The sequence below is a fragment of the Kluyvera sp. 142486 genome, from assembly GCF_046569695.1.
Lineage (GTDB): Bacteria > Pseudomonadota > Gammaproteobacteria > Enterobacterales > Enterobacteriaceae > Kluyvera.
The window spans coordinates 1-113,108 of sequence record NZ_JBKHUI010000008.1 but is presented as its reverse complement, the minus strand read 5'-3'; the positions used below and the strand labels follow the sequence as shown (position 1 = coordinate 113,108).

The following is a 113,108-nucleotide window of genomic DNA, read 5'->3' as shown; positions in this document are numbered from 1 at the left end:
GCGCTAGGGGTTAATGGGGGGAAGTGATGGGAGGATGCTCTTGAGCAGGCTTACTAGAAAACAGCATGCCGGAAAGCGCATTACCTAGGGTTAAAATGCCTGAATGCATGCCTGTTTCCCACTTTGATTAATTGCATGGTGTGGCCTTTCAACCGCCTGGCCCCTCTCAAGTAACGATGCTGCTTCAACAACCATAAAAGTTGCCGAATTGGCGATGGCTGAATTGGAACAGTGAGTGGGATACCGACAATGGGTGTAGTGATTTTCTGTACGTACGCTTCTTGCTCACAGCGGACCTTCAGCTCAGTTAGCGATGTCCGCTGCGTGCCAGATGCGGACCTTTGGTGATAACAAATCTGCCAACCAATGGTCAGCAGACAAGTTTATGATATTAGCTACGCTCCGCAATATCAGCAGCCGCCCCCATAGCAACTTTGCCAATCAGGTTATCTAACCTCATCGCTTTTAGGCGTGCGTAATCTGATTTGGCATACCTCATGAATGCTTAGGGAGATAAAAGCTTTCCTCTACTCTCGAAGGCGTAGGTTCACTTTATTTAGTGCTCTCGTCCTGTTCAACCAGAGCAAAACGCCGACAGCTACCAGACTGAACAGAGACATACAATAAAGTGCGTAAAATGCGCCAAAGTATTGCGCCATTGCACTGGTTATACCGGTGAAAATAGTGGCGGTCAGCACCTGCACACGCCATGACATCGCACTGGCTTTTGCAACCTGGGTTTGTGGGAAGTTCCTCAAAATACCAAACGTACCCAAAGCAAATACAATATTCGATGCCATATGTGCACTGAAGATAAGAACCAGTCCGATGTATCGATACCCGGCGGATAGTGGTAATAAAAAATAGCTTCCAATAAATAAACTCAGACAGGCCAGCAACAACCTATTATTAACGGCATACTGCTGCAATTTACTGGCATCAAGCATCAGCGGCCCGCAGAGCTGACCAAGACTTCGTGCAAAAAGCAGCGGCAAGGCCAGCCCGGCAGAATCTTCAGGCCGTATTTCTTGTGCCAGTGCAGGTAAAAGCGCCATTGCGGGTGACCCCACCGCGGCAAGCGCGGGTAACAGCATAATGCTTCTTTTCTGCAAGGGTGATATGGCACGCCAGAGGGATTCCCGTCTGACCGGCGTAGTCTCTGTTGACCGGTGTGCTTCACCGCAAAAAAAAGCGGCAGACATCATAAGTAGAATCGCAGAAGCCGTAAAACTGAGCGCATCAATGGCAAGCAGATGCAGCGGAGGAATCAGACCAAAAAGCAAAACACCGAGGCCAGTCCCCAACAACACCTGTGAAGCAAAAATGATGGTTTCCATGGCCGTTGCAGCCGGGAGTTCATCATGGCGCAATCCGCGTTTGAACAGCAACGTCAGCGCCGGGTAACTTATGCCGCTGAGCAGAGCCTCTATGCACTGCACGACCAGCAGCGCCGGTACATTATGATGCAGCAAGCCATATATGGGAAAAACAAGCGCAAACAGACCAGATATCTCGGTAAAAATCAGGATCCGCAGTGGTGACGTTTTCTTGCAGAGTATCTCGCCCCAGATGCTGCCCATAAAGCTGGGTAGCATCGACAACATATACACAATGGTCAGTGTCGCAGGAGAAGCATGCCAGTGTAAAAGCTGACCGAAAATAATGACCTGAGTAAGCCCATTGCCCAACGATGACAAGATATAGGCAAACCCAAGGAAACGAAGCCAGCGGTGGCTACGAAGCGCGCCAATAAGCGCAAACAGTAACGTGTTCATAAAGAAAGGTTCTCATCTTAAATAACAGAAGCCCACGCAGCCCACGGCAACGCGGAAAATAAGCACTGTTAAAAGAGAAAACCTTTACATCGGAAACGGTACCCTGCCTGAAATCGATACAATACCTTAGCATATAAAGTACCTTGAAGTTGAATGTCCGCGAATCGCTCACTGCGAACCTTCAACCCAGTTGGTTTGTCCGCCTCATGCTAAAAGCGAATGTTGATAATGTAATGAGTACGAGTGCGATGACAGTTCCGGTTTACCGACTGGTTACCCGGAAAGAGGATTGAAGCGGTGAGAAGGCCTGAACGACATGCTGGAAAACGCAAGGATCAGAAAGGAGTTCAAACTCTTCGTCATTCGGGTAGGTGACAGCCACATGGTAGTTTTCCCCGGGAAATAAACCTTTCGATTAGTATGTGTTTATTTACCTTTAAACGTAAACCGTTCTTTTTTCACCCAACAGCAATAAGATTTATCTCACTCCAAATAGCAGTATCGACTTTTTTCAATCAATATTGAAAAATAAAAACTCACCAACACATTGATTCCAATCACTTAAAGCATTAATGAAATTATTACTTTAATAATTAAGCAACATATATAAATGACATGATAACTAAATTATACTTCTGCAACATCCGGTAGAGAAGTGAGAGTAAAATGCGGTTAATTGTCATGTTGTTAAGCGTTGTCGTCGCCACGCAGGCCTGGGCGGGTGAACTTGCCAAACCCACCGGCAAGGTGCTTTTAACGATGTCCGGTAATATCGAGAATAAAAATGCAGACGGCAAAGCCGTTTTTGATCTCGCTAGCCTCGAGAAACTGGGCACTGTCACCTTCCAGACCACTACGCCCTGGTATAATGGGCGCACGACTTTTACGGGTATCCCGCTGCAAAAACTGATGGACTCTGTCGGAGCAAAAGGCTCTGTGGTTAAGGTCACTGCGCTCAACGACTACACGACCATTATCCCGCTCAGTGATTTCAAAAAATACAATGTTATCCTTGCGGTTAAAGTTAACGGAGAATATATGCGTATCCGTGACAAAGGCCCATTATTCATTGTGTATCCTTATGACAGCATCCCTGAGCTGAATAACCAGGTCTATTATTCAAGATCGGCATGGCAGGTCAGCAGAATGAGTATTGAGTAAGGGTTCAGATAAGCATTATGAACAGAATACTGGCTGGCATTATCTTCTCCCTTTTTATCGCTACCGGGTATGTCTCTTACCTGGTGCATGAAAAGCAACAGGAGCTACAGAGTCTGACGCACTACGCCAACTCGTGGTCTGCCGCGCAGGTGGTATCTGAATACTATCGATTTGAGTCATCGGTCAGCCTTTACGCTATTGATGAGACGATGAAGCTTGATGAGGTACGTCTTCGCCTCGACATCATGCTCAGCCAGAGCGACTTACTAAAAGAAGGTGATTTGGCGCATTACATTGAGGGCAATAAAACGCATCGAGACCTGGCCCTGAAGCTTCAAAACACCCTTAAATATCTGGACGTTCATCTTGAAACCATGGACCGTCCAGAACTTCAGGCTTATCTGAAAACAATGCATACGCTTGATGTACCGCTCAGTCGTTTTTCATCCGGAGCATTAGACAAAGACGTTAACTCGGTAAATATCGCCAACCTCAAAATTCAGACGCTCTACTATGTCTATTCCACAACGTCCGTACTGCTGATAATACTGAGCGCCATCCTCGGCATGCTGAGCTTTATTCAGAATAGAAATATCCTCAAGGCGCACCTCCAGGTTAAGAGCCTGGCGGAAGAGTTGCAGAAATCGAAAGAAAAGCTACAAACCCAGAATGCCAAACTGGAGTATGACGTTTACCATGACTCTCTTACCGAGATGAATAACCGTCAGCTATTCTGGTGGAATTTAAATAACACCATTGAGATCGCAGAAAAAAACCATGACTCGGTCACGGTGATGCTGTTTGATTTAGACCGATTCAAAGAGATAAATGACACCTACGGTCATGATGCTGGGGATATGTTATTAAGGCAGATTTCCGAAAGGCTGATGTCGCTGAAATTTAGTTCGGATACGCTTTATCGCCTGGGAGGCGATGAGTTTGCATTTCTCGCGCGTGGTCTGACGGAGAGCAGCGCGGTTTCGCGCGCCCAGAAAATATGCGATGTCATTAATCAGACCTACACCATTTATAACGCGATTATTAATATCACTACCTGTGTGGGTATTGTTATCTCCGACACTGAACGCCGCTCCGACTATCTGTACAAGTTCGCCGATCTGGCGCTTTATGAAGCGAAAAATGCCGGTACCGGGAAGATAAAAGTCTTCCGCCAACGCATGCTGGATCAGCTACAAGAAACCAGAACGCTTGAGCACGATATGGCGTTGGCCTTAGCCAATAAAGAATTCGTGGTCTATTACCAGCCGATTGTCGACTCGTTCAGCCGGGAAATTTACAGCTATGAAGCCCTTATACGCTGGATACACCCGCGTAAGGGTCTCATGCCGCCGGATAGCTTTATTCCGGTTGCTGAAAAAACAGGCATGATTAACGAAATGGGCAAGCTGGTACTCGAAATGGCCTGCCGGGAAGCGGCCTCCTGGGCGGTTCCGGCTAAAATATCAGTTAACGTCTCGCCGGTGCAGTTGAGCTGTAAAGGCTTTGTGGGGATCGTACTGTCCATTTTGAAAGAGACCGGGCTTTCAGCCGATCGTCTTGAGCTGGAAGTTACGGAGTCTGCCCTCTTTACCGAGAGCAGCACGCCGATGAATACTCTTAACAAACTCAGAGCCCTGGGCGTGAAAATCTCCATCGATGACTTTGGCACCGGCTACTCTTCCCTTGCGCGACTGAGTCGGCTTTCTTTCGATAAAATCAAAATTGATAAGTCCTTTGTCCATTCGATATCGACGCAAGAAGATGCGCTGAATATCATCAAACTCATCACCGGGATGGCGAAATCCCTCAGTATGAAAGCGGTAGCGGAAGGGGTTGAAACGCAGGAGCAGCTGGAAAACCTTCAGGCTTTGGGCTGCGATTTCGCCCAAGGCTATCTGTTTAGTAAGCCTCAACCTTATGTTGATGGGAAAATCCGCTACGGATAGTGCGCACTGTCCGTAGCCCGGCCGAGCAACGGTACAAACGCGACGCCGGGGCCCGAACGGAACCCGGCGCACGTTCCCCATTAAATCTGCGCCAACCCACCATCAACATAAATTTCTGCAGCATTAATAAAGCTCGCGTCGTCGGAAGCCAGGAAAGCGACGGTTTTCGCCACCTCTTCCGGTTCCCCCAGACGGCCCAGCGGCACTCCAGCGGCCAACGCATCAAACAGCCCCTGTCGATGCTCTTCCGGCACCAGCCCGCCGAGACCCGGCGTGCGGACCGGGCCTGGGCTGACGACATTCACCCGAATACCACGCCCCTGCAGGTCAAGCGCCCATGAGCGCGCCAGATTGCGCACCGCGGCCTTGCTGGCGCTATAGACGCTAAAGTTGGCGGTCCCTTTCACCGCGGCGGTTGAACCGGTCAGGATAACCGACGCCCCCTGAGTCAGCAGCGGCAGCGCCTTCTGTACGGTGAACAGCACGCCGCGCACGTTGGTGCCAAAAATACGGTCGAAATGTTCTTCAGTAATCGCCCCCAGCGGCATCATGTCGCCACCACCGGCGTTAGCGAACAGCACGTCCAGTCTGCCAGATTCGCTGGCAATGGTGGCAAACACACTATCAAGATCGCTCAGGATGGAAGCGTCAGCGCGAATGCCTTTCGCCGATGGCCCAATTAAGGCCACTGCGGCGTCAAGCTCTTCCTGGCGACGACCGGTGATGTACACTTTCGCGCCCTGCGCTGCCAGTTCCTGTGCTGAGGCCAGGCCAATCCCCGTGCTGCCGCCGGTAACCAATGCGATTTTTTCCGCTAATTTTTTGCTCATGATGCACATCCTTAAAATAGATTAATAGAATCATTTAGTTGCAGCGATTAACTGGCTGCTAAGCTCGGAAATCACTCTAACGTGCATCACAGGGGCAGAAAAATAGGGCAAAATGAAAAACACTATTCACCAGCATAAATAATGGCAACCGATTACCGGGGAAAATCGAATAATGGACCAATTTCTAGCCCTCAAAGTGTTTACCCGCGTGGTCGAGGCCAACAGCTTTACCCGCGCGGCGGACTCGCTGAACATGCCGAATGCCACGCTCAGCAAAACGATTCAACTGCTGGAGGCTCATCTCGGCACTCGCCTGCTACAGCGCACCACGCGGCGAATAACCGTCACGCCGGAGGGGCTGGAGTACTATGAAAAGGCGCGCCAGCTTCTGGCGGACCTGGACGCGATCGATAGCGCGTTTAAAACCTCCAGCACCAAGCCCAAAGGGCATCTGCGCATCGCCGTTGGCGGTTCAACCGCGCGGGATGTGCTGATACCGCTGCTGGCCGAGTTTATGGTCACTTACCCGGATATCCGCATTGACCTGTTGGTTGCCGATAAACCCTCGGATCTGATCGGCGGCAATATCGACTGCGCGATCCGCGGCGGACCGATGGAAGACTCCACGCTTATCGCCCGAAAACTTGGCGAAGCGGCGCTTATCACCTGCGCCACCCCCGGCTATCTTAAACGCTGTGGAACGCCCGCCTATCCGGACGAACTGAAGAACGGGCATCGGCTTATCAGCTATTTATCGCCAGCCAGCGGGCGGGCGTTCCCGTTCCGCTTTATGCAGAATGGTCAACCTATTGAGATAAAGGCCGAACATCATCTCGGCATTAATGAAAGCAACGCACATATCGCCGCCGCCCAGGCGGGTCTCGGGATTGTGCAGACGTTTTCTTATTCGCTGCGCCAGGCGTTAGCCTGCGGGGAGTTAGTGGAGATTTTAAGCGAGTGGCGTCCGGCCCCCTATCCTTTCCACGTGGTCTACGCGCAGAACCGCTATGTTCCATCGCGGCTGCGGGTTTTTACTACATGGCTACAGGAGGCCTTTCCGGCTGCGCTAAACGCGTAGCGTTATGCAACAGAATGGTCAGGTATTATCAGATAAACGCCATATTAGAAATATCTCCATTCAATATAAAATAAACCCCTATCGCTGCTGGTTTAAGGGTTATTCAATGAATGAGAAACAGGAACAAGAGTGGGAGAATGAGTACAACCTAAAAAAAGCTAAGCGAAAATGGTTATTGAATAAAAAGAAAAACGAATGGCTTGAGTTCCCCCAAAGCGACAGCACCCGGAACAAAACGCGATTAATGGTAAAAATCATCAGCGGACTGGTGCTGGCGCCACTGCTTTGGCTAGCAGTCTTCTTTGGCATTAAGGGTTATATTAATTATAGCGAGTCGCAAAAATACCGGGCACAAACCCATGAGGCATTAACACGCATCGAAGCGGCATCTCAATCCAGCATCGGTAGGTCGTTTAACGTCGGGGAAATATCCAACTATAACCGCAAGAAAGAGATCAACTTTGTTCTCTCAGGTTACACCATTGACGGCAATACACTAACCTATCAGTTTGCACCTGACTTTAGGTTACAGGATTTATCCGCCACCGGATTTAACCCTCTTGAGACCGAGATACTGACCTTAAATATTGGCCAATTATTAAGAGATAAAGGCTCGATATTTAATACCTTTGTCTGCGGTTTATCCAACGCCGAGGATATGAAATCGTTGGCCTACAGCAACATGAAGATCGTGTTCCTGCTGCCCGATATTAAAGAATCGATTAGACGTGGCAAGTTTGTTGACCAGAAAATCAAATTACTGCCAGTGAGTTATCTTTGCTCGTTAAATACGAAATGGGGATTTATGAGCAGCATCAAAAACGATTAATCCCCGAATAATAATATGGCTTACAGCGACTGCTCCAGCTCGCTCAAAAACTGAGCGATAACCTGTTCATTGCGCTTGAAATAGGTCCAGGTGGCGACTCTTTTGCTGGTCAGCAGCCCGGCTTTTTGCAGCTTGCTGAGGTGTGAAGAGATGGTCGGCTGCGATAGCGCCGTTTTCTCCTGGATAAAGCTGGCGCAGACGCCGTCCTGCTGCGGGTCCAGCAGATGCGGATACCCGGCGAAATGCGCGGCAGGGTCGCGCAGCCAGTGCAGGATCTCCCGGCGGGTCGGGTTGGAAATCGCTTTCAAAATATCGTCGGTATTTAGCGGCATCAGGCTGGCTACGGTAATGGAGTTGGACGGTACATTAGGCAGCGCGCCGTTAAATGTCAATGCGGGCGACGGATGCCGCCCGCAGACCACTTAGTTCGCGCTGTACGTTGGATAGTCGGTGTAGCCGACAGCGCTACCGCCAAACAGGGTGTTACGGTCCGCCGGGTTCAGCGGCCAGCCGTTAGCAAGGCGCGCGGGCAGGTCCGGGTTGGCGATAAAGGTACGGCCAAAACCGAACAAATCCGCCAGCCCGGCTTGCTGCATCCGCTTCGCCTTCTCAGCGGTATATTTCCCGGCATACATCAGCACTCCAGCGAAGGTTTCACGCAGCGCGCGGCAGAATTCTGCCGGCAGGTCAGGCGCGTTATCCCAATCCGCTTCGGCGATAGAGAGATAGGCAATCCCTAGCTGGTTGAGCTGTTTTGCCGCTGCGATATAGGTGGTAAACGGGTCCGGCTCCACCAGACCGAGGTAGACGCGGTCCTCCGATGTGCTTTCAAACAGCGGCGCAAAGCGAACCCCGACGCGTGCTTTGCCGACGACCTCAATCACCGCCTGAGTCACTTCACGCAGAAAACGCAGTCGGTTATCCAGCGAACCGCCGTAGACGTCGTCGCGCTGGTTGGTATGCACCGACATAAACTGGTTAATCAGATAGCCGTTGGCGGCATGCAGCTCAATGCCATCAAAGCCCGCCGCTATCGCGTTGCGCGCGGCGGTAGCGTACAGCGCCACCAGCTCGCGCACTTCAACGGTGCTCAGCGCACGCGGTGCAGATGGCTCTGCCAGCGCCCCCGTCCCCGGCCCGGTTTCAATAAACACTTTCACATTGGTCGCCGGAATCGCCGACGGCGCCACGGGCGCTCCTTCTCCCGGTTGCAGAGAGGTATGAGAGACTCGCCCCACGTGCCAGGGCTGGGCAAAAATCACGCCGCCCTGCTGGTGCACCCGCTCGGTCACTTTTTTCCAGCCCGCTATCTGCTCTGGCGTGTAGATACCGGGCGTCCACGCGTAGCCCTGACCACGCGGTTCAATCTGCGTCCCTTCGCTGACCATAAACCCGGCGCTGCTGCGCTGCGCGTAATATTCCGCCATCAGATCGTTGGCAACATTGCCCGGCTGGCTGCTGCGTGAGCGCGTCAGCGGCGGCAGCGCAATGCGGTTTTTCAGCGTGAAGGCACCCAGGGTTAACGGGGTAAAAAGTGCAGTATTTTCCATGACATATTCCATCTTGATAGACGCTCTGGCAGGCAACGGTGCCTGCCGATGATGAAACAAAGCCTATGCCTAACATCGAAACATTGCAATATTTATATATTTCGATATTTGAATAAGGGAAGATTAGTCTTCGGGAGCGCAGCGGTAAACCAGCCCGGTCGCCACCGCATTACGCGGCCCCTCCGTACCGCGAATATTCCCCTGCCCGGCCACCACGCCGTAGTGCGATAAAGCATCGGTGATAAGCTGCGGCAGCTCAAAATCAAGCGACGACCCGCCCACCAGCACGACAAACGCAATCTCGCGAATATTACCACCGGGGGAGACGAGCCTCAGCGCCCGCAGGCAGTTGGTGACAAACACTTTCTCTTTCGCCTGACGCCTGACCCGGCGAATTTTCTCCAGCGATGTCTGGCTCTCAATCGGCATCAGCGTGCCCTCTTTGATATACACCACCTTGGCAAATACCGCCGGGCTGAGCGGCTCGCGGAAAAACTCCACGCTGCCGTTCTCATGGCGCAGGCTAAACAGACTTTCTACTTTGGCCAGCGGGTACTTTTTGATCTCCTCCGCCAGATGCAGGTCGCTGAGCCCAAGCTCGGTTTTGATAAGCAGGCTGACCATATTGCCCGCCCCCGCCAGATGCACGGCGTTGATCTGCCCAGCGGCATTGATGGTTGCCGCATCGGTGGAGCCCGCCCCGAGGTCAAGGATTGCCAACGGCGTGTCGCTGCCGGGCGTGGTTAGCGCGCCGGTAATCGCCATATTGGCCTCCACGCCCCCCACCTCTACTTGCGTCGCTAAGCGCTGGCTCAGTTCACGGGCGATCACCTCCATTTGCAGGCGGTCGGATTTCACCATCGCGGCAATACCCACAGCATTCTCCATCGAGAACTCGTCGGCCAACCCGCCCTGGACTTTGCAGGGGATAAAGGTGTCCACCGCCAGTAAATCCTGGATAAACACCTCGTCAGTGCGGTGGCCGCTAAGCGATGCCATCACCTGGCGCACCCGCTCCAGCATCCCCCCGGCGTGAGTGCCCGGTTCACCGCGAATATCGCGGATCGGCGCGCACCCGGCGACCGCCTGCATAATCGCCTCGGCGCCGCTAGCAACATCGGCCTGAACGCTGCGTTTCTCACCACACACCGTAATATGCCCCGCCGGGATCACCCGCGACTTCACGTCCCCCTGCGGCGTTTTGAGCACCACCGCCGAACGGTTGCCGATAAGCGCTCGGGCCACCGGCACAATCATCCGCGTTTCATCCGGAGTGAGATGAAACCAGGTGGCGATACCGTAGGGGTTCGACAACAGCGAGATAACCTGCCCGGTGGGCGCTACCTCCACCGCCGCCAGCACCCCTTCCGGCACCTGGTCAATCAGCGTCACTTCATCGACGATCGGCAGGGTTCGCTGCAAACGATTATGGATAAGCACCCCGTCATCCTGCTGGAGGATCACCGCCACCACGTTAATGCCGCGCGCCAGCGCCTCGTTCAACTGCCAGGCCGCGTCCATAAAATCCACCTCGCGGTCCACCAGCGGGATCCAGCCGCTGGCGTACTGCTCCGGCGTCAGCGCGTCGAGGTTTGCCAGACGAACCGTGGTGCCAACCCCCAGCCCCTGCCCGCCGGGCGTTTGCGGGTTATGACCAATCATGGTTGATTCGGTGATAATGGTTTCGGTGATGGTTTCCATCGCCACATCACCAATCACCGGCGCGGCTTCGTTAAGGCAGACCCGCGTCACCTCCCGCTGATGCCTGCCCGCCTTCTCCAGCGCCTGCTGAAGTGAGGCCATTACGCCGCTGATGTTATCCCGCGTCCCTTTAGTGCCGGTGGTGGGCACAATGCCGCTGGAGAGAAAGCGTTTCCCCTGGTCGGTTATCTCCGCCAGCGCAACCTCCGTGGTGGCATTGCCAATATCAATGCCCGCAATCAATGCCATCGTCTGTTGCCCCTATACGTCCTGCTTGCGCAGCTTATCGCGCTGGCGATAAACCTCGGCCGACTCGCGGATAAACGCGGCGTTGATCGTCGCCTGGTACTGGGTTTCCAGCTCATCAGCAATTGCCAGCAGCTCCTCCACGGTGGAGCGATACGGGCGCAGCGCATTATAAATTTCGAGGATCCGGCTATCGGGAATGGCGATAAGCTCCCCCGCCCGGCGCAGGTTGCGGGCGATGGCATGGCGATGCATCTGCTCGGCAATCTGCGCCTGATACTCCAGGGTCTCACGCGAAATACGCACATCCTTCGGCCCAATCTTCCCGGCGAGCACATTTTCCAGCGTAATATCGGTCAGCGGTTTGCCGGTTGGGGTCTGAATGCGCTCTGGGCTGCGGGTAGCCAGCGGGTAATCCGCGGCGGTCATCGTGGTATGAGCGGTCATTTTTCCTCCCGGATAATCTCAATATTCAGGGTGACGGGTTTGGCATCCGGCACCACATGCTTGGTCTCTTTGATATGAAACAGCGCCGCCTTGGCCATAAATTTCGGCCTGACCATCTGGTCATTGACCACCGGCACCGGCGATGGCGACTCTTTACGGGCATAGCGGGCAGCGTTTTTGCCAATCTGGCGGTAGGTCTCGAGGGTCAGCAGCGGCGCCTGGGAGAACAGCTCAAGGTTGCTGAGCGGCAGTAAATCGCGCTGATGAATCACCGTCGTCCCTTTGGACTGAATGCCGATACCGATACCGGAACCGCTAAGGTTGGCGGCATCCCAGGACATAAACGAGACGTCTGAGGTGCGCAGGACCCGCACCACTCTGGCGTGAAGCCCCTCTTCCTCGACCCCGGCCACCAGCTCTTTGATAATCGCCTTGTGCGGCATGTCGATAAGCGTCTTATGCTGAAACTTATCGAACGCTGGCCCCACGCCAATCACCACTTCATCGGCCCGTTCGCCGACGCGTGCCGTACCGCTCTCCACCAGCTTCAGGGTGAACACCGGCGCTTTTTTCTCTTTCATTTCCATCTGTTTGCCCCGCTTACTCAATGCTGTCCGGCTGGATCACCGTGGCGATGTTTTTAATCTCTTCCCAACGCTCCGGGGAGAGCCGATAGCCCGTGCCTGGGCCCTGGTAATCATTGACGTCGTTCACCGCGCTCACCACTTCAAAGTCGCGGTCAAGAATGGCGGAGGTTTGCAGATAATCCCCGGTAACGCGCTGGCGCAGCATGTTGAGAATATTGTCTGCCACATCATCAAAACCGTTTACGCTCAGCGCCTTGACGATATCCAACCCCGTAATCTCGCGCTTCATCATCTCTTCCACCGCGCTGAGGTCTTCCACCACATTGCGCGGCGGCATATCTTTACTGCCGTGGGCGTAGGTCGCCGCCGCGACCTCTTCATCGCTGACCGGCGGCAGCCCCAGTTCGCGGAAGACCGCCTGCACGGCGCGAGCCGCTTTGTTGCGAATGGCGATGGTCTCCGCTTCCGACACCGGGCGCAGGCCGCCGTCGACCATCAGGTCACGCTGCAAAATGTTGTAATCATCGAAGTCTTCGGCGTCGAAGTTCGACCCGGCAAACATGTTGTCGTAGTTCGGCACCGCGCTATAGCCGGAGAAGATAAAGTCGGTTCCCGGCAGCATCTGCATCAAGGTGCGCGCCGTGCGGCGAATATCAGAATGGGAGAAGGTCTGGTCGTTGGCGGAGGCCACTTCCAGGTCGAGCATCGAGGCAATCAAGTTTTCGGCCAGCACCGCACGAATGCCCGACGGCACCGCGCCGGTCATGCCGATACAGCTCACGGCGCCGTTTTGCAGCCCCTGAACCCCCGCGCCTTTGGTGATAAAGATGCAGCGCGACTCCAGATACAGCATGGATTTGCTTTCGGAATAGCCCATCAGCGCCTCTGAGCCAGTGCCCGAGGTGTAGCGCATTTTCAGGCCGCGAGAGGCATAGGCCGAGGCAAGGAAGGCTTTCGACCACGGAGTATCGTCGCCGTCGGTAAATACCGCTTCGGTGCCGTACACCGACACGGTTTCCGCATAGCTGGTCAAGCCGCGCATCCCCAACTCCAGCTCCGTCGCCTCTTCTACCGAACACTGGGTTAACACCCCCGGACGGCCGGACTGCGAACCCACCAGCAGCGCCAGCGCGTTAAACGGTGCGTAGCGGGCAATCCCAACGGTAGTTTCCTGTTCGGAGAAGCCGCGAATTCCCGCCTCTGCCGCATCGGCGGCAATTTGCACCGGGTTGTCCTTCAGGTTGGTGACGTGACACTGGTTCGACGGCGTACGGCGGGCGCGCATCTTTTGCAGCGCCATCATCATCTCCACCACGTTCATGTGGGCCATCACTTCGACGGCTTTCGCCGGGGTGATCGCCGTGGTGACTTTCACAATCTCGGCGCGGCTGACGTTGATATCCACCAGCATGCGCGCGATGGTTAAGGCGTCGAGCGCCATCGCGCGTTCCGCCTCCGCCACGTTAATGCCGTAGTCGGCGATAAACCGGTCAATCATGTCAAAGTCGGCTCGGGTTTTACCGTCCAACTCCACAATGCGGCCGTTTTCAACCTTTACCGAGGAGGGCGGGTCCCACGGGCTCTCCATCGCTATCAGCCCCTCTTCGGGCCATTCTCCTATCAAACCATCCTGGTTAACCGGCCGCTTTTCGAGGACTTCGAATCGTTTTGATCGTCTCATATTGCTCAGGCTCGTAAGTGTAAAAATGGCACCCGCACGTTGGGTTACGGGTGAGAGTTACCGGCAACTTAAAGGGCCCGCGGTCAGAATAAAATTAAATAAATAACGTTCCATTCTGAGACGTTATTTATTTAATGCGTTTCAGTGTGAAACCTAATAATGCAGATAAATAAGCAAATGTGACACCCAACCGCGCTCAAATCAAAAATATCCACGATAACGCCACAAATATTCGCTACCGGTGATTTTCTACCGCATTGACTTAATATTTTTTAAGGCAAAAATAACACCAAAGGATTAACGCCATTTCAGTCTATTAATCCACCATGAATTAAAGTTTTATTAAATTAATGCCACATCCATTAACAATCTGCTGATGCGTTCAGGAGTTCTGATGAAAAAGAGTCTACCCCGTGCCACCGTAAGCCTCGCCATGGCACAAGCCATGGCGGCAAAGGCCGAGAAAAAGGCGATTGAAATCAATGTCCCGGTCGTTATTTCCGTTGTCAATAGCGGCGCAAACCCTCTGCTGATGCAGCGGATGGATGATGCCTTTATTACCAGCTGTGAGATTTCACTGAATAAAGCCTGGACTGCATGCTGCTTACAACAGGCAACGCATGAAATTACCGAAAGCGTACAACCCGGCCAGTCACTTTATGGTTTGCAGCTCACCAATCAGCAGCGCATTGTTATTTTCGGCGGCGGTTTTCCGATTATTGAAAACAATAACGTGATTGGCGCTATTGGCGTCAGTGGCGGCACCGTAGAACAGGATATGGAAATAGCTATGGCGGCATTAACTTATTTCCAACAGATTTAATTCACACTATTTCTTAACCCCATTTCAAGGATTTATGATGAGCGAACGTATGTATGATTTTCTTGTTCCAAATGTGAACTTTTTTGGCCCCGGCGCCGTCTCCGTTGTCGGTGAGCGCTGCAAATTACTGAACGGCAAAAAAGCCCTGCTGGTGACCGACAAAGGCCTGCGGGCGATTAAAGACGGCGCGGTCGATCAGACGGTCAAACATCTGCGTGAAGCCGGCATTGAGGTGGTCATTTTTGACGGCGTGGAACCGAATCCGAAAGACACTAATGTGCGCGATGGTCTGGCCGTCTTCCAGAAAGCAGGCTGCGACATGATCATCACCGTTGGCGGCGGCAGCCCGCACGACTGCGGTAAAGGTATCGGGATTGCCGCCACCCACCCAGGCGACCTTTACAGCTATGCGGGTATTGAAACCCTGACCCATGCGCTGCCGCCCATCATTGCGGTCAACACTACCGCCGGTACCGCCAGCGAAGTGACCCGCCACTGCGTGCTGACCAACACCAAAACCAAAGTGAAGTTTGTAATTGTCAGCTGGCGTAACCTGCCGTCGGTGTCGATCAACGACCCGCTGCTGATGGTCGGTAAACCTGCCGGTCTGACCGCCGCTACCGGGATGGATGCCCTGACCCACGCCGTGGAAGCGTATATCTCCAAAGACGCTAACCCAGTCACCGACGCCTCGGCCATTCAGGCCATCAAGCTGATTGCCAGCAACCTGCGTCAGGCCGTTGCGCTCGGCACCAACCTGAAAGCTCGCGAAAATATGGCCTGCGCCTCTTTGCTCGCCGGCATGGCGTTTAACAACGCCAACCTCGGCTACGTTCACGCGATGGCCCACCAGCTAGGCGGGCTTTACGATATGGCGCACGGCGTCGCTAATGCGGTTTTACTGCCGCACGTCTGCCGCTACAACCTGATTGCCAACCCGGAAAAATTTGCCGATATCGCCACCTTTATGGGTGAAAACGTCTCCGGACTGTCCACCATGGACGCCGCCGAACTGGCCATTAACGCCATCGCGCGTCTGTCCAACGATGTTGGTATTCCTCAGCATCTGCGCGACCTGGGCGTCAAAGAAGCCGACTTCCCGTACATGGCTGAAATGGCGCTGAAAGATGGCAACGCTTTCTCCAACCCGCGTAAAGGCAACGAAAAAGAGATCGTTGAGATTTTCCGTCAGGCCTTCTGATTCGTGCAATCCCCCACCGGCGGGCCCTGTGCCCGCTTTTTTTAGCGTTCATCCGCATGGAGTTCCCAATGCAAAATCCCGGCGTCCCGGCATCACCCGCCGTGCATCTGTTTTATCACCCCTCACAGGAACCGAGCGAAGCCCTGCGCCAGATAAGCCTCGGGCTGGAGGAACAGGGGGTACCGTGCCGCGCGCTGCCCTGCGATGAACAAAACGATGCCATAGCGCTAGCACGCAACGCCGCCCAGCACTCAGCGCTGCGTATCGGCATTGGCATGACCGCCAGCGGCGACGTGGCGCTGACCCATGCCCAGTATCCTGCGGGCAGAGCGCTGCGCCATCTTCCTGCCGCCAGTAACAAAACGCAGTGGCGTAATCTTGGCGTTAACGCGGGCCAACTGGTCAAAACGCTACCGCTAACCGAGGTCGAATAATCATGTACCGCATCTATACCCGCACCGGTGACAACGGCACCACCGCGCTGTTTGGCGGCAGCCGGATTGAGAAAGACGATATTCGTGTAGAAGCCTATGGCAGCATAGATACGCTGATTTCACTGTTAGGCGTGAGCTATGCCGCCAGCGGCAATCCGGCGCTGCGGCTGACGCTGCACCGCATTCAGGAGGAGCTATTCGTGGTGGGCGCTGAACTGGCCTGCGACGCACGCGGTTTAACCCGGCTCAATCTGCTGATCGATGACGCGGATATTGCCCGTCTCGAAGGGGAGATTGACCACCATATGGCCCTCACCGGCCCGCTGAAAGCCTTTGTGATCCCCGGAAAAAATCTGCCGTCAGCGCATTTGCACGTGGCGCGTACCCAAACCCGGCAAATTGAACGCACGCTGGTTGCCATGGATCGTCTGACGCCTTTACGCCCGGCGTTAAAAAGCTATATCAACCGTTTGTCGGACGCGCTTTTCGCCATGGCGCGAGTTGCCGAAAGCGAGGCCGACACGGCGGTTAATCCTGAGACCGATGCTTAAATTGGCCCACGTCGATATCAAACTGCTTGAGCTTGCGCCAAAGCGTGGTGCGGCCAATATTCAGCAAATTGGACATCTCCTGCACCCGCCCGCTGGTCACGCGGGCGGCATGAATAATGGCCTCTTTTTCCATCGCCGAAATGCTCATGCTAGCCGGAATTAACGCGCTGTTGCCGCTCACGCCGGGATGCTCGCGGAACAGCCAGCCCGGCAGATTGCTCAGGCGGATATGCCCGTGCTCGCTGCTGATGGCGATATTCTCAACGATGCTGTTAAGCTCAAAATCATTACCCGGCCAGGAGTAGGCCACCAGGTGGGCCAGCGCGTCATCATCCACCTTCAACCGCGATGAAAAGCGGCGTTCCAGCGTGCGCAGGCGGCTGTGCACCAGCGACGGAATGCTGTTGCGGCGCTCACGCAGCGGAGGAATGCTGATTTCAAACGAGTGCAGCGCATAATACAGCTGGCGGCTAAAGCGGTTTTGTTCCACCAGATTGCCCAGATCCATCGTGGTGGTGGCGATCACCTTCACATCCACCGGGATCAGCCGGCGGGCATCAAGTCGCGTCACCACGCCTTGTTTGATCACCTGCAGCAGGATCGACTGCAACTCCGGGGCCAGATACTCAATCTTTTCCAGAAACAGCGTCCCGCCGGAGGCCAGCTCCAGACGGCTCATCCGCCCGTTCTCTTCCTCGGTGGCCGTGCTGCCCATAAAATCCAGCCCCAGCGCGTTATCGGCATACAGTTGGCAGTTAACGGCGATAAACGGCCCTGCGGCACGTTCGCTTTCGTTATGAATCGCCTGGGCTATCAGCTCTTTGCCCACCCCTTCTTCACCGCACATCAACACCGGGAAACTGCCGCGCGACGCCTGACGGCCAAAGTGAATCAGACGGCGGGTTTCCGGATCGTCGGCCGACATCTGGGCAAAGGTGTGGCCCACTTTGCCAAGCTGGCTGGTCATCAATTGACGCATCTGCTCAACGGGATGGAGCAGCAGGATAAAGCTGGTTCCCTGCGCTTCGACGATGGGCTTTAAGGTGATCACCGCATCCACAAACTGGTGCTGACTTTCAAAGGCCACCTCGGCGTGGCTGAGCGGTTTAGCGTGCTTGATGGCGCGGCGCAGCAGCGCCGGAAGAATCACCAGATCGGCAATGTTTTTGCCCTGACAGGCCTGCGCGTCCAGATGCAGGAGCTTCGCCGCCTGAGGGTTAAGAAACTGTAATACCCCCGCTTCATTCCACGCCATTACCCCGTCGTCCATACTTTCGAGCAGGCCATACATCTGATTGAGGTGGCGATTAGACTCCGCCAGCAGGCTATCGGTGAGCAGCGAGTTACCCACTTCGCGGGCCATCGCCAGCGTCAGCGACAGGTCGGCGGCGCTGGTGTGTTCAGCTTTACAGCACAGGGCAATAGAGCCGGAAAGACGGCCATGATTATCAAATATCGGCGTCGAGCAAAACGTCCACGGGAAGAGCGCCTGCTTAAAGTGCTGCTCTCCGCTGGTTTTCACCGGCTGCCCCACCATTGAAGCCAGCGACAGCGCACAGGTTCCCATAATGCTTTCCGCGCAGTAACTCCCGGCCAGGAAACCCAGCGCATCAAGCTGCGCCAGCGTCTCCGGGTGGCCGCAGCGGGTCAGGATACAGGCCGACTCATCAAGGATAAACAGCGCGCACGGGCGACCGTCCATATACTCCCACGCATCCTCCAGCGCCGCCTGGCCGATGGTCAGCAGCGCGGTCTTGCGACGGCTGATGGAGGCAAACGTCAGCCCCTGCGCCTGATGCGGTGTGGTCCAGGTCTCGCGCTGCATCATCTTGCCGCAGCGGTGCCAGGACTGGGCGATAAATGAGCTCAACGCCTGCTCAGGTTGCGCGTTCTGCGTGGACATAGCGGCTATAACTCCCTTAATTACGTGCCGGTCGCGGCACATCCATAAAACAACAACCCCCGGTGCCAGAAACAGCCGGCCCGGGGGATAACCACAACGCTTGTGGTGCGCTGACCGGGGGGCCGGTCAGCGATAACGCTTAGTGAGTGGAGCGCCACTGAGCGCCCAAACGATCGGCCGCCAGAATCGCGGCGCAGACGCTCTGCGGGTCAACCGGGAACGGCATATTGTGGATGGTTTCCCCTTCTGCACAGGTAGCTTTCGCCACCGCGAGAATTTTCTCCTCAATGCCGTCCTTCACGCCCATCTGCGCCAGCGTTACCGGCAGCCCTACCTTCTGGCAGAAGCCGAGCACGGTTTCAATTTCATCCATCGGGCTGTTTTGTAAAACCAGCTGCGCCAGCGTACCAAAGGCCACTTTTTCCCCATGGTACAGGTGGTGGCACTCTTCCAGAATGGTGAACCCATTATGGATAGCGTGCGCCGCCGCCAGGCCGCTGCTTTCAAAGCCGATGCCGCTGAGATAGGTATTGGCTTCTACGATGCGTTCCAGCGCCACGGTTGCCACGCCCGCTTCGGCGGACAGACGCGCTTTTTCACCTTCCGCCAGCAGCGTTTCATAGCACAGACGCGCCAGGCTTAACGCCGCCGCCGTCGATTGACCGCCGGCCATGCTGACGGCGTGAGCGTCATAACAGGCTTTCGCTTCAAACCAGGTCGACAGCGCATCACCCATCCCGGAGACCAGTAAACGCACCGGCGCTTTGGCAATAATCGCCGTATCCATCACCACCATGTCCGGGTTTTTCGGATAGATCAGGTACTCTTCAAACTCGCCGGATTCGGTATAAATCACCGACAGCGCGCTGGTTGGTGCATCGGTAGAGGCGATAGTCGGGATAATCACCACCGGCAGATGCTGGTAATAACCGATGGCTTTCGCCGTATCGAGGGTTTTCCCGCCGCCAATCCCCACCACGCCTTTGCAGCCTTTCTGCTTGGCGATGGCGCCCAGGCGGTTGATCTCCGCGTGGCTGCATTCGCCGTTAAAACGCTCGGCATGGCAGCTGATACCGTTGTCATGCAAACCATTCAGTACTTTATCTCCGGCCAGCTTCATCACGAAGTCGTCGGCAATCACAAAAAAACTGTCCGCCAGATTTTTGGCATACTGACCGAATAACGCAGATGCATCAGGACCCTGAAGATATTTTGCCGGAGACTGAATAACTTGTAGCATTCTCTACACCCTCACATTGAACTCGTTTCCATGATGACGTCAGGTGTGGCTCGCTCCTGCTGGCAACGCAATCCAACGAGAGGTTGAGCACGACCGACGCGGTGACATCACTGTAAAGCGGGTGCCTGGCAAAAGAATGTTGGGTTATTTGGTTCCACTACGAAACGCCTTCTAAAATATTTCGTTCCATAACGAAACACCTCTTCGGCAATGCCGCCCGGATTGCGATCCAGATCCGCGCCGCGTTCACACTATTCACCAGTTCAATATGTCTATTCCGTGCCTATTCTGCCCCTGATGAACAAAAAAAAATAGCACCGCCGTTCAGCCCGAGACGCCGCCGGCCTATGCGGTGGCTAAGAAGCCTGCATCAGCTCTCATTTTTCCCATTCACCGGCAAAATACGTTTCACTATGGAACATTTACGGCAATTTTTGTTCCGGGATGAAACCGACGGCGACGGGGATTTTCTTTTTTTCCCACCAGGCGAGAATTCACTCATCGGCCACGGTATCGGTATTTACGCTACCGCAGCCGGAACCCTACAGGGGAGTCGCTCGACGAGCGGCCCACAAAATATCCAGCGGAGTACACATAATGAAAAAACTGATTAACCGTGTGGAAGATGTCCTGGCAGAACAGCTGGCGGGACTGGTCAAAGTGCATCCGGAACTGAAGCTGTATCAGGATCCGGTTTATCTCACCCGAGCCGATGCGCCGGTCGCGGGCAAGGTCGCCCTGCTCTCCGGTGGCGGTAGCGGTCATGAACCCATGCACTGCGGCTTTATCGGCACCGGGATGTTGAGCGGCGCCTGTCCAGGCGAGATTTTCACCTCACCGACGCCGGATAAAATCTTCGAATGCGCCATGCACGTCGACGGCGGCGAAGGGGTGGTGCTGATTATTAAAAACTACACCGGCGATGTGCTGAACTTTGAAACCGCCACCGAGCTGCTGCACGAAAGCGGCGTGAAGGTCACTACCGTTGTGATCGATGACGACGTGGCGGTAAAAGACAGCCTCTACACCGCCGGTCGACGCGGCGTGGCCAATACCGTGCTGATTGAAAAGCTGATGGGCGCGGCCGCCGAACGTGGCGATAGCCTGGAAGCCTGCGCCCGTCTGGGTCGTCAGCTCAACAACCAGGGCCACTCCATTGGCATCGCGCTGGGTGCCTGTACCGTTCCGGCCGCGGGTAAACCGTCGTTTGAACTCAACGATGACGAAATGGAGTTTGGCGTGGGCATCCACGGGGAACCGGGCATTGACCGCCGCCCCTTCACCTCGCTGGACGACACCGTCGACGCCATGTTCGCCACCCTGCTGGAAAACGGTCAGTACAGCCGTACCCTGCGCCAGTGGGACCCAATCAAAGGCTGCTGGCAGGAAGTGACGCAGTCCAAACGGGCGTTGCAGAAAGGCGACCGCGTGATTGCGCTGGTCAACAACCTCGGCGCGACTCCGCTTTCCGAGCTGTATGGCGTCTATAACCGCCTGGAAACGCTCTGTACCGATGCGGGTATCACCATTGAACGTTCGCTGGTCGGCTCCTGGTGTACTTCCCTCGATATGACCGGTTTTTCCATCACCCTGCTAAACGTGGATGCGGATACCCTCGCCCTGTGGGATGCCCCGGTTCACACCCCTGCTCTCAACTGGGGTCACTAAGGAGATCTGCAATGTCACTGAACAGAGATACGATTGTCGACTGGCTGTACCGCTGCGGCGAAACCTTTACCACCCAGTGTGATTTTCTCACCGGGCTCGACCGCGAAATCGGCGACGCCGACCACGGGCTCAATATGCACCGTGGCTTCAGTAAAGTGGTGGAAAAGCTGCCGTCGATTGCCGACAAAGACATTGGCTTTATTTTAAAAAACACCGGCATGGTGCTGCTCTCCAACGTCGGCGGGGCCAGCGGCCCGCTGTTTGGCACCTTCTTTATTCGCGCAGCCCAGGTAACGCAGGCGCGCCAGAACCTCTCGCTGGAAGAGCTTTACCTGATGATCCGCGAAGGGACTGACGGCGTCGTCAGCCGCGGCAAAGCCGAACGGGGTGATAAAACCATGTGCGACGTCTGGCTGCCGGTGGCCGACGCTCTGCAGCGCTCCAGCGAACAGAATCTGTCAATCACCGCCGCGCTCGACGCCGCCTGTGAGGTGGCTCAGCAGGCGGTCCAGGCTACCATCACCATGCAGGCACGCAAAGGCCGCGCCAGCTATCTGGGTGAGCGCAGCATCGGTCATCAGGATCCGGGAGCCACTTCCGCCCTGTTTATGGTGCAAATGTTGGCCGCTGCGGCTAACGCATAAGTAGAGAAAGGATAAGGCGATGGTAAATCTGGTCATTGTGTCTCACAGCGCCCAACTGGGCCAGGGGGTCGGGGAGCTCGCCCGACAGATGTTAAGGGGGGATGGCTGCCAGCTCGCCATCGCCGCCGGTATTGACGACCCCGATAGCCCGATTGGCACCGACCCTATCAAGGTGATGGAGGCCATCATCTCGGTCGCCGACACCGACGATATTCTGGTGCTGATGGATATTGGTAGCGCGCTGCTGAGCGCGGAAACCGCGCTCGACCTGCTGGACCCGGATATTGCCGCGAAGGTACATTTGTGTCCGGCACCGTTGGTGGAAGGGGCGCTGGCCGCCACGGTGAGCGCCGCCAGCGGTGCAGGCATCGAGAAGGTGATTGCCGACGCCCAGTGCGCCCTGCAAGCCAAACGCGTCCAGCTCGGTTTTCCGGCGCAGGAGGAGTATCACGACCCGTCGGCGCGGCAAACCGACGAGTCTGACGGCGCGCAGTCGGTGACCGTCGAAATAGCGAATCCTCACGGTCTGCACGTGCGCCCTGCCGCCCGTCTGGTCGAAGGGCTCGCCGGGTTTAATGCCGAGCTGCTGCTGGAAAAAGACGGCAAGTGCGTGAAGCCCGACAGCCTTAATCAGATAGCCCTGCTGAAGGTGCGATGCAATGACCGCATCCGCCTGATTGCCAAAGGCCCGGAAGCCGCAGAGGCGCTGGCGGCATTTCAGGCGCTGGCAGACGACCATTTTGGCGAGCGTCAGGTCGTTAACGCCCCGACGGTGGTGAACGCACCAGCGCTTCATGGCACCCTCAGCGGCGTGGTGCTGCACTATCAGCCCACCGTGTTTCCGCTCGAACGTGAACCCGTAGAAAGTCCGGAGGCCGAGTTTCGGCGTCTGAAAATGGCGGTCAGCCATACGCTGGACGATCTGCTGGAACTCGCCGCGCTGGCAGCCGACAAGTACTCAGAAGAGATTGCCGCCATTTTCTTCGGTCAGCATACCCTGCTTGATGACCCGGAACTGCTGAACAGCGTCCGTGAAGAACTGCAGCAGCAGAACTGCTGCGCCGAGTGGGCCTGGTCACAGGTGATGAGCGCCCTCAGCCAGCAGTACCAGTCGCTGGACGATGCCTACCTTCAGGCACGCTATATCGATATTGAGGATATTCTGCATCGTACGCTGGGACACCTGGCCGGAGCCGTCGACAGCGCACCCCACCTGTCGCAGCGCACGATACTCATCGCCGATAACCTCTACCCGTCGGTCGTCCTGCAACTGGATGCGACGAAAACCGCCGCCATCTGCCTGCGCGACGGCAGCCCGCTGGCCCACGGTGCCATCATTGCCCAGACGGCGGGCATTCCCTGGCGCTGCCAACTCGGCGACGCCTTTGCCGGGCGGCAAAACGGCGACAAGCTCACGCTAACCCAACCCTAATATCCTTTTTTTCACTCCCGGACACGCCCTGCACGGCTCGCCATGCAGGGGTGTCACACCCTAAGCTCAGGAATCTGTTATGTCGCAATTTTTCTACAATCAACGCGAAAACCTCGTGAATGACGCTATTGAAGGGGCGATCATCGCGAGCCCGTGGAACAACCTTGCCCGTCTGGAAAGCGATCCGGCGATTCGTATTGTGGTCCGGCGCGATCTGGTTAAATCCCGGGTGGCGGTGATTTCCGGCGGCGGCGCAGGTCATGAACCGGCCCACGCGGGCTTTGTCGGCAAAGGGATGCTCACGGCGGCGGTCTGCGGCGACCTCTTTGCCTCCCCGAGCGTGGACGCCGTGCTGACCGCCATCCAGGCGGTGACCGGCGATGCAGGTTGCCTGCTGATTGTCAAAAACTACACCGGTGACCGCTTAAACTTCGGCCTTGCCGCGGAAAAAGCCCGTCGTCTGGGCTACAAAGTCGAGATGGTCATCGTCGGCGACGATATCTCCTTGCCGGACAACAAGCACCCGCGCGGCATTGCGGGCACTGTCCTTATCCATAAGGTTGCGGGCTACTTCGCGGAAATGGGCAGCAACCTGGACACCGTCACCCGGGAAGCGCGTCTGGCGATGTCCCGCGTGTTCAGCCTTGGCGTCGCGCTGGCAAGCTGTCATCTGCCCGGCGACCCGCAGGACGGCGTGCGCCACTTCCCCGGCAAAGCCGAGCTGGGAATGGGGATCCACGGCGAGCCCGGCGTTAGCGTGGTGGACACGCAAAACAGCGCCGAGCTCGTGCACCTGATGGTCGAAAAGCTCAGCGCGGCGTTACCGGCCACCGGCCGTCTGCTGCTGATGCTCAACAACCTCGGAGGTGGCTCGGTGACCGAGATGGCAATCCTCACCCGTGAACTGGCCTCCAGCGCGTTAGCTTCACGCTGCGATTGGCTGATTGGCCCTGCTCCACTGGTCAGCGCACTCGATATGAAAGGCTTTTCGATTACCGCGATGGTGATGGAAGAGAGCGTCGAAAAAGCGCTGCTGTCGGAGGTGAGAACCGCCGGCTGGCTACCGCCGGTGCGCCTGCGCCCGCAGACCACCATGCCGTGTGATATAAAGAGCGCCCGCGTGGCCTTTACGCCGTCGGAAGATGCGCAGGTTGCAGACTATATTGCGACGGTAACCGCCACGCTGTCCGACCTGGAAAGCTGCCTGAACGCGCTGGATGCCAAAGTGGGCGATGGCGATACCGGTTCAACCTTCGCCGCCGGAGCGCGTGAAATTGCCCGTCTACTTCACGACCACCAGCTGCCGTTGGCTCAGCTTGAGACGCTGTGCGGGCTGATTGGCGAACGGTTAACCGTGGTAATGGGCGGCTCCAGCGGCGTGCTGATGTCTATCTTCTTCACCGCCGCCGGGCAGGCTATCCACGAAGGCAAACCGGTGGTTGCCGCCCTGCAGGCCGGGCTGGCGCAGATGAAGTTTTACGGCGGTGCTGACCTCGGCGATCGTACGCTGATTGATGCCCTGCAGCCGGCGCTGGACGCACTGGCGCAACAGCCAGGCGACCTCGATGCCGCCTACCGCGCCGCACAGGCGGGCGCCGACGCCACCAGCCACGCCACCAAAGCCAATGCGGGCCGCGCTTCCTACCTTAACAGCGACAGCCTCGCCGGTAATATGGACCCCGGCGCCCATGCCATTGCGATGGTATTTAAAGCCCTGGCGCAACGCCCACGCGGCTAACCGTTCGACCAGTTGCCCGCGATAACTCGCGGGCATTTTTTTGAATTAGGGTTGCGTAACCCGCCGCGGCGAACAATGATGAAGTCACCCTGAACAACCGACACCGTTAACCAATGCCCAACCGCTACCTGCGCCCGCTTTTCCCGCCGTTCGCTCTGTTTTTTATCACCAGCCTGCTGACAGGCTGCGTATTAAGCCGCGTCTCAGAGAGCGCCCACGCCAAAGAGGTTGATGAACTGCACGTCGTGGGTATGAGCCTTGACGCTGCTCGCGCCGCCGTCACCCAGCGCGGGTACACCTGTAGCCCCTACGCCGAGCGCCATCTCGTCAGCACCGAGGACGGTAACCATCAATGGTTGCAGACATCGTGCGACAAACAGAGCCTGGAGGTGGTCTGCCCGCAAATCCGCTCGGTGGTGCTGAACGTCGACCCCACCAGCCAGAAGGTGGTGATGGTCGGAAAAAATATCACCCAGAATGGCTGTTTTTAACCTTCCGTAAGGAGATGCGACCGCCTGCCACACGATGGTGCTATTTCTGCTAAATATTTAGCCTATCGTGACGATATATAGGAAAAGCAAAATAAAAATGCGGGCGCAAGATGGCAGGGATCAATACCAACATCAATACTCTGGTCGTACAAAAAAACGCGTTAAAAAGTGGCTCCGTGCTTCAGCAATCCATTGAACGCCTTTCCTCGGGGCTGCGCATCAACAGCGCCAAAGATGACGCCGCAGGCCAAGCCATCAGCAACCGCATGAACAGCCAGATTGCCGGGCTCTTGCAGGCGAAACGAAACGCCAGCGACGGGCGTTCGATGGCGCAAACGGCGGAAGGCGCGCTGAGTGAAATCAACCAGCGCTTGCAGAGAATCCGCGAGCTTTCCGTCCAGTCGCTAAGCGAAACCTACTCGCTGGAAGATGCCGACAGCATTCAGTCAGAGATTAACCTCAATCTGAAAGAGATTGCCCGCCTCAACGAACAGACCAGCTTTAACGGTAAGAACGTCCTAGACGGCAGCGCCGGCACCGTTTCCGTGCAGGTCGGCAGCAACGATAACCAGACGATGGGCCTGTTCCTCGGTAAACCGGGCTTTAGCGTGGATGAACTGGGTCTGAACGATCTCGTCATTCGCGGGCTTAGCGGTAAAGTTACCCCTACCGACCAGCTTGTGGGCAGCAGCAACAATATTGACTTAACCAGCGCAGCAACCAGCATAAGTTATGCCACTGGAAACCAACTGACCTCCCCGCATCTGGTTCGCAGCACGGGTGGGCAACTCTATATTCAGGGTACGGATGCACAGGGCAAGAATGCCTATCTTGCGGCAACCTACGGCGCAACCTACACCACCGCCACCAGTTCAGCGGAGGTGAACGTTACCGCTACCTCCGGGCCACTTTATACCAGCGTTTCCGCGCTTTCCGCTCGTGCCTTGTCGGGGCTGACCTTCCGCGATGACGCTAACACGCCAATCACTCCCGCTACACTGGTTAATAGCGATGGGAAATACTATATCCAACAGGGCACCGACTATTTTGCCGCAGAGCTAAGCTGGGGGCCGACGGGGAGCATGCAGGCCAGAATGACCGACCCAACGGCGCTGACTACCCTGAACGCACCGGTTGTGGTCACCTCCACGCCTGCCGTGGATTTGACCACAGTCACCCCGAAATTGCTGGACAGCAGCGGTGCAGATATTTCAGGCAACGCCCGATTAATGAGAAACGGTAGCCAGTACTATCTGGAGGTAGACAACGGTGGCGGCGATTTTCGCTACTTCAGCGCCTCAGTCGCACTGCAGAGCGACGGCGACACCACCAGCGTCTCCGTGCAAGCCAACAGCGCGCTGCCGCAAAATGCTTTTACCGACGTGAAAACCGTCGCGGGGACCTCTTTCGTCACCATTGACCCCGACAAAATGCAGTTGAACTATACCGACAACGCCGGTCAGACCTTCAACAGCGTGCTGAGCCGCGATGCTACAGGCAATTATGTCATGACCCTGGGCGACAGTAACAAAACTGCGACCCTGGTACAGCAAAGTGACGGTTCACTGCTGATGAAAACCCTCAACGGCAGCGGTGAAATCCAGATTTACTATCCGAACAGCTACAGCGCTACCACCGATGGCGAAAAAGGCTGGACGACCATCAGCCTCAAGGAGACCGGCGATGGTGTGCGTCTGCGCCACCCTGAGGACCCGCTGGCCGCACTTGATGCTGCCATTGCCCGCGTCGATCAGCGCCGCAGCCAGCTCGGCGCGACCATGAACCGTCTGGAGTCCGTACAGAACGTACAAACTGGCACCTCTGCCGCACTTAGCACTGCGCGTTCACGCATAGAAGACGCGGACTACGCCGTAGAGGTATCGCAGATGTCCCGGGCGCAGATTCTGCAACAGGCGGGCAACTCCGTGCTGTCAAAATCTAACCATCTCCCCGAGGCGGTGCTGTCACTATTACAGGGGTAATAGCTGTTTCTTCTTCTGATGTTCTGTTGACTTATTCTGTAAAAAGATTACTTTTCAGGACATGAAGAAAATACTGATTATCGTCCCCGACGGCGGCATGCTGTTTGAGTCCGCCGGCATTGCCGACATCCTGATGCAGGCCAACCGCCTGCATCCTGAGGGTGCCACCTCCCCTTGCTACCAGGTTCAGCTGGCGACCACCCAGCCGCATCAGGTGATCCACGGCCAGTCCGGCCTTAACCTGCTGGCGGACCATCGTCTGCACGAGATAGACCCCCGTGAGCCCCTCGACACCATCATCATCACCGGCAGAGGCCAGAATGCGCAGGAGGGCATTGCGGTGGTGGACTGGCTGCGCCTTGCCGCCCCGCACGCCCGCCGGATTGCCTCAATCTGCGGCGGCGCGATGCTGCTGGCGCAAAGCGGGCTACTCGACGGCAAACGCGCCACCACCCACTGGAAGCTGCTGGAAACGCTCCAGACGGAGTACCCGCAGGTGCGCGTCGAAAGCGGGCCGCTCTATATTCAGGACGAGCATATCTGGACCTCCGGCGGGGTGAGCTCTGGCTTCGACCTGACGCTGGCGCTGGTAGAAGAAGATTACGGCTTTAGCCTGGCGCGCGACATTGCCCAGGATTTTGTGATGTACCTGCACCGCCCCGGCAGCCAGCTACAGTTCAGCCGCTACAATCTCCAGCGCACCAGCAGCGTGGGGCCCATCAACGACCTGCTTACCTGGCTGCTCGACAACCTGACCGCCGATCTCAGCGTCGAAACGCTGGCGGAAAAAGTCGCCATGAGCCCACGTAATTTCACCCGCGTCTTTACCCGGGAAACCGGCGTATCTCCAGCACGCTACGTCGCCGAAGCGCGTCTGACCGCCGCCCGACAGCGCCTGGAACAGACCAACGACACGCTGGAGAGAGTTGCGCAGCAGACCGGCTTTGGCAGCAGCATCAACCTACGCCGTCTGTTTGAAAAGCAACTGCACCTCACCCCCGGAGAGTATCGCCAGCGCTTCCACTGTCGAAAAATGGCGTAAAGTGATCCTTTTTTGTCGTTTACGCCAAATGGCGACCGGCCTACAGTAGCGCCAGAGACAACAGATAAGGAGTGGATCATGGTAAAGGTCGGTATTAACGGTTTTGGCCGTATCGGACGTAACGTACTGCGCGCTGCGCTTGGCAACCCGGATATCCAGATTGTGGCAATTAACGATCTGACGGACAGCAAAACGCTGGCGCACCTGCTGAAATATGACTCCCTGCTCGGCACGCTTGCCGCCGAGGTCAGCGCCAGCGAAAGTCAACTGGTGGTGGCAGGTAAACCTATCACCGTGTACAGCGAACGCGACCCGGCGAACATTCCGTGGCGACAGGCTGAAGTCGATATCGTGATTGAAGCCACCGGTTTCTTCACCGAGCGTGACAAAGCGGCGGTGCATATCCACAGCGGCGGCGCCAAACGTGTAATTATCTCCGCGCCCGGTAAGAACGACGATTTAACCATCGTGATGGGAGTGAACGACGGCCTCTACTCGCCGGATAAACACTATGTGGTCAGCAACGGCAGCTGCACCACCAACGGGTTGGCCCCCGCCGCCCAGGTGCTGCATCAGCATTTCGGCATTAAGCATGGTCTGATGAACACCACCCACGCTTACACCAATAGCCAGGCGCTGCACGACCAGCCGGAGAAAGATCTGCGCGGGGCTCGCGCCGCGGCGCTGTCGATAGTGCCTTACTCCAGCGGTGCGGCGAAAGCGCTGGGTAAAGTCATCCCCGAGCTGGACGGACGCCTGACGGGCTATTCCCTGCGCGTGCCGGTTCCGGTGGTCTCCATCGTTGACCTGACCGTGACCCTGGAACGTGATGTTACCGCCGACGAGGTGAACAACGCATTTCGTGAAGCGGCCGCGAGCGGCCCGCTGAAAGGCATTCTGGGTTACAGCGATGAACCGCTGGTGTCGAGCGACTACCAGGGCGACCCGCGTTCCTCAATTATCGACGGTCTCTCCACGCTGGTGATTGGCGGTAACATGGTCAAAATCCTGGCGTGGTACGACAACGAATGGGGCTTCTCCAACCGCCTGGTCGACCTGGCGCTGCTGATGGCCAAACGCGAAGCGTAATCTTCCGCTCCCGCTACCCACTAAAATCCACGCCCGGCGTGGATTTTTTTATCTCCCGCCGTTGAACCTGTAATATGCTGTTCGTTCTGATACAGACCATTTTCTTATACCTATAAAAACTGCGTACATCGCAGACCGTAACGCAAACTACAGGACAGATGGATGTTAACTCACACCGCCGCCTCGCCACGTCATGAGGCCAGGGCACAATTTCGCGCTGGCGTCGCCGCCTGCTTCCCCACCATTCCCGGATACTGGAGCATCGGCTTTGCGGCCGGGGCTATCGGCACGCTCTCCGGATTTACCACCCTGCAAACCGCCCTGCTGGCGAGCCTGCTGTACGCCGGTTCAGCGCAGTTTCTTTTCTATTCGCTGTGGGCCGCGGGGGCGGAAGTCGCCTCGGTGGTGCTGAGTGTGCTGCTGGTAAACCTGCGCTATCTGCTGATGAGTTCGGCGATGAGCGTCTATTTTCGTGAACATACCACGCTGCAAAAAGTGGTCAGCGGCCTGCTGCTCACCGATGAAACCTTCGGCGTGGCGGTGCAGCGCGGCGGCCCACAGAATAAGGTGTCGTTTGCCTGGATGTTTGGCCTGAACGTGGCCGCCTGGCTGAACTGGATCCTCGCCTGTGTGGTTGGCGCGGGGCTGGCTTCCGCCCTGCCGCAGGCGCTGATGGAAGGGCTGAGCTTTAGCCTGGTGTCGATGTTCATCGGCCTGGTGCTGATGCTGTGGTTTGCCAGCCGTCGCAAGTGGCTGGAGTCGTTCAGCATCGCCGTTGCGGCAATCATTACCCTTGCGATGTCAGGGCACGCCGATACCAGTATCGTGGTGATTGTCGCCGCCTCCGTCGCCGCCACGCTGGCAACGATTGGCCTGCGCCTGTCTGGCAAGAAGGAGAGTCAGGATGGAGCGTAATATTCTGCTGGCGATTATCGCCTCGGCGCTGGTCACCGCGTTGATGCGCGTGGTGCCGGTGCTGTTGCTATCACGTTTTCGTATGCCGCCTGCGCTGCAGCAGTGGCTGAGCTTTATTCCGGCGGCGATTATGTCGGCGATTATTGCCGCGGAACTGGTGGGTAAACCGGCGTTAACCAGCGGCGGGCTGAGCATTTCGCTGCTGGCCGCCGTCGTAGCGACGCTGGTTGGGGCGCTCAGCCGCAGTCTGTTTGCCACGGTGATTGCGGGGATGGCGGCGTTTATGGGGTTGAGCTATTTGTTGGCTTGATTTCCCCCTCACCCTGGCCCTCTCCCCAAAGGGGCGAGGGAACCGTTTTGAGTCGTTGGTATGTTCTGCTCTTTTCCTTAATGCTATTGCCGATCGGCTCCCCTCTCACCAAAAGGGCGAGGGAACCGTTTTGAGTCGTTGGTATGTTCTGCTCTTTTCCTTAACGCTATTGCCGATCGGCCCCCCTCTCACCAAAAGGGCGAGGGAACCGTTTTGAGTCGTTGGTATGTTCTGCTCTTTTCCTTAATGCTATTGCCGATCGGCCCCCCTCTCCCTTTTTAAGGGAGAGGGATGGGGTGAGGGTTACCGCACCGATACTACTCCGTCGTCACCGGCTTAACCCGCACCCCCGCAAACACCATCACCATCGCCGCCACCAGCAGCACACCGCTAACGGTAAACACGCCGCTGGCACCATTAAGATCAAACACCAGACCGCCCCCCGCTGCGCCCGCGCTAATGGCCAACTGGATGGACGCCACCATCAGCCCGCCCGCGCTTTCGGCTTCGTCCGGCACGGTCGTGGCAAGCCAGGTTGACCAGCCTACCGGCACCAGCCCAAAGGCGAAGCCCCACAGCGTCACCAGCAGACCGTCCAGCAACGCCAGATGCCCAAAGGCCACCATCAGCAACGCCAGTACACCCATACCGAACGGCACCAGCGCCAGCGTCAGACGCAGGTTGCGCGCCAGCAGGTGCCCGGCAATCGAGGTACCAATAAAGTTAGCCAGGCCAAAGCCCAGCAGGATCAGCGAAATGGTCTCCACGCTGGCGCGCCCTACCGTTTCAAGGAACGGACGCAGATAGGTGAAGAAGGCGAAGTGCCCGCTAAAGATAAAGATGGTCGCCAGCAGCCCGCCAATCATGCCGGGGCGACGCAGCACGTGCAGCAGCGTGCGCAGGCTACCGCCGTTCTCAGGGCGCATCGATGGCAGCACCCACAGTTGCCAGAGCAGCGCCAGCACGCCCGGCACCACGCAGAGAATAAACACATTGCGCCAGCCAATCAGGCTGCCCAGATAGCTGCCCAGCGGGGCCGCCACCACGGTGGCAATCGATACGCCGGCAAAGATAATCGACAGCGCTTTTGGCACATCGCTGGCGGGCACTAGCCGCATGGTAGTAGCGGTCGACATTGCCCAGAATCCGCCAATCGCCACGCCGAGCAGCAGGCGTCCCAGCAATAGCACCTGCAACGACGGCGCAAAAGCCACCAGCAGGCTGGAGACAATCTGCATCAGGGTAAAGAACATCAGCACCCAGCGGCGGTCGAGGCTTTTGGTGGCTGAGGTAATCAGCAGCCCGGTCACCAGCGCCACCAGCGCGGTGGCGGTCACGGTCTGTCCGGCCACGCCTTCGGTTACGCCCAGGCTTGCCGCCATCGGGGTCAGCAGGCTGGCGGGTAGAAACTCGGCGGTAATCAGCCCAAACACCCCCAGACCTAGCGCCCACACGGCGCGCCAGGCGGGTTTGGCCGGGGCAATGGACCCGCTCTCTGCGACGCATGTATTCATCGGTGAATCTCCTGTTATAAAAATGTGATGGCTGTCGCCAAGGATAGAAAGATCTTCCGGGACGATCTATGATGGATAATCTTCATTTATTGATAATTCGTCCGGAGTTGCGAAAATGACCCTGAATGCCCCTGATATGATTAGCGAACTGCTGCGCGGCATGCGTCTCTCCGGCGTGAACTATCGCCGTTTCGAAGCCAGCGTACCGTTTGGCGTCTCGTTTGGCGATGTGCCCGGCAAGGCGCAGTTCCATTTTGTCAGCCGTGGCCCCGCTTTGTTGCGAATGCAAAGCGGCGCACGCTTTACCCTGAAGAGCGGCGATGCGGTGTTTATCCCTAACGGCGAGGGGCATGCCCTGCTCTCTGACGAGTCGGCCAACGTCACGCCGATTACCGATTTCCCCAGCGAACCTATCTGCAGCCAGGTGCATGACATCCACTGTCCGTCCTGTCCGGACGCAGAAAAGGCGGTCATCTTTACCGGGTGTATGAATTTCGAACTGGGCGGCATGCAGCCGCTGGTGAAAGCGATGCCTGAGGTGATGATGGTTAGCAGTCTGATGTCCGATCGTCCGGAAATCCAGGCGCTGCTGGCGGCGATGGAGCGGGAATCGCTGGGCCGCCAGGTTGGCTTTGCCGGTATTCTCGCCCGCCTCGCTGATGTGGTGGCGGCGCTAATCGTTCGTGGATGGGTAGAGAGCGGTTGCGGTAAAGCCACCGGCTGGACTCAGGTATTGCGCGACCCGCGCCTGAGCCGGGCCATTTACGCCATGCACCAGCAGCCGGGGGTGAACTGGAGCGTGGCGGACCTCGCCAAAGAGGCGGGCACGTCACGCTCGGTGTTTGCCGAACGCTTTCTCTCGGCGACCGGCACGACGCCGGCAAAATACCTCGGCGAGCTGCGGATGCGGCTGGCTATCCAGTATATCGGCCAGGAGCAGCAGGCTATCGAAACCGTTGCCCTGCGTCTGGGATACGGTTCCGTTGCCGCCTTTAGCCGAGCGTTCAAACGGGTGGTGGGCCACTCACCGGGGGCGCTGCGCGATACCTTGCCCGTCGCCGAAGTGATGTGACCCGCACGTTTACAGGTAGGTCACATTATCAATCTGGCGCTGAGCCTCGTCGTTCAGCCCCTGAATATCAAAGCCCGGCATATCACGAATAAACTCGAGGAACGGCGGCGCGATACCGAGCAGCGACAGGTCGGCGGCATGCAGCTGATAGCGGATCGCCTCTTCATCGCCCGCCTGCACTTTTTCCACCCAGTTCGGTTCAATAATCAGCTGATGGCCCAGCGCCACCAGATCAATGCCGCTTTGCATCACCTCTTCTGCCTGCGCCGGGGTGCGAATATTCCCCACGGCAATAATCGGTTTACGCGGGCTGGCTGCTTTAAGCTGGGTGATAATCGGCGCGGTATTGTGCTTATCGCGCAGTGAAGGACGCCAGACCGAGCCCATCGAGACGTGAATATAGTCGAGCGCCGTATCCTGTAATGTGCCGACGAAATATTTGGTGTCGTCGAGGGTAATACCCGGCTCCTCAATCTCTTCCGGCGACAGACGGTAGCCCACGATAAAATCAGCGCTCGCATGCTGCTGCTTCACCTTCATCACCGCCTCAATCACCGCCAGCGGCAGCGCGAGTCGTTTATCCAGCGTACCGCCCCATTGGTCGGTACGGCGGTTGGAGTGCGGCGAGACAAACTGCTGCAGCAAGTAGGTATTGGCACCGTGCAGCTCAATACCGTCGAACCCGGCCTCGATGGCGCGGCGGGTGGCCTCGGCAAAGTCGTTAATCAGGCTCGCTATCTCGTCGGCGGTTAGTTCACGCGGCACTTCTGCCCCGGCGCGCGGCGCGGCAACGGCGCTGGCGCTCACCGGCTGGCGTCCACGGGTAACCCACTGATTGGTCATACGCCCGGCGCTAAACATCTGCAGAATCGCTTTCGCCCCACGCGCTTTGATCGCCTGCGCCAGTTTTGCCAGCCCGGGGATTTTTCCGTCGTCCTCAACGCCTAATTGGCCTTCGAACCCTTTGCCCTCTTTATTGATATAGGCCACCGGGGTAATAAACAGCCCCACGCCGCCGGCGCGCTGCTGCATATAGTGAATTTCTTCTGCCGTCACCGAACCGTCTTCAAAAGACATCTGCTCGGTCATTGGCGGCAACACCACGCGATTTTTCAGCACGACGCCATTAGGCAAGGTCATAGGTGTTAGAAAACGGTAATCCTTCATGTCTGCTCCAGAATGAAAATAACAGGACCGGGATGGTCATCGATGATTCGCATACTAAAACAAACATTGGGGAATGTGCGTCCCATACCAGGGGCGCACCGGGCACAGTCAAAAGACTACAGGCGGTCAGCGCGCGCCCAGGGCACGCCGAGCGTTTGCCACTCTTCGGCAATCAAATCGACAAATCCACGAATACGCGGCGAGAGGTAGCGTTTGCTGGGGTAAATTATCCGCACCGGGTCCGGCGGGATCTTAAATTCAGTGAGGATAGCCACCAGCGTCCCTTTAGCGATCGCCTCGGCGGCCAGATAGTCCGGCAACTGGATCACGCCAAAGCCGGAGATCGCCGACGACAGCATCGCCTCTGAACTGTCGATATCAATACGCCCCGGCCCTTCATAGACAAATTCGCCCTCCGGGGTGGCATAGCGCCAACTCCTACGCCGCTCGGCGCTGCGAAAGAAAATGGTATCGTGCTGGCGCAGCGCCTGTGGCGTCGTCGGCGTGCCGCGCGCTGCCAGGTACGCCGGTGACGCGCAGGTGACCATATGCTGGGTGCCGATGGTGCGGGTCAGAATGCGCGAGTCGCCTCGGGGTGCACCGATGCGAATAGCGATATCAAACCCTTCGTCAATCAGATCGACAAAGCGGTCGGTGAACACCACGTCGGCGCGTAGCGCGGGCGAGGCGCGTAAAAAGCGGTCAATAACCGGCAGGATATGGCGCTGCCCCAGCGAGAGCGGCGCGGTCAGACGCAGGGTGCCGGTTGGTTTTTCCCGGCGCAGCGCCATGGCATCGTCCACCGCTTCCAGGTCTTCCAGAATGCGTTTGCAGCGCTCATACATAATGCAGCCTTCTTCGGTCAGGCTTAGCTGGCGCGTGGTGCGGTTCAGCAGGCGAACGCCTAGCTGGGCCTCAAGACGGGTGATACTTTTACCAATCGCCGAGCGCGATAAACCGACGCTCGTCGTCGCGCGGGTGTAGCTCCCGGCGTCAACCGCCGCGATAAAGGCGGCAATATCGCCAATGCGATTCAGTTCCACGTTACCCCCTGAATACGGGAAAATTATTCCCCAAATGCGCTGAGTATAGCGGGTGGTAAACGGGCTGAATAGCGCCCTGCTGTGCATCAGACTTTGGCGTGCGACGATTTGTGCCGGGGATGTCCCGTGCTTTGCCTGACGGGCACAAACAGCGCCCTGATAACATCATAAAAAATCGTGCTGTTTTTAATATTTAACTTGCTCATCACATCGCGCTTAATGGCGCTAACGCGTTTTTCCGAGCGCCCGGTGATCTTCGTTAATAATTCTGGCTTCATACCCATACTGAGCGACAGCAGAATAAACAGTTCGTTATCCGACAGCGAAAAGTAGTGCGCTTGTTCAATGTCATCGAGTGACTCTTCGCTTTGCGCATCAATCAGTAATTCACAGTGGTTATTTTTAATACTATATGCCACCAGACCGCGGCATTTACGCAATAAATAACCAACAATCAACGGTGAAATGGCCTCGGTGAGCACCATGACGTTTTTTCGTCGAAACCTTGCTGTTTCTGCGCCAAGCGCGTCGATCGTCTGACGGATATCGAGATCGTTAAGGATAATGACATAGTCGAGAACCACATTATTTAATTTATACTGACGAGTACTCGCAGCGCTGACGTTCAATATCGACTTAATACCCAAATTAAGAAAAATATCGTCGCTGTAACTGACAACCTCCATTTACCCAACTCCATGGTAATAGTAGCCAATGTAAAATGCTAATGAGTATAAAATATTATTGCAACACAGTATAACGTCCATAATTGGACCTCATCACGGGTCACTAACAATACTATTTCGGACAACAAAAAAGGATTAGTCTTATTCGAAAAATAAATCAAGAACAATCATTAACATCAGCTATATCATCCGATTTCGGCATGCTATACTTCTTATCGTAAAATCAATTGAGAAATAAGACATGTCGCAATCAGACGATTCGTCCCGACCGCTCCACGCCTTTGAGTTTAGTCAGCAAACTAAACCGCTGAAGGCAATAATGGATTTACATAACGTGCTGGCCCCTTTTGGCACCGCGTTTACGCTAAACGCTTCGACAAAAATGTTACTCAGTAACGATCGTGAATCGGCGTTTATTTTACTGGTGACCACCGGCTGCTTTTCCGTAAGCCACGCCCAGGTTGATCTGCATATGGCTACCGTCTTTGCCCCAACCGTCGTGGGTCTTATTGACGGCTATAGCCTTTATTATGATGTGAAGGCGCGCCCACAGCACTATATTCGTGCAGAGACCGACTGCACCGGCTGGATTGTGCCGCTGGACCTGTTCGTTGAGAAGTGCGATGAGTTTAATTTATGGCACGATATCTCGCGCATTCTCGCCCAGCGCGTGATGGTCATGAGCGCACGCGACAGCGAAATGGTCGGCAACGATGCCTATAGTAAAATTCGCTCACTGCTGATGGAACTCTGGCTCTACCCGGAAGATATTCGACTGCAAATTAAAGTGTCCTCTTTTATTCAACGTCGGACCAGGATATCGCGCAGCCGAATTATGGACGTGCTTGCAGAGTTAAAAAAAGGAAACTATATCGAAATGAAATCCGGTGTACTGATTGCTATGGATAAATTACCGGTCGCTTTCTGATATTATTGAAAACGATTATCATCAACAAATATCCTTTTCGCTTCTGATTTAAACGCATTGCCGGCAACTGTCTTATTCATAAAAAAATCGACATCGATCACATTATTATACATATCGGCATCAACCCATAAATTAAGCCAGCAGGTTGCTTGCGATATATACATCAATAGCGCTTGTCGATTTCCGGTTTGCTGATATTTCACAATCAGCGCCAGCGCGCGGTCTTTCCTCAAACGCGCCGTCTCCAGTCCGCTTTCTCGTAACGCCAATACCTGGCGATAATATTTTTCGGGCGTCTGCTCAAAATGCGTTAACACGGACTGCTGACGTAGGGTCGCTAATAGCGTAAATGCGCCAGCACAAACGGCAATCATCACCAGCGCCGAAAAATACGGCAGCCAACGACCGCTGAATACGCGTACGGGCGGACCTTCTCCGGCGGCGAGGCTGAGCAGCATAATAAACGTCAGCCAGTGCGTCGCCGACTGATAAAACGGGTACTCCACCTGGGTATGCAGCAGCAGCGGCAGCAGGCAGAACAGCAGCGACAGCGTCTGGCGGTTTGTGGTGCGGAAAAAAAAGGTCATACCAGCCCACGCCAGCAGCATCAGCCCCAGCAGCGCCACCAGCCCGCCTTCCACCCACCAGTAGAGCAGTTCATTGTGTGGGTGGGGAATAATGCTGCAACCATTGGCAATCGGCGTCGCACGGTCGGCTATAAAATGGCTGAAGTGCCAGACGTAGCTGCCGTAGCCCCATCCTAAGAACGGATGCTGCGCAATCATGCGTAGGGTTTCGCGTAAAATCATCAGCCGCTGAAGGGTCGAACCGTCATGCTGCGCCAGTGCCTCGCTAAACGAGAGCGGCATCAGGCTCGCGCCAATAGCAACGCCCACCGCCGGAGCACCCAGTAGAAGCCCGCGCCGCCAGGTCGGGGAAGTCTGCCAGTGCAGGCATACCATCCCAACGTAGACGCAAATCGCGCTTAGCCAACCGATGCGCGAGGGGATCTCCGTTAGCGCCCAATACAGCACCATCACCGCCACGCAGATGGCAGCGATTCGCGCAGCTTCCCTTCCCGGAGAGCGGCTGCGGAAAAACGGTGAACCGAGACTGTACAATCCCACCGCGCCGCCGCAGGCCAGAAACGACCCGGCAACGTTGCGCTGCTGAAAAACGCTGATATTTCCCGGCGCGGCGGCAAGCACCTGTTGCTCAAATAGCGGCAGTACAGTGGGAAAATGCAACCCCAGCAGGCTGTATATCGCCTGAATAAGCCCGGCTATCACCAGTAAATACAGTAGCGTTTGCCGCTGGCGCTCGCTGAATCTGACCTGCGTCAACAAGAGTAGCAGCAGCACGCCCGCCCACAGCCCGGCAAAACGCGGCAGCGCATCAAGACGCCAGCCCGGTTCGGGACTCCACGCCAGCGGCAGGCTCATCAGCAACGCGCCCAGAAGCATACGCCGGGTGCCGGGTGCCACGGTGAGGGCGGTGCGGATAAAACAGGGCCAGCCACAGCCCAACAAAAGTAGCATGCAAAACCAGACCCACAGCGAGGTGGGCAGTTCGCTGCCGCTGCCGCCCATATTGGCGATCACCAGATGCATCACCAGCAGATAGATCAGCGCCAGTATGGCGACCAGTGGCCAGGCCTTTGGCCTATTCACCTCCCTGTTTTGGACAGCCATGGTCTTACCTTAGCGTTTGCGTCTGTAGGGGCATCACACGCCCGTAGTCATTAATGGTTTGCCATTGCAGCACGCAGCGGCCGCTGGACGGGCAGATGTTTTTCGCCTCGGAAGTAAACGGCGCCACCATGCCGGCGTTCTCCACCGCCCTGCCGTTGACGCGTAGGTTAAACAGCGTGACGTAATAGGGCGTCGGATTAGTCACCTGAGTCTGACTGCCCTGTACTTTCCACACCAGTTGACGGTAGGCCTCTTCTTCGCGCCCCTTCAGGCCCACTGGGCGATAAAACAGTTTCATCCGGCTACGAATCGCTAGCTGTAGGGCGTTTGCGGCTGGCTTACTCTGGGTTTCTGGAATGCTGGCTACGCTCAGCCAGAACAGGCTTTCGCGGTCATCCGGTAGGTCACCGCCAGTACGCATAATGCGCACAATATTGCTATGCCCCGGCAGCAGCGGAAACAGCGGCGGCGTGGTGATAAACGGCACCTGATTGCCGCTCTGCCCCTGGGCGTCAAGCACTTTTGACAGCACCAGATAGCGCTGCTGAGCGGTGTTGTTCACCGTGAAGGTGATACTCGGCTTATCGGCATCAAAGATAAAACGGGTACCGTCTACGGTAACGCCTGCGTGGGCGGAAACGCCGAAGGCCAGCAGGGTAAACAGGCAATATTTCATGGTGCACTCCCCGCTATTGCCAGGTCAGCGTAAAGGTCGCGGTGGCGTTTGCCGTGCCGCTGGTCACGCTGCTCGCCGTCGCCATATAGCGGGCGTAGAAGATAAACACGTTATCGGCACGGGTCGGGTCAATCACGTAGCGAGGTGAAGCCTGATTCAGCGGTAGCCGGGCGTGATCTGCGCTTTGCAGCTCTATAGCAATCCCCTGCGCCGCATCGCTACCGCTGTCGAGCGCCAGTAGCGTTTTATCCGCCGTGTCTGCCGCCCCGCTAAAGGTGAAATCAACGCCGGTCGCCGCCGCACCGCACTGTTGCAGATCGATAATAAAAGCCACCGGCGACGAGCCGCTGCCTTTGGTGGCGAACTGCTTGGCGGCGATGTCGCCCAGCGGCACGGTCTGCGCCTGAGAGGACGGTGCTACGATACAGGTGTTGTCCTGAATGGAGCCGCTGACGTAGACGGTGCCGTCGTGTGCCTGCGCGCTGACGGCAGTCAGCAGAAGCAGCATGAGGATTATTTTCATTACTGGTAGCTCAGATCGAAATACATGACCGACGAGGCGTTTCCGGCGGTTACCGGAATTTTCGTCGCCTGATAGCGCAGGAAAAACGTCAGCGCGTTGTTATCCCCTTCCTGCAGCGACTGGCTGTCGCTGGCGGTGTTAATCGCCACCGTTTTCTTATTGGCATCGAGGATCTCCACGCCGACGCCGGAGGCCATGTTGCCCTTCCCGGCGGTATCCGAAAGCGCCAGCAGCTTGCCGTTGTCGCCGTCCGGCGTGCCGCTGAACATCACCGTCGCCCCGGAAATACCGCTGCTACAGTTCTTCAGGCGGATAACCAGATCGGCGGTTGACGATACGTCGCCCGCCGTGTGGAAGGTGTTGCTGCTGAAATTGCCAATAAAAATGGTCTGCAGAGTGTCGGCGGTTTCCACATCGCAGGTGGAGGCCACCACCGTGCCGCTCATGTCGATTTCGACGCCGTTATTCGCCGCCTGCACCGTTGCCACACTCAGCGCCCATCCGATGACCACCAGCCAGTACCGCCGTTTGCCGTTCATCATTGCCGCTCCTTAGTTAAAATCGACCACGATATAGGCCTGCGCATGGAACACGCCCTGCTGCGGCTTCTTACCGGTGGCGCTAATGGGAGCAACGGTAAACGGTACCGTCGCCACGTAGTCCTGCAGCTGGAACGGGATAGTGCCGGTGTTGGGAACGATAACGTTGCCGAGAATATCGGTGAACTGCACCGCGATATCGCTGTTGTCAGTGGCAATCGCCGTCGGCTCATTCACATCGGCCTGCCCCTGAAAACGGAAGCTCAGACTCGCCATTTCACTCACGCCACCCGAGCATTTCACCGGTACCTGTCGGCTCACTGGGGTGAAGCCCGAAGGCTTTTGTCCTTTGGTTTTAAAGTTACCCGAGGAGAGCGTGCCAAAGTCGATGGTAATCACCTGATTGCCGTTCACTTCGCAGCTCTGCGGCACGGTGATCGAGCCGCTAAACGAGATAGTATAAACCGGCGTGCCGAACGACCCGCCGCTGCTGCGGTTGATATAGACGTTGAAAAGGCGCGTCTGCGGAATCGTCACGTTGCCGACAAAGGGTTTGGCAATTTTTATCTGCAGCGTGATGTTGGAGTCCGACACCGGGAAATTGCAGCCGTTGGATACACAGCCGTCAGTGCCCATTTTGGCGTAGTTGGCCGGGGCGTAAACGTCCCCGGCGACCGCATCGGTCACCCGCAGCGCGCCTTCAAGATAATCGTTGAGCTGAAGGTATTTCCAGCTACCGGACGTTTCCACTACCGGGTAGTTTGAGACGTAGGAACGATAGGTGTAGTTATTTCTGTTGGAGGAGACCTTCGGGCAGTTCGCATTCATATGAATATCGCCGGAGCGTACGACCTGCGTGGTTTTTCCAGCCACGTTGGTATCCGCCGTCAGCGCAGTTGTCACATCAAAGTTCTCGTTCTGCGTCGACCCGGTGGCATTGGCGCAGCTGTCCGACGAACCGGCAAACGCCGTGCTGGCCGCGCCCAATAACAGTAAACTAAATAGCATTTTCATTAATATTTTCATGAACTTTCCGCAGCGTTAATGGCAGGTTTCCGCCACCCGGTTAAAGGTAGTTATCTGGTCGGCCGAGAGTTGATAGGCCACCGAACAGCGTTTGTCGGCCCCTTTCCCCCACTGCACCACCAGCGTGCCGGATGGCGGCAGGCCGGAGAGATAAACCTGCCCGTCGTCGCCGACCAGGCTGCTCTGCTGGCTGTCGTTGACCGTTACCGTGGAACCAAACGGCACCGGTTTATTCAGATGGTTGAGGGTCATCAGCACGCGGGCGCCGATATGGGCGTTAAACTCCGCGCGCACCATCGCCCCCTGCGTTGGCACCACGTTGACCACCGCATCGTCGATATCGACGTTTTGCCCCATTGAGTTGGTGTCCAGCGCCACGCGGTTCTGCCGATAGGTGGTGGCGTACGGCACCACCGCGTAACCGCGCCAGTCGGTTTTAACCCCGGTGGTGTTCTCCAGCGCCACGCCCGCCGCCCCTGGCGCTTTCACCAGAATATTGGTGTCGCCCAGCGGTTGGCTCAGGGTGACGCCGTTGCGGTGAACCACCACACCGCCGCTCATGCCGTAGTTACGCTGGTGATAGCCATCGCTGTAGTTGTAACCGGCCTTCAGATTGCCGTAAGTACCCTGATAGCCGAGGCTAGCGTTGCCGCTGTCGCCGGTGCCGTGGTTACCGTAGCTTTCCTGAACGTTGTAGTTCAGGTTGTTCTCAGCAAGCAGCGTGCCGTTGACCCCGGTGGTCTGTGAGGTTTTGCCGTGGCGGTCAGTACTCATGTTGTACGAGGCGTTGAGCGTGTTCGCCGCGTGGTAGACGTCGGCGTTACCGCGCCCGGCGAGCCATTCGCCAATCGGCAGCGAGACGTTAAAGGCGTAAACCTGATCGGCCTCGCTCTCTCCTGGCGAGCGGTCGTAGTTCCACGTCAGGCCGTAGGAGATGTTGTTCCAGTTGCCGTTATAGCCAATCTGGATAAGCTTGTCGGTTTCATCGGTATGCCAATAACTCTGCTCAGAACCGGTGATAAACAGCGAACCGTTGTCGCCTATCGACTGCGACACGTTGATCTGCACTTTGCCTTTTTTGGTGTAGTAGAGGTTGTAGAAATCGGTCCACTGCGGCTTATCCTGCTTGCCGTCGTGGTCGTCATCCTGAAAACCCTCTTCCCCCGTATAACCATCCATATGCTGGTAGGTCGTTTCATCAAGGGTGTAAAACCCCTGCGTCGAATAGCGATAGCCCAGCAGCTGGAAGTTGGTGCCGAGCGAGTTCAGCGCTTTGGCGTACAAAAAACGCACCGACTGCCCTTCATGCTGGCTGCCGTCTACCAGCGTACTATTGGCCTGGGTGATATCGGTGGATATCGCCCCCAGGTCGCCCATATTGAGCCCAATACCCAGCGCAAACGCCCGGTAGTCTGCCGATGCCTGACTGCCGCCGTAGGCGGTAAACCCCTTCGGTAACCCCCAGATAAGCGTTCCCTGCGCAAAATCCACTTCGTCCTGCTGATCGTTGCTGCTGCGGTATTTCCCGGCGGTCAGCGCATACTTTAGCCTTCCTTCACGCTGCAGCAGCGGTACCGCTGAATAGGGTACCGTGTAGCTATTTTCGCTGCCGTCCGTCTCCTGCACCGTCACCTGCAAATCGCCGCTTGATGAGGTGGGATAGAGATCCTTAATGGCAAACGCCCCCGGCGACACGTAGGTCTGGTAGATGACGTAGCCGTTCTGTTTGATAGTGACTTTGGCGTTGCTGCGGGCAATACCGCGCACGGTCGGCGCAAAGCCTTTGAGGCTGTCGGGCAGCATATTGTCATCGGAGGCGATCTGCGCGCCGCGAAAGCCCAGCGAATCAAAGACATCAGACGGCGTGTAGCTTTCACCCAACGTTAACTCCGACTTTAACGGGACGATCGTCCGTTCGACGTAGGTGCTGATGTGCTGCCATTCATTCTGCGTGCTGCCTTCGCCGTGGCTGTAGTTCCAGGTGGAGTAGTCACGCAGACGCCAGGCCCCGAGGTTCAGACCGCTTTGTAAGTTCAGGTAATAGCTGTCCTGACTGCTGGTGCCGCCGCTGTTGCTGCCGGAAAAGTCATAGTTCAGGGTCATGGCGTTAATGCCCTGATCCCACTGCTCTGGCGGAATATAGCCGCGCGCGCTCTGCTTCATCCCAGCCTGTGGAATGCTGATATCAAGCTTCTGGTGTTCAAAATCAAAACGGGTGCTGCCGTCAGGAATAGCGTCAAACGGCACGCACTGCTCAGCAGGCAGCGCTTTAAGCGCCGGGAAGGCGTTCGGATTAAGCCCCATCGCTTCAAGACGCGTCAGGGTAAAGCACGGCGACAGTCCGGTATCATCCTGGCTTTTTTTATCCGCTTTAAAATCGACGTCTTCGCTGGAAATAAACTGTTGGTTGAGATAAATATCAACCCGATATTTCCCAGGTGCCTGCCCATTGCTATTTTCAAAACGCGACAGGTCCGCTACCGCTGTATTATCACCGGACAGAAATGCTGGATTAAAATAGTTATCCGCGCAGGCCGTATAGGGAATAGCGCTTAGCGCCGCTGGCAAAATAACGGTAAAGCCGTACTTTGGACAACGCAAAGCCCGTGCGATAGCCTGAGCGGCATAGCAGTTACGAAGTGTCATTATTTCGCCGACCTGTCCCGCGGGTTATTCCATAACCGCATGTTGTTTTGGCGTATTCGCGCCGTAATCATTCACCGTCTGGAAAGTGATGTCACCGTGTGCGGTTGACGGCACGGCGAGGCGGCTTTCGCCTAATGGCGGAACCATCGTGGCAGGAAGCGCGGCGGTGCCTTCAGTCAGCTCCACCAGGGTCACGTAGTACGGTGTGGGGTTTTTAATCGTCAACTGTGAACCCGCCTGATGAAAACGCAGCTGCGCTGGCGCGTCGGCGGACGGCATCGTCAGCCCTTTTGGGCGGACAAACAGCTTGATGCGGTTAAGCACGGCAATTTGCAGCGTATTTTTATTCTGCGAATCCTTCGTGGCGGCCGGAATGGCTTTCACGTTCATCCAGTACAGACTTTCACGGTCTTCAGGCAACGATGCATCCTGGCCGATATACATCACCCGCAGGGTATTTTCTTTTTTCGGCTTAATGACAAACAGCGGCGGCGTCACCACAAAATCACTGCTTTTTTTACTGTCGGCGTTTTCCACCCACGACTGAATTAAAAAGACGCCTTTGCTATCGGTATTATTGACCGACAGTGAAATCTGCTCGCTGCCCTGCGGGTAAATCACCCGCGTCGCGCCCAGCGCAATTCCGCCGTAGTCGGCCGCCTGAGCAAGCGGCGAGAATAACGGCAGGCTGGCTAACGTCAGCGCCGTCGCCCATAGGCCGGTTCGGGAAAAAATAGACATGAATTACCTTTTAATAAAATGCGCCGCCGCGGCGCCATAGTTACATGTAGGTCAGCGTGAACCAGGTTTGTGCATCCGCTTCGCCTGGCGAAACGTTCTCAGCCGTAGCCCGGTATTTGGCGACAAAGTTCAGTACATTGGTGTCATCTTTCAGCGTGGTAAAAAGCTGCGGCGCCGTATTGGGGACAATCACATTGCCGCTGCTATCAAAGATGCCGATGCCCACATGGGCCGCACTGCCCGCCCCGCTGGTCACCGCCAGTACCGTAGGGTCTTTCTCGTCGGTCACGCCGTTAAACGCCACGCCAACCTGTTGGCTAATGGAGATGTCACAGTCCTTTAGCACGATGGTGAACGGCTGCGGGCTTCCCCAGGTGCCGGTGCCGCCAAACAGGCTGGAGCGTACCTGCCCCATGTCTACCGTCTGCGCAGCGCTATTGGTATCCACCGCGCAGGCCGCTTCCACGACGGCGCCAGTGAAGTGCACGTCACCGCCGGGAACGGTGACCACATGGTGATTACCGGCCCAGGCCAGCGGCATCAGGCCGTTCAGCAATAGCGCCAGACCTGGTTGCGATAGCTTCATCCCGACTCCTCTTCACAAATTAGCCGTCCGTGGCGTTAGCCATCCCTGAAACGTTACTGGTAGGTGACGTTGAAGGTTGCCGTTGCGTCGACGTTACCGGCAGTCAGCGTGCTGGAGGTGGTGATGTAGTCGGCAGAGAAACTCATGACGTTATCACCGTCGATAAGCGTGGCGGCTTTCGATTCTTTACCCAGATCCAGCGCGGTGCCGTCGGTGTCATAAATCTGCACGCCAACGCCCTGGGCGCCGCCCGCACCGGCCATGTTGTCCAGTACGCCTGCGTTATCTTTCGCTGCCGCGCCGTTAAAGGTCACGGTGGCCTCGGTGGACACCGAGGTGTCACAGTCGGTCAGCGTAATGCTGAACGGGGTTTTCTGGTTTGCCGCAGTGCCCGCCGCCGGGGTATCACCGAATGCCGCCAGACGAACCTGACCCATATCAACGGTTTTATTGACGGAGTCTTGTGCCACGGCACAGGCGGCGTTCACCACCGAGCCGGTAAAGTGAACGGAACCACCGGATACGGTATTTGGGCCAGTCGCATCGCTGGAGCCCCCCATTGCCATGGCCGAACCACCCACCATCATTAATGCCAGCGTCAGTCCTTTAACCGTTAAATTTTTCATTTTCATTGCCTTTGAGTTGTCAAAAAATAATATTTCCCTGATGTTTAAGACAAAATAAGGGAACGTTCCCATTTAATAGATTAAATAGTCTGCAAAGTAATTATTGAACTGGGCAATTTTTCTCGCAGCAACCGCTATAAATAATATTTTGTCGTCAGATCATCCGGACCTGATGGCGCAGATTATCCACAATGCCAATATTGTTTTACAACGTCGTTTTTATCCGATAGTGGACAGTTACTTTTCGAAGAAGGCGTATTTCATTTGAAAGTGAAAGGCTAGTCTGTTGTTTCGATTAGCTATTATAACCGGTACATGATGTTAATTTTGTGTGTTAATACCACATAAGGAGTATCTCGCCAACGAAGTGAAATAGCATTTCAGCGGTAGAGAATATTTTTTAATTTATATCGTAAAACACACCAAATCGTGACTAAATAAGCGTAAATAAACATGCACTTTTAATTTATAAAAATGTCAGTAGGATCTTCATCGCAAAAGATATTTTTACTTTGCGGTAGCTTACTAATTCAGTCAGGTACTATTGTCTGACGGGCCAAAAGATGACCATCAGAGATGCGTGGAGCGCCTCTTCTCCGGGTGAGAGAAAAGGCGACGATGGGATATCACTTAAAAATAGCTAATGGTTACTTCCCGCAACTCCGGATGCGTTGATAACGTTCTCTGACTCACCGTGCCATAGGCCTGCATAATCGGTGCATTACCCGTTGCTGGAAGGGTGACCTGCTGAAGCTGGTTTTTTCCATCACGGTAGCAGCTTACCTGCATGATTTGTGCCTGAGGAACAACATAACATCCACCTTCGACAATCTTGCCGATAAAGTGAATCTTTCCTGAGGAAGGACCCGTTTGTGCTAAAAGCGGGGAGGATAACGTTAAAGCGGCGAGCGCCAGGCAGACTACATGAACGGTTTTCATCTTCAGACCTCACATCCTGTGAGCAATAACCGGTATCGCGAGCGCCTCGCCATACCTCCTTTTACGGCCTGATTCGCCAGCGTGTCGGCGGAAAAGGTTAGTCTACTGACTCTAGCGTCAGCGTCGTTTTTCAGGCATCCGACATTCGTCGTATTCACCGCTTATTTCAGCCGAATCCGCGATCGCCATCAGAATATTTTTCAGATTAACCTCAGCCCCAAAGGGCAATAAAACGGCCGGTCTGCCGATATTACGCATTGCCAGCCCGGCTCAATATGTTAGGGTAAAGTTATTATTGTTAATTGATGGAGAACATAACCGTCTCATCTGCCTTTATTTCCACCTTTTATCCAAGCGGGAATAACCTGTCATTTCTGGCTTAACACGCGAAAATAATAAGGTCATGATTATGCAAACCACAACAAAAAGCGTCCTTACGCTGGTAGCACTTTTTACCTCATCTACCCTATTTGCCGCCGACCTGCCCGGTAAAGGCGTGACCGTGCACCCGGTGCAAAGTCCTCTACCGGAAGAGACGTTTCAAACCGAGATTATCAACCGCGCGTTGACGCAGCTCGGCTATACCGTCGCGCCTATCGAAGAGGTTGAGTACAACGTCGCCTACACCTCCATTGCCTCCGGAGATGCCACTTATATGGCGGTAAACTGGATGCCGCTGCAGCAGGATATGTACAACGCTAGCGGCGGCGATAAGAAATTCTACCGCCAGGGTACCTATATTAGCGGTGCAGCGCAGGGCTATTTGATCGATAAAAAAACCGCCGACAAATACCATATTACCGATATTTCACAGCTGAAAGACCCTAAGCTGGCGCAGCTATTTGACGCCAACGGTGACGGCAAAGCGGATTTAGCGGGATGTAACCCCGGCTGGGTGTGCGGTTCGGTGATTGATACCCAGATTAAGGCCTACGGCCTTGATAAGACGGTGACGCAAAACCAGGGTAACTATGCAGCGATTATTGCCGACACCCTCTCGCGCTATAAGGCCGGTAAACCGGTGCTGTACTGGACCTGGACGCCGTATTGGGTCAGCGATGAGCTTAAACCGGGGAAAGATGTGGTGTGGCTGACCGTGCCGTTCTCAGCGAATCCGGGCACGCTTAAAGATTTGAATACCGAATTGCCGAACGGCAAGAATTACGGCTTTGCGGTGAATAACGAGTACATCGTTGCCAATAAAGAGTGGGCGGCGAAGAACCCGGCGGCAGCGAAGCTGTTTGCAGTGGCGAAGCTGCCGCTGGCGGACGTGAACGCCCAGAACCAGCTGATGCATACCGGGAAATCAACGCCGGAGGATATTCAGAGTCACGTCGACGGGTGGATTAAGGCCCACCAGGAGACGTTTGACGGCTGGATAAAAGAGGCGCTGGCGGCGAAGTAAGGTGCGCTCCCGGGGTCGGCATAAACGCCTCGCCCTTGTAAACCCGGCGGCGCTTCGCCTGGCCGGGCTACAAGGGTGCACTATTCGCTACCGTGGAGGGGCGATTACTCCATCACACGCGCACGCTTAATGCGGCTCTCTTCACTGCTTTCAGCCGATTCCACCAGCGCAAAGCTAAAGCTCACTTCGGTATGCGGCTGGTTGATGTTGCGTTCCTGAGAAAGCGCTTTATCGGTGATTTTCACCGGATCGGCAATCAACTCTTCACGGGTGGCAAAAGCAAAATCGTCCCACAGATAAGCATCGCCGTTCAGATTGATCTGGGTGGTCAGGTGCTTATAGCCCGGAGCCGACACGAAGAAATGAATATGCGCCGGACGGTTCCCGTGACGGCCAAGCTGGTTCAGCAGCTTCTGGGTTGGGCCATCCGGCGGGCAGCCGTAGCCGCAAGGCACAATGCTCTGTACCGCGTAGCGCCCATCAGCGCCGGTCTCCACGCGACGGCGCAGGTGGTATTCACTCTGCGACTGGTCGAAGAACGAGTAACCGCCCAGGGTGTTGGCATGCCAGATATCGACAATTGCGCCCGCTACCGGGTTACCTTCAAGATCGGTTACCTGCCCATGCAGCCACATCGGCTCGCCCTGCTCGCTGCCGTCGTCCATGCGCGCAAACTGCTTGCTCAGCGGTGCGCCCGCCACATACAGCGGCCCTTCGATAGTGCGCGGCGTGCCCACGTCATGACCGGCTGCGGCCTCTTTTTCATCGGCGCGCATATCCAGATAGTGCTCCAGCCCCAGCCCTGCCGCCAGCAGCGCCGCTTCTTTGCGCTCGCCCAGCTCGTTCAGGTAGTTCACCGCCAGCCAGAACTCTTCGTCGGTGATATCAAATTTGCGGATGGTCTGGCACAGGTCGCTCAGCAGCTGATGCATGATAGCCTTAAAGCGCTCATTGCCCTGCTCGGCGTTCAGGCCGCTGCTGATGGCCAGTAAGGATTCCAGTTCGGTCTGTTTTGCGGGATTAACGGACATTGCGTATTCCTCTTCGTAGGGTAAGGGTTGTTGTTTTAATCAATGGCCGACGGGTGTCGGCATAACGGCTGCACGCAGATGTCCATATACGGATAGAGCGGCAGCGCGGTTAAGAGGTCATGGAGTTCCTGGTTATCGGCGACGTCAAAAATGCTGACGTTGGCGTACAGCCCGGCGACGCGCCAGATATGCAGCCATTTCCCCTCGCGCTGAAGCTGCTGGGAGTAGGCTTTCTCTTTGGCCTTGATCTCGTCGGCTTCGGCTTTCGGCAGCGTCGGCGGGATATTGACGGTCATTTCAACTTTGAACAGCATGGGTGCTCCTTTTAGTCGCGCGCGTAATGACGCAGTTTGTCGAGGTCAATCTCCACGCCCAGCCCCGGCCCCTGCGGCAGCGAAACCTGCCCCTGGCGGAAGTCGAGCGGCGTGACCACGATGTCGTCTTTCAGCAGCAGCGGGCCGAACATCTCGGTGCCCCACTGCATCTTCACGGTGGACCAGGCGTGCAGCGAAGCCACCGTACCGAGCGTCCCTTCCAGCATGGTGCCGCCGTACAGCGCCACGCCCGCCGCCTGCGCGACGTGCGCCAGCTTCAGCGCCTGCGCCGGGCCGCCGGCTTTGGCAATCTTCAGCGCATAGGCACCGCTAAACCCGCCGTGCGCCAGAGCAAAACCATCGTGGCTGGTTGCCACCGCTTCATCGGCAAGAATCGGGACCTCAAAACGCTGGCTCAGGGTAATCAGCCCCTGTCGGTCCCACAGCGGGGTTGGCTGTTCAACGAGGTCGATACCGCCGTCCTGTAGCTGACTCATGCCTTTCACCGCGGTGGTGAAATCCCACGCCTGGTTCACGTCAACGCGAACGCTGACCTCGTCACCGAGCGCCGCCTTAATCGCCAGCGCGTGGCGAATATCGGTTTTCAGATCCCGGGCACCAATTTTCAGCTTGAAGGTGTCGTGCCGCCCTTCCGCCAGCAGCCGTTTGCCCTCTTCAATGTCTTTGTCGGTGTCGCCGCTCGCCAGCGTCCACAGCACCGGCAGACGATCGGTTATCGCTCCGCCGAGCAGCGCGCTCACCGGCAGCCCCAGCAGCTTGCCCTGAGCATCGAGAAACGCGGTTTCCAGCGCCGATTTGGCAAAGGTGTTGCCCTTGACGCTGGCGTTCATCTTCTCCGCCAGTGCCGCCACGCCGCTGAAGGTCTGGCCGCACAGCAGCGGCGACAGATAGGTTTCAATAGCCGAGCGAATGGCCTCCGGGCTTTCCGCGCCGTAGCTCAGCCCGCCGATGGTGGTGGCTTCACCCCAGCCGACCACGCCCTCGGCACACTGCATGCGCACAATGGTCAGGGTCTGACAGCCCATGGTGGCCATCGACAGCTTGTGCGGGCGAATGGTGGGAATATCCACCAGCCAGCAGGTCAGTGATTCAATCGTTAACATCTGTTGCTCCAGCCTTTGTAGAATGTGTTGGGGTTGACGGCAGGCTTCGCAGGGCAATCCACGCCAGCAGCGCATAGCCGATCAGCAGTAAGGAAACCGGCCAGGAGGCGTCGAACGCCATCAGTAGCGCCACCGCCAGCATCGGGCCGAGGCCGCCGGAGAAGATCGACCCCACTTCATGGCCCAGCGCCAGCCCGGAGTAGCGCACCCGCACCGGAAAGAGATCGCTCATGATGCACGGCTGGGTGCCGATCATCGCGCCGTGGCACACCGGCAGACCGAGGAACATCGCCAGCATCACCGCGCCGTAGTTGCCGGTGGAGAGCAGCCAGAAGAACGGGAACGCCATCACCAGCAGGCCAATCACGCCGATGTAGTAAACGGGTTTCAGGCCAATCTTGTCCGACAGCGCGCCCCAGAAGAGGATCGAGAAGAATTCAATCAGCATCGCCAGCGTCACCGCGCTGATGATCTCCCCGGTGCCGATGCCAATGTGCCTGGCGTAAACCACCGAGAAGGTGAAGAAAATGTAGGACGCGCCGTTTTCCGGCAGCCGCAGAGCAATGGCCTGCAGCAGCGCTTTCGGGTGTTCACGCACCAGTACCAACAGCGGGATCTTCTCGTGCTTGTCTTCCGGTTTCGCCTGAGTGAAGGCTTTGCTCTCGCGAATGTTTTTGCGGATATAGACGCCGACCAGGAAGATGACGATGCTCAGCAAGAACGGCACGCGCCAACCCCAGCTCAGGAAATCGCTTTCCGGCAACTGCTGGACGAGGTAAAAGGCGAACGCCGAGAGCACAAAGCCGCCGGAGACACCCATCTGGCTCCATGCGGTATAGAAGCCGCGACGCGACGCCGGGGCGTTTTCGCTCAGCATCAGCACGCCGCCGCCCCACTCGCCGCCGGAAGCCACGCCCTGTAAGAAGCGCAGGATGATGAGCGACAGCGGCGCCCAGATGCCTATCTGCGCGTAGGTCGGCAGCAGGCCGATAATAAAGGTCGTCGCCCCCATCAGCGTCAACGTCATGATTAGCGTCATCTTGCGGCTATAGCGGTCGCCGATATGGCCGAACAAAATGCCGCCAAGCGGGCGTGCCAGAAAGCCGACTGCAAAGCCGGAGAACGCCAGCAGCGTGCCCTGCAGCGGGTCACCGCCTACCGGGAAGAACAGCGGGCCGAACACCAGCGCCGCGGCGGTACCGTAGAGAAAGAAGTCATACCATTCCAGCGCATTACCCAGTACCGAGGCGACCACCAGCTTGCGCATTTGCTGCGCGTCCTGGCGGACGGTCGTTGATGTGACGGCAGTTTCAGAAACGACATTGCTCATCCGGCATTCCCCTTTTGTCTTTAGGCTTCCACGTCGCAGCCAACCGTGTGGTAGCGGCGGTTGAAATAGACCAGCCCGCGCGGCTGCTCGCTGATGCGAATCGCCTGCACCCGGCAGTAAAAGACCGAGTGGCTGCCCACTTCGTGGCAGTCGTCAATCACACAGTCGAAGCTCGCCACCGCGGAGCTCAGCACCGGCGCACCGCTGGCCATCACCTGCCAGCTGTCGTGGCAGAACCGCTCTTCGGAGCGCAGGCTGGCGTTGGCAAAAATGCCGGACAGCGCCTGGTGGTCGCTCGACAGCACGTTGACGCACAGCGCGCCGTTGTGCTTGAAGTGCGCGTGGGCAAAAGAGTTGCGGTTCATGCACACCAACAGCGTCGGCGGCTGGTCGGTCACGCTACAGACGGCAGAGGCGGTAAAGCCAAATTTGCCCGCCGGGCCGTCGGTGGTGATTACCGACACCGCACTGCCCAACTGCGCCATGGCGTTACGAAATTCGGTTTGCAGAGTCATAGAGAAGATCCTCAAAGATCGATTATCAGGCGGGCGCTTTTCGCCCGGGAGCAACACAGCAGGATCTGATCGCCATCGGCCTTCTCTTCGTCGGTCAGATAGTGGTCACGATGATCCGGCTCACCTTCCAGCACGTCGGTCAGACAACTGCCGCAGATCCCCTGCTTGCAGGAGACACAGACCTTCAGCCCCGCCAGCGCCAGCGCTTCAACGATGGTCTGGTTTGCCGCCACCTGAACGGTGATGCCGCTGGCGGCGGCTACCACTTCAAACGGCTGGCCGCCGGTTTCCACCTCGGCGCTAAAGCACTCCTGGTGGATCTGCTCCGGCGCATAGCCCTGCGCGGTGGCCTGCTCGCTGACCGCATCCATCAGCCGCGTCGGGCCGCAGACGTAAACGTGGGTACCGGCAGGTACGTCGCACAGCACCGCATTAAGGTTGATACGCTGTTCATCGCTAAAGTGCAGATGCACCTGCGGGGCGTAGGCCGAGGCGGTAAGCTGGGCGACAAACGCCGCTTGGGCGCGGCTTCGCGCGCAGTAGTGCAGGCTGAAAGAGCGCCCTGCCGCCCGCAGTTCCGCCGCCATCGCCAGCATGGGCGTAATGCCGATACCGCCGCCGATAAGCAGGCTGTGACTGGCTTTTTCATCGAGCGCAAACAGGTTGCGCGGTTCGCTCACCTGAATCTCATCGCCTTCCAGTAGCCGGTGAACGGCGAGCGAACCGCCTTTTGACTGGCTGTCTTTCAGCACCCCAAGCTGGTAGTGATGGCGCTCGCACGGATCGCCGCACAGCGAGTACGGGCGCACCAGATCCTCGCCCAGATGCAAGTCGATATGCGCCCCGGCGGTGAACGCAGGCAGCACGGCACTGTCGGCCTGAGCCAGCGTTAGCAGCACCACCTCACCCTGCAACTCGCGGCGGATAACCTTTAATGTCAGCATCGCTGGCCCCTTAACGCATAAACAGCCCGCCGTTAATGTCCCAGGTGGCCCCGGTGACAAACGACGAGGATTGAGAGGCCAGCAGCGCAACGGCCTGGGCGACAAACGCCGCATCGCCAAGTTCACCGACTGGGATCATCTGTAACAGGCCGGGCATCTTCTCTTCTGGCACCAGCGCATGCACCGTTGGCAGATCCATCGGCCCCGGCGCGATGGCATTGACCGTCACGCCGGATTTCGCCAGTTCGCGGGCAAAGACTTTGGTCAGCGTCAGAATGCCGCCTTTTGACGCCGCGTAGTGCGCCTCGGAGGCGGTGCCGCCGTTCTGCCCGGCGAGCGACGCCAGGTTGATAATGCGGCCGTAGCCACGGCGGGCGAAGTAGCGCCCCATCGTCTGGCAGCCGACGAACGTGCCGCGCAGGTTGGTGGAAATCACCTGGTCAAATTCCTCGGCGGTAATGTCCATTACCGGGGTAGCGAGCGTCAGCGCGGCGTTATTCACCAGCACCTGCAGGCTGCCAAAGCGCTCAATAGTCGCCGCCAACGCCTGGTCGAAGGCTTCCGGCTGGCGAATATCCAGCCCCAGCGCCAGCACTTTGCCGTCGCCGTTATCCAGTTTTGCGGCGGCATCGGCGGCACGGGCAGCGTCAACGTCGGTCAGTACCACCTGAAAACCTTCGGCCAGCAGGTGGGCGGCAATCACGTTGCCGAGGCCGGAGGCGGCCCCGGTCACTAATACGGTTTGCGTCATAAACGGCTCCTTACAGGATGTAGCCGATGCTGTGCAGCACATCGTCACTGTTGACCAGGCGGATCACCTTCTGCGTGATGCGCCAGCCGCTTTCCTGTGGGCGCAGGCGCCAGGTGATGTCGGCGGCGTAGTGGCGGCTGTGGCCCTTGCGGTGCTCCCACAGCGACTGCGCGCCACGCACCACCACTTCGCTTTCACTGGCTTCCAGCAGGCGGAAGCGCGACAGCGTGCGCAGCGTTCTGGCGCGCGGGGTGGTGGAGATAGACTCGCCGCTATAAAGGCGCTTCACCCGCTTGGCGCGCATTTCGTGATCGTCACAGGCGTAGTTGAGCGTGTTTTTAAAGTCGGTCTCGGTCGGGTCGATCGGCACCACGTACAGGCCATCGTGCTGCCAGAGATCCAGCCAGGCATCGAACTCGCCCTGGTCCAGCAGGTCGCCTTCGAGGTTGATAACCGCGATGGCGTTAAACAGTACAGATTCAGCGGTCGTCATTTATTCCATCTCCGTCATCAGTTTTTTCCACTGCTGGTAGGCCGCGCGCATGCCGGTTTCGGCGCTCACGTCGCTACGCAGGCCATCGTCGGTGCGGTATTCCCCGGCCAGACCACGGTTGAGCATGATCCACAGGTCGTCCCCGGCGGTGGCCCCGCGCTGTACGCGCTCCCACGCTTCCGAGTCGTCCGGCGTACCAAAGCCCATCGGCCCCTGGAAGTGCTCATGCAGACGCAGACGCGCCTGGTTAGCGATTTCCGGGCCGCCGTCCATGGTGATCACCGCATGGTGAATTTCGGTTTCGTTTACCGACACCGGCTGCAAGACGCGGAAGAAGGCCATCGAGCAGGCAATATTCGGGAAGATATTGAGGTTGAAGCCGGACCCACCGACCGCACGGACGATACGGCGCACCTGATCTTCGTCGTGATCGGCGCGCAGCGCGTCGGCCAGTTCGGTGAAACGCTCCGGGATCGGCGCATCAAGATTGGCTTCCAGATCCACCAGTTCCGGGATCATCACCATCACGCTATGGCCGTTGCCGAGGTCTTCGACGTAGCCGCTGCCGTCGACAAAGTTGAGCATCTCTTCGGTCTGCTTATCGACCGAGCTTAAAAACGAACGGTGCACCACCGGGAAGTGGTAGCCGTCGGTGGTGTTTTCGAGCTGGATTTTCCAGTTGCCCGGGAAGCGGAAACGGTGCGCCGGGCCGGTTTTGATCGGGTAGCCCGCGCCCTGTTTCATAAACAGATCCATCCACTTTTTCGCCGCGCCGAGGAAATCTTCAAGCGGTTCAATACGATCGTTAAAGGTGGCGAAGATCATGCCCGCGTACTGTTCGGTGCGCAGGGATACCAGCCCCAGTTCGCCCTTGTCTAACTGGTCGGCATAGCTTTCCGGGTGCGGCACGCCGCGCAGGCTGCCGTCGAGCGCGTAGCCCCAGCCGTGGTAGGGGCACACGAAACTGTTGGTTTTGCCGCTGCGATGTTCGCAGACGGTGGCCGCGCGGTGGCGGCAGCGGTTCAGCAGCGTGTGGACGGTACCTTTACGGCCACGCACCACGATCACCGGCTGGGTGCCGATTTCAGTCGTTTTGAAGCTGCCGGTCTCCGGGATTTCGCTGGCGTGCGCCACCCAAACCCAGGTTTTGCCGAATACGCGATCCAGCTCCAGATTGAACAGCTCTTCGGAGGTGTACAGCGAGGTATGTACACGGTCGTGCTGTACCAGCGAGGCAATCTCTTCGCGGCTCGGCGCGTTTGGCGTCGTGGTATCGATATTCTTCACATTAATCAGGTGGTCACACTGCATGTCCATTCTCCTGCACGTCTTCGACGGTCTGATTTTGGTCCGGCACCGGGAGGGTATCCTCAGCGTGCCAGTGGCTTACGGGTCGGCTAAACAGGTTGCGGGTGGTGAAATGGTGCATCACCATTTCACCCGCTTCGCGCCGGAAGGTGACGTTTAATTCGGCGGCGTTGAGGTGCGCGCCGCCCGCGTTAAAGGCGGAGGTTTGCAGCATCAGCCAGCGGCCTTCAACCTCTCCGCCAGCGGCCATCGTTAGCGCCTCTGAGCAGAGAAAGTGCGCGTTCATGGCAAAGTGCGCGGGCTGGCGAACGTAGCCCGCCATCATCGCGATAATCGCCGCGCGTCCTTGATGACGCCCCAGGCGCGTGGCGTAGGGTTCCCCCACCCCTTGCCAGCAGGCATCGACGGAGAACAGCGCGCCAATGGCCTGTACCGTGTCGAATGAATCCAGCCGGTCGCACAGGTGCATATAGTTGCTGATGCATACTCGCGCGGCCTGCTGGTCTTCGAGCTGCTGGAGGCGCAGCGCATCCTGAGAGGTCATCATCTGCTCCCTTAGCCCTGAATAATCAGCTCGCGACCGACGCGGGCTTCGATTTTGCAGTACTTCCACAGCTTGCTGCCGCTGTCGCCGACCGGAGTGGTACGGAACAGGTTGCAGACCGCCGCCACGTTTTCCAGCGCCTGAGCGTCCGCCAGTACGTAGGTGGTCCAGGGTGCGGTGGTCGACGGGCCGACCATCAGTTGGTCGTCGTCCATATTGCCGATAACCGTGATCCCCGGGGTCTCTTCCATCCCTTTCATCATCACGCCAAAGGCGTCCCATACCTGTTTGGCTTCAGCCGCGCTGGCATCAAAAAAGTTCTGGTTCACGCCGATGCAAAACAGCACGCGCAGTGTGGTTGATTGGCTCATTGGTTGCTCCTTAGGTTAAAAATCACAGGTAACCGGGCATCGGTTTACCGCCGAAAAAGACCGTACCGGCATTGAGGTACGAGAGGTCGCCCATAAAGGCATGTTGGGTAATCACCATCGTGTCTCGGACGTAGCGCTGCAGCGGGCTGGTCATGGTGACGCCGCCCATACCGTTCAGCGCCAGCGCCTGGCGTGCCACTTCGGCGGCGACGCGGGTCACGTGGGTTGAGGAAAGTCGTAAGGCGTTGATCTGCGCGCACTCCGCGTCATCACCCCTGAGCAGTTGCTGCCAGACGTCGTCAATGGCGTCATAGAACCAGGCGCGGGCGGAACGCAGGTCAGCCTCGCAGCGGGCAATTTGCATCTGCGCCTGCGGGCGATCCGCCAGACGCGGCGCGCCGGTGACCGACTGCTGGCGATGGGCGATGGCGTAGATTTCGTTGAGCGCCGCGCGGGCCACGCCAAGCGCCACCACCGAGAGCACCTGGGTTGCCAGAGAGAGCACCGGATAGCGGTACAGTGGGCCTTCGAGGTTCAGCGCGCCGCCGCGAATAAAGGTCCACTCCTGTGGCACAAACACGTCGTCTACCAGCAGGTCGTGGCTGCCGGTTCCGGCGAGGCCTACGGTGTCCCATACCGGGTCAATCTGCACGCTGGCGCGCGGCAGTACCGCCATGCGCGGCAGCGCCTGATCGCCATCGGGCTGAATGCCGACGCCCAATACCGACGCCCCCATGCTGCCGCTGGCAAAGCTCCAGCGCCCGCTAACCCGATAACCGCCGTCGGCCTGACGCGCTTTTTGCGTTGGGAAGATCCCGCCCGCAAAGACCACGTCCGGGCCATCGCGATACAGCTCTTTTAAGGTGTCCACCGGCAGCGCACCGAGATAGAACGGGCTCATACCGAAGCTCGCCACCCAGCCTGCGGAACCGTCCGCCGTAGCAATCTGCTCAATCAGCTCGCAGAACTGCGCCGGTGTACACTCGTCGCCGCCGTAGATTTTTGGCACCAGCGCGCGATAGACGCCCGCCTGTTTAAAACCGGTAATGATGTCGTCAGAAATATGGCGTTGATGCTCAAAATCGGTGCTGCGTGCGCTCACTTCGCTCAGCAGCGGAACCAGCGATTCACGGACCTGGACGGTAGACATAGCTTTCTCCAGAAATTGATAGGCAGCCGTTCGCGGCGCGAACGAGGCCGCAATGAGTCGAACTCACTGAGTCATCAGGGAAAAGGTAAAGCGAGTGTGGTTAGCGGCGTGTTCGGGCCGTGAGCCACTCGGCGGCCTGCACCAGCAGCCCTTCAGCACCTTTGCGGGCCACCAATTGCAGCGCAATCGGTCGGCCATCAAGCGTGCCTGCAGGTAGCGTCAGCGCCGGGTGTCCGCTGAGGTTAAACGGCCTCACCAACCGGGTCAGGTTAACCACGCTAAGCGGGTCTTTCGCCTCGATAAGGGTTGGCGGCAGCTCCGGCAAAGTCGCCAGCGCCAGCAGCGGCGTGTCGGCAAGCAGCGCATCCACATCCTCGCTAAAGCGGCGGCGCACCTGTTCGGCCTGGGACAGCGCTTCGGCGGTGACCGAACCTCCGGCGCGAATGCGGGTGGCAACGTCCTGGGAGACGGACTCCTCCATCAGCAACGGGCTAAAGGCCTGCCAGTTTTCATGGCTGATAATGGCGACGCCTGCGAGATGGGCATCAACAAGCGTTGGCAGTTCGCCCTGAGTGGGTTCCACGCCCGCTTCGGCAAGAAAGCGCAGCAGTGCGGCGTCGATTTCCGGCAGCGCCGCCGGGATAAAGGTGACGGCTGGCAGCACATCCAGCGGGGATTCGACGGCAATGTGCAGGCGGTTCAGCGCCTGACGAAGGGTATGAGCATCGCGGGTAAACAGGCCCACGCTGTCCAGCGAGCTGGCGGCGGGCATTACGCCCTGGCGGCTCAATACGCCGTAGCCCGGTTTCAGGCCGAGAATACCGCAGCAGGCCGCCGGCATGCGTACCGAACCACCGGTGTCGGTGCCGAGGGCAAAATCGACCTTGCCCGCCGCCACTACGGCAGCCGAGCCGCTGGAGGAACCGCCGGGAATCAGCGACGGAAAGCGCGGATTGACCGGCGTGCCGCTCCAGGGGTTGATGCCAGTAACGCCAAACGCCAGTTCGTGCAGGGTGGTTTTCCCCGACAGGACGCAGGCGTTCGCTAATAACGTGGCGACGACGCTGGCATGCTGGGCGGCAACCGGCGTATCAGCCAGCGCCGGACAACCCGCCTGGGTGCGGAAGCCCGCCACGTCCAGCGTGTCTTTGACGGCAAAACTCAGGTCGCCCTCACCGAGGGTGAACCGTTCGATAAACCCATTGCTCTCACAAACTGGCTGCATGATTAACACCTTAACCAGAAAAAATGAATCATATTCAGGCGCGCAGTCGTTGCTGCTTTTTTGCCCTGACCATCGTGTAATCACTATGGAATATTTAGATGAAAATTCAAGTAAATTTTCACGTTAAATTTACGATGATATAACAACTCATTAACCTTTTTATTAGCAGGGTTACTAATACAGCCTGATGAATTACATAGCAAATTTCGGCGTAAGCGAGGAGATGACCGCTGGAGTGGCCTCCAGCGGTGGTTGTCATAAAAGGGTTTATTTACAGCGAGTTATAATATTTTTCTACACCAGTCACAATTTTGTCATTGTGCCGTGTGGCGGGCTACAGGTCGTTAAGATTATCCAGCACTTTTGACAGCGTCAGGTTCATTTTCTCCACCTGGCTGGCGCTGATTCCCTTAAAGCCTTTGTCGAAAATCTTGCCCACCAGCGGCATGGCTTCCGCCACTTTCTGCTGGCCGGCTTCGGTGAGCATCACCACCGTCACGCGGGCGTCATGGACGCTGTTGGCGGTCGTGACCAGCCCATCGTCGCGTAGGCGACCAACGATTTTGGTTACCGTCGGCATTTTCGCCAGCGCGTATTCGGAGATTTGCGAAATACTCGCTTCGCCGTACTGATGGGTGATCATCAGCACGCGAAAACGGGAGACATCCAGGCCAATCTTTTTCAGGGCGACCTCTACGGTTTGGGTGTAACGCGCATAGACGTTAACAATCCAGTAGAACGGAAACTCTTCGCGATGAAAGACAGCGTCTTCCGATACTTTTTTTATATGACCCATGCGTTTCCTTACCCAAAAAAACTTCAGATTTTATGATTATACGCTTTGTCTTTCCGCCCGTCCTGACCCCTTTTTGCCGCAAACCATAATGACGCCTCAATGAAAGCGACGCAGATCTCATTATGATTCACAAATGCCACACACATAACAATTACGTATCATTTTATCTACGGAAAATTGACATCTTCAGCGGCTATTTTCTATACGTTAGCAGCCTGCACGGCACCCATACTAATAAACACAATGTGGAGCTTTTCATGAACGATAGCCCTTCTCTGGGACACAAACGCGACGGGGAGCTTGCCACTCCGCCCCCGGCGCAGCAGCCGCTGAACCCGCGTCAGCAGGCGGTCATCAACAAGCTTTTCCGTCGCTTAATCGTGTTTTTATTCGTGCTGTTTGTCTTTTCTTACCTCGACCGTATTAACATCGGCTTTGCCGGCCTGACCATGGGCAAAGACCTGGGGCTCACCAGTACGATGTTCGGCCTCGCCACAACCCTGTTCTACGTGATGTACGTGGTGTGCGGCATTCCCAGCAACGTGATGCTAACCATCGTCGGCGCCCGTCGCTGGATTGCCATTCTGATGATTGTCTGGGGCATCGCCTCGACCGCGACCCTATTCGCTACCGGGCCAAATAGCCTGTACGCGCTGCGCATGCTAGTGGGGATTGCCGAAGCGGGCTTCCTGCCCGGCCTGCTTTACTACTTAACCTACTGGTTCCCGGCGCACTATCGCGCCCGCGCCAACGCCCTGTTTATGATTGCGATGCCGGTCACCATGGCGCTGGGGTCGCTGGCCTCCGGTTATATCCTCAACATGGACGGCATGTTGAACCTCAAGGGCTGGCAGTGGCTGTTCCTGCTGGAAGGTTTCCCATCCGTGCTGCTCGGTCTGGTGGTCTGGTTCTGGCTTGATGACAGCCCGTCGAAGGCGAAATGGCTGACCGATGACGATAAAGCCTGTCTGGAAGAGATGATGGAGGCCGACCGCCAGAGCGCGCTGCAAACCCAAAGCGCGATTCAGGCGGCGTCGGTGGGGCAAAAAAGCGTCATGCGCGAGCTGATGACGCCGACCATCATGCTCTACACGCTGGCCTACTTCTGCCTGACCAATACCCTCAGCGCGCTGAGCGTCTGGACGCCGCTGATTCTGCGCAGCTTTAACGCCGAAAGCAGCAACGTCACCATCGGCCTGCTTAGCGCCATTCCTCAGGTCTGTACCATTGTCGGGATGATCTGGTGGAGCAAGCGCTCTGACCGCCATAATGAACGTAAACTGCATACCCTATTGCCGTATCTGTTCGCCGCCGCAGGCTGGGTGCTAACCGCCACCAGCCCTTATCCGCAGCTGCAGTTTACCGGGATCGTGATGGCCTCAATGGGCGCGTTTGCCGCGATGGTAATTTTCTGGACCACCCCGGACCGTGCGCTTTCTCTGCGCGCCCGCGCGCTGGGTATTGCGGTGATTAACGGCACCGGGATGACCGGCGCGGCGCTGGGGCCGTTGCTGATGGGGTTGATGAAGGATGTAACCGGCAGCTTTAACGCGGGGATCTATATGGTCGCCGGGTTCCTGGTGCTGGGCGCGGTGATTATCGCGTTTATTCCGATGAAAGCGGCACAGCGACAGTCCGATACGGTCGGTGCCGCCCCGGAGTCGGCGTAAACGCCTCGTCCGGGCTACAGGAAACCATCCCGTAGCCCGGACGAGCGAAGCGACGCCGGGAAGGCCCGGAAGTCGGTATTTGTAGGCCGGATAAGGCGTTTCACCGCCATCCGGCACCATACCGCACGGTGCCGGATGGCGCTACGCTTTTCCGGCCTACCCTCAGAAGGTGTAGCTCGCCCCGACCTGCACCGTCCTGTCACGGCCAATCCAGCAGTTGGTGCTGTCATAGCAGGTCAACGTCTCTTTGTTGGTCAGGTTCTGCGCGCTGGCTTTCAGCATCAGCCCTGCCAGGCTGCTGTCCACCGCCGACATATCGTAAGACACCGACATATCATACTGGGTGGTGCCGCCGAGTTTGCCTGCGGTGTTATCCGGTGCAATTTCCATTGGCCCGATATAGCGCACCCCGGCCCCTACCGTCAGCCCGCGCACCAGACTTTGATCGAAAGTGTAATCTCCCCACAGGTTAAACGCGTTCTCCGGAACCTGCGTCGGACGTTTGCCCTGATAGGTTTCATCTTCGGTATTAATAGCGTGCGTATAGGCGTAGTTGGCTATCAGGTTGATGTTATCGGTTGGTCGACTAATGGCCGACAGCTCCGCACCGTTCGATTCAATCTCCCCCGTCTGATGGTAGTTCCAGCTCGGGTCCAGGCTCAGCACGTTTTTCTGCTTGATGTTAAACACCGAGGCGGTAAAGGTGGTGGCATAGTCGGCCAGCAGATACTTCACACCGCCCTCCACCTGTTTACTGGTGGTCGGTTTCACCTGATCGGCCGTCAGATTACGCGCCGGTGATACCGGCTTAAACCCTTCAGAATAACTGATGAACGGCGAAATACCGTTATCAAAGGCGTACAGCGCGCCCAGTCGTTTCGTTACCCTATCCTGAGAAATCCACGTCTTCTGGTCGTCGTTCATATAATCGGTGGTGGCAGACTGGTACTCATCGTAACGCAGGCTGGCGAGCAGATTCAGGCCGCCAAACTCAACCTGATCCTGAAGGTAATACCCTTTCTGGTTGTAGGAGAGACGGTTTTTCTGTGTCGTATAAAGCCCCAGCGCATCTTCATTGACCAGTCCGAAATCCGGATTGCGCATATCAATACCCGGCGTCGTAGCCGCAGGCGCATAGCGATAGTGATAGTGCGAGTTCAGCTTCTGATAGTCGAACCCGGCCAACAGGTGGTGCTGCCAATCACCGAAGGCGAAGGTGCGCGTCAGCTGGTTATCGATGTTGAAGCTATGCAGGTCTTCATCGGTGGTGTAGGCAAAACGCTCCAATTCGTAAACAGGATGGTCCGCGTTCCCCGTCGAGTAGATGCTATTCTGGTGGGTATCGATATCAAAATAACGCGCCTTCTGGGCAATGCCCCAACCGCTATCAAATTCGTGCTCGAAGCTATAGCCCACCATCCACTGACGCTGTTTAAAACCATTCCATTTGTCGCCAGCATAATCGCGCTTATCGGCATAGCTTGAGCGCAGATAAGAGAGCGGCAGCGGGTTGGACGGCGTCAGGCTTGGGGTATTTTGCGCCAGCGCATCAATGGTCAGTCGGGTTTTATCACTCGGTTGCCAGGTGACGCTCGGTGCGACCAGATAATCCTCGGTGCGGGTGGTGTGCGGCTGATCGTCGCCCTCCGTCGCTTTACCCAGCAGGCGGTAGCTCCAGTCGCTATCGGCAATACGCCCGGTAGAGTCGAGGTAGCCCTCTTTCAGGTTGCGAGTGCCGGTATTAAAACCCACCTCAGTGCGAGGCGTGGTCTGCGGCTTTTTGCCCTGAATATTCACCAGCCCGCCCGGCGAACCGTTGCCATACAGCACAGAGGATGGCCCTTTAAGAATATCCACACTCTCAATCAGCAGCGGGTCAATACGCGCTTTGGTATTGCCGGTGACGTTATAAGGCAGCTGCAGGCCGTTATAGAACTCGTTATCAACGGTAAAACCGCGAATTTTGTATTCGCTCATGTAGGAGGTGCTACCGCGAGATTCCGTTGAAACGCCCGGCGCATAGCGCAGAATTTCGTTAACCGACGTCGCGTGACGTTCGCTGATTTCACGCTGGCTGATGGTGTTAATCACCTGCGGCGTTTTACTCTCTGCCACCGCAGATTTGGTGGCGCTGTTGGTCCAGGCCGGGAGTTCACTACTCTCGCCCGACCCGGTAACGATCATCGTGGTTTCATTTTTATCAGCCCAGGCTGAGGTGGAAAGCGCAACGGCAATCATCCCTGAAAGCGTACAACGACGAAAAACGGTTTTTTTCATTTATAGGTGAACTCAAAACGAATAAAGAACGATAATTATTATCATTTGTGTTTTTAGTTCAACATAAAAATGCAGGCAACGACGGAAAGTGGGGGAAAAGACGCAGGGGGTAAAACGAAGAACGGCCCCTTGCGGGGCCGTTGACAGACATTATTCGCGGCGAATCAGGCGGAAAACCACCAGCACAACGATGGCACCGACGACGGCAACCAGGAAGCTGTGCAGGTTAAAACCGGTGACGCTACCGCCAAGGCCAAACGTGGTCGCTAACCAGCCGCCCACCACCGCACCAACTATCCCCAGGATGCAGGTGAGGATAAATCCGCCCCCATCACGCCCCGGCATAATCAGTTTGGCAATAACACCGGCAATCAGACCAAAAATAATCCAGGTAATAATACCCATTTTTCCCACCTCTTCAGTTCCATTAAACAGCCATAAAAGCGCCGACATTCTGCGCCGCTAATACTTCAAGTATAGGTAATTGTTCTTAAAAAACCTGGCAAGGCGATGATATTTTATACGTACGAATGCGGATATTGACGTAAGCACTGTCTTAAGTGCTTTGGGCAGCCAAAAGCTGCGAAAGTGCTTTGGGCAGCCAAAAGCTGCGAAGATGTTAATTTTTTTCATTTGGGAGCTGAAGTTATATTTTCGTAAGCCGATAAAACATAAAGCCTCTGCCATTCAGGAGCCATTCCAGGTGAGTGAGCACAACACACAGTTTTTAAAGCAAAACCCTTTAGCCGTTTTAAGCGTGCTGCGCGATCTTCAGCAGGCTAACGCCGCGCTGCGCGTTAGCTGGGCGTCCCGCCAGTTTATTAGTCGTATTCTTGATGTCAGCCAGCAGCGTCTGGTTATCGATTTCGGTAGCCGTGATGAGGACAACGTGGCGGCTCGTTCGGCCAAAAACATGACCATGGTCGCGGAGACCAACGGCGCAAAAATAGAGTTTACGGTGCCGCAAATGCAGGTGGAGGATTATCAAGGTCTGCCTGCCTTCGTCATGCCTACCCCGCCGACGGTCTGGTTTATTCAGCGTCGCGAGTTTTTCCGTATTCCCGCACCGCTGCACCCGCCCTATTTCGGCAAAGCCACGCTGCCGGATAAAAGCACGCTTCGCTTCCGGCTGTTCGATCTGTCGCTTGGCGGCATGGGGGCACTACTGGATGCACCACCACCTGGCGACCTGATTCCAGGCATGGAGCTTAAAGAGATCGAGCTGGATATGGCGCAGTGGGGGCGTTTTCGTTTTGATGCGCAGCTGCTGGCAATCAGCGAACGCAAGGTGGTGGACAGCAAGAATGAAACTATCGTCACGCCGCGCTTAAGCTTCCGTTTTCTGCATATGAATCCGGTGCTTGAGCGCTCGCTCCAGCGCATTATCTTTTCGCTGGAGCGTGAAGCGCGCGAACGGGCGAATAACGTCCGCTGATTACATCGCATCCATCGCTTTCTGCACCTTCCAGATATAGCGCGGTGCCTGCGGTGCCGGGTGATTCTTCACTACGTGGTCGAAGAACTCGTCCTTATCCAGGTCGTTAATTTTCGCAATGGCCTTTTTACGATCCGATGAGAAGGTGCGCAGCAGCGCACCTGCACCGTTGGCATAGGATACCACCAGCGCGTACTGCATCACTTCCGGGTCGGTGATCCCAGCCAGCGAACCATGTTCCAGAATGCTCAGATAAGCGGCACCCATTGAGATATTGCGTTCCGGGTTTTTCAGCTCGCTGGTTGACGGTTGCCCGCTCCAGCCCATGTAGCGGTATACGTCCAGACCCGAGGTGGAGGCTTTCAGCTGCATCAGACCCACTGCGTTCGATTTACTGACAAGCGACGGGTTACCGCCAGACTCCACGGCGATAATCGCGGTTATCAGGCGTGGGCTTACGCCCCAGGCCGCACCGGCTTTTTCGCTGATAGGCATCCACTGCATTGCTCGTTTCACCGGCACTTCGGGATTCCAGGGCGGGTTACGGTAATCCGATTTAGAACTGCACCCTGCAAGTAATACAATTAAAAAAGCAAACCATCTCAATTTCACGCATCTATCCTTTTAGCTGAACTGTGCCGCCGTTAATGACAACCATGGGCTCAGGCGGCATGATACTCGTTTCACTATCAGCAAGGAAATGCCATGTCTCAGTTTCATCTCGTCGCCCCTTCCGGTTATTGCATCAATCAGTCTGCCGCACAGTGCGGGGTTAAGCGATTAGAAGAGGCCGGGCATCAGGTGGAAAATCAGCAGGTTATCACCCGCCGCGACCGCCGCTTTGCCGGGGTGGAGGCCGAGCGCCTGCACGATATCAACGCGCTGGCGACCCTTAAGGGCAAGAACCGTATCGTCATGCCGGTGCGCGGCGGTTATGGCGCCAGCCGTCTGCTGGACAGCATTGACTGGCAGGCGCTGGTTGCCCGCCAGCAGCAGGATCCGCTGCTGATCTGCGGCCACAGCGATTTCACCGCCATTCAGTTTGGCCTGCTGGCCGCTGGCAACGTCATCACCTTTAGCGGCCCGATGCTGGCGGGGAACTTCGGCGCACAAACGCTGAACGACTTTACCGAGCAGCACTTCTGGAAAGCGCTGCGCCAGCCGACCTATAGCGTGGAATGGCAGGGAGATGGCCCCGACTGCGAAACCGCGGGCACGCTGTGGGGCGGCAATCTGGCGATGATTGCCTCGCTTATCGGCACGCCGTGGATGCCGGAGATCCGCGATGGCATTCTGGTGCTTGAGGATATTAATGAACACCCGTTCCGCGTTGAACGTATGCTGCTGCAGCTGCTGTATGCCGGGATCTTGCCGCGTCAGCGCGCGATTGTGCTGGGCAGTTTTACCGGTGCTAACCCGAACGATTACGACGCCGGGTACTCGCTTGAATCGATGTACGACTATCTGCGTTCACGGCTGTCGATTCCGGTCATCAGCGGCCTCGACTTTGGTCACGAACAGCGGACGGTGACGCTGGCGCTCGGCGCGCAGGCGAAACTTTGCCACACCGCGGGACAATCACGGCTCACCATCACCGGGCATCCGGTATTAGTTGAATAAAAAACAATAATCACCGTTTATTAATCCACTGTTCGCGCCGCAATTATGGTAACGTTTTGTAACTAGCTTGTACGTTATCGGGGAGTGCGTGAACATTGGACGCCACGGCAGTCATTAGTCTCTTTATTTTGGGTTCAGTCTTAGTAACCTGCAGTATTCTCTTAAGCTCATTTTCTTCCCGTCTCGGTATTCCTATTCTGGTTATCTTCTTAGCCATTGGCATGCTGGCGGGCGTTGACGGCATCGGCGGCATCCCCTTCGATAACTACCCTTTCGCCTATATGGTCAGCAACCTGGCGCTGGCGGTGATCCTGCTTGACGGCGGGATGCGCACCCAGGCCAGCTCCTTTCGCGTGGCCTTAGGCCCGGCGCTATCGCTGGCGACCGTCGGGGTGCTGATTACCTCCGGGTTGACCGGGATGATGGCGGCGTGGCTGTTTAAACTCGACCTTATGGAAGGGATGCTGATTGGCGCGATTGTCGGCTCAACCGATGCGGCGGCGGTGTTTTCACTGCTCGGCGGCAAAGGGCTGAACGAACGCGTAGGTTCAACCCTTGAGATCGAGTCCGGCAGTAACGACCCGATGGCGGTGTTTCTGACCATCACCCTTATCGAGATGATCCAGCAGCATGAAAGCGGACTGAGCTGGATGTTCCTGGTGCACATTATTCAACAGTTCGGTCTGGGTATTCTGATTGGCGGCGCTGGCGGCTATCTGCTGCTGCAGATGATCAATCGTATCGCCCTGCCCGCCGGGCTTTATCCGCTGCTGGCGCTAAGCGGCGGGATCATGATTTTCGCCGTCACCACTTCGCTTGACGGCAGCGGTATTCTGGCGGTCTACCTGTGCGGCTTCCTGCTCGGTAACCGGCCAATTCGCAACCGCTTCGGCATTCTGCAAAACTTCGATGGCCTGGCATGGCTAGCGCAAATCGCCATGTTCCTGGTGCTGGGGCTGCTGGTGACGCCGTCCGACCTGCTGCCGATCGCCATTCCGGCGCTGCTGCTCTCCATCTGGATGATTTTTATCGCCCGTCCGCTGTCGGTGTTCGCCGGGCTGCTGCCGTTCCGCGGCTTTAACCTGCGCGAGCGCACGTTTATCAGCTGGGTTGGCCTGCGCGGCGCGGTGCCGATCATTCTGGCGGTCTTCCCGATGATGGCGGGGCTTGAGAACGCGCGTCTGTTCTTTAACGTCGCCTTCTTTGTGGTGCTGGTGTCGTTGCTGCTACAGGGCACTTCGCTCTCCTGGGCGGCGAAAAAAGCCAAAGTGGTGGTGCCACCGGTCGGCTGGCCTATCTCGCGCGTCGGGCTGGATATTCACCCGGAAAATCCGTGGGAGCAGTTTGTTTATCAGCTAAGCGCTGAGAAATGGTGCGTCGGCGCCGCGCTGCGCGACCTGCATATGCCGCCGGAAACGCGGATCGCCGCGCTGTTTCGCGATAACGTGCTGCTGCACCCAACCGGCAGCACCCGCCTGCGGGAAAACGATATTCTGTGCGTGATTGGCCGCGAACGTGACCTGCCGTCACTGGGTAAAATGTTCAGCCAGTCGCCGCCGGTCGCGCTGGATCAAAGCTTCTTCGGTGACTTTATTCTGGAAGCCGGGGCGAAGTTCGCTGACGTGGCAATGATTTATGGCCTCGACGGCGGTGAAGAGTTCCGCGATAACCAGCAGTCGCTGGGGGATATCGTTGAGCATCTGCTGGGGGCAGCGCCGGTCGTGGGTGACCAGGTGGAGTTTGCCGGTATGGTGTGGACGGTAGCGGAGAAAGAGGAAAATCAGGTGCTGAAGGTCGGCGTGCGGGTGGCTGAGGAAGAATCGGAGTAATGTGTTGTGCCGGATGGCGCTGCGCTTATCCGGCCTACAATCACGATGCCGAACCTGTAGGCCCGGTAAGCGCAGCGCCACCGGGCAATGCCATAAAAGTTACACTGTCACAACCGGCACGCGCGGCGCCAGCGCGCACATCAGCTCGTAACCGACGGTGCCCGCGCTGGCGGCCACTTCATCAATTTTAATCTCCTGCCCCCACAGCTCAACGGCGGTACCAATGCCAGCATGCGGACACGGCGTTAAATCTACCGCCAGCATATCCATCGAAATCGCCCCGACGGTGCCGGTACGGATACCGTCCACCAGTACCGGCGTGCCGTTGGCGGCAATGCGCGGATAGCCGTCGGCATAGCCACAGGCCACAATCCCGATACGCTGCTCCTCTTTGGCGCGATAGCGGCTGCCGTAACCGACGGCATCACCCGGCTTCAGGGTCTGAATACCGATGATCTGGCTGCTGAGGCTCATTACTGGCTTGAGCCCGGTATTGGCAATGTCCTGCCACTGCCCGGATGGCGAAGCGCCGTAGAGCACAATCCCTGGCCGCACCCAGTCGAAGTGGGTCTCCGGGTGCCAGAGCGTCGCCGCCGAGTTGGCAAGCGAGCGCGGGCACTCCAGCCCTTCAGCAGCCTGTTCGATACGCTGCATTGGCTCCGCTACACCGTCGGTCAGTTCCGACTGGGCAAAGTGAGACATCAGCGTCATGGTGCTAACGTTGCTGATACCCCGTAGCTGTTGCCATACGGTATGGATGCGTTCCGGCGCAAAACCGAGGCGGTTCATGCCGCTGTTCACCTTGAGGTAGACATCAATCGGCGCGTGCAGGCGCGCGTTCTGCAGCGCCTTAATCTGCCAGTTGCTGTGTACGCTGGTGGTCAGGCGGTACTTATCAAACAGCTCCAGCTCATCGGCATGGAAGAAGCCTTCCAGCAGCAGAATCGGCCCTTTCCAGCCACGCTCACGCAGCAAAATGGCCTCTTCAAGGTTGAGCATCGCAAAGCCGTCGGTTTCCCGCAGCGCATTCCAGATCCTCTCCAATCCGTGGCCGTAGGCGTTAGCTTTCACCACCGACCAGACACGAGCACCGCCCGCCGCCCGGCGGACAATGCTCAAATTCTGCTTCAGCGCCTGCAAATCAATCGTGGCGAGCACGGGACGTGACATGCGTTCTCCTTATTGGTGTGCGCCATGCAAATGCTGAGGATGTGCCGGGGTAAAGCCCGGCGAATAGCGTGCAACGCTAAGATCATCATAGGGGATAGCCGGCATTCGGCCAGACATTAAATCACTCAGCAACTGACCGGAACCGCAGGACATGGTCCAGCCGAGCGTGCCGTGACCGGTATTGAGCCACAGATTTTTGAACGCAGTTTTGCCCACCACCGGTGTGCCGTCTGGGGTCATTGGACGCAGGCCGGTCCAGAAGGTGGCCTCTTCAATTTTACCGCCGCGCGGGAAGAGATCGCCCACCACCATCTCCAGCGTCTCGCGGCGCGGCTGTAGCAGTTCGGTATTAAAGCCGACAATTTCCGCCATACCGCCGACGCGGATGCGGTTATCAAAGCGAGTAATGGCGATTTTGTAGGTTTCGTCGAGAATGGTCGACACCGGCGCACCGCTCTCCTCGACGATAGGAATGGTCAGCGAGTAGCCCTTCAGCGGGTAAACCGGGATATCCACCAGCCCTTTCAGCATTGCGGTTGAGTAGGAGCCGAAGGCCATCACGTAGGCATCGGCTTTCACCAGTTCGTCACCACACTTCACGCCGACAATGCGATCGCCTTCCTGAATCAGGCTGTCGACCGGGGTATTAAAGCGGAACGTCACGCCCGCCTGTTCGGCCATTTTCGCCAGTCGCTGGGTGAAGAGCTGGCAGTCGCCGGTTTCATCGTTAGGGAGACGCAGGCCGCCGGTCAGCTTGTGGGCCACTTCCGCCAGCGCCGGTTCAACCTCCGCCAGGCGCGAGGCCTCCAGCAGTTGATACGGAACGCCCGCATCTTCCAGCACCGCGATATCGCGGGTGGCATTTTCATACTGTTGTTCGGTACGGAATAGCTGCAGCGTGCCGCCCTGTCGCCCTTCATAGGCGATGCCGGTGGTTTCACGCAGCGTTTTCAGGCAGTCGCGGCTGTACTCGGCGAGGCGGACCATCCGCCCTTTGTTTTCCATGTAGTGGCGGGTGTCGCAGTTGCGCAGCATCTGCCACATCCACTTCAGCTGGAAGCCGGTGCCGTCCAGACGGATCGCCAGCGGTGCATGGCGCTGGAACATCCATTTAATCGCCTTCAGCGGCACGCCGGGTGCCGCCCACGGCGCAGCGTAGCCCGGTGAAATTTGCCCCGCGTTAGCCGCACTGGTTTCCAGCGCCGGACCGGCTTCCCTGTCGATCACCGTAACCTGATGCCCCGCCTGACTTAAATACCAGGCGCTGGTTACGCCAACCACGCCACTTCCCAGTATGACAATGTGCATAGCCACTCCAGAATGAGTAAAAGAACAATCATCTAATTACAAATTGATAACCCAGATGAAAATATTATTCAACATATGCTTTTTTTATGGTGACTTACCTCACAGAGTGCCCACCGCGCGGGGTAGCGGCGAATTTGACATCTCCTGCTACCCGCTATTTTTTGTCAGCATAAAACTCTGCAAAAATGAAAAATAATCGCTATCAAAATGAATAAATCATGAAGAAAAGAAATGGCGCTTGTTACAGAATTTCTGCGGTGTTCTATTCTTGAAGAGAGGCTCTCCAGACAGAGAGAGTCGCCAACAATGAGGGCGCGCTAATGGCTACGATTGACTCGATGAATAAGGACACCACTCGTCTGAGCGATGGACCCGATTGGACGTTTCCGCTGCTCGAAACCTACCTGGCGGAGATCGACCGGGTGGCGAAGCTGTACCGTTTAGACACCTACCCGCACCAGATTGAAGTGATCACCTCCGAGCAGATGATGGACGCGTACTCCAGCGTCGGGATGCCGATTAACTACACCCACTGGTCGTTTGGCAAAAAATTTATTGAGACCGAGCGCGGCTACAAGCACGGGCAGCAGGGGCTGGCCTACGAGATTGTCATCAACTCAAACCCGTGTATCGCCTATCTGATGGAAGAGAATACCGTCACCATGCAGGCGCTGGTGATGGCGCACGCCTGCTACGGCCACAACTCCTTCTTTAAAAACAACTATCTGTTCCGTAGCTGGACCGATGCCAGCTCCATCGTCGACTATCTGCTGTTCGCCCGCAAATACATTACCGACTGCGAAGAGCGCTATGGCGTGGACGAGGTAGAGCGCCTGCTCGACTCCTGTCACGCGCTGATGAACTACGGGGTGGACCGCTACAAACGGCCATCCAAAATCTCCATGCAGGAAGAGAAAGCGCGGCAGAAGAGCCGTGAAGAGTATCTGCAAAGCCAGGTGAATATGCTGTGGCGCACCCTGCCGAAGCGCGATGAAGAGAAAGCCATCGAGTCGGCCCACCGCTATCCGTCCGAACCGCAGGAAAACCTGCTCTATTTTATGGAGAAAAATGCCCCGCTGCTGGAACCGTGGCAGCGTGAGATCCTGCGCATCGTGCGCAAGGTCAGCCAGTATTTTTATCCGCAGAAGCAGACCCAGGTGATGAACGAAGGCTGGGCCACCTTCTGGCACTACACCATCCTCAACCATCTTTATGATGAGGGGAAAGTGACCGAGCGCTTTATGCTCGAGTTCCTGCACAGCCACACCAACGTGGTGTATCAGCCGCCGTACAACAGCCCGTGGTACAGCGGAATTAACCCGTATGCATTGGGCTTTGCCATGTTCCAGGATATTAAGCGCATCTGCCAGAATCCGACGGAAGAGGATAAATATTGGTTCCCGGATATCGCAGGCTCAGATTGGCTGACCACCCTGCACTTCGCGATGCGTGATTTTAAAGACGAGAGCTTTATCAGCCAGTTCCTGTCACCGAAAATTATGCGTGATTTCCGCCTGTTTACGGTGCTGGATGACGATCGTAATAACTATCTGGAGATTTCGGCGATTCATAATGAGGAGGGGTATCGGGAGATTCGTTCGCAGCTTTCGTCCCAGTACAACCTCAGCAATCTGGAGCCGAATATTCAGGTGTGGAACGTGGATCTGCGCGGCGACCGTTCGCTAACGCTGCGCTATGTGCCGCATAACCGCGCGCCGCTCGATAAAGGGCGTCGTGAGGTGCTTAAGCATGTGCATCGTTTGTGGGGGTTTGATGTGCATCTGGAGCAGCAGAATGCGGACGGCAGCGTGGAGCTGCTGGAGCGCTGCCCACCGCGGCCAAATGCGCTGTAACCTGGTATTGTAGCCCGGACGAGGTGCAAAGCGCCGACTCCGGGTTTTCTCTTTATATTGTTGGATATTGTAGGCCGGATAAGCGAAGCGCCATCCGGCAATGTGCCACAGAGTGCCGGATGGCGCTTCGCTTATCCGGCCTACAGGGAACGAAACTAGCGCACTGACTAGCGGCTATGGATCGCCAAATCCCCAGGCAATGTCTTCTGCATCCGATGCCAGATCTCACCGCTATCGTGACCGTAGCGACGCACCGTCTCATACACCTTATCGTGCGCCCCCTCTTCACACAGCTTCGCCAGCTCATGATAGAAGCCAAGCGCCAGGCTACGTGCTTCCGGGCTTGAGAAGTAATGACGGCCCAGACGGGTATACAGACCTTTCATGCCGTTGAGGATCAGCCCATAGATAGGGTTACCGGAAGCAAACGCCAGGCCACGGAACACGCCGTAGTCCAGTTCGGCAAATGCATCGGCATAATCTTCCACTTCGCGCGTTTTCGCGAGCACTTCCAGCGATTTTTCAGGGTGCTGACGGAAAGCGGTGCGGATGTAGATGGTCGCGATATTGGTGCGCACGGACAGCAGATTATCAATCAGCTGCGGTACGCTATCGTGATCAAGACGCGCCAGCGTTTCCAGAATATTGAGGCCGGACGTTTCCCAGAAGTTATTCACTTTCGTCGGCTTACCGTGCTGGATAGTTAACCATCCATCACGCGCCAGACGTTGCAACACTTCACGTAAGGTCGTGCGGGTCACACCAATTAATTCCGAGAGTTCACGTTCAGCGGGAAGAATAGACCCAGGAGGGAAGCGATTATTCCAGATACTTTCAACAATATACTCTTCAGCGAAACCCGCCGGGCTTTGCGCCTTAATGACCATAGTAATAATTCCATTACACAGCGTTGCAATTAGACTCATCATACCAGAGGCGACATAGAGCAGATAGCATGGCCAACGAATTAAAAAGGGATCGCCGTTTCATTTTTCACATTTCTTTTGGCTCATAAAATCCCGCCTAACAGGCTATGTCTGGCAGTGACGTTGATTTAATGGTAAAAAATGACATCTTTTCAGGAGGAAGACGGTTGTCATGGAAATCTCTTACGGTCGCGCGTTGTGGCGAAACTTTCTTGGTCAGTCACCGGACTGGTACAAGCTGCTGCTGATTATTTTCTTAATCATCAATCCGCTGGTTTTTTTAATTCATCCCTTTGTCGCCGGGTGGTTGCTGGTCGTGGAGTTTATCTTCACCTTGGCAATGGCGCTGAAGTGCTATCCGCTGATTCCCGGCGGGCTGCTGGCGATTGAGTCGGTTTTGATAGGCATGACCTCACCCGCGCACGTGCGCGATGAGATAGCCGCCAACCTTGAAGTGCTGCTGCTGCTGATCTTTATGGTCGCCGGCATCTACTTTATGAAGCAGCTATTGCTGTTTATCTTCACTCGTCTTTTGCTCACTATCCGCAGCAAACGGCTTTTATCAATAGCATTCTGCGTGGCCGCCGCCTTCCTCTCGGCGTTCCTTGATGCGCTAACGGTCGTAGCCGTGATTATCAGCGTGGCGGTGGGCTTTTACAGCATCTACCATCGGGTGGTGTCGTCGCGCCCTGACGATGACGATCTGCTCGACGATAGTCATATCGACAAACACAATCGCGTGGTGCTGGAGCAGTTCCGCGCCTTCCTGCGCAGCCTGATGATGCACGCCGGCGTCGGAACCGCGCTCGGCGGCGTGATGACGATGGTCGGCGAGCCACAAAATCTGATTATTGCTAAAGTCGCCGGCTGGCATTTCGGCGAGTTCTTCCTGCGCATGTCGCCGGTCACCCTACCGGTGTTTATCTGTGGCCTGCTGACCTGCTGGCTGCTCGAGAAGTACAAAGTCTTCGGCTATGGCGCTGAGTTGCCCGACCCGGTACGTAAAATTCTGCATGATTTCGACGAGCGCAGTCGCCAGCAACGCACGCCACAGGAGAAAATGCGGCTGATTGTCCAGGGCATCATCGGCGTCTGGCTGGTGCTGGCGCTGGCGCTGCATCTGGCTGAGGTGGGGCTGATTGGCCTGTCGGTGATTATCTTCGCTACCGCATTTACCGGCATCACCGATGAACATGCCATTGGCAAAGCCTTTACCGAAGCGCTGCCGTTTACCGCCCTGCTTACGGTCTTTTTTGCCGTGGTGGCGGTGATTATCGACCAGCATCTCTTTGCGCCCATTATCGACTTCGTACTGCAAGCGTCGCCGCACGCTCAACGTTCGCTGTTCTACATCTTTAACGGTGTGCTGTCGTCCATCTCCGATAACGTGTTTGTCGGCACCGTTTATATCAACGAGGCGAAAGCCGCGCTGGATAACGGGGCTATCAGCCTGCCGCAGTTTGAACTGCTGGCGGTGGCCATCAACACCGGCACCAACCTGCCGTCGGTGGCGACGCCAAACGGCCAGGCGGCCTTCCTGTTCCTGCTCACCTCGGCGCTGGCGCCGCTGATTCGCCTCTCCTACGGGAGAATGGTGTGGATGGCGCTGCCTTATACGTTAGTCCTGACGCTTATTGGCCTGCTGTGCGTCGAGTTTACGCTGCAACCGGCGGTAGACTGGATGATGAGTAATGGGCTTTTAGTTTTACCTCAATAGCTATTAATAACGACTCAGCGATTCAATGCCGACAACTTTTGTTCGAGCGTTGAATCGCTATTTACGAATAATTGCGTATCACCCGATGGCACGGCTATCGTTTTCGTTTACACTGCGCTTTCAAAGCACGTTCCAGGGAAATGTTTATGTTGCGATATTTAAACCAGAGCTCACGTGGCCGCAGTGCCTGGTTATTAATGGCGTTAACCGCTTTTGCGCTTGAGTTAGTGGCATTATGGTTCCAGCACGTGATGCTATTAAAGCCGTGCGTACTCTGTATTTATGAGCGCTGTGCGTTATTCGGGATTATGGGTGCAGGCTTGGTCGGCGCTATCGCGCCAAAGAGTCCGCTGCGCTATGTGGCCCTGCTTATCTGGCTGTACAGCGCCTTCCGCGGCCTGCAGTTAGCCTGGGAACATACCATGATTCAGCTGCACCCGTCGCCGTTTATGACCTGTGATTTTATGGCGCGCTTCCCAAGCTGGCTGCCGCTTGATAAGTGGCTGCCGCAGGTGTTTGTCGCATCAGGTGATTGCTCTGTTCGTCAGTGGGAATTCTTATCACTGGAGATGCCGCAGTGGCTGGTCGGCATTTTTGCCGCCTATCTGATTGTGGCGCTGCTGGTGCTGATTGCCCAACCGTTCAAACCGAAAAGACGCGACCTGTTCGGCCGCTAATCACGATCTTGCCGGCGGCCTTGCTCAGGCTGCTGGCAAGCTATCCTACCAACGACCATATCCCATACCCCACCGCAAACAGCAGGCTCCAGCCGCTTAGATTGATAATCAACGCCAGCATTAACAGCTTTATTGGATTACGCATACGCATCCTTATACCGAATCGCTTTTATTCTCTATCGGCCCGGTATAAGAATTTCGTAGGGATTTAAGGCGGGAAATATAAAAACAGCGAATGGTTCCGCAAATTGCGGTTTATTTAGCCCAATCAGGCTTATTTAAGATATGGTCCTGCCAGTCATGCACTTCTGATTCTTTTACCGCAATATGGCGCACGGAAATACGCTCACCGTGCATCGCCGCTTTAGAACCAGTGATGAGCGGGTGCCACTGGGGCAGCGGCTGCCCTTCCGCCAGCAGACGATAGGCGCAGGTATGCGGAAGCCATTCGAAGGTGGGCAGATTGTCGCGGGTCAGCTTGATGCAGTCCGGCTCGTACTCGAAGCGGCGTTCATAGTTACGGCACTGGCAGGTTTTGATGTTGAGCTGGCGACAGGCCACGTTGGTGAAGTAGATTTCGTCGGTATCTTCATCCATCAGCTTGTGCAGGCAGCATTGCCCACAGCCATCGCACAGCGACTCCCATTGTGCATCTGTCATTTCATCAAGGGTTTTGCTCTGCCAGAAAGGTAATTCGCTCATCAGGATGTCCACATCAAAAATCAGGGTGCTTCTTATAACCAGTCTGGCACAGGGATGCAAGTTTTGCCGCCCGAATGGGGCGGCAAGGTGGGCTTACAGTACGCGGGTGGTCAGAGACAGGCCGTTAAACTGCACCTCAAGCTCATCACCTGCGTGCAGCGGGCCAACGCCTTCCGGCGTACCGGTCAGCACAACGTCACCCGGTTTCAGGGTAAAGAAGCGGCTCATATAGGCAATCAGCGGCACAATCTTGTGGATCATGTCAGACGTACTGCCCTGCTGGCGCACTTCGCCGTTAATGGTCAGGCCCAGCGAAATATTCTGCGGGTCGCCCTCAAAGGCGGAAACGGGAATAAAGCCGGAGATCGGGCAGGAATTATCAAAACCTTTGGCTTTTTCCCACGGCTGACCGGCCTTCTTCATCTTCCCCTGAATGTCGCGCAGAGTGAGGTCCAGCGCCACGCCGTAGCCGGCAATCGCTTGCAGTACGTGATCTTCGGTTGCCTGACGCAACGTGCTGCCAATGAGTACCGCCAGTTCGACTTCATGATGCACGGAGCCAAGGCCCTGCGGAAGAATCAGCGGCTGGCGCAGGTCGCATAGCGCCGTTTCCGGTTTGATAAAGAGCACAGGTTCTTCCGGCGTTGCGCTGCCCATTTCCTGGATATGTTTTGCATAATTACTGCCAACACAGACAACTTTGCTTACCGGGTAATCCAGCAGAGCACCCTGCCAGTTATGATGCTGATACATGCTTTTCCCTTACTCGTTGTTCAACCATGGAGGCATTTAGGCCGGAAGCGAAGCGGTTACTCGCTCTTATTTTGCGACTCAGCCAAATGCTGCTTTAACAGATTTTCAGGCGGTGGCGGGATCTGTAAATAATAACCCTGCTCTTTTAGCGCCTGTTTTACTTTTTCCAGATCGGCATTGACGGTTTTCTTACGTCCATCAAGCGGCAGCAGCATGGCTAACTGCGGCTGACCGAAGCCCTGCATCAGTTCCTGAGGCACACGGGAGAAATCGTCTTTTTTTTCGACATACAAATAGGTTTGATCACGTTTAGAACTACGATAAATCACACAAAACATACTTTATACTCGGAATTAGGACAGTGGTTACTTGCTTGAATATATATGTGACTATAACATGACTGATAGTCTTCGGAATATCACTGCGCAAAGCGCTGCGATAAATAGCAAATTGAGTAAGGCCAGGATGTCAAACACGCCAATCGAACTAAAAGGCAGCAGCTTCACCCTATCTGTGGTTCATTTGCATGATGCAAAGCCCGAGGTTATTCGTCAGGCGTTGGAAGACAAAGTCGCCCAGGCTCCGGCCTTTTTCCGTCATGCCCCGGTGGTAGTCAACGTCGGTAACCTTGAAGAATTCACCCAATGGCGCGCCATTCAGCAGGCCATTATGTCTGTGGGTTTACGCATTGTTGGCGTCAGCGGCTGTAAAAACCCGCAGTTTAAGGCGGCCATCGACCAATCCGGCCTTCCTTTACTGACTGAAGGTAAAGAAAAAGTTTCCCGCCCGGTCCCCGTAGAACAGCCCAAGCCCGTAGAACCTGAACCAATTGTTAGTCCGATCACAAAAACGCGAATGATTGATACGCCAGTACGTTCCGGTCAGCGCATTTATGCACCAAACTGTGATCTGATTGTGACAAGCCACGTTAGCGCGGGCGCAGAGCTGATTGCCGATGGGAATATTCACGTTTACGGCATGATGCGTGGACGCGTTCTCGCCGGTGCCGGCGGAGACCGGGAAGCACAAGTATTTTGTACCCACCTGGCGGCGGAGCTGGTCTCCATTGCCGGGGAATATTGGCTGAGCGATCAGATCCCAGCCGAATTTTATGGCAAAGCGGCGCGTCTGCGTTTAGACAACAGCGCTTTGACTATTCAACCGTTAAATTAATCCCTTTTTAACAAGGAATTTCTATGGCACGCATTATTGTTGTGACTTCAGGTAAAGGGGGCGTGGGCAAGACCACCTCCAGCGCGGCCATCGCAACTGGTTTGGCGCAGAAGGGAAAGAAAACGGTCGTTATCGATTTTGATATCGGCCTGCGTAACCTTGACCTGATCATGGGCTGCGAACGTCGTGTAGTATATGATTTTGTTAACGTTATTCAGGGCGACGCTACGCTGAACCAGGCGTTAATCAAAGATAAGCGTACCGAGAATCTCTTTATCCTGCCTGCATCTCAGACCCGTGATAAAGATGCGCTGACCCGCGAAGGCGTCGAGAAAGTGCTCGACGAACTGAAGAAGATGGAATTCGACTTCGTGGTCTGCGACTCCCCTGCTGGTATTGAAACCGGCGCGCTGATGGCGCTCTATTTCGCTGATGAAGCGATCATCACCACTAACCCGGAAGTGTCGTCCGTTCGTGACTCCGACCGCATTCTGGGCATTCTGGCGTCGAAATCCCGCCGCGCCGAAAATGGTGAAGAACCGATTAAAGAACACCTGCTGCTGACGCGCTATAACCCAGGCCGCGTGAGCAAAGGCGATATGCTGAGCATGGAAGATGTGCTGGAGATCCTGCGCATCAAACTGGTCGGTGTGATTCCAGAAGATCAGTCAGTGCTGCGCGCCTCTAACCAGGGCGAGCCGGTGATTCTGGATACCGTGTCTGACGCAGGCAAAGCCTACGCCGACACCGTCGATCGTCTGTTGGGAGAAGAACGTCCTTTCCGCTTCATTGAAGAAGAGAAGAAAGGTTTCCTCAAACGCCTGTTCGGAGGATAAATCATGGCATTACTCGACTTTTTTCTCTCACGGAAAAAGAATACCGCCAACATTGCTAAAGAACGCCTGCAGATCATTGTCGCGGAACGCCGCCGCAGCGATGCAGAACCGCACTATCTGCCGCAGTTAAGGAAGGATATTCTGGAAGTGATTTGCAGGTACGTGCAGATTGACCCAGAAATGGTCACGGTGCAGTTAGAGCAAAAAGACGGGGATATTTCGATTCTGGAACTCAACGTCACGCTACCGGAAGCAGAAGAGTCAAAATCCTGACTTTCGGTGGGGTAAAAAAAGGCGCTAGTGATAGCGCTTTTTTTGTGCCCGCTATTTGAGACCTGTAGGCCTGATAAGCGCAGCGCCATCAGGCAGCTCCGGTGCGTAATTGCCGGATGGCAGCGTTGCCTTCCGGCCTACATGTTCGGATACCCGTAGCTTAACGCGGGTACGCCGTTAACAGCTTGTCCAGCGCGCCGCAGAGCAGCTCACCGCGCCAGCCAGAGATCATCTCCGGCATCGTGGTGCGAGGCTTCAGCTGCCAGTGCCAGTTCAGCAACTGGTTGATCTGGCGGCGGGATGCCAGCATTTCAGGACTGACGTCATTCGCCTGCCCCACTTCCTGCACCAACGCCTTAATCTCTTTGAACGCTTTGCGGTAGCCCGGCATATCCATCAGGTTCAGCAGCGGTTCCGGCAACGCGTCATCCGGCAGCGCCTGGGCTTTTTCCACAAGGCTAATCAGCGTTTTGCCGTGGAAGCGAATTTCGCTGCCGGAAAGCCCCAGGCTGTCCAGTTCGCCAAGGCTGCCCGGCATGTAGCGCGCCACGCTCCACAGATGCTCTTCACGCACCACAAAGTTCACCGCCAGGTCACGCTCGCGTGCTTTACGCAGACGCCAGTCCGCCAGCAGTTGCAGACACGCCAGCTGGCGCGTACGCAGCTGCCAGGCGTTGGTGATATCGCGCCAGGCGTCGGCTGGGTCAGTCACTTCCTGACGTCGCTGCTGCATCAACTGACACTCATTGAGCGCCCAGTCCAGTCGCCCGGCCTGTTCGGTTTCCGCCATCAGCTTGTGGGCGATAGGCAGCAGGTACCAGACATCCGCCGCCGCATAGTCGCATTGACGCGAGGTCAGCGGACGAGCCAGCCAGTCGGTGCGCGACTCGCTCTTATCCAGCTCAACGCCAGAATACTCGGCCACCATCGCGGCAAAGCCCCAGGACATTGGGCGACCGCAAAACGCCGCCAGCACCTGAGTATCGATCAATGGCTGCGGCATGGAACCGAAGGTGTTCATAAACACTTCCAGATCTTCACTCCCCGCGTGCAAGAACTTGGTGATGTTGCGATCTTGCAGAATCGCCTGCAGCGGCGACCAGTCGGTAATATTCAGAGGATCAATCAGCGCCGTACGCTCGCCGTCGAAAAGCTGAATCAGCCCTAGCTGCGGATAATAGGTGCGGGTACGGACAAATTCGGTGTCCAGCGCCACGGCGGTGGTCTGACGAACCGCGTCACACAGGGTGGTGAGCTCGTCGTTGGTGGTGATCATCTGATAGTTCAAATCGTACTCTCTTAGATTGTGCCAAAAAAAAACGCCAGCAGAGCTGGCGTTTGGCATCATGACTCGTGACTTATCCCTTATTGTCCACTTTGGCGCGGGCTTCGTCACGTAATTCTCGTCTTAAAATTTTACCGACGTTCGACTTCGGTAATTCCTTACGGAATTCAACCAGTTTCGGCACTTTATAGCCGGTAAGCTGACGGCGACAGAAGGTAATCAGCGCCTCTTCGGTCAGGCTTTCGTCTTTCTTGACCACAAAAATCTTCACCGCTTCACCGCTGTTGCCGGACGGCACGCCCACGGCGGCCACTTCCAGCACACCGGTGTGCTGCATCACCACGTCTTCAATTTCGTTCGGATACACGTTGAAGCCGGAAACCAGAATCATATCTTTTTTACGGTCGACGATGCGCAGGAAGCCCTCTTCGTCCATCACCGCGATATCGCCGGTGTGCAGCCAGCCGCCTTTGAGGATTTCATCGGTGGCATCAGGACGCTGCCAGTAGCCTTCCATCACCTGCGGCCCTTTCACGCACAGCTCGCCCGGCTGACCGACTGGCACTTCATTATCGTCGTCATCTACCAGCTTCACATCGGTAGATGGCACCGGCAGGCCAATGCTGCCGCTGTGATAGTCGATATCGTGCGGGTTCACGCTCACCAGCGGCGCGCATTCGGTCAGGCCATAGCCTTCCAGCAAATACTGCCCAGTCAGCTTCACCCAGCGTTCCGCCACCGCGTGGTTCACCGGCATCCCACCGCCTGCAGAGAGATGCAGGGTTGAGAAATCCAGTTGCTGGAACTCTTTATTGTTCAGCAGCGCGTTAAACAACGTATTCACCCCGGTCATGGCGGTGAACGGGTATTTCGCCAGCTCCTTCACCAGCCCCGGAATATCGCGCGGGTTAGTGATGAGAATGTTTTTACCGCCCAGTTCGATAAACAGCAGGCAGTTCATGGTCAGCGCAAAGATGTGGTACAGCGGCAGCGCGGTGATAACCACCTCTTTGCCTTCGTGCAGCAGCGGCCCGTAGGTCGCTTTCACCTGCTCAAGGTTTGCCAGCATATTGCGGTGGGTCAGCATCGCCCCTTTCGCCACGCCCGTCGTCCCGCCGGTATATTGCAGGAAGGCGATATCGTCGGCCTTCACTTCCGGCTTCACGTACTGCAGGCGATAGCCATTATGCAGCGCGCTGCGGAACGAAATGGCGTCCGGCAGATGATATTTCGGCACCAGTCGCTTGATGTATTTGACCACGAAGTTAACCAGCGTGCCTTTCGCCGTGGAGAGCTGGTCGCCCATGCGGGTCAGGATCACGTGTTTAACCGAGGTTTTATCGACCACTTTTTCCAGGGTATGGGCAAAATTGGAGACAATAACAATCGCCTGCGCGCCGCTGTCGTTCAGTTGATGCTCCAGCTCGCGCGGGGTGTACAGCGGGTTAACGTTCACCACGATCATCCCGGCACGCAGAATGCCAAACAGGGCAACCGGGTATTGCAGCAGGTTAGGCATCATCAGCGCGACGCGGTCGCCCTGCTTCAACCCCAGACCATGCTGGAGATAAGCGGCGAAGGCGCGACTGCGTTCTTCGAGCTTACGGAAGGTCATGACTTCGCCCATGTTGACGAAGCCAGGCTGGTCGGCAAAGCGCGTTGCCGAGTGTTCGAACAGTTCCACCAGGGATTGATAACGGTCAGGATTGATCTCTGCCGGGACATCAGCAGGATAACGGTTGAGCCAAACCTTTTTCAAAGCATCACCTCTAAAATACGTATTCGTCGTCATCGCAACCCCAAATGATAAACTTTCATTAACATTATATTAACTCAGCGTACCAGTTTAAGAATTAATCAGAATTAAGGTTGCGAAGCGCGTCACTCTTTATTTTTTTTATATCCATTACAACGAAGAAACAGCGGGCTAGCCGCTGTTTCTTTTTTGTCTGCTTTACATCAGATCTTATTCAGTTACGACGTTCCGAACTTCAGCGGGGCCGCTGTTATACCATCCCCAGCCGCCGTAACCGTAACTCCAGGGGCGCGGACCAAACATCCACGGGTCGATAGGCTGAGGCGGCATCACCACCTGCTGGGCCACATGCCAGCGTTTGTAACCCGTCACTTTCATCTGCAGGAAGTTATATTTGGTGGTGCCGACTTTGCCTTCAACCGCGCCAACAATTGGCCCCACCACCGTGACGAGCTGGCCACGGAAGTCAACCGGGTCGAGGAAGCCATTCACCTCGGCATAGATACGCCCGCGCGAGGCCTCACCCAGAATCGGACGAGCACCGCCGTCTAGCGGGACGGTGGCTATCTCCAGACGGGTATTGCCCTGCTGGTTTTCGATGCCGACGACGGTGCCGCCAAAGCGAGCTTCCTGGCCGACATACAGCTGCGGTGCCGCCATGACCCGTACCAGATCCTGCTGCGGCGTTGGGCTGCTGCCCTGAATGGCATCCGGCACGCTGACGCAACCGCCTAACGCGAAGGCGATAAGCCCCACTGCGGCTCCACGAATAAGAAAACTTTTACCTGCCATGATGCTGCTCCTGATTTTTACGCTCTCTACCTACTGAGATTCATTCACGGCCAGGAAGTTTCTTCCACGCAACATTGTTACGCAAATAAACCGGTTCCGCTTTATCCACGGCGACGGTTTTGCCCTGCTCCAGCATGGCACAGGCGATAGGCAGCATGTCTTCGGCTTCCGGTAACGTCACGTTACCGTCAACCAGCGTCGCGTTCGCGCCCTGCGCCATATCAGGCCAGGCGGCCCAACCGGTGCCGACGGTCGCCCATTCGCCGCTGAGTTCAGCCAGACGCTGTTGCACCGCTTCCGGTTTCAGCACCGCTTCGCTCTCTTCGCCATGCCAGATACCGTTTTCATCACGCTGGTATTCAGCCCAGTAAACTTCACCCATACGGGCGTCGATAGCCGCCAGCACGCGGGTAGCGCCCTGCTTACGCCAGGCGCCCTGCGCCATGGTAACGAGGGTCGATACGCCGATCATCGGCAGCTCTGCGCCCAGCGCCAGACCTTGTGCGATACCAATGCCGATACGCACGCCGGTGAAACTGCCCGGCCCACGGCCGAACGCCAGCGCGTCGAGGTCGGTCAGGCTTACGCCGCCTTGAGTGAGGATATCCTGCACGATAGGCAGGATACGTTGGGTGTGTTCCCGAGGACAAAGCTCGAAGTGGGCACAGGTGTTGCCATCATTCCACAGAGCAGCCGAGCAGGCTTCCGTGGCGGTATCGATAGCCAGAATTCGCATGGTTAGTCGCGCTCTCGATCAACAAAATGGCGCGCATCTTATCACACTTTGCTCTGTATTACCGCGTCGATGACAGCGCCAGGAAACGCGTCGCCCGCCGAATATCGCGGGTGCGCGGCGCGGGCGGCAGGCTGGCGAGGAAGGTGGCGCCGTACGGGCGCATCACCAGGCGGTTGTCGCAAATCACCAGTACCCCGCGATCGTCCACGTCACGAATCAGTCGCCCAACGCCCTGCTTGAGGGTAATGACCGCATCCGGCAGTTGGACCTCTTCAAACGGGTCGCCGCCTCGCAGACGGCAGTCTTCCATGCGCGCTTTCAACAGCGGGTCGTCCGGTGAGGTGAACGGCAGTTTGTCGATGATCACCAGCGACAGCGCATCGCCGCGCACGTCGACCCCTTCCCAGAAGCTGCTGGTCGCCACCAGCAGGGCGTTACCGGCGCTGACGAACTGCTGAAGCAGCTGGCCTTTGCTGGTCTCCCCCTGGAGCAGCACCGGCAGCGTCATGGTGGCGCGGAACTGTTCGGCGAGGTCGCGCATCATGGCGTGTGAGGTGCAGAGCATAAAGCAGCGCCCGTCGTTGGCCTCAATCAGTGGTTTCAGCATCGCCGCCAGGTGGCGCGCGGCCCCCGGCTGGTTCGGCAGCGGCAGATTACGCGGCACGCACAACAGCGCCTGAGTGGCGTAGTCAAACGGGCTTGGCAGCAGCAGCGATTCCGCCGCTTCAATGCCGAGGCGTTCGGTAAAGTGGTGCAGGTCATCGTTCACCGACAGCGTCGCGGAGGTAAAGATCCAGCTGCCCGGTTTGGCTGCCATCACCTCTTTGAATTTATCCGCCACGGTGAGCGGCGTCAGTGCCAGGGTAAAGTGGCGAGAGTTGCATTCGTACCAGTAGCTGTAGCCGGGCTTGTTTATCTCTTTGAGGCGCTTTAAGCGCGCGCGATACAGGGTTGCACGTTCAAAGGCGGCATCGAGCAAGGCTGAGCGGCCGAGAGAGAGTTTCGCCACGTCGTAGCACAGTTCGAGGGCATCATCGAGCAGCAGCAGCGAGCGCTGCACGGCGGTTTCCGCCAGCAGCTCGCGCAGGTTGCCACGGTAACCGGGGTCGCCCACCTGCAGGCGGAAATCCTGGGTGGCCTGTGCCAGGCGATCGGCGCACTTTTGCAGCTGCTGGGTATCTTTCAGTTCGGTGCGGTAGGCAATGACCACATCTTTAGCGAGGTCCAGCAACTGGCGACTGGAGAGCGACTGACCAAAGTACTGGCTGGCAATATCCGGCAGCTGATGGGCTTCATCGAAGATCATCACGTCGGCCTCGGGGATAAGCTCGCCGAAGCCGCTCTCTTTCACCACCATATCGGCGAGGAACAGATGATGGTTGACCACCACCACGTCGGCATCCATCGCCTTTTTACGCGCTTTGACCACAAAGCAATCCTGATACTGCGGGCAGTCGCTGCCCAGGCAGTTATCGTTGGTGCTGGTGACCAGCGGCCAGGCCTGGGAATCTTCCGCCACGCTAACGCAGGTGCTGATGTCGCCATCCACTGTCTGGTTAGCCCAGCTGCGCAGTAAAATAACGTCGCTGAGGGTTTGCACCGGCAGGTCGCCACCCGCCATCGCCTGCTGCTCTAACCGTTCGAGGCAGAGGTAGTTTGAACGCCCTTTCAGCAGCGCCAGCTTGCCGGCGAAGGAAAGCGCGGTGGCGACGGTCGGCAGGTCGCGGCTGTAGAGCTGATCCTGCAATGCCTTCGAGCCGGTGGAGATAATGGCTTTTTTACCTGAACGCAGCGCAGGGGCCAGATAGGCATAGGTTTTCCCGGTGCCGGTACCCGCTTCAACCACCAGCGGCTGGCCGTTATCAATCGCCTTCGCGACGGCGTGCGCCATCTGACGCTGCGGTTCACGCGGTTTAAAGCCGGTTATCGCCTGCGCAAGCTGGCCATCTTCTGCAAAATCGTCCGTCACGTTACCCCCTGGAAAAATTCCCAGTGATTATGTCAGGCGAACCCCGCTTATGCCAGCCGAAGTCGTGACGCGGCGTCGACAATGTGGCAGTCTTAGCGCGTTTACGTGATGTTAAAAGGAAAATGAAATGACAATTGTACGTATTGATGCCGAAGCCCGTTGGTCTGATGTCGTCATCCATAACAATACGCTGTACTACACCGGCGTACCGGCAAACCTGGACGCCGATGCGTTTGAGCAGACGGCAAATACGCTGGCGCAAATTGATGCGGTGCTGGAAAAACAGGGCAGCAATAAGTCGCGCATTCTCGACGCCACCATTTTCCTGCCGGACGGCGACGATTTCGCAGCCATGAACAAAGCGTGGGATGCGTGGGTAGTCGCTGGTCACGCGCCGGTACGCTGCACCGTGCAGGCGAAGCTGATGAACCCGAAATACAAGGTTGAGATTAAGATTATCGCCGCGGTATAAATCGGTATTCCGTGCCTCCGCGGGGTCGGCGAGACACGGTATCTGTAGGCCGGATAAGGCGGCACGCCGCCATCCGGCAACGTGCGTCTAATGCCTGATGGCGCTGCGCTTATCAGGCCTACAATCCTGGGCACCACATAAGCTGCTCTTTCAACTGCAACGTCTCCTGCGGCAAGCACTTCAGCACGTCACGATAGCTCGGCGACTGTTTCGGATACCCACGCTGCGTCTGCAGCAGCACCCGCAGCGCGCTATCCCAGACAATGCCCTGCAAATCGCTGTACGGCCACAGATCCGGTTCGCGGATAAACGGCACCAGGTAATCAATCCCCTGCTTCACTCCGCGTCCGTCGCGAATATGGTTCCAGCGATCGAACTCGACGTGCTCGGCGTAACGGTTGAGCAGCAAATGCGCCTCGAGGTTGAACAGCGAGTAGTGGAACGGAATGGTACGCTCCAGTTCCATCGTCTGCTTGCCGTCCTGGTCAATCTGCGCCGCCATACGCTGGGTGATCCCCTGCTCAATAATCCGCGCCACCAGCCCTTTATCGCCGTAGAACAGCGCATTGACTGCACGCTGGGCGTCGTACCAGGTGCCGTGGTTATTGTGCCAGACGTATTCGGAGTGGCCGATATCGCTGTAGTACATCCAGTGGTTAAAGTCGCGGAACCACTGGTGCAGACCGATGATATCGTCGGTATCCAGCACGCTGGCCGCGTTAATCAGCCCGATGGTATCGACCACCATCCACAGCAGGCGGGTATCGATAAGCCCGGTTCCGCGCCCGGAAACCACGCCGGGGATCGCCTGGCCGTAGTTAAGGTGCGGATTCATGCGGGTGTCGCCGTCGAGGAACCAGCAGCGGATCTGCACTGCTGCGGCCTGCGCGTACTGACGCTGGCCGGTGAAGTACCACGCCAGCCCCAGGGTCAGGCAGCGCTCGCACATGCGGATAATGCGCGAGGTATCGGTATCGTTATTTTCACACTGCGGGTTGATATGCCCGTCGCGGCGAATGTAGGGCAGCCCGTTGGGCCGCCGTGGGTTTGGCCACCAGTAGGTGCCCAGGCTGTAGTAGTCGTGCGCGTCGCCGCTCGCCGGGCGCAGCTTTTTATGCACCACGCTTTCCGGCGGCTCACGCTTAAGCAAATCCGCTTCGGCCACCAGCTTACTCAGGGCCAACTGTAGCGGCGAGAACGGCTGCTTCAGGCCCGCGCGGGCATTTTCCAGACAGGTTTCATCAAGGGTGTACAGCTTCATCGCCACCTTATTGGCCCTCCTGACACGCTATGCGCAGACCGCTTTGCGCATCGAACAGATGCACGCCGGAGAGCTTCGGTTGCAGCCAGATAGTGTCGCCCTCTTTCACCGCCAGACGCTGCTTAAACACTGAGGTAAACGCCCCGCCGCCGGTATCGCAGAACAGCTGCATATCGGAACCGGTGTTCTCTACCGCCGTGACCTTCGCCGCCAGCGCATCATCGCGAGCTTCGTGTACCACGTTGACCTGCTCCGGGCGAATGGCGTACACCACCTGCTGGCCGTCAGTCACCTGCAGCCCTACCGGCAGCGCCAGCAGCGATCCATCTTTCAGGCGCAGGCTGGTGCTATTGCCGCTGAGCACCACTTCTCCCTTCAACTGGTTAATTTCCGGCGAACCGATAAACCCGGCAACAAACAGGTTGGCCGGCTGGTCATACAGCTCCAGCGGCGTGCCCGCCTGCTCAATGCGCCCGTCGCGCAGTACCACGATCATCTGCCCCATGGTCATCGCTTCAATCTGATCGTGGGTCACGTAGACGGAGGTGGTTTTCAGTCGACGGTGCAGCTCGCGAATTTCACCGCGCACCTGGGTACGCAGCTTGGCGTCGAGGTTCGACAGCGGTTCATCAAACAAAAACACCTGCGGCTTACGAACGATGGCACGCCCCATCGCCACACGCTGACGTTGGCCGCCGGAGAGATCTTTTGGCAGACGCTCCAGCAGCGGTTCCAGCCCCAGCAGCGCCGCCGCTTCATCGACCTTCTGTTTGATTTCCGTTTTCGGTAGCCGCGCCATCTTCAGCGCAAAGCCCATGTTTTCGCGCACCGTCATCTGCGGATAGAGCGCATAGCTCTGGAACACCATTGCGATATCACGCAGCTTCGGTTCAACCTCGGTGACATCACGTTCGTTGATGTGCACTTCCCCGGCGGAAATTTCCTCCAGCCCGGCAATCATCCGCAGCAGCGTCGATTTCCCGCAGCCGCTCGGCCCCACCAGCACGCAGAACTCGCCGTCAGGGATAGTCAGCGACACATCTTTAATGACGTGAGCATCACCGTATGATTTGCGCACGCTATTTAATACAACAGATCCCATCGGTAACCCCTTATCCTTTGACCGCGCCGGACATGATCCCGCGGTTGAAATGTTTTTGCAGACCCAGATAGACGATGATGCTTGGCAGCATCGCCAGTAGCGTAATGGCGATAAAAATGTTCGGCGTGATGCTCTCATCGGTACGCAGCGTGCCGAGGATCACCGGAATGGTGTTCAGGCTGTCCTGGTTCACCACAATCAGCGGCAGCAGGTACTGGTCCCAAATCATAATGAAGCCGAAGGTCACTACCGTACCGAGCGCCGGTTTCACCAGCGGCAGAATGACGTGGAAGAAAATCTGCCACTCGTTCGCGCCGTCGATGCGCGCCGCTTCTTCCAGCTCTTTCGGAATGGCCGACATAAACTCGGTCAGCACGAAGATAGAGAACGCCCAGCCCACTACCGGCAGAATCATCCCGAGGTAGCTGTTGTACAGCGACGCATCGATAAACGGCAGCCGCCAGTTGATTATCATGTACAGCGGAATGGCGATAACCTCTTCCGGCAGCATCATGGTGGATAAAATCACCAGGCTCACCAGCGCGACGCCGCGAAACTTCTTACGGGCCAGCGCATAGGCCGCCAGCGCGCTGACCGACACCTGCAGAATGGTGCCGAAGAACACCACCAGAATGGAGTTCAGCAGATACTGCCAGACGCCGATATCACTCCACGCGAAGATGAAGTTTTCCAACGAGAACTGATTCGGCCAGGCCAGCAGTTCGCCCGGTTTGACCGGCGCGCCGCTAAAGGCGGTAGCCACAATGCCCCAGAACGGCCCGACAAAGACAATCAACAGCAGCGCGTAGATGCACCAGCGCCCAACGGTATCCCAACGTTTACTCAACATCACGGCTCCTTAGTAACGTGCGATACGTTTTTTCAGCGTCAAATGACAAATGGTTAAGATAACGGTGAAGGTGAACAGCAGGAACGACACCGCCGAGGCGTAGCCGTAGTCAAACTGTTCAAAGCCCAGCTTATAGATATGGGTCATGACCATTTCCGTAGCGTTAGACGGCCCGCCGCCGGTGGTGGCATACACCTCGGCAAACACGCGGAAGCCGCGGATAAAGGAGAGCATCAGCACCACCGACAGCGCCGGGATCATCCCAGGCAGCGTCACGTAGCGCAGACGGTTCCACCAGTTCGCGCCGTCGACGTTCGAGGCGTCGTACAGGTCACGGCTGATGCCCGCCAGACCGGCGATAAAAATCACCATGTTGTAGGGCACCGCTTTCCAGATATGCAGCAGCATGATGACCCCCAGCGCCTGATCGGAGCTGGCAAGGAACCCCTGGTCCGCCACGCCAAACCAGCTGAGAATGTGGTTCACCACGCCGTTCGGCGTTGGGTTGAACAGAATGCGCCACATCTCGGCGACGATCGCCGCACTGGTTACCGCCGGTAGGAAAATAGCGGTACGAATAAAGCGCAGGTGGCGTGCCGGGCCTTCCAGCAGCATAGCGAGGAAGAATGCGAGTATTGCGGCGGCGAACATCGTCACCACTACGTACAGCAGCGTATTTACCACCGCCGCGTGCAGTTCCACGTCGGCAAAGGCGCGGGTAAAGTTATCAAACCCGACCCACTCATCCGGCTGATTAAAGTTGACCTTATAAAAGCTCATCACCAGACCCTGAATCATCGGGATGAACTTGAACCAGCTAAAAATAATCAGCGCGGGTGCCAGGAAAAGCCACGGAATCAGCGCCCGCTTGCGTTTTGCCGTCAGCCAGCCGGTCGCGTCAGGCGAAGCGGCTTGCTTTAGCGGCGCGGACTTCGTCTCATGCAGCGTCATCACTTACTCCCTCTCACTTAGCCAACACGTTTTGTTTTTCCAGCTCGGCGTTCACCTTCACGTCGACCGCCTTCAGCTCAGCGCTGATATTGCTATTACAGTCGGCGAAAATACGGTTGAAGCCGTCGGCTGCCACTTGACGCACCGGCGTCCAGTTTGGAATTTGCGGCACGTAGCGGCCCTGCTCGTTGTACAGTCTGGCGAAGGTCTCCCAGCGGGCGTCCTGGTAAACGGCTTTCACATCGACGTTTTTGTTCACCGGCAGACGCACCACTGGAATATGCTGGCTACCTTTACCCATGCCGATCTCCTGGCCTTCCTGTGAAATCATAAATTCGATAAATTTCTGCGCCGCCTCTTTCTGCTTACTGCTCTTCATCATAAAGACGGTGGTCCCTTCGGCGAGGGTGGCCTCCCCTTTCGGCCCAACAACCGGCACGACTTCGAAGTTGTCTTTGCCAGGGTCTTTATCAAACAGCGCAATGTGGTACGGGCCGCTGAAGAACATGCCGCTCTGGCCGGAACGGAACGATGGGATAACGTCGGCGGTGGTGGCGTTAATCGCTCCGGGCTGGGTCACTTTTTCGCACATCATGGTGCGCATAAAGGTCATCGCCTGAGCCACTTCCGGGGTATCGAGCGAGGCGCTGAATTTATCGCCGTTCTCTTTGACGAAATCACCGCCTGCCTGCCAGATAAAGCTACTCATAAACCAGCTGGCGTAGCCGCGGGTGGTTGAAGCAGGCACGATAAAGCCGTAGGTGTCATTTTTACCGTTGCCGTCCGGGTCCTGGGTGGTGAAGGCTTTGGCGAGTTTCTGGATATCATCCCAGCTTTTCGGCTGCGGCAGGCCCAGCTTCTCGCGCCAGTCTTTACGTACAAACAGCGCGAATGTTTGCGCAGAGGTTGGCACGCCGTAGTATTTGCCGTCGATATAGCGAGTACTGTTCCAGGCGGTCTGGTACAGCTGGTCGCCGCCACCAATCGCTTTCGGGTCTATCTCATCGGCAATACCGAGCTGAATAAACTGACCGAGCGAAGCGGCATCGTTGAAGATCAGATCCGGTAAAGCATTGCCCGCCGTGGCGCGCGCGAGCCGCTGTTCGAAATCGGTGGTGGCATTGAAGTACTCAATTTTAATGCCGGTCTTCTCTTCAAACTTCTCGGCTTCTTGCTTGTAGATATTTTTGGAGTCGTTGCTCGCACGGATCCAGACGTTCAGGGTGGTGGCGGCATAGCTTTGCCCAATACCCAGTCCTAGAGCAGAAAGCAGTAATAATGAACGTAATTTATTCGCAGACATGATTGCATATCCTTTATTGTGTAGGGCACAAAGATAATTAAATTCTCACCACATGCATTTCCGTGATCCGGATTAACATCTGGAGGTGAATACAACATGCTAAAAAAATTATTTCCGAACATTAAATAGAAATATATTTTCTAATACAACCACACAAAAAAGAAATCGTATTTCAGAAACAGAAAAGTTGAACGCGATCACACCAAGAAGTGACACAAAAAGTGACATTATTTTTTTATTGTTTTAATTCAATGCATTAACATTTTATTTGTTTTTTTGATAAACTCAACAAAATAAGAAAAACGGCTAAAAATGTGAGTCAAGCCACAATAAAAACGTCATTTTTTATTCAACTCGATAACCATGATGAGCATCACAAAAAAAATCACTTTGTCTTTTACACTGCACGCCAACCTATTTACGAATGCATTATTTTTTAATTAAATCGCCTGCTTTTAGTGTTGTTAAAATACGCTAAAGGCAAAATTCTCTTGTTATCTTTTCTCTATTTGCAGAAGGGTTATCACTATGAGTTCAATACATCGCCGTGGAATATTAGGCATTGCGCTACTCTGTTCTGGGTTCAGCGCTTCACTGTATGCGGCAGAGCCTTATACGCTTGATGGCAACGATCTGGCGTTCAGCCGTGAACAGATTGCGGCCAAAGACCCGCTGTTCTTACAGGCGGAAAGCGCGCTGCTAAAAAAAGCGGACGCTGCGCTGAAACACCCGCTCTATTCGGTGATGGATAAAACGCTGGTTGCCGCCAGCGGCAATAAGCACGACTACTACAGCTTCCCGCCTTACTGGTGGCCGAACCCGGAGACCAAAGATGGCCTGCCGTACATCCGCAAAGATGGTCAAACCAACCCGGACGCCAACAGCGATGCCACCGATAAAAATCGTCTGGTGAAGATGAGCAACGACGTCTCCACGCTGGCGCTGGCATGGTACTTCTCGCAGGACGACCGCTACGCGCAGAAAGCCGCCGAACAACTCAAAAGCTGGTTCCTGGCCCCTGAAACCCGCATGACACCAAATCTGCAGCATGCTCAGGCCATTCCAGGAATCAACACCGGCCGCGGCATCGGCATTATCGACAGCCGCGCGCTGGTTGACGTGGTGGATGCCATTGCCCTGCTGCAAGCATCCGGTAAGTTGAGCGATGCCGACGTGACCGAGCTGAAAAAGTGGTTTGGCGATTTCTATCACTGGATGACCACCAGCCAGAACGGCTTTGAAGAAGAGAACTGGCACAACAACCACGGCACCTACTTCGATATGCAGGCGACGACCTTTGCGCTGTTCAGCGGCAAGCCGGAAGAGGCCAAAAAGCGCCTGTATGTCACCCAACTGCGCCGTATTGCCGGGCAGTTTGACGTTGAAGGCCGCCAGATGGCCGAACTGGAGCGCACTCGCCCGTGGCACTACAGCAACTTTAACCTCGACGCTTACAGCCGCCTGGGTCGTCTGGGTGAAAAAGCCGGGGTCGATATCTGGAACTTTACCCTCGACGATCACAGCCTGCGCAAGGGCTATCAGTACATCGCCGGATTTGTTGACAGCGACACGCCGTGGCCATGGAAAGACCTCGACAAAATGGATGACAAGAAGGCGCTGCGCAACATCGCCACCGCCGCCCACGCCTGGCCGGACGACGCGCTGTTCCGCGAGAAAGCGCGCTGGCTGCGGGCAAAATATCCCGATGATATCACCACGCTCACTGCACCGCTTACCGCGTCTTCAGAGGTCAGGGAAAACCAAAAATGAGACAATTTTCTGGGCTATGGCCGGAGATCGCCGCGCGTGCTGTCGGCGAACGGGGCCTGATTGAACAGCTCGTGAAGGATGCACAACCGATGCTTGACGCTGCTGTGTGCATCCCGCAAACCGGGATCGCCAGCTGGAATCTCTACTATTTCTGCCCGCACCACGGGGTGCGGCTGACCTGGCTGCCAGACTCGCCTCATCACCATACTTGCCCGGTTGACGGTGAGGTGTTCAGCGGCGAACCGTGGGACGGCGCCTGGTGGCGGGAAATGAATGGCCGTAACGCCAGCGCCTGCCAGCAGCTAGGCCTGCTTTGGCGGTTGACCGACAACGCTGCGTATCGCAATAAAGTACGTACGCTGCTGATGGGCTATGCGGATGTCTACCCTGACTACGCGGTGCACGGCGATATTCCGCACAATGGTCCCGGCAAGATGAACGCCCAGACTCTGTGCGAAGCCAACTGCATTCTGGATATGGCGCTGGGCTATGACTTTATTGCCGAGAGCCTGACGGCGGAGGAGCGTCAGCATATCAGCGACAACCTGCTGCGCTGCGCGGCGACATTTTTATGCGAACACCGCAGTCCGCAGATCCACAACCACGAGGTTAAAATCAGCGCCGCGCTGGGAGTGCTCGGCTTTGTGCTGGAGGACGACAGCCTGCTGGAGTTTGCAGTCAACGCGCCTTACGGCCTGCGCTGGCAGCTAGAGCACGGCCTGCTGGCAGAGGGGCTGTGGTTTGAAGGTTCCATCCACTATCACTACTACGCGCTGCAAGGGTTCTTTGCCTTTGAGAAGCTGGCGCACGGCACCCGCTGGAGTCTGATTGACGGGCCGTGGTACCCGCAGATGCTGCGCTTCCCGCTTGAACTGCTGCTGCCGGATGGCACCTTCCCTCGCCTCAACGACTGCCTCGCCGGGCAGGAGAAGTTGCATCATCGGGATCTGTACGAATTCGCCTGGTTTGTCTGGCATGACCCCCTCTACGCCGCGGTGCTGCAGTTTACCGCCGGGGAACCTGACGAGCGCGAAACGCTGCTCTGGCGTCATCAGCCGCTACCCGAAGCGTGCCTGAATCTGATCCCGCAACAGTCGCTGTACGCGCCCGGTGCTGGGATCACGCTGTGGCGACGCCCGCAACAGCAGCAGGCCGTGTTGATTAAACACAGCCCGTGGGGCGGCGAGCACGACCATTACGACCGCCAGAGCCTGATGCTGTGGCAGGGCGACGGCTGGTTGCTGCCGGACCTCGGTACCACCGGTTACGGCGCCAGGATGCACTACGACTATTACAAAAACAGCGCCACCCACAATACGCTGACGGTTAACCAGAGCAACCAGCCCCCCGCCAACTCCGACGTACTCGGCTGGCATATGGGCGAAGAGTACCTGTGGCTGGACACCGAAACCGATTGGGGGAAACCACCGCCGCAGTTGAACAGCCACACCCGTGTGGAGTGGGACGTCGAAGCCTGGCACGACGTGCGTTTTCGCCGCCGTCTGCTGTGGCTGGATGACGTGCTGATTGACTTGTCGACGGTGGAAAACCCGCACCGCCAGCAGCTGGACTGGACGCTGCATCTGGCGGCCGATGCGCTGGACCAGAGCGGGGAGCCGCAGCCCTTCTCGCTCAGCGGCCCGCTGCGCGAAATGCGCAACGCGACCGTCACGCCGCTGTACGGCTGCCAGCCGCGACACTTCACGCATCAGGGCGACACCTTTGCCCTGTGGCTGTCGGGCGACGGTGAGCTGTGGCAAGGGCTCGCCCCCGACAACCCAGCGGTCAGCGATTTGAGCTATCTGGTGTTGCGCAACCACCTTCCGCAGGCGCGTTTTGTCTGTCTGTGGGATTTGGCGAAGCAGTCCCCGCTGACGGAGGTGAGCGTGCATCACACCGCAGCCGGTACACAGCTGACCTTCTGGCGTGGGGAGCGGGTGGCGCATGTGACGCTGTATGACGATCCCGCGCTGCGGCCTGAGTTCGTGGGGCACGGCTGATATTTGTCATGCAGGCCGGATAAGCGAAGCGCCAGCCGGCACGATATGGCACACTGCCGGATGGCGCTTCGCTTATCCGGCCTACCAAATCCGCAGAACTTAGCGTTTTTCCACGGTTATCATGGTGACGAAAGGGTGGTACTGCCAGGGGACACTGCTCCCCTGCTGGTACATCTTTGAAATGGTGCCGTCGAGATAGAGCATCTGCCGCACGTTGAGGCGCGATTTCGCATAGCAGGCGAAATCATAGAAGTTGGTTTCCCGCTCGCTCAGCATAAACACGACTTTGCCCTGCGCGGTAATCCCGACGCCGTTGCGCAGCTTGCGCGAACTTGCCGACGGCTTCAGCCGCCAGTTAATCACGCCATTTTCGATCAGCATCGGGCCGGACTGCACCGCGTAGTCCATACCTTTGGTCGATTTCAGCTTGTCGAGGCTGACTATCCCCGCGCGATCGCCGCGAAGGTAGAAAACGCCGCCGGGCTTGATAAAGAAGTTCCCACCGCCGGATGCGCGATTCACCGCCACCCTTTGCTGACCGTTTTCAATGTACAGCCCAAGAGGGGCGTAGGCTTTATCGTAGATGCCGCCGTTCATCGCCATGCAAACGCGCCCGTCGCCGTTGATTTCAGACAACAGCGCGCGCAGCGAACCGTACTCTTTACCATTGGCTTTTTGCCAGTACATGGCGAGGCGCTCATGCTGGGGATCGGCGGTATAGCTTTGCAGCGTGAGGTTTGGGTCGGTAAGCTGGCACGGGCGTGCCGCTGCTGCCATTAAGGGCGCTGCCATCAGCGCCAGCAGCAGCGGTATTGAACGGATGAACATGACGTTATTCGTCTTCGTCTTCATCCTCAAAGCGAGCGACAATACGTTCGCCGGTGTGAGTAGCACGCAGCTCTTCGGCCACCAGCGCGATCGCCTGACCGCTTGCCATCCCCTGCGACATCAGTTCCTGAATACGCTCGACGGCTTTCTGCTGCTGTTCATGGCTTAGTGAAGGTAATCCTGCAAACATCATTGACTCCTGCTACATTGTGGGCGCGTATTATTTCATGCTGCCCGAACATTCGCCAGAGGCAGTGCAACAAGGCTGGACAGAGACACCATGTTACCCCCTTCAACGATGACGCTTCCCTGGCGACAGGATGCCGCCGAACACTACTTTGCCCCGTTAAACGCCTCGCCCTGGGCGATGATGCTGCACTCCGGCTACGCGGAGCATCCGCACAGCCGCTACGATATCGTGGTCGCCGACCCTCGCCAGACGCTGGTGACGCGCGGCGACGTTACTACTGTGAGTCATAACGGTACTGCCGTCGTCTCCCATGACGATCCCTTAGCGCTGTTACAACAGGCGATAGAGGGACTGAACATCAGCGACAAGCCGCTGGCCGATTTACCCTTTACCGGCGGCGCGGTCGGGCTCTTTGGTTACGACCTGGGTCGCCGATTCGAAAAGCTGCCCGAGCGGGCGCTGCGCGATATTACCGTCCCGGACATGGCGGTGGGCATTTATGACTGGGCGCTGATCGTTGACCATCAGCGTCAGGCCGTTACCCTGCTTTGCCACGGCGATATTGACGCCCGCCTGCGCTGGCTGCAGGAGCAAACCTGCCCGACACCGGCGCCGTTCGCCCTGACATCCAACTGGCAGTCCAATATGAGCCGTGCACAGTACGGCGAGAAGTTCCGCCAGGTGCAGGCCTACCTGCAAAGCGGCGACTGCTACCAGGTTAACCTCGCACAGCGCTTTCAGGCGCGTTACGAGGGCGATGAATGGGCGGCATTTGTGCGGCTGAACCGCGCCAATCGGGCGCCGTTCAGTGCGTTTCTACGATTTGAAGAGAGCGCCATTCTGAGCCTCTCGCCGGAGCGTTTTATCCAGCTCGAGCAGGGGCAGATTCAGACCCGCCCGATTAAAGGCACCCTGCCGCGCCTCGATTCCCCGCTGGCAGATGCCGAACAGGCAAGGCGGCTGGCGAATTCACCGAAGGATCGTGCAGAAAATCTTATGATTGTTGACCTGATGCGCAACGACATTGGCCGCGTGGCGGTGCCGGGCAGCGTTCGGGTGCCGGAATTGTTCGTCGTTGAGCCGTTCCCGGCGGTGCATCATCTGGTCAGCACCATCACCGCGCGGCTTCCGCCAACGCTGCACGCTACCGATTTGCTGCGCGCGGCGTTTCCCGGCGGCTCCATTACCGGCGCACCAAAGGTGCGGGCGATGGAGATTATCGACGAACTGGAGCCTCATCGCCGCAACGCGTGGTGCGGCAGCATTGGTTATATCAGCGTCTGCGGTAATATGGACACCAGCATTACCATTCGTACGGTCACGGCGACAGATGGCTCGCTTTACTGCTCGGCGGGCGGTGGCCTGGTGGCCGACAGCGACGAAGATGCGGAATATCAGGAAACATTTGATAAAGTGAATAGAATCCTACAACAACTGGAGTCCTGACCATGCAAGAGCGCGCGCTGAACCTGGATGACTTTCTCTCCCGCTTTCAGCTGCTTCGTCCGCAGACGACGCGTACGGCGTTAAACGCCCGACAGGCGGCGGTATTGATACCCATCGTGCGCCGTCCTGAACCAGGGCTGCTGCTGACGCAGCGTTCCGCGCGCTTGCGCAAACATCCCGGTCAGGTCGCCTTTCCCGGCGGTGCGGTAGACAGCAGCGACGCATCGCTGATTGCCGCGGCGCTGCGCGAGGCGCAGGAAGAGGTCGCCATTCCTCCGGAGTGCGTGGATATTATCGGCGTGTTGCCGCCGGTCGATAGCGTAACGGGCTTTCAGGTCACGCCGGTGCTCGGCGTTATTCCGCCGGATCTGCACTATCACGCCAGTGAAGATGAAGTCGCGTCCGTGTTTGAAATGCCACTTGCCGAAGCCCTGCGTCTGGGGCGCTATCACCCGCTTGATATTCATCGCCGCGGCAACGCGCATCGCGTCTGGCTCTCCTGGTATCAGCACTATTTTGTCTGGGGCATGACCGCCGGTATTATTCGAGAGCTGGCACTACAGGTCGGCCTTAAACCCTGACTATACTTACCTTGATGACCAGAGGTTCAGCATTAGTAAAATCAACGCTACGCATTAATTAAATTCATGTGAATAGTTAAGCTGGATTTCAGGTTCCCTCATACACTATGCGCAGTTATTACATCGTTGCCGCAACAACGCGGTAACCCTGTCAGGAGTGTTAAAGTGATTAGTATATTCGACATGTTTAAGGTGGGGATTGGTCCCTCATCTTCCCATACTGTAGGGCCGATGAAGGCTGGCAAACAGTTCGTCGATGACCTGGTCGAAAAGGGACTGATTGATGACGTGACGCGCGTTGCCGTTGACGTCTACGGTTCACTGTCCCTCACCGGTAAGGGCCACCATACCGATATCGCGATTATTATGGGTCTGGCGGGCAACCAGCCGGACACCGTCGATATTGATGCCATCCCGGCATTTATTCGTGACGTAGAAGCGCGCGGACGTCTGCTGCTGGCGCTTGGCCGCGTCGAAGTTGATTTCCCGGCCGATAGCGGCATGCGTTTTCACAACGGCAACCTGCCGCTGCACGAAAACGGCATGCAGATTACCGCCTGGGCGGGTGATACCGAGCTCTACAGCAAAACCTACTACTCTATCGGCGGCGGTTTTATCGTCGACGAAGAGCATTTTGGCAAAGCGGACAACGGCGAAGTACAGGTCCCTTACCCGTTCGCTTCGGCGACCGAAATGCTCAACTACTGCAAAGAGACCGGCCTGTCGCTTTCAGGCATGGTGATGCAGAACGAACTGGCGCTGCACAGCAAGAAAGAGATTGAAGAGTACTTCGAGAACGTCTGGCAGACCATGCGCGCCTGTATTGACCGCGGCATGAATACAGAAGGCGTGCTGCCGGGGCCGCTGCGCGTACCGCGTCGTGCTTCCGCCCTGCGTCGTATGCTGGTTTCCAGCGACAAGCTCTCCAGCGATCCGATGAACGTCATTGACTGGGTGAACATGTTTGCGCTGGCGGTGAACGAAGAGAATGCTGCCGGTGGCCGCGTAGTCACAGCACCGACGAACGGCGCCTGCGGTATCGTCCCTGCGGTTCTGGCCTATTACGATCACTTTATCGAGTCCGTCAGCCCGGATATCTACATTCGCTACTTCCTGGCCTCCGGTGCCATTGGTGCGCTGTACAAGATGAATGCCTCTATCTCCGGTGCTGAAGTGGGCTGCCAGGGTGAAGTGGGCGTAGCCTGCTCAATGGCAGCGGCTGGTCTGGCTGAACTGCTTGGCGCAAGCCCGGAACAGGTATGCGTCGCGGCGGAAATCGGTATGGAGCATAACCTCGGTCTGACCTGCGACCCGGTTGCCGGTCAGGTTCAGGTGCCGTGCATCGAGCGTAACGCCATTGCTTCGGTCAAAGCGATTAACGCCGCCCGTATGGCGATGCGCCGTACCAGCGAGCCGCGCGTTTCCCTCGATAAGGTCATTGAGACCATGTACGAAACCGGCAAAGACATGAACGCCAAATATCGCGAAACCTCGCGCGGCGGTCTGGCCATTAAGGTTCAGTGCGACTAATACGCCTTATCACCCACCCCTAATTCAGGTGGGTGATTTATTCCCACTATTTTCGCGTCCTGCTTCACTTGCTCTGTCGTCACTGCTATTTTCATTACCACTCAATGCGCGCCGAGCAGCGGAAATGCAATCAGCACAATGGATTATCAGAAAGTATCTACGCAAGCGAATCGCCGTCTGTGCGATCGTCGCGGTGTGTGCTTTTGCGCTGACCTTAGGGATACGATTTATTTCGCAGCGCAGCATAAATCAGAACCAGATAAGTGCCCTCACCGCCCACTCGGTCGATCGCCTCGATAGAATCCTGCAGCCGCTGAAAACCCAACGTAACGCCATGCTTGCCCTGGTCGGCCAGCCCTGTGAAACCATTCATCTGCCGTTGCGCAAGCTGGCGGTGATGCTGCAAACCGTGCGCTCAATTGCGCTGGTGAAAGGCGGGCAACTCTACTGCTCCAGCGCACTCGGCTCGCGCAACATCGCGGTCAACACGCTGCAGCCGCAGCTGCCTAATACCACGCCGCTGTTGCTGCTGGGCACCGATCATTCGCTACTGGTCGGCACCCCAATTCTGGTTCAGTGGTTTCCCGCATCGGCTGACGGTAAAGACGGTGTGATGGTCTCCATCAACATCGATTTACTCAGCAATATTATTCTCGAACCCTCCCCGCCGCTCATCACGCATATCAGCCTGAACGTCGGTGAACGCCATTATCAGCACAATATTGGCATTACCGGGGAGATGGATGATGACGGTAACCGCGTTTTCATCCGCTCGTCGACGGACTTTCCGTTTAGCGTTGCGGCGCTCAGCCCCGGCCCTGCTCGCCTCGCGCTGAATAATCTGGTCACCGATTTGCCGCTTGCCGCCATTATGAGCATTCTGTTTACGTGGATTGCCTGGCTTGCCACCGCCGGGCGGCTCAGCTTTTCGCGTGAAATTAATATGGGCATCGCTGGCAAGGAGTTTGCCCTTTACTGCCAACCGCAGATGGACGCGCGGACGCAGCGCTGCGTTGGCGCAGAGATCCTGCTGCGCTGGAACAACCCGCGCGTAGGCTCGGTTGCGCCAGATGTGTTTATTCCCATTGCTGAAACGCAGAACCTGATTATTCCGCTGACCCGCTACGTCATCGGTGAAACGGCGCAGCGGCTGCATCTGTTCCCTCAGGAACGTGATTTCCAGATTGGCATCAACGTCGCCGCCCCGCACTTTAAGAACGGACAGTTGCTGAAAGATTTAAAGCAACTCTGGTTCAGCCGCAAGCCGCTACAGCAACTCACGATAGAGCTAACCGAACGCGACGCGCTGAACGATGTGAACTATCAGCTGCGCAGCGAGCTTGGCAACCATCAAATTAAGCTGGCGATAGATGATTTTGGCACTGGCAATAGCTCGCTCTCCTGGCTTGAGATGCTGCATCCGGACGTGCTGAAAATCGACAAGGCTTTTACCGGCGCGATTGGTACCGATGCCGTTAACTCCACGGTGACGGATATTATTATTGCGCTGGGACAGCGGCTGAACGTTGAGCTGGTCGCGGAAGGGGTTGAGACGCAGGAAGAGGCGCGCTATTTGCAGCAGCACGGCGTACATTTCTTGCAGGGATATCTTTATGCGCAGCCGATGCCGCTGGAGGAGTTTCCGCAGTGGCTGAAGAAGAATGGGCAATTGAACCCGTAGTGTCGTTCCCCGGAGTCGGCGCTGGCGCGCCTCGTCCGGGCTACGGGTCAATCATTCATTGTAGCCCGGCCAAGCGCAGCGCCGCCGGGAATTACACCTATCTCTTATTCGTCTTCATCATGCGGTGAAGCCAGCTTCACCACGCGAATCTGATCGACGCGATAGTTATTGGCGTCGGTGATCGTGATGTGCAGCGGCGGCAGTTCAATGACATCACCCGTGCGTGGGATTTGCCCATTAACGGCAATCACCAGACCGGCCACGGTGGCGATATCATCATCCACCAGGTTATCCAGCCCCAGCGTATGCTGAAACGCATGCAGGTCAGTCGTCCCCTTCACTAACCAACCGTCACCATCGACGACAATTTCCGGGGTTTCATCGGCATCCGGGAATTCACCGGCAATCGCTTCCAGCACGTCCAGCGGCGTCACCAGCCCCTGCACCACACCAAACTCGTTGGTGACGATAACGAAGCTACCGCGGGCCCTGCGCAACACGCCCAACAGGTTGATCGGGTCGAGCGTGTCTGGAACGATAATCGCCGGGTTGGCCGAGGCTATCGCCAGCACGTCTTCACCGGCCTCCAGCGCCACCAGCAGCTCTTTGGCACGCACGATACCGACGATTTCATCCAGCTCACCCCGACACACCGGGAACAGGCTGTGCGGCGACGACAGCAACTGCTGGCGAATCTCTTCTGTACTCAGGTCCGCATCCACCCAGCTGATCTCCCCACGCGGGGTCATAATGCTGCGCAGCGAGCGTGAAGCCAGCGTCAGAACACCGTTGATCATATAGCGTTCTTCTTCCACGAACGCCCCTTCCGGCACCGGCATTGCCGACTGATGGCCTTCGTCGTGCGCCGCGTTCACCTGCTTGCGGTTACCCATCAGGCGCAGAATGGCATCCGCCGTGCGTGCGCGCAGCGGTAGCGTCGACTGGTGGCGAATAAAGTTACGACGGGCAATCTGGTTGAACAGCTCGATGATTATCGAGAAGCCAATCGCCGCGTACAGATAGCCTTTCGGAATATGGAAGCCAAAGCCTTCTGCGACCAGGCTCAGGCCGATCATCAGCAGGAAGCTCAGACACAGTACCACCACCGTTGGGTGCTGGTTGACGAAGTTCGTCAACGGCTTCGAGGCCAGCAGCATCACGCCCATGGCAATCACCACCGCCGCCATCATGACCGGCAGATGGTTCACCATCCCGACCGCTGTGATCACCGCGTCAAGCGAGAAGACGGCGTCCAGCACAACAATTTGCGCCACGACTACCCAGAAGCTGGAATAGCCTTTCCCGTGCCCGGAATCGTGCTGGCGGTTTTCCAACCGTTCGTGCAGCTCGGTCGTTGCTTTAAACAGCAGGAATAGACCACCGACTAGCATAATCAGGTCTCGTCCGGAGAAGGTTTGCCCCCACACGCTGAACAGCGGCGCGGTCAGCGTTACCATCCACGAGATCACGGAAAGCAGGCCCAGACGCATAATCAGCGCCAGTGAAAGGCCGATCAGTCGCGCTTTATCTCGTTGTTTTGGCGGTAATTTATCGGCAAGTATGGCGATAAACACCAGGTTATCAATACCGAGAACGATCTCCAGAACCACAAGCGTCAATAATCCGGCCCAGATTGACGGGTCCATTAGCAATTCCATAAACCACTCCAACGAGAGACGAGACGAGTCATCGCTATGTCATGTTTAAGCGAGACGATACCAGACGATAGAAAAGCGTGGCGCAAAAGGCCGGGAGATGCGTCGCAAAAGCGAACGCGTGCGAAAAGGCGTCGGTGACGATCCATACTACGGGCTGATGCCCTATACTCCTGTGTGATTAAACGAAGCATTAACATAGCAAAAACAAATGACATTTTGGCAGAGATTTACGAGTCTTTGCAAAATGTAAGGTAATTTTTTGCACCACAAAATAATTGCGGTCCTATAACTAAATTACGGATCTTCATCACATTAATTATTCTTTCACTGTCTAAAATAATTCTCGGTAGTTATTTATTTTTTGTTTCTAACCCTTGTCTGAATCGATTCGGTTACCGCTTCGACTCAAGAGAATGTATCAGCCCTACTGATACACACGATAATAAAGGAGGTAGCAAGTGACGATTGCTATTGTAATAGGCACACATGGTTGGGCAGCAGAACAACTGCTGAAAACGGCAGAAATGCTGTTGGGCGAGCAGGACAATGTTGGCTGGATCGACTTCGTGCCTGGCGAGAATGCAGACACGTTAATCGAAAAATACAACGCGCAGCTGGCAAAACTTGATACCAGCAAAGGCGTGTTGTTCCTTGTTGACACCTGGGGCGGCAGCCCATTCAACGCTGCAAGCCGCATTGTTGTCGATAAAGAAAACTATGAAGTGATCGCGGGCGTCAACGTACCGATGCTGGTCGAAACCTTCATGGCGCGTGACGATAACCCAAGCTTTGACGAGCTGGTGGCGCTGGCAGTAGAAACCGGTAGCGAAGGCGTGAAAGCGCTGAAAGCCAAACCCGTCGAAAAAGCGGCTCCGGTCGCTGCACCTGCGGCACCGAAAGCTGCCGTTCCGGCAAAACCAATGGGCCCGAACGACTACATGACTATCGGTCTGGCGCGTATCGATGACCGTCTGATTCACGGCCAGGTTGCGACCCGTTGGACCAAAGAGACCAACGTCACCCGCATCATTGTGGTCAGCGATGAAGTTGCTGCCGATACCGTGCGTAAAACCCTGCTGACTCAGGTTGCTCCTCCAGGCGTAACGGCACACGTTGTCGATGTCGCCAAAATGATCCGCGTTTACAACAACCCGAAATATGCGGGCGATCGTGTGATGCTGCTGTTCACTAACCCAACCGACGTTGAACGTATCGTCGAAGGCGGCGTGAAACTGACCAGCGTAAACATCGGTGGCATGGCATTCCGTCAGGGTAAAACCCAGGTCAACAACGCGATTTCCGTTGATGAAAAAGATATCGAAGCCTTCAAGAAACTGAACGCACGCGGTATTGAGCTGGAAGCCCGTAAGGTCTCCACCGATCAGAAACTGAAAATGATGGATCTGATTGCCAAGGCGGATAAATAACCGCTTGGGCAACGTTTTTAGCCTTCACACTTAAGTCTGTATAAGCAATAGGAGAAGTACAATGGAGATTACCACTCTTCAGATTGTGCTGGTGTTCATCGTCGCATGTATCGCGGGTATGGAGTCGGTACTTGATGAATTTCAGTTCCACCGTCCATTGGTGGCCTGTACGCTGATCGGTGCCGTTCTCGGGGACATGAAAACCGGTATTATCATCGGTGGTACCCTTGAAATGATCGCGCTGGGCTGGATGAACATCGGTGCAGCAGTAGCACCGGATGCCGCACTGGCCTCAATTATTTCTACCGTTCTGGTTATTGCCGGTCACCAAAGCATTGGTGCAGGTATCGCTCTGGCGATCCCACTGGCAGCAGCAGGCCAGGTTCTGACCATCATCGTTCGTACTATCACCGTTGCTTTCCAGCACGCGGCGGATAAAGCGGCTGAAAACGGCAACCTGACGGCCATCTCGTGGCTGCACGTCTCTTCCCTGTTCCTGCAGGCAATGCGTATCGCTATCCCAGCGGTTATCGTTGCGGTATCTGTAGGCACCAGCGAAGTTCAGGGTCTGTTGAACGCCCTGCCAGAAGTGGTCACCAGCGGTCTGAACATCGCCGGTGGTATGATTGTGGTAGTTGGTTATGCGATGGTCATCAACATGATGCGCGCAGGCTACCTGATGCCGTTCTTCTATCTCGGCTTCGTTACCGCGGCGTTTACTAACTTCAACCTGGTTGCTCTGGGTGTGATTGGCGCAGTTATGGCCATCCTCTACATTCAGCTGAGCCCGAAATATAACCGCGTAGCCGGTGCGCCAGTTCAGGCAGCTGGTAATAACGATCTTGATAACGAACTGGACTAACAGGTGAGCGAAATGGTTGATATGACTAAAACTACCACCACCGAGAAAAAACTCACACCGAGTGATATTCGTGGCGTGTTCATTCGTTCTAACCTGTTCCAGGGTTCATGGAACTTCGAACGTATGCAGGCGCTGGGTTTCTGCTTCTCTATGGTTCCAGCGATTCGTCGCCTGTACCCAGAGAACAACGATGCGCGTAAACAAGCTATCAAGCGTCATCTGGAATTCTTTAACACCCATCCATACGTAGCAGCGCCGGTACTCGGCGTAACGCTGGCGATGGAAGAGCAGCGTGCAAACGGCGCAGAGATTGACGATGGTGCTATCAACGGTATCAAAGTTGGTCTGATGGGCCCGCTGGCAGGCGTGGGTGACCCAATCTTCTGGGGTACCGTACGTCCGGTATTCGCGGCGCTGGGTGCTGGTATTGCGATGAGCGGCAGCCTGCTTGGGCCACTGCTGTTCTTCATCCTGTTCAACGCAGTTCGTCTGCTGACCCGTTACTACGGTGTGGCTTACGGCTACCAGAAAGGGATCGATATCGTTAAGGATATGGGCGGCGGCTTCCTGCAGAAACTGACTGAGGGGGCGTCTATCCTCGGCCTGTTTGTTATGGGGGCCTTGGTTAACAAGTGGACGCACGTGAACATCCCGTTGGTGGTTTCGACCATCACCGGCCAGGATGGTCAGACTCGTGTTACCACCGTGCAGACTATCCTCGACCAGCTGATGCCGGGCCTGGTACCGCTGCTGCTGACCTTCGCCTGTATGTGGCTGCTGCGTAAGAAAGTTAACGCCCTGTGGATCATCATTGGCTTCTTCGTCATTGGTATCGCAGGTTACGCTGTCGGCCTGCTGGGTCTGTAATATTGGAAGTATGCCGGGGGCCCTGCCCCCGGTTTTTTTTTATCTGGAGGCTTAATGACAATCACGGATCTGGTACTGGTTCTCTTTATTATTGCAATGCTGGCATTTGCCATCTACGACCAGTTCATCATGCCCCGCCGTCATGGCACCACCCTGTTATCCGTTCCGCTGCTACGCGCTGGCCGTGTCGATAGCGTTATCTTCGTCGTACTGATCGTTATCCTGGTTTACAACAATGTGAACAACCACGGCGAATTAATCACCACATGGTTATTATGTGCACTGGCGCTGACTGGATTCTATCTGTTCTGGATCCGTAGCCCGAAAATTATCTTTAAAACCGAAGGCTTCTTCTTTGCAAATGCCTGGATTAAATACAGTAGAATCCAAAAAATGAATTTATCGGAAGATGGTGTACTGGTGATGCAATTAGAACAGCGTCGTCTTCTTGTCCGCGTTAAGAATATTGATGACCTGGAAAAGATATACAAACTTCTCGTTAATTCTCAATGAGTTAAAATATAGCCTTCGCTATAACTGTGCTATTTTCAGACAGTTCAATTATAGCGTTGGCTATGTTTATTCCGCGATACCTCCCCATATTTGTTAACCTCCTGATTACGCAATAAATCTAAATGAAAATCGTTATCATTAAACAATGAAATAAGCAAGCGCAGAGTTGTTTTATATTCTAAAAATATGTTAAGGTTGCGCCCGTCGTTGGGGAGTAGCTAATTTCCATTAAATGGAAATGTACGTGTCAACATACTCGTTGAAAAACGTGGTGCGTACGGATTACATCGTAGTCAAGCGAGACCATAGACGCATTTACTGCTGATTACTGGGGGCAGGAATGTGTCGTATGGAAACCTCCCGGTCTGGACCTTCGCATGAACTTAACCGCCACTATTCTTCTCGCCCTTGGTATGTCAATGGATGCCTTCGCTGCATCGATTGGTAAGGGTGCAACGCTGCACAAACCGAAATTCTCCGAAGCCCTGCGCACTGGCCTGATTTTTGGCGTCATTGAGATGCTTACCCCGCTTATCGGCTGGGGTCTCGGCATGCTGGCAAGCCAGTTCGTCATGGAGTGGAGCCACTGGGTAGCATTCGTCCTGCTGGTGTTCCTCGGTGGACGTATGGTACTGGAAGGGATCCGCGGTACGGATGATGATGAAGAAGCAGAAACGCCGCGTCGTCACGGCTTCTGGCTGCTGGTCACCACCGCAATTGCCACCAGCCTGGATGCGATGGCCGTGGGCGTTGGCCTGGCCTTCCTGCAGGTCAATATTCTGGCCACCGCATTTGCTATCGGCTGCGCCACTTTTGTGATGTCCACTCTTGGCATGATGGTCGGCCGCTTTATCGGCCCGCTGCTCGGCAAACGGGCTGAAATTCTGGGCGGGATCGTGCTTATCGCTATCGGCGCACAAATCCTCTACGCCCACTATATGGGTTAATCGGCATCCCTTTGCCAGGCGTGAATCGCGAAATCCGTCTGGCAAGCAAACTGCGCCTGCTGCGCTAACGTCTCCCATACCTCCGGCTTAGCCCGCCACGCAAACGGCGTCATCTGCAATAACGTCACCGCTTCCTGACCGGTCAACTGCATCGGATAGGCTAACGCATCGTGGCTTTGCAGGCTAAACCCGTCCAGCACTTCGGAATGCGGCGCATGCAGCTGCACCTCGCTATAGATAAGCCCTTTCAGCTCAACCAGATGACGCGGCCCCGGGGTGACGGTTATCACCCAACCGCCTGGCCTTACCACGCGCTTCAGCTCTTGTGGATTACACGGCGCGTAGATCCGCACGACGGCGTCCATGCTGGCGTCTGCAAACGGCAAACGCTGGCTGGAGGCCACGCAGAAATCCACCTGCGGATAACGCTTTGCGCCATAGCGAATGGCTGTTTTCGATACGTCCAGCCCCCATGTCACCTGCGCCTCAGCGGCAAAAGCGTGGGTGTAGTACCCTTCCCCACAGCCGATATCCAACAAATGTTCAGGCGTAATAGCGTGCAGCTTCGCACTCACGGCGTCGCGCAGCGGCTGATAGTGTCCGGCATCGAGAAACGCGCGCCGCGCCTGCATCATCTCTGCGCTATCGCCTGGGTCACGAGATCGTTTGTGCTGTACCGGCAGGAGATTGACGTAGCCCTCTTTCGCCCGATCAAACTGGTGACGCTGTGGGCAAAGATAACTATTGCCGCTGCGCGTTAACGGCGCGTGGCAAAGCGGACAATTGTAGGACATAGCAACTCCGGCTCTATTTCAAAGGGCGAAAGTGTACCGCTATTCGAGCGAGGGAGAAAGGCGAAGCGGCGGTTAAAAGCGGCAGGCATAGAAATGATAAAGCCCCGCATAAGCGAGGCTTTATGTCTGATAATGTTACGCTGACGCGCCGCAAGATCAGTGATTGTCGAATCAGATAGCGGTTACGTTAACAGCCGCTGGGCCTTTCTGGCCGTCCTGAATTTCGAACTCAACGTTCTGGCCTTCAGCCAGAGTTTTGAAGCCGTTACCCTGGATTGCAGAGAAATGTACGAATACATCTTTGCTGCCGTCAGCAGGAGTAATGAAGCCAAAACCTTTAGACTCGTTGAACCACTTAACTTGACCTTTAATCTTTGCCATTTGCAAAATTCCTTAGAGTGTTTTCTGCGCCCGCAGGCGTTTTCATAGATAAAACTGAGACATGACTGCATGAGGCACTAATATAAGGTTCGGCAGAGAAGCGGTATTCAACGTCAACGTGTTTACTCAGAACTTCTTTACTGATAATGCCATACATAAACAGAACTGTACCTCGTTTAACCCAAAACGTGTTATCACATACAACGATAATAATGGCAAGCCATTTTTAAAGGTGTCTCGATCGGCCGCACAAATCCCAACAAATCCTTCTACACGGGGTGAATTTTCCCCAACAAAACGTTTCGTTGAATGAATGTTAGCAGATCTAAAATGTGACCTAGCTTACGGTAACGTAAGACATTTTTAACATAGACCAACATTTTTTCGGCGTCCAGAATATCCTCATCGCCTCAAAAATTTTTATATCGTTAGATTATTTTCGCTATAACATTTTCGCATGCCGTTCGGCTAACCGGTTATAAGAACTTCACCTGAGTGCGGTTATCCAACAAGGCGCAGGCGATTAACATCGCGGGATATATTGCACCAAAAAAATGAAACTTTCGTGACACTGCTTCATCATAGCGCAATAAAAACGTTTCGCTATTGCTCTCTGGATTATGTACCGCCAAATGGGCTATTAATTGTCCAGTTCGTACGATGTTAATACGACCAATAATATTAAAGAGCGATAAATAGAACTTGGTACGGTTTATGAAAAACAATAACATAACGTTATAGATTATGCCGATACATGAACGCGAATATCGCTACACAATGCGTCAGTTGCGCAAAGTGAATATCTCGTCGCGTTACGCATATCAATTAGGCTTTCAGGGAATATGAGCACCAGAAAAGTGCATCGTGCGGTGTCCGGCAGCCCAAAACAGGCTGCCCGGCGTTAGCATACAAAGAGGTTATCGTTCCGCCACCAGACGGATAAAATCCTCTTTATCTTCTTCTTTAACGTCTTCTGCTTTTGCTTTTGATACCTCTTCTTCCTTCGCGTCTGGCTCATTGGCCTCGCATAAACGGCGCAGCAGCGCATTCTGGCGCTTTTGCAGGTCGAGCAGCGATTCAAGGAGTTCGATTTGCTCGTTAGCACGGGAACTGGCGCGATTCACAAAGAACCACAACACCAGGCCGACCAACAGCAGCAGGAAGGAAAATGCCAGAGATACCAGATTTAATGCCCCAGAACTTACAAGATCACTCATTTTACCACCTCAAAAAGAACGATCCATTCTACCACTCACATTACGGAAGGAAATCGCTGCCGGCAAAAATGTTTTACCAGGGTATAAACCGGTTAATGCTGCATATGCCGCTGAAAAACTGAACGTCCTGATCGCACATTACGTTAATCATCTGGGTCCAGAGTAGCAGGCAGGCGGCAATCACGAGTATCAGTAATACCCACCGAAACTTTTTCACTCAACTCTCCGCATGAATTCTTATTCAGATGTAGCGAGATTAGCATGCTAACCTTAAACCGCGGCTAACTGTAACGGCATCTCACGCTTTTAGGAATCATAGACTTGTGTCAATCCGTTATCGCAGTAACGTAGTATTCATGAAAGATATAATAGAAGAGGAATTTTTATGCGCCTGTTTATCAGAACTATCGTTTTTCTGGTTATCGTCGCGATTGGGGTGCTTCTGAGTGGGTACGGCGTTCTGGCCGGAAGTCAGAAGACGGCTGGCGGCCTGGGCTTGCAATGTAAGTATCTGACCGCACAGGGCTATAGCACCGCATTTTATCTTCACAGCGACAACGGCGTGGTGGGGCGTTCCAGTTGCCCACTGCTGCGTAAGAGCACGAGCGTGGTGGATAACGGTTAAAAATTGACTAGTCCTGATATAGGTTGACAGTTTTCTGTCGATAAAACGCCTGATGAACGTCATCGGGCGTTTTGTACTTCAGGGCCAGATGTGGCCG

The 113,108-nt window shown here is 56.3% G+C and carries 109 protein-coding genes, 2 pseudogenes and 1 riboswitch (1 of these 112 running past the window's edge); of the genes and pseudogenes, 45 read left to right on the top strand and 66 right to left on the bottom strand.

All coding sequences use genetic code 11. The features are described from left to right. A protein-coding gene (locus ACLGE8_RS11045; RefSeq protein ID WP_410998472.1) for a glutathione peroxidase crosses the window boundary here: on the top strand, window positions 1-27 show its final stretch. It extends 468 nt beyond the left edge of the window; only the last 27 of its 495 coding nucleotides appear in the window; its start codon lies off the left edge, out of view; it ends in the stop codon at window positions 25-27. A gap of 500 nt (window positions 28-527) precedes the next feature. Here ACLGE8_RS11045 and ACLGE8_RS11040 read toward each other — a convergent pair whose 3' ends face one another. Next, entirely contained in the window at window positions 528-1,775 is a 1,248-nt protein-coding gene (locus tag ACLGE8_RS11040; protein ID WP_410998471.1) for an MFS transporter, read from the bottom strand. 262 nt (window positions 1,776-2,037) lie between these two features. Continuing rightward, window positions 2,038-2,178 (bottom strand): annotated as a pseudogene (locus ACLGE8_RS11035) (hypothetical protein); the annotation flags it as partial. Between the two features lie 263 nt (window positions 2,179-2,441). Here ACLGE8_RS11035 and ACLGE8_RS11030 point away from each other — a divergent pair. Further along, the gene (locus ACLGE8_RS11030) at window positions 2,442-2,936 is read left to right on the top strand and encodes a molybdopterin-dependent oxidoreductase (RefSeq protein WP_410998470.1); all 495 of its coding nucleotides are present in this window, start codon (window positions 2,442-2,444) and stop codon (window positions 2,934-2,936) included. 17 nt (window positions 2,937-2,953) lie between these two features. Then, window positions 2,954-4,882 carry a putative bifunctional diguanylate cyclase/phosphodiesterase gene (locus tag ACLGE8_RS11025; protein ID WP_410998469.1) on the top strand — a complete coding sequence of 643 codons (1,929 nt, stop codon included), beginning with the start codon at window positions 2,954-2,956 and terminating at the stop codon, window positions 4,880-4,882. Between the two features lie 80 nt (window positions 4,883-4,962). Here the strand turns inward: ACLGE8_RS11025 and ACLGE8_RS11020 are convergent, their stop codons facing one another. Continuing rightward, window positions 4,963-5,712: an SDR family NAD(P)-dependent oxidoreductase gene (locus tag ACLGE8_RS11020; protein WP_410998468.1), complete on the bottom strand. Its 750-nt coding sequence runs from the start codon at window positions 5,710-5,712 to the stop codon at window positions 4,963-4,965. A 172-nt stretch (window positions 5,713-5,884) separates the two neighbouring features. Between ACLGE8_RS11020 and ACLGE8_RS11015 the strand changes: the two genes are divergently transcribed. After that, a complete protein-coding gene (locus ACLGE8_RS11015) occupies window positions 5,885-6,790 on the top strand; it encodes a LysR family transcriptional regulator (RefSeq protein ID WP_410998467.1) in 906 nt (301 codons plus the stop codon). A gap of 4 nt (window positions 6,791-6,794) precedes the next feature. Continuing rightward, window positions 6,795-7,619, top strand: a complete 825-nt coding sequence (locus ACLGE8_RS11010; protein WP_410998466.1) for a hypothetical protein — start codon at window positions 6,795-6,797, stop codon at window positions 7,617-7,619. A 20-nt stretch (window positions 7,620-7,639) separates the two neighbouring features. Here the strand turns inward: ACLGE8_RS11010 and ACLGE8_RS11005 are convergent, their stop codons facing one another. The 6 genes from ACLGE8_RS11005 to ACLGE8_RS10980 form a co-directional block, all read right to left on the bottom strand. After that, window positions 7,640-8,011: an ArsR/SmtB family transcription factor gene (locus ACLGE8_RS11005; protein WP_255581173.1), complete on the bottom strand. Its 372-nt coding sequence runs from the start codon at window positions 8,009-8,011 to the stop codon at window positions 7,640-7,642. 30 nt (window positions 8,012-8,041) lie between these two features. Then, window positions 8,042-9,169, bottom strand: coding sequence for an alkene reductase (locus tag ACLGE8_RS11000; protein WP_410998465.1), 1,128 nt, complete (start codon window positions 9,167-9,169; stop codon window positions 8,042-8,044). Between the two features lie 123 nt (window positions 9,170-9,292). Then, window positions 9,293-11,119 carry a diol dehydratase reactivase subunit alpha gene (locus tag ACLGE8_RS10995; protein WP_410998463.1) on the bottom strand — a complete coding sequence of 609 codons (1,827 nt, stop codon included), beginning with the start codon at window positions 11,117-11,119 and terminating at the stop codon, window positions 9,293-9,295. Window positions 11,120-11,131: 12 nt separating this feature from the next. Next, on the bottom strand, window positions 11,132-11,563 hold the full coding sequence (locus tag ACLGE8_RS10990) for a diol dehydratase small subunit (protein WP_410998462.1): 432 nt from the start codon (window positions 11,561-11,563) through the stop codon (window positions 11,132-11,134). Continuing rightward, a complete protein-coding gene (locus ACLGE8_RS10985) occupies window positions 11,560-12,150 on the bottom strand; it encodes a propanediol/glycerol family dehydratase medium subunit (protein WP_410998461.1) in 591 nt (196 codons plus the stop codon). Before ACLGE8_RS10985 ends, ACLGE8_RS10990 begins: the two co-directional genes overlap by 4 nt. A 13-nt stretch (window positions 12,151-12,163) precedes the next feature. After that, window positions 12,164-13,831, bottom strand: a complete 1,668-nt coding sequence (locus tag ACLGE8_RS10980) for a propanediol/glycerol family dehydratase large subunit (RefSeq protein ID WP_410998460.1) — start codon at window positions 13,829-13,831, stop codon at window positions 12,164-12,166. 394 nt (window positions 13,832-14,225) lie between these two features. Between ACLGE8_RS10980 and ACLGE8_RS10975 the strand changes: the two genes are divergently transcribed. From ACLGE8_RS10975 to ACLGE8_RS10960, 4 genes are all read left to right on the top strand, one after another. Further along, on the top strand, window positions 14,226-14,654 hold the full coding sequence (locus tag ACLGE8_RS10975) for a GlcG/HbpS family heme-binding protein (RefSeq protein ID WP_410998459.1): 429 nt from the start codon (window positions 14,226-14,228) through the stop codon (window positions 14,652-14,654). Between the two features lie 37 nt (window positions 14,655-14,691). Next, a complete protein-coding gene (gene dhaT, locus ACLGE8_RS10970; protein WP_410998565.1) occupies window positions 14,692-15,855 on the top strand; it encodes a 1,3-propanediol dehydrogenase in 1,164 nt (387 codons plus the stop codon). Between the two features lie 68 nt (window positions 15,856-15,923). Further along, window positions 15,924-16,289, top strand: a complete 366-nt coding sequence (locus tag ACLGE8_RS10965) for a glycerol dehydratase reactivase beta/small subunit family protein (RefSeq protein WP_410998458.1) — start codon at window positions 15,924-15,926, stop codon at window positions 16,287-16,289. A 2-nt stretch (window positions 16,290-16,291) separates the two neighbouring features. Then, window positions 16,292-16,840, top strand: coding sequence for a cob(I)yrinic acid a,c-diamide adenosyltransferase (locus ACLGE8_RS10960; protein ID WP_410998457.1), 549 nt, complete (start codon window positions 16,292-16,294; stop codon window positions 16,838-16,840). Here the strand turns inward: ACLGE8_RS10960 and dhaR are convergent. Together dhaR and ACLGE8_RS10950 are read right to left on the bottom strand one after the other, a co-directional pair. Continuing rightward, on the bottom strand, window positions 16,818-18,743 hold the full coding sequence (gene dhaR, locus ACLGE8_RS10955) for a dihydroxyacetone kinase operon transcriptional regulator DhaR (protein ID WP_410998456.1): 1,926 nt from the start codon (window positions 18,741-18,743) through the stop codon (window positions 16,818-16,820). The two genes, ACLGE8_RS10960 and dhaR, sit on opposite strands and share 23 nt — an antisense overlap. A 139-nt stretch (window positions 18,744-18,882) precedes the next feature. Further along, complete coding sequence (locus tag ACLGE8_RS10950) at window positions 18,883-19,983, bottom strand: glycerol dehydrogenase (RefSeq protein WP_410998455.1); 1,101 nt, start codon at window positions 19,981-19,983, stop codon at window positions 18,883-18,885. A gap of 597 nt (window positions 19,984-20,580) precedes the next feature. On the opposite strand from ACLGE8_RS10950, the gene dhaK reads away from it, so the two are divergent. The 10 genes from dhaK to ACLGE8_RS10900 all read left to right on the top strand — a co-directional run bounded on the left by dhaK (window position 20,581) and on the right by ACLGE8_RS10900 (window position 31,294). After that, a complete protein-coding gene (dhaK, locus tag ACLGE8_RS10945; protein WP_410998454.1) occupies window positions 20,581-21,651 on the top strand; it encodes a dihydroxyacetone kinase subunit DhaK in 1,071 nt (356 codons plus the stop codon). A gap of 11 nt (window positions 21,652-21,662) precedes the next feature. Further along, complete coding sequence (dhaL, locus tag ACLGE8_RS10940) at window positions 21,663-22,295, top strand: dihydroxyacetone kinase subunit DhaL (RefSeq protein WP_410998453.1); 633 nt, start codon at window positions 21,663-21,665, stop codon at window positions 22,293-22,295. Window positions 22,296-22,314: 19 nt separating this feature from the next. Beyond that, complete coding sequence (dhaM, locus tag ACLGE8_RS10935) at window positions 22,315-23,727, top strand: dihydroxyacetone kinase phosphoryl donor subunit DhaM (RefSeq protein WP_410998452.1); 1,413 nt, start codon at window positions 22,315-22,317, stop codon at window positions 23,725-23,727. A gap of 79 nt (window positions 23,728-23,806) precedes the next feature. Next, window positions 23,807-25,465 (top strand): glycerone kinase, encoded by a 1,659-nt coding sequence (locus tag ACLGE8_RS10930; RefSeq protein ID WP_410998451.1) that lies wholly within the window; start codon window positions 23,807-23,809, stop codon window positions 25,463-25,465. A 113-nt stretch (window positions 25,466-25,578) separates the two neighbouring features. Beyond that, window positions 25,579-25,956 (top strand): hypothetical protein, encoded by a 378-nt coding sequence (locus ACLGE8_RS10925; RefSeq protein ID WP_410998450.1) that lies wholly within the window; start codon window positions 25,579-25,581, stop codon window positions 25,954-25,956. A 110-nt stretch (window positions 25,957-26,066) separates the two neighbouring features. Continuing rightward, window positions 26,067-27,938 (top strand): flagellin, encoded by a 1,872-nt coding sequence (locus tag ACLGE8_RS10920; protein ID WP_410998449.1) that lies wholly within the window; start codon window positions 26,067-26,069, stop codon window positions 27,936-27,938. Between the two features lie 61 nt (window positions 27,939-27,999). Beyond that, on the top strand, window positions 28,000-28,980 hold the full coding sequence (locus tag ACLGE8_RS10915; RefSeq protein ID WP_410998448.1) for a GlxA family transcriptional regulator: 981 nt from the start codon (window positions 28,000-28,002) through the stop codon (window positions 28,978-28,980). 78 nt (window positions 28,981-29,058) lie between these two features. Next, window positions 29,059-30,069 (top strand): type I glyceraldehyde-3-phosphate dehydrogenase, encoded by a 1,011-nt coding sequence (gene gap / locus ACLGE8_RS10910; RefSeq protein WP_410998447.1) that lies wholly within the window; start codon window positions 29,059-29,061, stop codon window positions 30,067-30,069. Window positions 30,070-30,231: 162 nt separating this feature from the next. Beyond that, window positions 30,232-30,984, top strand: coding sequence for an AzlC family ABC transporter permease (locus ACLGE8_RS10905; RefSeq protein WP_410998446.1), 753 nt, complete (start codon window positions 30,232-30,234; stop codon window positions 30,982-30,984). Next, window positions 30,974-31,294, top strand: a complete 321-nt coding sequence (locus ACLGE8_RS10900) for an AzlD domain-containing protein (RefSeq protein WP_185667723.1) — start codon at window positions 30,974-30,976, stop codon at window positions 31,292-31,294. Before ACLGE8_RS10905 ends, ACLGE8_RS10900 begins: the two co-directional genes overlap by 11 nt. 317 nt (window positions 31,295-31,611) lie before the next feature. On the opposite strand, the gene ACLGE8_RS10895 is transcribed toward ACLGE8_RS10900, so the two are convergent. Then, window positions 31,612-32,808: an MFS transporter gene (locus ACLGE8_RS10895; RefSeq protein WP_410998445.1), complete on the bottom strand. Its 1,197-nt coding sequence runs from the start codon at window positions 32,806-32,808 to the stop codon at window positions 31,612-31,614. Between the two features lie 115 nt (window positions 32,809-32,923). Between ACLGE8_RS10895 and ACLGE8_RS10890 the strand changes: the two genes are divergently transcribed. Beyond that, the gene (locus ACLGE8_RS10890) at window positions 32,924-33,880 is read left to right on the top strand and encodes a cupin domain-containing protein (protein ID WP_410998444.1); all 957 of its coding nucleotides are present in this window, start codon (window positions 32,924-32,926) and stop codon (window positions 33,878-33,880) included. 9 nt (window positions 33,881-33,889) lie between these two features. On the opposite strand, the gene ACLGE8_RS10885 is transcribed toward ACLGE8_RS10890, so the two are convergent. The 3 genes from ACLGE8_RS10885 to ACLGE8_RS10875 form a co-directional block, all read right to left on the bottom strand. Continuing rightward, window positions 33,890-35,047 (bottom strand): NADH-dependent flavin oxidoreductase, encoded by a 1,158-nt coding sequence (locus tag ACLGE8_RS10885; RefSeq protein WP_410998443.1) that lies wholly within the window; start codon window positions 35,045-35,047, stop codon window positions 33,890-33,892. A gap of 116 nt (window positions 35,048-35,163) precedes the next feature. Continuing rightward, window positions 35,164-36,090: a LysR family transcriptional regulator gene (locus tag ACLGE8_RS10880; protein ID WP_410998442.1), complete on the bottom strand. Its 927-nt coding sequence runs from the start codon at window positions 36,088-36,090 to the stop codon at window positions 35,164-35,166. Window positions 36,091-36,176: 86 nt separating this feature from the next. Next, window positions 36,177-36,776, bottom strand: coding sequence for a hypothetical protein (locus ACLGE8_RS10875; RefSeq protein ID WP_410998441.1), 600 nt, complete (start codon window positions 36,774-36,776; stop codon window positions 36,177-36,179). Window positions 36,777-37,095: 319 nt separating this feature from the next. Here ACLGE8_RS10875 and ACLGE8_RS10870 point away from each other — a divergent pair, with 319 nt between their 5' ends. Further along, complete coding sequence (locus ACLGE8_RS10870; RefSeq protein WP_410998440.1) at window positions 37,096-37,704, top strand: helix-turn-helix domain-containing protein; 609 nt, start codon at window positions 37,096-37,098, stop codon at window positions 37,702-37,704. A gap of 2 nt (window positions 37,705-37,706) precedes the next feature. Here ACLGE8_RS10870 and ACLGE8_RS10865 read toward each other — a convergent pair whose 3' ends face one another. From ACLGE8_RS10865 to ACLGE8_RS10820, 10 genes are all read right to left on the bottom strand, one after another. Next, window positions 37,707-39,395 carry a Wzy polymerase domain-containing protein gene (locus ACLGE8_RS10865; RefSeq protein WP_410998439.1) on the bottom strand — a complete coding sequence of 563 codons (1,689 nt, stop codon included), beginning with the start codon at window positions 39,393-39,395 and terminating at the stop codon, window positions 37,707-37,709. A 4-nt stretch (window positions 39,396-39,399) separates the two neighbouring features. Further along, the gene (locus ACLGE8_RS10860) at window positions 39,400-40,071 is read right to left on the bottom strand and encodes a molecular chaperone (RefSeq protein ID WP_410998438.1); all 672 of its coding nucleotides are present in this window, start codon (window positions 40,069-40,071) and stop codon (window positions 39,400-39,402) included. A gap of 13 nt (window positions 40,072-40,084) precedes the next feature. Further along, a complete protein-coding gene (locus tag ACLGE8_RS10855) occupies window positions 40,085-40,594 on the bottom strand; it encodes a fimbrial protein (RefSeq protein ID WP_410998437.1) in 510 nt (169 codons plus the stop codon). Next, complete coding sequence (locus tag ACLGE8_RS10850; protein WP_410998436.1) at window positions 40,594-41,136, bottom strand: fimbrial protein; 543 nt, start codon at window positions 41,134-41,136, stop codon at window positions 40,594-40,596. The genes ACLGE8_RS10855 and ACLGE8_RS10850 overlap by 1 nt, the downstream gene beginning before the upstream one ends. A 9-nt stretch (window positions 41,137-41,145) precedes the next feature. Continuing rightward, window positions 41,146-42,159, bottom strand: a complete 1,014-nt coding sequence (locus ACLGE8_RS10845) for a fimbrial protein (protein ID WP_410998435.1) — start codon at window positions 42,157-42,159, stop codon at window positions 41,146-41,148. A gap of 15 nt (window positions 42,160-42,174) precedes the next feature. Beyond that, on the bottom strand, window positions 42,175-44,805 hold the full coding sequence (locus ACLGE8_RS10840; protein ID WP_410998433.1) for a fimbrial biogenesis usher protein: 2,631 nt from the start codon (window positions 44,803-44,805) through the stop codon (window positions 42,175-42,177). Between the two features lie 24 nt (window positions 44,806-44,829). Beyond that, window positions 44,830-45,546, bottom strand: coding sequence for a fimbria/pilus periplasmic chaperone (locus tag ACLGE8_RS10835; protein WP_410998432.1), 717 nt, complete (start codon window positions 45,544-45,546; stop codon window positions 44,830-44,832). 40 nt (window positions 45,547-45,586) lie between these two features. Further along, the gene (locus ACLGE8_RS10830; protein ID WP_410998431.1) at window positions 45,587-46,132 is read right to left on the bottom strand and encodes a fimbrial protein; all 546 of its coding nucleotides are present in this window, start codon (window positions 46,130-46,132) and stop codon (window positions 45,587-45,589) included. Window positions 46,133-46,185: 53 nt separating this feature from the next. Continuing rightward, the gene (locus ACLGE8_RS10825) at window positions 46,186-46,758 is read right to left on the bottom strand and encodes a fimbrial protein (RefSeq protein ID WP_410998429.1); all 573 of its coding nucleotides are present in this window, start codon (window positions 46,756-46,758) and stop codon (window positions 46,186-46,188) included. 630 nt (window positions 46,759-47,388) lie between these two features. Continuing rightward, window positions 47,389-47,697, bottom strand: a complete 309-nt coding sequence (locus ACLGE8_RS10820; protein ID WP_410998428.1) for a hypothetical protein — start codon at window positions 47,695-47,697, stop codon at window positions 47,389-47,391. A 409-nt stretch (window positions 47,698-48,106) separates the two neighbouring features. On the opposite strand from ACLGE8_RS10820, the gene proX reads away from it, so the two are divergent. Next, the gene (proX, locus tag ACLGE8_RS10815; protein WP_410998427.1) at window positions 48,107-49,102 is read left to right on the top strand and encodes a glycine betaine/L-proline ABC transporter substrate-binding protein ProX; all 996 of its coding nucleotides are present in this window, start codon (window positions 48,107-48,109) and stop codon (window positions 49,100-49,102) included. A gap of 104 nt (window positions 49,103-49,206) precedes the next feature. On the opposite strand, the gene catA is transcribed toward proX, so the two are convergent. From catA to ACLGE8_RS10745, 14 genes are all read right to left on the bottom strand, one after another. After that, window positions 49,207-50,133 carry a catechol 1,2-dioxygenase gene (gene catA / locus ACLGE8_RS10810; protein ID WP_410998426.1) on the bottom strand — a complete coding sequence of 309 codons (927 nt, stop codon included), beginning with the start codon at window positions 50,131-50,133 and terminating at the stop codon, window positions 49,207-49,209. A gap of 35 nt (window positions 50,134-50,168) precedes the next feature. Beyond that, a complete protein-coding gene (gene catC / locus ACLGE8_RS10805) occupies window positions 50,169-50,447 on the bottom strand; it encodes a muconolactone Delta-isomerase (RefSeq protein WP_410998425.1) in 279 nt (92 codons plus the stop codon). A gap of 11 nt (window positions 50,448-50,458) precedes the next feature. Further along, window positions 50,459-51,571, bottom strand: a complete 1,113-nt coding sequence (locus ACLGE8_RS10800) for a muconate/chloromuconate family cycloisomerase (protein ID WP_410998424.1) — start codon at window positions 51,569-51,571, stop codon at window positions 50,459-50,461. Further along, window positions 51,558-52,901, bottom strand: coding sequence for an MFS transporter (locus ACLGE8_RS10795; protein WP_410998423.1), 1,344 nt, complete (start codon window positions 52,899-52,901; stop codon window positions 51,558-51,560). The genes ACLGE8_RS10800 and ACLGE8_RS10795 overlap by 14 nt, the downstream gene beginning before the upstream one ends. A 20-nt stretch (window positions 52,902-52,921) precedes the next feature. Next, window positions 52,922-53,416, bottom strand: a complete 495-nt coding sequence (locus ACLGE8_RS10790) for a flavin reductase (RefSeq protein ID WP_410998422.1) — start codon at window positions 53,414-53,416, stop codon at window positions 52,922-52,924. Between the two features lie 11 nt (window positions 53,417-53,427). Beyond that, a complete protein-coding gene (locus ACLGE8_RS10785) occupies window positions 53,428-54,360 on the bottom strand; it encodes a PDR/VanB family oxidoreductase (protein ID WP_410998421.1) in 933 nt (310 codons plus the stop codon). A 10-nt stretch (window positions 54,361-54,370) separates the two neighbouring features. Next, window positions 54,371-55,111 (bottom strand): SDR family NAD(P)-dependent oxidoreductase, encoded by a 741-nt coding sequence (locus ACLGE8_RS10780; RefSeq protein ID WP_410998420.1) that lies wholly within the window; start codon window positions 55,109-55,111, stop codon window positions 54,371-54,373. 10 nt (window positions 55,112-55,121) lie between these two features. Then, window positions 55,122-55,604, bottom strand: a complete 483-nt coding sequence (locus tag ACLGE8_RS10775) for an aromatic-ring-hydroxylating dioxygenase subunit beta (RefSeq protein WP_410998419.1) — start codon at window positions 55,602-55,604, stop codon at window positions 55,122-55,124. Further along, window positions 55,605-56,915: an aromatic ring-hydroxylating oxygenase subunit alpha gene (locus ACLGE8_RS10770; RefSeq protein WP_410998418.1), complete on the bottom strand. Its 1,311-nt coding sequence runs from the start codon at window positions 56,913-56,915 to the stop codon at window positions 55,605-55,607. After that, window positions 56,905-57,459, bottom strand: coding sequence for a nuclear transport factor 2 family protein (locus ACLGE8_RS10765; protein WP_410998417.1), 555 nt, complete (start codon window positions 57,457-57,459; stop codon window positions 56,905-56,907). Before ACLGE8_RS10765 ends, ACLGE8_RS10770 begins: the two co-directional genes overlap by 11 nt. 8 nt (window positions 57,460-57,467) lie before the next feature. Then, window positions 57,468-57,827, bottom strand: coding sequence for an IacB protein (locus ACLGE8_RS10760; RefSeq protein ID WP_410998416.1), 360 nt, complete (start codon window positions 57,825-57,827; stop codon window positions 57,468-57,470). Window positions 57,828-57,849: 22 nt separating this feature from the next. After that, window positions 57,850-58,977 (bottom strand): acyl-CoA dehydrogenase family protein, encoded by a 1,128-nt coding sequence (locus ACLGE8_RS10755; protein ID WP_410998415.1) that lies wholly within the window; start codon window positions 58,975-58,977, stop codon window positions 57,850-57,852. Window positions 58,978-59,077: 100 nt separating this feature from the next. Beyond that, window positions 59,078-60,202 (bottom strand): amidase, encoded by a 1,125-nt coding sequence (locus tag ACLGE8_RS10750; protein WP_410998414.1) that lies wholly within the window; start codon window positions 60,200-60,202, stop codon window positions 59,078-59,080. A 334-nt stretch (window positions 60,203-60,536) separates the two neighbouring features. Continuing rightward, window positions 60,537-60,998, bottom strand: a complete 462-nt coding sequence (locus tag ACLGE8_RS10745; RefSeq protein ID WP_410998413.1) for a MarR family winged helix-turn-helix transcriptional regulator — start codon at window positions 60,996-60,998, stop codon at window positions 60,537-60,539. 257 nt (window positions 60,999-61,255) lie between these two features. Between ACLGE8_RS10745 and hpaX the strand changes: the two genes are divergently transcribed. After that, window positions 61,256-62,668, top strand: a complete 1,413-nt coding sequence (gene hpaX, locus ACLGE8_RS10740; protein WP_410998412.1) for a 4-hydroxyphenylacetate permease — start codon at window positions 61,256-61,258, stop codon at window positions 62,666-62,668. 162 nt (window positions 62,669-62,830) lie between these two features. Here hpaX and ACLGE8_RS10735 read toward each other — a convergent pair whose 3' ends face one another. Next, entirely contained in the window at window positions 62,831-64,945 is a 2,115-nt protein-coding gene (locus tag ACLGE8_RS10735; RefSeq protein ID WP_410998411.1) for a TonB-dependent siderophore receptor, read from the bottom strand. Window positions 64,946-65,095: 150 nt separating this feature from the next. Beyond that, window positions 65,096-65,350, bottom strand: coding sequence for a GlsB/YeaQ/YmgE family stress response membrane protein (locus ACLGE8_RS10730; protein ID WP_035893566.1), 255 nt, complete (start codon window positions 65,348-65,350; stop codon window positions 65,096-65,098). 298 nt (window positions 65,351-65,648) lie between these two features. Here ACLGE8_RS10730 and ACLGE8_RS10725 point away from each other — a divergent pair, with 298 nt between their 5' ends. Continuing rightward, window positions 65,649-66,380, top strand: a complete 732-nt coding sequence (locus tag ACLGE8_RS10725) for a flagellar brake protein (protein ID WP_410998410.1) — start codon at window positions 65,649-65,651, stop codon at window positions 66,378-66,380. Here the strand turns inward: ACLGE8_RS10725 and emtA are convergent, their stop codons facing one another. After that, entirely contained in the window at window positions 66,381-66,992 is a 612-nt protein-coding gene (gene emtA, locus ACLGE8_RS10720) for a membrane-bound lytic murein transglycosylase EmtA (protein ID WP_185667690.1), read from the bottom strand. A 93-nt stretch (window positions 66,993-67,085) separates the two neighbouring features. Here emtA and ldcA point away from each other — a divergent pair, with 93 nt between their 5' ends. Next, window positions 67,086-68,000 (top strand): muramoyltetrapeptide carboxypeptidase, encoded by a 915-nt coding sequence (gene ldcA, locus ACLGE8_RS10715; RefSeq protein WP_410998409.1) that lies wholly within the window; start codon window positions 67,086-67,088, stop codon window positions 67,998-68,000. A 95-nt stretch (window positions 68,001-68,095) separates the two neighbouring features. Further along, on the top strand, window positions 68,096-69,829 hold the full coding sequence (locus ACLGE8_RS10710) for a potassium/proton antiporter (RefSeq protein WP_410998408.1): 1,734 nt from the start codon (window positions 68,096-68,098) through the stop codon (window positions 69,827-69,829). Window positions 69,830-69,928: 99 nt separating this feature from the next. Here the strand turns inward: ACLGE8_RS10710 and dadX are convergent, their stop codons facing one another. Beyond that, the gene (dadX, locus tag ACLGE8_RS10705; protein ID WP_410998407.1) at window positions 69,929-70,999 is read right to left on the bottom strand and encodes a catabolic alanine racemase DadX; all 1,071 of its coding nucleotides are present in this window, start codon (window positions 70,997-70,999) and stop codon (window positions 69,929-69,931) included. Between the two features lie 9 nt (window positions 71,000-71,008). Continuing rightward, window positions 71,009-72,307: a D-amino acid dehydrogenase gene (locus ACLGE8_RS10700; RefSeq protein ID WP_333497464.1), complete on the bottom strand. Its 1,299-nt coding sequence runs from the start codon at window positions 72,305-72,307 to the stop codon at window positions 71,009-71,011. A 320-nt stretch (window positions 72,308-72,627) separates the two neighbouring features. On the opposite strand from ACLGE8_RS10700, the gene ACLGE8_RS10695 reads away from it, so the two are divergent. After that, window positions 72,628-74,160, top strand: coding sequence for a SpoVR family protein (locus ACLGE8_RS10695; protein WP_410998406.1), 1,533 nt, complete (start codon window positions 72,628-72,630; stop codon window positions 74,158-74,160). A gap of 167 nt (window positions 74,161-74,327) precedes the next feature. Here ACLGE8_RS10695 and fadR read toward each other — a convergent pair whose 3' ends face one another. Then, entirely contained in the window at window positions 74,328-75,047 is a 720-nt protein-coding gene (gene fadR / locus ACLGE8_RS10690; RefSeq protein WP_185667684.1) for a fatty acid metabolism transcriptional regulator FadR, read from the bottom strand. Window positions 75,048-75,258: 211 nt separating this feature from the next. Between fadR and nhaB the strand changes: the two genes are divergently transcribed. Then, on the top strand, window positions 75,259-76,803 hold the full coding sequence (gene nhaB, locus ACLGE8_RS10685; RefSeq protein WP_410998405.1) for a Na(+)/H(+) antiporter NhaB: 1,545 nt from the start codon (window positions 75,259-75,261) through the stop codon (window positions 76,801-76,803). 146 nt (window positions 76,804-76,949) lie between these two features. Continuing rightward, complete coding sequence (gene dsbB / locus ACLGE8_RS10680) at window positions 76,950-77,480, top strand: disulfide bond formation protein DsbB (protein WP_185667682.1); 531 nt, start codon at window positions 76,950-76,952, stop codon at window positions 77,478-77,480. A 255-nt stretch (window positions 77,481-77,735) separates the two neighbouring features. Here dsbB and ACLGE8_RS10675 read toward each other — a convergent pair whose 3' ends face one another. The 3 genes from ACLGE8_RS10675 to ACLGE8_RS10665 all read right to left on the bottom strand — a co-directional run bounded on the left by ACLGE8_RS10675 (window position 77,736) and on the right by ACLGE8_RS10665 (window position 79,273). Continuing rightward, a complete protein-coding gene (locus tag ACLGE8_RS10675) occupies window positions 77,736-78,182 on the bottom strand; it encodes a YcgN family cysteine cluster protein (protein WP_410998404.1) in 447 nt (148 codons plus the stop codon). A gap of 93 nt (window positions 78,183-78,275) precedes the next feature. Beyond that, the gene (locus tag ACLGE8_RS10670) at window positions 78,276-78,935 is read right to left on the bottom strand and encodes a fumarylacetoacetate hydrolase family protein (protein WP_368301529.1); all 660 of its coding nucleotides are present in this window, start codon (window positions 78,933-78,935) and stop codon (window positions 78,276-78,278) included. A gap of 56 nt (window positions 78,936-78,991) precedes the next feature. Next, window positions 78,992-79,273 (bottom strand): YcgL domain-containing protein, encoded by a 282-nt coding sequence (locus tag ACLGE8_RS10665; protein WP_185667679.1) that lies wholly within the window; start codon window positions 79,271-79,273, stop codon window positions 78,992-78,994. Window positions 79,274-79,400: 127 nt separating this feature from the next. On the opposite strand from ACLGE8_RS10665, the gene minC reads away from it, so the two are divergent. The 3 genes from minC to minE are packed head-to-tail and all read left to right on the top strand — an operon-like array spanning window position 79,401 to window position 81,217. After that, entirely contained in the window at window positions 79,401-80,108 is a 708-nt protein-coding gene (gene minC / locus ACLGE8_RS10660) for a septum site-determining protein MinC (RefSeq protein ID WP_410998563.1), read from the top strand. 23 nt (window positions 80,109-80,131) lie between these two features. Beyond that, window positions 80,132-80,944: a septum site-determining protein MinD gene (gene minD, locus ACLGE8_RS10655; protein ID WP_185667677.1), complete on the top strand. Its 813-nt coding sequence runs from the start codon at window positions 80,132-80,134 to the stop codon at window positions 80,942-80,944. 3 nt (window positions 80,945-80,947) lie between these two features. After that, entirely contained in the window at window positions 80,948-81,217 is a 270-nt protein-coding gene (gene minE, locus ACLGE8_RS10650) for a cell division topological specificity factor MinE (protein ID WP_035894584.1), read from the top strand. Window positions 81,218-81,377: 160 nt separating this feature from the next. Here minE and rnd read toward each other — a convergent pair whose 3' ends face one another. From rnd to ACLGE8_RS10625, 5 genes are all read right to left on the bottom strand, one after another. Further along, window positions 81,378-82,493 carry a ribonuclease D gene (gene rnd / locus ACLGE8_RS10645; protein ID WP_410998561.1) on the bottom strand — a complete coding sequence of 372 codons (1,116 nt, stop codon included), beginning with the start codon at window positions 82,491-82,493 and terminating at the stop codon, window positions 81,378-81,380. An 82-nt stretch (window positions 82,494-82,575) separates the two neighbouring features. Next, the gene (fadD, locus tag ACLGE8_RS10640; RefSeq protein ID WP_410998403.1) at window positions 82,576-84,261 is read right to left on the bottom strand and encodes a long-chain-fatty-acid--CoA ligase FadD; all 1,686 of its coding nucleotides are present in this window, start codon (window positions 84,259-84,261) and stop codon (window positions 82,576-82,578) included. 207 nt (window positions 84,262-84,468) lie between these two features. Next, entirely contained in the window at window positions 84,469-85,050 is a 582-nt protein-coding gene (locus ACLGE8_RS10635; protein ID WP_410998402.1) for a Slp family lipoprotein, read from the bottom strand. 40 nt (window positions 85,051-85,090) lie between these two features. Next, window positions 85,091-85,786, bottom strand: coding sequence for a tRNA (adenosine(37)-N6)-threonylcarbamoyltransferase complex dimerization subunit type 1 TsaB (gene tsaB / locus ACLGE8_RS10630; protein ID WP_410998401.1), 696 nt, complete (start codon window positions 85,784-85,786; stop codon window positions 85,091-85,093). A gap of 58 nt (window positions 85,787-85,844) precedes the next feature. After that, window positions 85,845-87,755, bottom strand: coding sequence for an ATP-dependent DNA helicase (locus tag ACLGE8_RS10625; RefSeq protein WP_410998400.1), 1,911 nt, complete (start codon window positions 87,753-87,755; stop codon window positions 85,845-85,847). Window positions 87,756-87,882: 127 nt separating this feature from the next. On the opposite strand from ACLGE8_RS10625, the gene ACLGE8_RS10620 reads away from it, so the two are divergent. Beyond that, window positions 87,883-88,227 (top strand): RidA family protein, encoded by a 345-nt coding sequence (locus ACLGE8_RS10620; RefSeq protein ID WP_185667672.1) that lies wholly within the window; start codon window positions 87,883-87,885, stop codon window positions 88,225-88,227. Window positions 88,228-88,345: 118 nt separating this feature from the next. On the opposite strand, the gene ACLGE8_RS10615 is transcribed toward ACLGE8_RS10620, so the two are convergent. The 5 genes from ACLGE8_RS10615 to ACLGE8_RS10595 are packed head-to-tail and all read right to left on the bottom strand — an operon-like array spanning window position 88,346 to window position 93,694. Continuing rightward, window positions 88,346-89,488, bottom strand: coding sequence for an alginate lyase family protein (locus ACLGE8_RS10615; RefSeq protein ID WP_410998399.1), 1,143 nt, complete (start codon window positions 89,486-89,488; stop codon window positions 88,346-88,348). Window positions 89,489-89,495: 7 nt separating this feature from the next. Beyond that, complete coding sequence (locus ACLGE8_RS10610) at window positions 89,496-90,590, bottom strand: ABC transporter ATP-binding protein (RefSeq protein WP_185667671.1); 1,095 nt, start codon at window positions 90,588-90,590, stop codon at window positions 89,496-89,498. 10 nt (window positions 90,591-90,600) lie between these two features. Then, window positions 90,601-91,440, bottom strand: coding sequence for a carbohydrate ABC transporter permease (locus tag ACLGE8_RS10605; RefSeq protein ID WP_410998398.1), 840 nt, complete (start codon window positions 91,438-91,440; stop codon window positions 90,601-90,603). 9 nt (window positions 91,441-91,449) lie between these two features. Then, the gene (locus ACLGE8_RS10600) at window positions 91,450-92,391 is read right to left on the bottom strand and encodes a carbohydrate ABC transporter permease (protein ID WP_081918560.1); all 942 of its coding nucleotides are present in this window, start codon (window positions 92,389-92,391) and stop codon (window positions 91,450-91,452) included. Between the two features lie 13 nt (window positions 92,392-92,404). Next, a complete protein-coding gene (locus ACLGE8_RS10595) occupies window positions 92,405-93,694 on the bottom strand; it encodes an ABC transporter substrate-binding protein (protein ID WP_410998397.1) in 1,290 nt (429 codons plus the stop codon). Between the two features lie 528 nt (window positions 93,695-94,222). On the opposite strand from ACLGE8_RS10595, the gene ACLGE8_RS10590 reads away from it, so the two are divergent. Both ACLGE8_RS10590 and ACLGE8_RS10585 read left to right on the top strand, forming a co-directional pair. Further along, window positions 94,223-95,464 (top strand): alginate lyase family protein, encoded by a 1,242-nt coding sequence (locus ACLGE8_RS10590; protein WP_410998396.1) that lies wholly within the window; start codon window positions 94,223-94,225, stop codon window positions 95,462-95,464. After that, complete coding sequence (locus ACLGE8_RS10585) at window positions 95,461-97,464, top strand: heparinase II/III family protein (RefSeq protein ID WP_410998395.1); 2,004 nt, start codon at window positions 95,461-95,463, stop codon at window positions 97,462-97,464. The genes ACLGE8_RS10590 and ACLGE8_RS10585 overlap by 4 nt, the downstream gene beginning before the upstream one ends. Window positions 97,465-97,563: 99 nt before the next feature. On the opposite strand, the gene ACLGE8_RS10580 is transcribed toward ACLGE8_RS10585, so the two are convergent. Together ACLGE8_RS10580 and ACLGE8_RS10575 are read right to left on the bottom strand one after the other, a co-directional pair. Then, complete coding sequence (locus tag ACLGE8_RS10580; RefSeq protein WP_410998394.1) at window positions 97,564-98,292, bottom strand: phosphodiester glycosidase family protein; 729 nt, start codon at window positions 98,290-98,292, stop codon at window positions 97,564-97,566. Between the two features lie 4 nt (window positions 98,293-98,296). Continuing rightward, window positions 98,297-98,482, bottom strand: a complete 186-nt coding sequence (locus tag ACLGE8_RS10575; protein ID WP_035891624.1) for a YoaH family protein — start codon at window positions 98,480-98,482, stop codon at window positions 98,297-98,299. A gap of 90 nt (window positions 98,483-98,572) precedes the next feature. Between ACLGE8_RS10575 and pabB the strand changes: the two genes are divergently transcribed. From pabB to ACLGE8_RS10555, 4 genes are all read left to right on the top strand, one after another. Next, window positions 98,573-99,928 (top strand): aminodeoxychorismate synthase component 1, encoded by a 1,356-nt coding sequence (gene pabB, locus ACLGE8_RS10570; RefSeq protein ID WP_410998393.1) that lies wholly within the window; start codon window positions 98,573-98,575, stop codon window positions 99,926-99,928. 2 nt (window positions 99,929-99,930) lie between these two features. Further along, the gene (locus ACLGE8_RS10565; protein ID WP_185667664.1) at window positions 99,931-100,509 is read left to right on the top strand and encodes a CoA pyrophosphatase; all 579 of its coding nucleotides are present in this window, start codon (window positions 99,931-99,933) and stop codon (window positions 100,507-100,509) included. Between the two features lie 165 nt (window positions 100,510-100,674). Continuing rightward, a complete protein-coding gene (gene sdaA, locus ACLGE8_RS10560) occupies window positions 100,675-102,039 on the top strand; it encodes an L-serine ammonia-lyase (protein ID WP_410998392.1) in 1,365 nt (454 codons plus the stop codon). A gap of 124 nt (window positions 102,040-102,163) precedes the next feature. After that, entirely contained in the window at window positions 102,164-103,720 is a 1,557-nt protein-coding gene (locus tag ACLGE8_RS10555; protein WP_410998391.1) for an EAL domain-containing protein, read from the top strand. A 104-nt stretch (window positions 103,721-103,824) separates the two neighbouring features. Here the strand turns inward: ACLGE8_RS10555 and yoaE are convergent, their stop codons facing one another. After that, the gene (gene yoaE, locus ACLGE8_RS10550; RefSeq protein ID WP_410998390.1) at window positions 103,825-105,378 is read right to left on the bottom strand and encodes a CNNM family cation transport protein YoaE; all 1,554 of its coding nucleotides are present in this window, start codon (window positions 105,376-105,378) and stop codon (window positions 103,825-103,827) included. A 458-nt stretch (window positions 105,379-105,836) separates the two neighbouring features. Here yoaE and manX point away from each other — a divergent pair, with 458 nt between their 5' ends. From manX to mntP, 5 genes are all read left to right on the top strand, one after another. Further along, the gene (gene manX, locus ACLGE8_RS10545) at window positions 105,837-106,805 is read left to right on the top strand and encodes a PTS mannose transporter subunit IIAB (protein ID WP_410998389.1); all 969 of its coding nucleotides are present in this window, start codon (window positions 105,837-105,839) and stop codon (window positions 106,803-106,805) included. 61 nt (window positions 106,806-106,866) lie between these two features. Next, entirely contained in the window at window positions 106,867-107,667 is an 801-nt protein-coding gene (locus ACLGE8_RS10540; RefSeq protein WP_035891636.1) for a PTS mannose/fructose/sorbose transporter subunit IIC, read from the top strand. 12 nt (window positions 107,668-107,679) lie between these two features. Then, a complete protein-coding gene (locus ACLGE8_RS10535; protein ID WP_035891638.1) occupies window positions 107,680-108,534 on the top strand; it encodes a PTS mannose transporter subunit IID in 855 nt (284 codons plus the stop codon). Window positions 108,535-108,588: 54 nt separating this feature from the next. Further along, window positions 108,589-109,047 (top strand): DUF986 family protein, encoded by a 459-nt coding sequence (locus ACLGE8_RS10530; protein ID WP_035891639.1) that lies wholly within the window; start codon window positions 108,589-108,591, stop codon window positions 109,045-109,047. A 197-nt stretch (window positions 109,048-109,244) separates the two neighbouring features. Next, a riboswitch (yybP-ykoY riboswitch) is annotated at window positions 109,245-109,406 on the top strand. Window positions 109,407-109,424: 18 nt separating this feature from the next. After that, complete coding sequence (mntP, locus tag ACLGE8_RS10525; protein ID WP_185667656.1) at window positions 109,425-109,994, top strand: manganese efflux pump MntP; 570 nt, start codon at window positions 109,425-109,427, stop codon at window positions 109,992-109,994. Here mntP and rlmA read toward each other — a convergent pair. The 5 genes and pseudogenes from rlmA to mgrB all read right to left on the bottom strand — a co-directional run bounded on the left by rlmA (window position 109,991) and on the right by mgrB (window position 112,603). Next, window positions 109,991-110,788 carry a 23S rRNA (guanine(745)-N(1))-methyltransferase gene (gene rlmA, locus ACLGE8_RS10520; protein WP_410998388.1) on the bottom strand — a complete coding sequence of 266 codons (798 nt, stop codon included), beginning with the start codon at window positions 110,786-110,788 and terminating at the stop codon, window positions 109,991-109,993. The two genes, mntP and rlmA, sit on opposite strands and share 4 nt — an antisense overlap. Before the next feature lie 171 nt (window positions 110,789-110,959). Beyond that, complete coding sequence (gene cspE / locus ACLGE8_RS10515) at window positions 110,960-111,169, bottom strand: transcription antiterminator/RNA stability regulator CspE (protein WP_001062678.1); 210 nt, start codon at window positions 111,167-111,169, stop codon at window positions 110,960-110,962. A 12-nt stretch (window positions 111,170-111,181) separates the two neighbouring features. Continuing rightward, window positions 111,182-111,326, bottom strand: a pseudogene (locus ACLGE8_RS10510) (DUF2627 domain-containing protein). A 760-nt stretch (window positions 111,327-112,086) separates the two neighbouring features. Beyond that, complete coding sequence (locus ACLGE8_RS10505) at window positions 112,087-112,386, bottom strand: YebO family protein (RefSeq protein ID WP_410998387.1); 300 nt, start codon at window positions 112,384-112,386, stop codon at window positions 112,087-112,089. A 73-nt stretch (window positions 112,387-112,459) separates the two neighbouring features. Further along, window positions 112,460-112,603 carry a PhoP/PhoQ regulator MgrB gene (gene mgrB, locus ACLGE8_RS10500; RefSeq protein WP_035891646.1) on the bottom strand — a complete coding sequence of 48 codons (144 nt, stop codon included), beginning with the start codon at window positions 112,601-112,603 and terminating at the stop codon, window positions 112,460-112,462. Window positions 112,604-112,771: 168 nt separating this feature from the next. On the opposite strand from mgrB, the gene ACLGE8_RS10495 reads away from it, so the two are divergent. Beyond that, window positions 112,772-113,011 carry a YobH family protein gene (locus ACLGE8_RS10495; RefSeq protein WP_185667652.1) on the top strand — a complete coding sequence of 80 codons (240 nt, stop codon included), beginning with the start codon at window positions 112,772-112,774 and terminating at the stop codon, window positions 113,009-113,011. Window positions 113,012-113,108: the final 97 nt, after the last annotated feature.

Excerpts from the sequence above, each read along its gene's own strand:
- ACLGE8_RS10615 (WP_410998399.1), bottom strand. The coding sequence starts at position 89,488 with ATGAAGCTGTACACCCTTGATGAAACCTGTCTGGAAAATGCCCGCGCG.
- ACLGE8_RS10790 (WP_410998422.1), bottom strand. The coding sequence starts at position 53,416 with ATGACTCTGCAAACCGAATTTCGTAACGCCATGGCGCAGTTGGGCAGT.
- ACLGE8_RS10585 (WP_410998395.1), top strand. The coding sequence starts at position 95,461 with ATGAGACAATTTTCTGGGCTATGGCCGGAGATCGCCGCGCGTGCTGTC.
- dhaL (WP_410998453.1), top strand. The coding sequence starts at position 21,663 with ATGTCACTGAACAGAGATACGATTGTCGACTGGCTGTACCGCTGCGGC.
- dadX (WP_410998407.1), bottom strand. The coding sequence starts at position 70,999 with ATGTCACGTCCCGTGCTCGCCACGATTGATTTGCAGGCGCTGAAGCAG.
- ACLGE8_RS10695 (WP_410998406.1), top strand. The coding sequence starts at position 72,628 with ATGGCTACGATTGACTCGATGAATAAGGACACCACTCGTCTGAGCGAT.
- ACLGE8_RS10960 (WP_410998457.1), top strand. The coding sequence starts at position 16,292 with ATGTACCGCATCTATACCCGCACCGGTGACAACGGCACCACCGCGCTG.
- ACLGE8_RS10665 (WP_185667679.1), bottom strand. The coding sequence starts at position 79,273 with ATGTTTTGTGTGATTTATCGTAGTTCTAAACGTGATCAAACCTATTTG.
- ACLGE8_RS10985 (WP_410998461.1), bottom strand. The coding sequence starts at position 12,150 with ATGGAAATGAAAGAGAAAAAAGCGCCGGTGTTCACCCTGAAGCTGGTG.
- dhaK (WP_410998454.1), top strand. The coding sequence starts at position 20,581 with ATGAAAAAACTGATTAACCGTGTGGAAGATGTCCTGGCAGAACAGCTG.
- ACLGE8_RS10590 (WP_410998396.1), top strand. The coding sequence starts at position 94,223 with ATGAGTTCAATACATCGCCGTGGAATATTAGGCATTGCGCTACTCTGT.
- ACLGE8_RS10925 (WP_410998450.1), top strand. The coding sequence starts at position 25,579 with ATGCCCAACCGCTACCTGCGCCCGCTTTTCCCGCCGTTCGCTCTGTTT.
- ACLGE8_RS10965 (WP_410998458.1), top strand. The coding sequence starts at position 15,924 with ATGCAAAATCCCGGCGTCCCGGCATCACCCGCCGTGCATCTGTTTTAT.
- tsaB (WP_410998401.1), bottom strand. The coding sequence starts at position 85,786 with ATGCGAATTCTGGCTATCGATACCGCCACGGAAGCCTGCTCGGCTGCT.
- ACLGE8_RS11040 (WP_410998471.1), bottom strand. The coding sequence starts at position 1,775 with ATGAACACGTTACTGTTTGCGCTTATTGGCGCGCTTCGTAGCCACCGC.
- mntP (WP_185667656.1), top strand. The coding sequence starts at position 109,425 with ATGAACTTAACCGCCACTATTCTTCTCGCCCTTGGTATGTCAATGGAT.
- ACLGE8_RS10600 (WP_081918560.1), bottom strand. The coding sequence starts at position 92,391 with ATGACGCTGCATGAGACGAAGTCCGCGCCGCTAAAGCAAGCCGCTTCG.
- ACLGE8_RS10915 (WP_410998448.1), top strand. The coding sequence starts at position 28,000 with ATGAAGAAAATACTGATTATCGTCCCCGACGGCGGCATGCTGTTTGAG.
- ACLGE8_RS10505 (WP_410998387.1), bottom strand. The coding sequence starts at position 112,386 with ATGAGTGATCTTGTAAGTTCTGGGGCATTAAATCTGGTATCTCTGGCA.
- ACLGE8_RS10675 (WP_410998404.1), bottom strand. The coding sequence starts at position 78,182 with ATGAGCGAATTACCTTTCTGGCAGAGCAAAACCCTTGATGAAATGACA.
- ACLGE8_RS10995 (WP_410998463.1), bottom strand. The coding sequence starts at position 11,119 with ATGGCATTGATTGCGGGCATTGATATTGGCAATGCCACCACGGAGGTT.
- ACLGE8_RS10900 (WP_185667723.1), top strand. The coding sequence starts at position 30,974 with ATGGAGCGTAATATTCTGCTGGCGATTATCGCCTCGGCGCTGGTCACC.
- minD (WP_185667677.1), top strand. The coding sequence starts at position 80,132 with ATGGCACGCATTATTGTTGTGACTTCAGGTAAAGGGGGCGTGGGCAAG.
- ACLGE8_RS10555 (WP_410998391.1), top strand. The coding sequence starts at position 102,164 with ATGCAATCAGCACAATGGATTATCAGAAAGTATCTACGCAAGCGAATC.
- ACLGE8_RS10730 (WP_035893566.1), bottom strand. The coding sequence starts at position 65,350 with ATGGGTATTATTACCTGGATTATTTTTGGTCTGATTGCCGGTGTTATT.
- ACLGE8_RS10980 (WP_410998460.1), bottom strand. The coding sequence starts at position 13,831 with ATGAGACGATCAAAACGATTCGAAGTCCTCGAAAAGCGGCCGGTTAAC.
- ACLGE8_RS10865 (WP_410998439.1), bottom strand. The coding sequence starts at position 39,395 with ATGGCTGTCCAAAACAGGGAGGTGAATAGGCCAAAGGCCTGGCCACTG.
- yoaE (WP_410998390.1), bottom strand. The coding sequence starts at position 105,378 with ATGGAATTGCTAATGGACCCGTCAATCTGGGCCGGATTATTGACGCTT.
- ACLGE8_RS10850 (WP_410998436.1), bottom strand. The coding sequence starts at position 41,136 with ATGATGAACGGCAAACGGCGGTACTGGCTGGTGGTCATCGGATGGGCG.
- ACLGE8_RS10735 (WP_410998411.1), bottom strand. The coding sequence starts at position 64,945 with ATGAAAAAAACCGTTTTTCGTCGTTGTACGCTTTCAGGGATGATTGCC.
- ACLGE8_RS10890 (WP_410998444.1), top strand. The coding sequence starts at position 32,924 with ATGACCCTGAATGCCCCTGATATGATTAGCGAACTGCTGCGCGGCATG.
- ACLGE8_RS10855 (WP_410998437.1), bottom strand. The coding sequence starts at position 40,594 with ATGAAAATAATCCTCATGCTGCTTCTGCTGACTGCCGTCAGCGCGCAG.
- ACLGE8_RS10495 (WP_185667652.1), top strand. The coding sequence starts at position 112,772 with ATGCGCCTGTTTATCAGAACTATCGTTTTTCTGGTTATCGTCGCGATT.
- ACLGE8_RS10830 (WP_410998431.1), bottom strand. The coding sequence starts at position 46,132 with ATGAAGCTATCGCAACCAGGTCTGGCGCTATTGCTGAACGGCCTGATG.
- proX (WP_410998427.1), top strand. The coding sequence starts at position 48,107 with ATGCAAACCACAACAAAAAGCGTCCTTACGCTGGTAGCACTTTTTACC.
- ACLGE8_RS10840 (WP_410998433.1), bottom strand. The coding sequence starts at position 44,805 with ATGACACTTCGTAACTGCTATGCCGCTCAGGCTATCGCACGGGCTTTG.
- hpaX (WP_410998412.1), top strand. The coding sequence starts at position 61,256 with ATGAACGATAGCCCTTCTCTGGGACACAAACGCGACGGGGAGCTTGCC.
- dhaT (WP_410998565.1), top strand. The coding sequence starts at position 14,692 with ATGAGCGAACGTATGTATGATTTTCTTGTTCCAAATGTGAACTTTTTT.
- ACLGE8_RS10620 (WP_185667672.1), top strand. The coding sequence starts at position 87,883 with ATGACAATTGTACGTATTGATGCCGAAGCCCGTTGGTCTGATGTCGTC.
- ACLGE8_RS10930 (WP_410998451.1), top strand. The coding sequence starts at position 23,807 with ATGTCGCAATTTTTCTACAATCAACGCGAAAACCTCGTGAATGACGCT.
- ACLGE8_RS10825 (WP_410998429.1), bottom strand. The coding sequence starts at position 46,758 with ATGAAAAATTTAACGGTTAAAGGACTGACGCTGGCATTAATGATGGTG.
- ACLGE8_RS10775 (WP_410998419.1), bottom strand. The coding sequence starts at position 55,604 with ATGACGACCGCTGAATCTGTACTGTTTAACGCCATCGCGGTTATCAAC.
- ACLGE8_RS10795 (WP_410998423.1), bottom strand. The coding sequence starts at position 52,901 with ATGAGCAATGTCGTTTCTGAAACTGCCGTCACATCAACGACCGTCCGC.
- ACLGE8_RS11025 (WP_410998469.1), top strand. The coding sequence starts at position 2,954 with ATGAACAGAATACTGGCTGGCATTATCTTCTCCCTTTTTATCGCTACC.
- ACLGE8_RS10565 (WP_185667664.1), top strand. The coding sequence starts at position 99,931 with ATGCAAGAGCGCGCGCTGAACCTGGATGACTTTCTCTCCCGCTTTCAG.
- ACLGE8_RS10875 (WP_410998441.1), bottom strand. The coding sequence starts at position 36,776 with ATGGAGGTTGTCAGTTACAGCGACGATATTTTTCTTAATTTGGGTATT.
- ACLGE8_RS10785 (WP_410998421.1), bottom strand. The coding sequence starts at position 54,360 with ATGCTGACATTAAAGGTTATCCGCCGCGAGTTGCAGGGTGAGGTGGTG.
- ACLGE8_RS10595 (WP_410998397.1), bottom strand. The coding sequence starts at position 93,694 with ATGTCTGCGAATAAATTACGTTCATTATTACTGCTTTCTGCTCTAGGA.
- ACLGE8_RS10580 (WP_410998394.1), bottom strand. The coding sequence starts at position 98,292 with ATGTTCATCCGTTCAATACCGCTGCTGCTGGCGCTGATGGCAGCGCCC.
- ACLGE8_RS10610 (WP_185667671.1), bottom strand. The coding sequence starts at position 90,590 with ATGGGATCTGTTGTATTAAATAGCGTGCGCAAATCATACGGTGATGCT.
- ACLGE8_RS10745 (WP_410998413.1), bottom strand. The coding sequence starts at position 60,998 with ATGGGTCATATAAAAAAAGTATCGGAAGACGCTGTCTTTCATCGCGAA.
- ACLGE8_RS11020 (WP_410998468.1), bottom strand. The coding sequence starts at position 5,712 with ATGAGCAAAAAATTAGCGGAAAAAATCGCATTGGTTACCGGCGGCAGC.
- cspE (WP_001062678.1), bottom strand. The coding sequence starts at position 111,169 with ATGGCAAAGATTAAAGGTCAAGTTAAGTGGTTCAACGAGTCTAAAGGT.
- dsbB (WP_185667682.1), top strand. The coding sequence starts at position 76,950 with ATGTTGCGATATTTAAACCAGAGCTCACGTGGCCGCAGTGCCTGGTTA.
- ACLGE8_RS10975 (WP_410998459.1), top strand. The coding sequence starts at position 14,226 with ATGAAAAAGAGTCTACCCCGTGCCACCGTAAGCCTCGCCATGGCACAA.
- minE (WP_035894584.1), top strand. The coding sequence starts at position 80,948 with ATGGCATTACTCGACTTTTTTCTCTCACGGAAAAAGAATACCGCCAAC.
- ACLGE8_RS10860 (WP_410998438.1), bottom strand. The coding sequence starts at position 40,071 with ATGAAATATTGCCTGTTTACCCTGCTGGCCTTCGGCGTTTCCGCCCAC.
- ACLGE8_RS10540 (WP_035891636.1), top strand. The coding sequence starts at position 106,867 with ATGGAGATTACCACTCTTCAGATTGTGCTGGTGTTCATCGTCGCATGT.
- dhaR (WP_410998456.1), bottom strand. The coding sequence starts at position 18,743 with ATGTCCACGCAGAACGCGCAACCTGAGCAGGCGTTGAGCTCATTTATC.
- catC (WP_410998425.1), bottom strand. The coding sequence starts at position 50,447 with ATGCTGTTCAAAGTTGAAATGACCGTCAATATCCCGCCGACGCTGCCG.
- ACLGE8_RS10905 (WP_410998446.1), top strand. The coding sequence starts at position 30,232 with ATGTTAACTCACACCGCCGCCTCGCCACGTCATGAGGCCAGGGCACAA.
- rnd (WP_410998561.1), bottom strand. The coding sequence starts at position 82,493 with ATGATCACCACCAACGACGAGCTCACCACCCTGTGTGACGCGGTTCGT.
- rlmA (WP_410998388.1), bottom strand. The coding sequence starts at position 110,788 with ATGTCCTACAATTGTCCGCTTTGCCACGCGCCGTTAACGCGCAGCGGC.
- ACLGE8_RS10770 (WP_410998418.1), bottom strand. The coding sequence starts at position 56,915 with ATGCAGTGTGACCACCTGATTAATGTGAAGAATATCGATACCACGACG.
- ACLGE8_RS10750 (WP_410998414.1), bottom strand. The coding sequence starts at position 60,202 with ATGCAGCCAGTTTGTGAGAGCAATGGGTTTATCGAACGGTTCACCCTC.
- ACLGE8_RS10950 (WP_410998455.1), bottom strand. The coding sequence starts at position 19,983 with ATGCTACAAGTTATTCAGTCTCCGGCAAAATATCTTCAGGGTCCTGAT.
- ACLGE8_RS11030 (WP_410998470.1), top strand. The coding sequence starts at position 2,442 with ATGCGGTTAATTGTCATGTTGTTAAGCGTTGTCGTCGCCACGCAGGCC.
- ACLGE8_RS10870 (WP_410998440.1), top strand. The coding sequence starts at position 37,096 with ATGGATTTACATAACGTGCTGGCCCCTTTTGGCACCGCGTTTACGCTA.
- ACLGE8_RS11015 (WP_410998467.1), top strand. The coding sequence starts at position 5,885 with ATGGACCAATTTCTAGCCCTCAAAGTGTTTACCCGCGTGGTCGAGGCC.
- dhaM (WP_410998452.1), top strand. The coding sequence starts at position 22,315 with ATGGTAAATCTGGTCATTGTGTCTCACAGCGCCCAACTGGGCCAGGGG.
- ACLGE8_RS10845 (WP_410998435.1), bottom strand. The coding sequence starts at position 42,159 with ATGAAAATATTAATGAAAATGCTATTTAGTTTACTGTTATTGGGCGCG.
- ACLGE8_RS10535 (WP_035891638.1), top strand. The coding sequence starts at position 107,680 with ATGGTTGATATGACTAAAACTACCACCACCGAGAAAAAACTCACACCG.
- fadR (WP_185667684.1), bottom strand. The coding sequence starts at position 75,047 with ATGGTCATTAAGGCGCAAAGCCCGGCGGGTTTCGCTGAAGAGTATATT.
- ACLGE8_RS10575 (WP_035891624.1), bottom strand. The coding sequence starts at position 98,482 with ATGTTTGCAGGATTACCTTCACTAAGCCATGAACAGCAGCAGAAAGCC.
- gap (WP_410998447.1), top strand. The coding sequence starts at position 29,059 with ATGGTAAAGGTCGGTATTAACGGTTTTGGCCGTATCGGACGTAACGTA.
- pabB (WP_410998393.1), top strand. The coding sequence starts at position 98,573 with ATGTTACCCCCTTCAACGATGACGCTTCCCTGGCGACAGGATGCCGCC.
- ACLGE8_RS10605 (WP_410998398.1), bottom strand. The coding sequence starts at position 91,440 with ATGTTGAGTAAACGTTGGGATACCGTTGGGCGCTGGTGCATCTACGCG.
- ACLGE8_RS10700 (WP_333497464.1), bottom strand. The coding sequence starts at position 72,307 with ATGCACATTGTCATACTGGGAAGTGGCGTGGTTGGCGTAACCAGCGCC.
- ACLGE8_RS10885 (WP_410998443.1), bottom strand. The coding sequence starts at position 35,047 with ATGAAGGATTACCGTTTTCTAACACCTATGACCTTGCCTAATGGCGTC.
- ACLGE8_RS10765 (WP_410998417.1), bottom strand. The coding sequence starts at position 57,459 with ATGATGACCTCTCAGGATGCGCTGCGCCTCCAGCAGCTCGAAGACCAG.
- minC (WP_410998563.1), top strand. The coding sequence starts at position 79,401 with ATGTCAAACACGCCAATCGAACTAAAAGGCAGCAGCTTCACCCTATCT.
- catA (WP_410998426.1), bottom strand. The coding sequence starts at position 50,133 with ATGTCCGTTAATCCCGCAAAACAGACCGAACTGGAATCCTTACTGGCC.
- ACLGE8_RS10530 (WP_035891639.1), top strand. The coding sequence starts at position 108,589 with ATGACAATCACGGATCTGGTACTGGTTCTCTTTATTATTGCAATGCTG.
- ACLGE8_RS10755 (WP_410998415.1), bottom strand. The coding sequence starts at position 58,977 with ATGTCTACCGTCCAGGTCCGTGAATCGCTGGTTCCGCTGCTGAGCGAA.
- ACLGE8_RS10820 (WP_410998428.1), bottom strand. The coding sequence starts at position 47,697 with ATGAAAACCGTTCATGTAGTCTGCCTGGCGCTCGCCGCTTTAACGTTA.
- ACLGE8_RS10670 (WP_368301529.1), bottom strand. The coding sequence starts at position 78,935 with ATGTATCAGCATCATAACTGGCAGGGTGCTCTGCTGGATTACCCGGTA.
- ACLGE8_RS10895 (WP_410998445.1), bottom strand. The coding sequence starts at position 32,808 with ATGAATACATGCGTCGCAGAGAGCGGGTCCATTGCCCCGGCCAAACCC.
- ACLGE8_RS10760 (WP_410998416.1), bottom strand. The coding sequence starts at position 57,827 with ATGAGCCAATCAACCACACTGCGCGTGCTGTTTTGCATCGGCGTGAAC.
- ACLGE8_RS10990 (WP_410998462.1), bottom strand. The coding sequence starts at position 11,563 with ATGACCGCTCATACCACGATGACCGCCGCGGATTACCCGCTGGCTACC.
- ACLGE8_RS10835 (WP_410998432.1), bottom strand. The coding sequence starts at position 45,546 with ATGTCTATTTTTTCCCGAACCGGCCTATGGGCGACGGCGCTGACGTTA.
- nhaB (WP_410998405.1), top strand. The coding sequence starts at position 75,259 with ATGGAAATCTCTTACGGTCGCGCGTTGTGGCGAAACTTTCTTGGTCAG.
- ACLGE8_RS10780 (WP_410998420.1), bottom strand. The coding sequence starts at position 55,111 with ATGACGCAAACCGTATTAGTGACCGGGGCCGCCTCCGGCCTCGGCAAC.
- ACLGE8_RS10800 (WP_410998424.1), bottom strand. The coding sequence starts at position 51,571 with ATGTTAACGATTGAATCACTGACCTGCTGGCTGGTGGATATTCCCACC.
- ldcA (WP_410998409.1), top strand. The coding sequence starts at position 67,086 with ATGTCTCAGTTTCATCTCGTCGCCCCTTCCGGTTATTGCATCAATCAG.
- ACLGE8_RS11000 (WP_410998465.1), bottom strand. The coding sequence starts at position 9,169 with ATGGAAAATACTGCACTTTTTACCCCGTTAACCCTGGGTGCCTTCACG.
- ACLGE8_RS10635 (WP_410998402.1), bottom strand. The coding sequence starts at position 85,050 with ATGGCAGGTAAAAGTTTTCTTATTCGTGGAGCCGCAGTGGGGCTTATC.
- ACLGE8_RS10920 (WP_410998449.1), top strand. The coding sequence starts at position 26,067 with ATGGCAGGGATCAATACCAACATCAATACTCTGGTCGTACAAAAAAAC.
- ACLGE8_RS11010 (WP_410998466.1), top strand. The coding sequence starts at position 6,795 with ATGCAACAGAATGGTCAGGTATTATCAGATAAACGCCATATTAGAAAT.